Raw genomic sequence first — 103,314 nt, 5'->3', positions numbered from 1 at the left:
CGCCCGCGGCCCCCCCCCCCCCCGCCCCCCCGCCCCCCCGCCCCCCCCCGCCCCGCCGCCCCCCCCCCCCCCCACCACCGCGTCCCTGCCCTCCCGGGCCTCGGCCGGCGAGCGGCTGAGGCCCCGTCACCCGGCGCCACCGGCGCGCGCCCGACGACACTCGGACCGCCCGAGCCCGCCGCAGTGACACCAGGGCGCAACCCGATGAGTACGATCACGATGTGCCGTCCCACCCCCACGTCTGGCCCGCCGACCGCTGGAACACCCGTCCGGTCAAGGCCCGCGTGCTGGCGGTCGCCCGCACCCTCACCTCGGCGACCCGGGTCCTGGACGTCCTCACCCTGCTCGCCCCGGACGGCATCGAGCGCTACTTCACCGTCAACCCCGGCTCCGCCTTCGCCGACCGTGCCCTGGACGAGTACCTCCACGGCCTGCCCGGCTACACCGTGCTGGACTGGGAGGAGGCCGTCCGGCGCCGCTTCGACCTGGCCGTCTCCTGCGCCGTCCACGCCTCCATGCACCGCCTGGACGCCCGTCTGGTCGTCCTGCCGCACGGCGCCGGCTACAACCGCCTGGTCACCGAGTCCACCGGTGACACGGTCACCGCCGCCGGCCTCTCCCGCAACGAACTCACCCACCACGGACGGGTGTTCGTCGACGTCCTCGGCCTCTCCCACCCCGAACAGCTGGACCGGCTGCGCGCCTCCTGCCCCGAGGCGCTGGACGTCGCCCGGGTCGTCGGCGACCCCTGCTTCGACCGCATCCTGCGCAGCGAACGCTCCCGCGACGGCTACCGCGCCGCACTCGGCGCCGTCCGCCGCCAGCTCGTCGTCGTCGACTCCACCTGGAGCGCGCACTCGTTGTTCGGCCGCCACCCCGACCTGCCCCGGCGGCTGGTCCGTCAACTGCCCGCCGACGAGTACGCGGTGGCCGTCGTGCTGCACCCCAACATCTGGAGCCGGCACGACCCGGCGGGCCTGCTCGACGACGCCCGGCGGATGGGCCTGCGCCTGATCCCGCCCCACCAGGGCTGGCAGGCCGCGCTCGTCGCCGCCGACTTCATGATCGGCGACCACGGCTCGGTCTCCTTCTACGGCGCCGCCCTGGGACGCCGCACGGCGGTCGTCACCACCGGCGCCGCCGAACTCGACCCGCGCTCCCCCAGCTACGCCTTCGGCCAGGCCGCCCCGGTGCTCGACCCCGACGGCGACCTCGCCGCCCAGGTCGAACGCGCCCTCGCCCAGGCCCCGGAGGCCCCGGACGCCCCGAACCGGCTCGCCGCCATCACCGACCGCTCGCTCGCCCACCGCGGCCGATCCGCCCAGGTGCTGCGCCCGCTGCTGTACTCCTTCCTCGACGGCCTCGACGAGCCCGCCGGCGAACCCCTCCTGGCGCCCTACCCCAGGCCCGTGCCCCACCCCGGCGGCAACGGCGGCAACAGTGGCGACGGCGGGAGCAGCGACGGCCCGACCGCGTACGACGTCGAGGGCAAGAGCGAGGGCACCGAGGTCAGCCTGCGGCGCTACCCCTTCCACCCCGCCGACCACACCCCGCGCGGCTTCCACGCGCTCACCGACGACCACCCCGGCGACGCCCTCCGCTACACCGCCGAAGTCCTCGCCCGCACCGAGGCCCACGCCGAACGCCCCGCCCTCGGCTGGCTCGCCGACACCGCCCGCGAACTGCCCGGCCTCGCCGTCGCGGTGGCCGCCCTCGGCCCGGCCCGCCACGTGCTCCGGCTGCGCACCGGCCGGCTCCTGGAGGCCCGCGCCGAACCGGCCTTCGGCGACCCCGACGCCGTCCTCGACCCGCTGCTGCTCGGCTCCGCCGTCGCCTGCTGGCTCGCCGACGGCGGCGACCCGGCCGGCCTGCCCGACCACGGCCTCACCGTCCGCACCGGCCGGCACCGCACCCGGGTGTCCTTCAGCCCCGGGCCCTAGAAGGCTCAGCCGGCCAGTTCCCGCAGCCGCGCCCGGCTGCGCTCGGCCAGCTCCGGGTCGTCCGACTCCTCGGCCAGCGCGACCAGCAGGGTGTGCGCCTGGGCCTCCTTGGCGTACTGGCTGCGCCCCTTCGCCTGCCGGGCGCAGTCCTCGGCGTCCGCGACGGCGAGGTCGAGCCGCCCCAGCGCCCGGTGGGCCCGGGCCCGGACCAGCGGCAGCTTCATCAGCATGTCGCGGTCGTCGGTCGCCGCCGCCAGGGCGACCGCCCCGGCCAGGACGGTCAGTGCCTCGTCCGGGCGGCCGTCGGCGATCAACGCCTGCGCCAGGTTGTAGCTCTGCACGATCACGCCGTGGTCGTCACCCGCGTTGGCCTCGCGGGCCAGGGTGAACTTCCCGACGGCGTCCCCCGGCCGCCCGTCGGCCAGGCACAGCAGGCCGTCCGTCTCGTACAGCACCCCCACCACCCGCCGGTCGGCCACCAGTGGCAGCTGCTCCGCCGCCAGCGCCAACTGCTCCGCGGCGAGCCGGTGGTCCTGCCGCTCGTAGTGGGCACGGGCCAACTGGTTGTGCATCCGGACCACCGCGTCCGGATTGCCGGCCCACCGGGCCGACTCGACGCCGATCTCATGGACGGCGATCCAGTCCTCGTAGAGCTTCCGGCCGTGGTACAGCGGCCACAGCGACTCGCAGAGGCGCCACACCTCGTCGTGCCACTGCCGCTCGGCCGCCGCCTCCACCACCGCCCGGAAGTCGGCCCGTTCCGCGTGCAGCCACTCCAGCGCGACGGCACCGGACGGGAATCCGGGCAGCTCGTCGCCGGTCGGGTCCTGCAGCCGCAGCCGCGGTCCCATCGCCCGGTCCGCCACCGACGCCCGGCCCCGGTAGTAGGCCACCACCCGGGCCAGGAGGTCGGTCCGGTCGGGCAGTTCACGGGCGCAGGCGTAGGCGTGGGTGCGCACCACCTCGTGGGCCTGGAAGCGCTCGTCCGTCCCCTGGTCGACGACCACGTCCAGGAGGTGGACGGCGCAGAGCTCGTCCAGGGCGTCCTCGGCCCCTTCGACGCCCACCGCGTCCGCCAGTGCGGCCGACACGAACGGGCCCGGGTGCACCCCGACCAGGTGGTAGAGCGCCCGCCCCTGCGGCGAGAGCCGCTCGTACACCGGGTCGTAGGTCCCCCGGAGGTTCCCCTCCTCGTTGTCGAGCACGGCCAACCCGCCCTCCCGGCTGGACAGTTCGGCGATCACCTGGCCCACCGAGAGCCGACCCCGGCGCAACAGCTGACTGCCGACCGCGTTCAGCGCGATCGGCAGCCCCGCACACCGCTCCACCAGCGCCGCGACCTCGTCGTCGGTGCCCCGCCCGGCGCTCAGCCACCCCCGCACCAGAGCGGCGGCGGCCGGCGCGCTCAGGCGGTCCAGCTGCCGCACCTCCGCGCCGTCCATCCGCAGCGCGTCCAGCCGCCGTCGGCCCGCCGCCACCAGCAGCCCGCTCGACGGGAGCAGCGCCCGGACCTCCGCGGCGTGCTCGACGTTGTCGAGGAACACCAGGCACCGCTGCTCGGCGGTCACCGTCCGGAACTCCCCGAAGCGCTCCGCCTCCACGTCCGGCGGCCGGACCCCGAGGGCGCGGAGGAACCCCTCCAGCACCCCGGCGAGGTCCACCGCGGAGCGGTGCCGGTAGGCCTTGAGGTCCGCGTACAGCACACCGCCCGGGAAGTGCTCCGCCTGCTCCCGGGCGAACTTGGCCACCAGCTCGGTCTTGCCGACGCCGCCCAGGCCGGTGAACGCCACGATCGCCGGACCGCCCCGCTCGGCCCGGCCCAACGCCGCGGTGAGCGCGGCGATCTCGCGCTCCCGGTTGACGAAGCTCTCGCGCGGCGGCCGGACCTGGTACGGGGTCCGGTGCTTCGGCGGCAGCTGGACCGTGACGTTCCGCCCCTGGACCAGGCTCCCGTGCACCGTCGTGCCCGTCACGCTGTTGGACACCTCGTAGCCGTCCACCCGTCCGCTCCCTCCGACCGGCCCGGGCCCCAGCCTACGGCGTCCGGCGGCCACCGGGGGCGGCATCCGTCTCAGGCCGCCTGGCAGGTCGGGCACCAGAACAGGTTGCGGGCCGCGTGCTCCTCCGTGCGGACCTCCGTGCCGCAGACCAGGCAGGGCATGGCGGCGCGGCGGTAGACGTACACCTCGCCGCCGTGGTCGTCCACCCGGGGCGGGCGGCCCATCGCCTCGGGGGTGTGCTCGGGGCGGACGGTGTCGATCCGGCCGGCGGCGACGCCCTCGTTCATCAGGGCGACGAGGTCCGCCCAGATCGCGTCCCACTCGCGGCGGGTGAGGTCGCGGCCGGCCCGGTGCGGGTCGACGTGGTGGCGGAAGAGCACCTCGGCCCGGTAGACGTTGCCGACCCCGGCCAGCACCTTCTGGTCCATCAGCAGCGCGGCGACGGTCGTCCGGCTGCCCGATATCCGGCGCCAGGCGGCCTCCGGGTCGGCGTCGGCGCGCAGCGGGTCGGGGCCGAGCCGGGCGGCGACGGCGGCCTTCTCCGCATCGCCGACCAGCGCGCAGGTGTTGGGACCGCGCAGGTCGGCGTAGCCCTCGTCGTTGGCCAGCCGCAGCCGGACCAGACCGACGGGCTCGGGCGCCGGGCCGGTGCCGAAGGTGAAGCCGCCGTAGAGGCCGAGGTGGACGTGCACCCAGGCGCCCTCCTCGAAACCGAGGAAGAGGTGCTTGCCCAGGGCCTCGGCGCCGGTGAGCAGCTGCCCGTCGATGGTCTTGGCCTCGTCGGCGAACCGGCCCTGCGGGCTGGACACCTGCACCGGGCGGCCGCCGAAGGCCGCGCGGTTCTGACCGGCCAGGCGGTGGATGATGTGGCCTTCCGGCACGGGCGTCAGCTCCCCGGGTGGTTCTGGTGGGTCCGGCGGGACCGCTCCATCATCGCAGCCGCCGCCGACAGGCCGGTCCGGCGGTTCAGCGGACCGGCATGCCCGTCAGCCGGGCCAGGATGACCCGGTCCAGCTCGGCGGCCGTCCCGGCCACGTCCAGGGAGGAGTTGTCGATGATCGGCAGGCCGGAGTTGTACCAGCCCGCCATCCGCCCGTGGATCCGGGCCACCTCCTCGTCACCGAGCCGCCGGTTCCCGCCGCGGCGGGCGTTGCGGTGCAGCACCGAGTCCAGGCTGGGCAGCAGCACCACCGGGATCATGCCGGGGCCGATGTGCCGCTTCCAACCGCCGAGGCCGATCGCCGGCCGGTCCGGGAAGACGGCATCGTCGATGATGCAGGAGATGCCGTTGGCCAGGTAGTTGCGGCAGGCGAAGCCGCAGGTGCGGCGGGCCAGCCGGTACTGGGCCTCGGAGGCGTTGTTCCAGCCGGACTGCGGGTTGGCGAAGCCCGACTGCACCCACTCCCGGACGTCGTCCAGGCTGATGTGCGCGGTCGGGGTGCCCCGGCGTTCGGCCCAGTGGCGGGCGACGGTGGTCTTGCCCGCCCCGGCGGGGCCGATCAGCAGCACGGCGATCGGACCGGCGGGCGCGTGCCGCTGCGACGGGTGGGCGGGGAGCTGGACGGGCGTGCCGGCGGGCAGCACGAAGTGTCCGGTGCCCCCGGCGGGAACGGGCGCGCCGGGCGCGGGCGCCTGCGCGACGACGGGGGCCGGCCCCGGGGCCGGGGCACGGACCGGAGCCGGTGCGGCGAGCGGCGCCCGGTGCGGGGCCGGAGCGGACTGCGGCGCCGGCACGGGCGGCGCGGACGGGACCGGCGGAGCCGGCGGGGAGGGCGGCGGCGGAACCGGCGCCCCCGACGGAGACACCCCCGCACCGCCCACCGGCGGCACCGGCGGAGCGACGGGACGCGGCGGGACCTGCCCACCTCCGTCGTACTGCGTCACGACACCTCCCGACACCTCTCAGCGGGGACACTACACGGCGGCCCGGCAGCGGGCACAGTCCGCCAGCGGGCCGCCGACCCCGCACACCCGGGCCGGCCACGGCCGCTCCCGGCACGCACCGACCCACCGTCAGCCCCGGTCGTCCCCGGCCGACTCCGGCCGGCCGGAACGGGCGACCCGCGACCCGCCGGATCGGGGCCCGCCCGCCGCAGCGCGCGACGAGCGGCCCCGCCCTCAGCGCGTGACGAGCTGCTCCGCCAGCGCCCGCAGCGCCAGCTCGTACGACCCGATCCCGAACCCCGCGACGGTGCCGGAGGCCACCGCCGCGATCACCGAGGTGTGCCGGAAGGTCTCCCGGGCGTACGGGTTGGAGATGTGCACCTCGATCAGCGGCGCGGTGCGCTGCGCCGCGGCGTCCCGCATCGCGTACGAGTAGTGGGTGAACGCGCCCGGGTTGATCACCACGGGCACCTGCCCGTCGGCCGCCTCGTGCAGCCACTCCACCATCTGCTGCTCGGAGTTGGTCTCGTGCACCTCGACCTCGAAGCCGAACTCCCGGCCCAGCGCGGTGCAGCGCTCGACCAGCCCGGCGTACGAGGTGGCGCCGTAGACGTCCGGCTCACGGCTGCCCAGCCGGCCGAGGTTGGGGCCGTTGAGCACCATCACCCGGGTCACGCCGAGACCTCCGCGTACGCGGCGACCAGCAGGGACGGGTCGGGGCCCTCCAGCACGGAGGTCTTGCCGAGGCCGTCCAGGACGATGAAGCGGATCAGGTCGCCGCGCGACTTCTTGTCGATCTTCATCGCGTCCAGCAGCTTCGGCCAGGCGTCCGCCCGGTAGCTCAGCGGCAGGCCGACCGAGGCCAGCACGGTGCGGTGCCGGTCGGCCGTCTCGTCGTCCAACCGCCCTGCCAGACGGCCGAGTTCGGCGGCGAACACCATGCCGATGGAGATCGCCGCGCCGTGCCGCCACTTGTAGCGCTCGTTGCGCTCGATGGCGTGGCCCAGGGTGTGGCCGTAGTTGAGGATCTCCCGGCGGCCGGACTCCTTGAGGTCCCCGGAGACCACGTCGGCCTTGACCTGGATGGCCCGCCGGATCAGCTCGACGGTGTGCGGGCCGGCCGGGGTCCTGGCGCCCTCCGGGTCGGCCTCGATCAGGTCGAGGATGGCCGGGTCGGCGATGAAGCCGCACTTGATGACCTCGGCGAGACCGGAGACGTAGTCGTGCGTGGGCACGGTCTCCAGGGTGCCGAGGTCGGCCAGCACGCCCACCGGCGGGTGGAAGGCGCCGACCATGTTCTTGCCCTCGGCGATGTTGATGCCGGTCTTGCCGCCCACCGCCGCGTCGACCATGCCGAGCAGCGTGGTGGGCATGGAGATCCAGCGCACCCCGCGCAGCCAGGTGGCCGCGACGAAGCCGGCCAGGTCGGTGGTGGCGCCGCCGCCGAGACCGACGACGACGTCGCTGCGGGTGAACCCGGTCTGCCCGAGCACCGACCAGCAGTACGCGGCGACCTCGGCGCTCTTCGCCTCCTCGGCGTTCGGCACCTGCAGCCCGATCGCCTCGTAGCCCTCGGCGGCCAGGTCCTCGCGGATGGCGTCGGCGGTGGCGGCCAGTGCCTCCGGGTGGATGATCGCGACCCGCTTGGCCCGGGTCCCGATCAGCGGCGCCAGCTCACCGAGCAGCTGGTGCCCGATCAGCACGTCGTACGGGTCGTGGCCGGCGCTGCCGCCGACGTGGATCCTGACGGTGGTGTCAGTCATGGGGGGTCTTCAACTCCAGTGCTTCCAGTACGGCGTCCGCGACCTGCTCGGGGGTGCGGTCGGCGGTGTCGACGACGGCGGTGGCCACCTCCAGGTAGAGGGGGCGGCGGGCCTCCATCAGCTCGCGCCAGCGGGCCCGCGGGTTGACGGCCAGCAGCGGGCGCGGGGCGTCCAGGCCGACCCGCTTGACGGCGTCGCCCAGCGGGACCTCCAGGAAGACCACCGGCAGCTCGCGCAGCAGCGTACGGGTGGCCTCGGCCATCACCGCGCCGCCGCCGAGCGCCAGGACTCCGCCGTGCCCCTCGGCGGCCGCGCGCACGGCGCGGACCTCCAGCTCGCGGAAGTGCGGCTCGCCCTCGTCGATGAAGATCTCCGGGATGGGCTTGCCGGCCAGCGCCTCGATGTCGGCGTCGGTGTCCCGGAAGCCGACGCCCAGGCGCTCGGCCAGGGCCCGCCCGACGGTGGACTTGCCACTGCCGGGCGGGCCGACCAGCACGACGACCGGAACGGTCATCGGATGATCAGGTTGTCGAGGTAGCCCTGCACGTTACGACGCGTCTCCGCGACGTTGTCGCCGCCGAACTTCTCGTTGACCGCGTCGGCCAGCACCAGCGCGACCATCGCCTCGGCCACGATGCCGGCGGCCGGCACCGCGCAGACGTCCGAGCGCTGGTGGTGCGCCTTGGCCGGCTCACCGGTGCGCACGTCCAGGGTCTGCAGCGCCCGCGGCACGGTGGCGATCGGCTTCATCGCGGCGCGCACCCGCAGCACGTCGCCGGTGGACAGGCCGCCCTCGGTGCCGCCGGAGCGGCCGGAGGTGCGCTTGACGCCCTCGGGGGTCGGGACGATCTCGTCGTGCGCCTTCGAGCCCGGCACCCGGGCCAGCTCGAAGCCGTCGCCGACCTCGACGCCCTTGATCGCCTGGATGCCCATCAGCGCGGCGGCCAGCCGGGCGTCCAGGCGGCGGTCCCAGTGCACGTGCGAGCCGAGGCCGACCGGCACGCCGTACGCCAGCACCTCGACCACGCCGCCGAGGGTGTCGCCGTCCTTGTGGGCCTGGTCGATCTCGGCGACCATCGCCTTCGACGCGTCCGCGTCCAGGCAGCGCACCGGGTCGGCGTCCAGCCGGGCCTCGTCCGAGGGCAGCGGCACCACGCCGGCCGGCGCCTTGGCGGCGGCCAGCTCGACGACGTGGCTGACGATCTCGATCCCGGCCACCTCGCGCAGGTACGCCCGGGCGACCGCACCCAGCGCGACCCGGGCCGCCGTCTCCCGGGCGCTGGCGCGCTCCAGGATCGGCCGGGCCTCGTCGATCGAGTACTTCTGCATGCCGGCCAGGTCGGCGTGGCCGGGCCGGGGGCGGGTCAGCGCCTCGTTGCGGGCCAGACCGGCCAGCACCTCGGGGTCGACCGGGTCGGCCGACATGACCTGCTCCCACTTCGGCCACTCGGTGTTACCGACCATGATCGCCACCGGGCTGCCCATGGTCAGGCCGTGCCGGACGCCGCCGAGGAAGGTCACCTCGTCCTGCTCGAACTTCATCCGCGCCCCGCGGCCGTAACCGAGCCGACGGCGCGCCAGCGCGTCGGCCACCACCGCGGTGGTGACCGGTACACCGGCGGGCAGGCCCTCCAGCGTCGCGACGAGTGCGGGGCCGTGCGACTCCCCCGCCGTCAGCCAGCGCAACGTACCCAACGGAGCTCCTTCATCAGCGGGCCGGCCCACGGCACCGCCGCGGCCCGCCCGAGCGTGCCTTCCCCCCGAATCCTTTCATGACCCGGAGGCACCCGGTGGCCGAGTCCGCGTGACGGACGGCAACCGGTCGGTCGGTGAAACGCCCAGGCCGGGGGACGGACGGGCTCAGTGCCCGGCCAGCGCCCGCTCCCCCGCCGCGCGCATCGCCGCCAGCGGCCCGGGCGTGTGCCCGGTGAAGGCCTCGCTCTGCAGCACCGCCTGGTGCACCAGCAGGTCCAGACCGCCCAGCACGGTCGAACCGCGCTCGGCGCAGGCGGCGGCCAGCGCCGTCGGCCACGGGTGGTACAGCACGTCGAACAGCGCGCCCGGGGCCGCGGGCAGCGCGCCGGCGAAGGCGTCCGTCGCCCCGACCGGCGTGGTCGAGACGGTCAGCGGCCGCTCCAGCGCCTCGGCACCCCGCTCCCAGTCGGCCGTCCGCACCGCGACGCCGAGCCGCTCGCCCAGCTCGGCCATCTCCCGGGCCCGCTCGACGCTGCGCACGTAGACCGTCACCTCGCCGGTGCAGACCTGGGCGAGCGCGGCCAGCGCCGAGGAGGCGGTGGCCCCCGCGCCCAGCACGGCGGCGGCCGGCACCTCGGTGATGCCGCGCTCGCGCAGCGCGTTGACCAGCCCGGAGACGTCGGTGTTGTCCCCGGTGCGGCGGCCGTCGGCGGTGAACACCACGGTGTTCACCGCCTCCACCGAGCGGGCCGTCGGGCTGACCTCGTCCAGCAGCGGGATGATCGCCCGCTTGAGCGGCATGGTCAGCGACAGCCCCGCCCACTCGGCCTCGTCCAGCCCGGCGAGGAAGCCGGGCAGGCCGGCCTCGTCGACCTCGAAGCGGTCGTAGCGCCAGCCGTCCAGCCCGAGCGCCGCGAAGGCGGCCCGGTGCAGGTCCGGCGAGAGCGAGTGGGCGATCGGCGAGCCGAGGACGGCCGCCCGGTGCTTGCTGGTCAACGCTGCCTCTCCGTAAGCGGGTTGCCCGGTGCTACTTGGTGGTGCAGTGGCCGCGGGCCTCGTCGAAGCCCTGCCCGGCGTTGGTGCAGTACTGCTTGACGTTGGCGTAGTGCTCCCTGCTCGTCTCGGCGAACAGGGTCTGCGTCGGGGACATCGCGATGAAGTACAGCCACTTGCCGTCCGCCGGGTGCAGCACCGCGTTGATCGCCTCGTCCCCCGGGTTGGAGATCGGGCCGGGCGGCAGGCCGGGGTTCAGGTAGGTGTTGTACTTGTTGGACGCGTCGTCCATGTCCTTCTTGGTGAGGTCCTTGCGGCCCAGCGAGTACTGCAGCGTGGTGTCCATGCCGAGGCGGTGGTGCGTCTCGGGCTCGTTGGCCAGGCGGTTCTGGATGGTCTTCGCCATCTTGGCGAAGTCCTCCGGGTTGTTGCCCTCGCGCTGCAGGATGCTCGCCTCGATCAGCACCTCGTAGCCGTTCTTCAGCCCGACCGAGGCGGCCTGGCCGTCCAGGTTCGCGTACTTGTCGGTGGCGTTCTTCACCATCGCCTTGAGCAGGTCCTCGGGCTTCATGCCGTCGGCGATGTTGTAGCGGGTCGGCCAGAGGAAGCCCTCGATGTTGCCGTTCGCGTACGCCGGCAGGCCGAGGTTGTTGACCTGGTCCTTGGCGACGCCCGCCGTGGTGCCCTTCTGGAGCTTCAGCTTGGTGTCGATCATGGTGTAGATCTCGGAGGAGTTCTTGCCCTCCGGGAACACGATCGCCGCGCCGCCCGCCTGGTCCAGGAGTTCCTTGACCGCGGCCGCCGCCGACATCTCCTTCTTCAGGGTGTAGAAGCCGTACTGGATGCTGGTGCACTTGGGCTCGGCGTCGCAGGCCTTGGTGAAGGCGTCGACGCTCTTGACCACCCCGGCCGCCTTGAGCACGGCGCCGATCTGCCCGCCGACCGCGCCCTGCTTGACCTCGATCTGGACGGAGCCGGTGCCCTCGCCGGAGAAGTCCGGCGGCGGTCCGAAGTGGCTCTGGTAGAAGCCGTAGCCCCACCAGCCCGCGCCGCCGAGCAGCCCGAGCAGCACCAGCGCGACCACCAGGCAGGCACCGCCGTTGCGGCGGCCGGCCTTCTTGCCGCTCTCCTTGCGCTTCTTCTTCGCCTCGCGGGAGTCGTCCTGCCGGCCGAGGAAGCCGGCCTCCTCCGCCTCGGCGTGCTCGTCGAGGTAGCCGTCCTCGCCGTGCGGCCCGTCCTCGTGGAGGCCGTCGTGCTGACCGTCCCACTCCTCGGCCGCGGGCTCGTGCACCCCGCCGACCGGGTCCGCGCCGGACTCCAGCGCGGCGGCCTCGGCCTCCCAGTCGATCCCGTCCGGGCCGGGCCCGGCGGGTGCGGGCGCCTGGGCCTGCGGGGCGGGCTGCTGCCGGACGGCCTGCTGCGGCGGCACCCCCTGCTGCATCGGCATCTGCTGCTGGGGCATCTGCTGCTGCGGATACCCCTGTTGGGGCATGCCCTGCTGCTGCATCGGCATCTGCTGCTGGGGGTAGCCCTGCTGGGTCATACCCTGCTGCGGGTACCCCTGGTCGAATCCTTGCTGCGGCATGCCCTGCTGCTGCATCGGCACTTGCTGCTGGGGGTAGCCCTGCTGCCCCATCTGCTGCGGCACGCCCTGCTGCTGGTACCCCTCCGGGTATCCCTGCTGCATGCCCTGCACACCCTGCACGCCCTGCTGCATCTGCGGCTGCGCGTACCCCTGCTGCACGTCCCCGTAGGACTGCTGACCCTGCTGGCCCTGCTGGGGGTACTGCTGCTGCCACTGGCCGTCCTGCTGGCCGGGGACCGGCTGCTGGCCGCCGTACCCGGGATCACCGGGGTGCCACGGCTCGCCCTGGGGGCCGTAGCCCCGACCCAGATCGGTCATTGATCCCCTTAACCGACGGTGACGACCGGAGGATCGGACCGGCCGTCCGGGACGACGCGGTCCCGGCTGATTCTCGAACCGGCGTGCTAGCGCAGCGCCTGGAGGGAGACGTTACCGTACCGCAGCCGTACCCCCGCTCGGGCGAACACACGGTCAGTGGGCGACCTCACGCTCAGCGCACGGAGCCGTCACGGGGCCGTCCCGGGCGGGGCCGAGGGGGCGGCCGGGGCCGAGCCGGAGGCCGACGCGCTCGGGGTGGCGGCCCGGGCGGCGTTGAAGTCCGCCACGTTGCGCTGCTGCACGTCGAAGCTGTCGGTGAAGCGGGTGTCGCCGGGCTTCACGGTCACGAAGTAGATCCAGTCGCCCGGCGTCGGGTCCAGCGCGGCCATGATCGCCTGCCGTCCGGGGTTGGAGATCGGGGACGGCGGCAGCCCCGGGTGCACATAGGTGTTGTACGGGGAGTCCAGCTTGGTGTCGGTGACGGTGGTGTTCAGGGTCGACCGGCCGAGCGCGTAGTTGATGGTGGAGTCCAGCTGCAGCGGCATGCCCTTGGCCAGCCGGTTGTAGATGACCCGCGCCACCTTGCCCATGTCCTCGGTGTTGTCCGCCTCGCCCTGGACCATGCTGGCCACGGTGACCAGCCCGTACAGGCTCTGCCCGAGGTTCTGCGCGACGACGTTGGCGTCGTCCCGGCTGAACTCCTTCCCCGCCCGCTCGACCATCTGCTTCAGCAGGTCGAGCGCGGTGGTGCCGTCGGTGACGGCGTACCGCGCGGGGAAGAGGTAGCCCTCCGGGCTGCCGTTGGCGAAGTCCGGCAGCCCGAGGTCGGCGATCTGGTCCTGGGCGGTCTTCTGGGCGGTACCGGCCGGGAGGTTCAGCTTCTTGTCGATCGCGGCGTAGATCTGGTAGCCGCGCCACCCCTCGGGGATGGTCAGGCCGTTGGCGTTGGCCGGGTCGATCAGGACGGCCAGCGCGGCGGCGGCCGACATCTTCTGCTTGAGCGTGTACGTCCCGGGCTGGATCCGCCCGGCGGCCGCCGCGCTGCCCTTCGCCGCCCGGGTGAAGGCGAGCGAGCTGGCCACCACACCGTTGCGGACCAGCGCGGAGGCGATCTGGGACAGGCCCGCGCCCTCCGGCACCGAGACCTGGACGCTGCCGTCGCCCTGTCCCTTGTAGTCGGCGGCCGCCGGGGGTTTGCGCTGCTGCTGGAACCAGGTGTAGCCGGTGAGCCCGATCCCGCCGAAGACCGCGACCAGCGAGAGCGCGGTGAGCGCGCAGGCCAGTCCGTTACGCCGTCGGTGCGGATCCGGTGCATCGGAGCGCGGCCGGGGCGCACCCGGAGGGCGTCCCTCCGGCTCCAGTACCGGCGCACCCAGGTGCCCCGGCGTGAGCCCCGGGTGGAAGTCCTGGTCGGTCATGGCGCGCGGCCCCCTCGGCGGTCCCGGATCGCTGCGGATGGTCCCGGGCCGAACCGAAGCGGTCCGGAGCATTCCGGGACCGGTCCGGAACGGACACGGGAACGAACGAGAAAGGGGTCCGTGCGGACGCGTCCGCACGGACCCCTTTTCGGGACGTTAGATCAGGCCGGTCAGCCGACCGCCTCGACGCTCTCACCGGGCGGGCGTCCGCTCACCCGTTCGGTCTCAAGGGCGGTCTGCAGGATCACCACCGCGGCGGCCTGGTCGACCACCGAGCGGCCCTTCTTCGCCTTGACGCCCGAGGCGCGCAGCCCGTGGGTCGCGGTGACGGTCGTCATCCGCTCGTCCACCAGCCGCACCGGCACCGGGTAGAGCCGGTTGGCCAGCCGCAGGGCGTAGGCCCGGACCTTCTCCGCCGCCGGGCCCTCCTTGCCGCTGAGCGAGCGCGGCAGCCCGACGACCACCTCGATCGCGTCGTACTCCTCGACGATCGCGGCGAGCCTGGCCTGCGACTTCACCCCGGCCGGCACCGTCTCCACCGGCGTGGCGAGCACCCCGTCGGGGTCGCAGGACGCGACCCCGATCCGGGCGTCACCGACGTCGACGGCGATCCGCCGTCCACGCCTGAAGGGCCTCTCCTCCTGCTCCATCAGCTGGCGCGCTCCGCGACCAGGCCGCGCACCGCGGCGATCGCCTCGCCGACCGCGGCCGGGTTGGAGCCGCCGCCCTGGGCGACGTCGTCCTTGCCGCCACCGCCGCCGCCGAGGGTCTTGGCCGCGGTGCGGACCAGCTCGCCGGCCTTGATGCCGCGGCCGCGGGCGTCCTCGTTGGTGGCGATCACGGTCAGCGGGCGGTCGTTCGCCACGGTGAACGCGGCGACCACGGCCGGGCGGGCGCCGAGGCGGCCGCGCACGTCCAGGACCAGCTTGCGCAGCTCGTCCGCGCCCACGCCGTCGGCGACCTGCGCGGCGACCACGGCGATGCCGTGCACGTCCTCGGCCGAGTCGGCCAGGCCCGCCGCGGCGGCCAGCACCTTCTCCGCGCGGAAGCGCTCGATCTCCTTCTCGGCGTCCTTCAGCTTGGTGAGCATGCCCGAGATCTTCTCCGGCAGCTCCTCCGGGCGGCCCTTGACCAGCTCGGTCAGCTGGGCCACCACGGTGTGCTCGCGCGCCAGGAACTTGTACGCGTCGACGCCGACCAGCGCCTCGACGCGACGCACGCCGGAGCCGATCGAGGACTCGCCGAGCAGCTTCACCAGGCCCAGCTGGGCGGTGTTGCCGACGTGGGTGCCGCCGCACAGCTCCTTGGAGAAGTCGCCGATCGAGACGACCCGGACCTCGTCGCCGTACTTCTCGCCGAACATCGCGATGGCGCCGGCCTTGCGGGCCTGGTCCATCGTCATGACCTCGGCGGTGACCTCCAGCTCGCGGCCCAGCACGTCGTTGATCTTCTGCTCGACGTCGACCAGCACGCTGCCCGGAACGGCGGCGGGCGAGCCGAAGTCGAAGCGGAAGCGGCCCGGGGCGTTCTCCGAACCGGCCTGGGCGGCCGTCGGGCCGAGCGCGTCGCGCAGCGCCTGGTGGGTCAGGTGGGTGGCCGAGTGGGCGCGGGCGATCGCCCGGCGACGGTCGATGTCGATCGTGGCGTAGGCCGAGGAGCCGAGCACGACCTCGCCGAACAGCACGCCGCCGGAGTGCACGATGACGCCCGGGACGGGCTGCTGCACGTCGCGGATCTCCACCACCGCGCCGGACTCCAGCCGGATCCGGCCGTGGTCGGCGAGCTGGCCGCCGCCCTCGGCGTAGAACGGGGTGCGGTCGAGGATCAGTTCGACCTCGTCGCCCTCGGAGGCGGCCGGCGCCGGAACGCCGTCCACCAGCAGGCCGACCACGGTGGCCTCGCCCTCGGTCAGGCTGTAGCCGGTGAAGACGCTGGCGCCGGACTTGTCGGCGACCTCGCGGTACGCGGCGACGTCGGCGTGGCCCATCTTCTTCGCCTTGGCGTCCGCCTTGGCGCGGTCCCGCTGCTCCTGCATCAGGCGGCGGAAGCCCGCCTCGTCCACCTGGAGGCCCTGCTCCTCGGCCATCTCCAGGGTGAGGTCGATCGGGAAGCCGTAGGTGTCGTGCAGCTTGAACGCCTGGTCGCCGGAGAGCACCGCGCCACCGGACTGCTTGGTCTCGGTGACCGCCGCGTCCAGCAGGCTGGTGCCGGCCTTCAGGGTCTGCAGGAAGGCCGACTCCTCGGCGACCACGACCGTCTCGATGCGCTTGCGGTCGGACTCCAGCTCCGGGTACTGCGGAGCCATCGCCTTGATCGCGACGTCGGTGAGCTCCTTGGCCACCGGCTCGGTGGCGCCCAGCAGGCGCATGTTGCGGATGGCGCGGCGCAGGATGCGGCGCAGCACGTAGCCGCGGCCCTCGTTGCCGGGGGTGACGCCGTCGCCGACCAGCATCAGCGCGGTGCGGATGTGGTCGGTGACCACGCGCAGCGAGACGTCCGACTTGTGGTCGGCGCCGTAGGTGTGGCCGGTGAGCTCGGCGGCGCGGTCGAGGATCATCCGGCTGGTGTCGATCTCGAAGAGGTTGTCGACGCCCTGGAGGATGGCGGCGAGGCGCTCCAGGCCGAGGCCGGTGTCGATGTTCTTGCTCGGCAGGTCGCCGAGGATCTCGAAGCCGTCCTTGCCGTCGCCGTGGCCGCGCTCGTACTGCATGAAGACCAGGTTCCAGATCTCCAGGTAGCGCTCGCCGTTGACCGCCGGGCCGCCCTCCTCGCCGTACGCGGGGCCGCGGTCGTAGTTGATCTCCGAGCACGGGCCGCACGGGCCGGGCACGCCCATCGACCAGAAGTTGTCCTTCATGCCGAGGCGCTGGATGCGCTCGGCCGGCACGCCGATGACGTCGCGCCAGATCTGCTCGGCCTCGTCGTCGTCCTTGTAGACGGTGATCCAGAGCTTCTCCGGCTCCAGGCCGTAGCCGCCGTCCGCGACGGAGCTGGTGAGCAGCTCCCAGGCGAACTTGATGGCGCCTTCCTTGAAGTAGTCGCCGAAGGAGAAGTTGCCGCACATCTGGAAGAAGGAGCCGTGCCGGGTGGTCTTCCCGACCTCCTCGATGTCCAGGGTGCGCACGCACTTCTGGACGCTGGTGGCGCGCGAGAACTGCGGCTTGACCTCGCCCAGGAAGTAGGGCTTGAACGGCACCATGCCGGCGTTGACGAGCAGCAGGGTGGGGTCGTCGGCGACCAGGGACGCCGACGGAACGACGGTGTGGCCGCGCTCCTCGAAGAAGCGCAGCCAGCGGCGGCGGATCTCAGCCGACTCCATTAGTGGTCCTTCCGGTTCGTTCCGCCCCGCGGCAGGGCTCGGCGGGGCGTTTCTTCAATGGTCTGGGGGGTGGTGCGGGCGGGAGGCAGGGCGGCGGCCGGGCGACCGGGCGCCGCCGAGATAGCTCGGTACTGCGGCTCTCCACGCAGGACACGGCCGGTGCGCCCGGGCTCGGCCACGGCGGTGCCGTGCAGCCCGAGGTCGTCCTTCAGTTGCTCCTCGCGCTCGGCCATGCCGGACCGCACGTCCTGGGCGAACTGCTTGGCCAGGTCGCCCAGGTGCAGCGCACCGCGCGCGGCGGTGCCGGAGAGGCTGTCCGGGGTGAGCCGCTGCACGGCGCCGTTGGCCTTGTTCATGGCCCACACGGCGGCGCCGGCGCCGACCGCCATCCAGAAGATCCGTGCCATGCCGTCAGCCCCTCACCGCGCGCCGGACCCGGGAGAGGAAGCCGTTCCTGGGCGCGGTCGCGGCGCGCACCTCGGCCCGGATCAGCCGGGCCAGCTCCTCGCGCTCGCCGGCCGGCAGCGGCCCGCTCGGCAGCGCGCCCTGCTGCTTGGCGACGGCCTTCCGGACGCCGTAGCTGAAGGCCGCGACCTTCATCAGCGGTCCGCCCAACGTGGCGGCCGCGGTGGAGGAGAGCGCCTTGGCGTTGGCGGCGGCGTCCTGGACGTTGGCGGTGATCTCGTCCACCCGGTCCAGCTGCTCGTTGGCGCTGCGCACCGCGGCGCCCGCGTCGGAGAGCAGCGGGACGGCCTGCTCGGTGACCGCGGAGACCAGGACGGTGGCCTCCTTGAGCACCTTGGAGAGCCGGACCAGCACGACGGCGAGCAGGGTGACCAGGACCGCCCAGAACACGGCGACGAGCAACCCGGCCAGCTCTCCCACGGTCACCTTTGCGTGCTCCCTCACCTTGTCGCTCTACAGACCGAACCCTATCGCGCCGACGCCCGGTTTCCGGACCGGGATCCCGTCGGCGGCCTCGTCCGGGTGTGCGATCGGCGCGCGTAACCTACCGGCCGGTCACCTCGTTCTGCCAGGCGGGCCGTCGCCCGTACGGCCCGACGCACGTCCGGACCGCCGCGGTCCGGGCCAGGAACGACGGGGAGCAGCGCGTGGCCGGCGACTGGAGAGCAGAGCCCGCGGCGTGGCCGCGCGAGCCGGGGCCGGGCCGGCTGCCGGCCGAGGTGACCGGCTTCGTCGGGCGGCGGCGGGAGCTGGCCGAGCTGGCCGGCCTGCTGGCCGGTGCCCGGCTGGTGACGGTGACCGGGCCCGGCGGGGTCGGCAAGAGCCGGCTGGCGCTGCGGGCCGCGGCCCGGGCGGCCGGGGCGTTCCCGGACGGCAGCTGGCTGGTGGACGTGGCCCCCGTGCAGGACCCGCTGCTGCTCGGCCACGCCGTCCTGGAGGCCCTGCGGCTGACCGACGGCACCGCCCGGCCGCCGCTGGACGTGCTGGGCGAGCACCTGGCGGGGCGGCGGCTGCTGCTGGTGCTGGACGGCTGCGAGCACCTGGTGGAGGCCTGCGCCGAGCTCGCCGACGCGCTGCTGCGGGCGCTGCCCGGTCTGCGGGTGCTGGCCACCAGCCGCTCCGCCCTGCGGGCCTCGGGCGAGCACCTGCTGACGCTGGCGCCGCTGCCCGCCGGCCCGCTGCCGCAGCAGCGGGTGGGCCCGGGTCCGCTGCCGGACGCGGTGCGGCTGTTCGCCGACCGGGCCCGGGCGGTGCTGCCGTCCTTCGAGGTGACCGAGGCGAACGCGGAGGCGGTCGGCCTGCTCTGCCGCCGGCTGGACGGCATCCCGTTGGCCGTGGAGCTGGCCGCCGGGCGGCTGCGGGCGCTGTCGGTGGAGCAGATCACCGCCCGGCTGGACGACCGCTTCCGGCTGCTCACCGGCGGCTCCCGGACGGCCCTGCCGAGGCACCAGACGCTGCGCACCACGATCGGGTGGAGCCATGAGCTGTGCACAGTGCAGGAACGTTTACTCTGGGCCCGCCTGTCGGTCTTCGCCGGGTCCTTCGACCTGGAGGCCGCCGAGTACGTCTGCGCCGGCGACGGCATCGAACCCGAGGACGTGCTCGACCTGCTGGACGAGCTGGTGGCCAAGTCCGTGGTGCTGCGCGAGGAGAGCGCCTTCGGCGTCCGGTTCCGGCTGCTGGACACCCTGCGCGAGTACGGCGGCCACTGGCTGCGCGCCGCCGGCGACGAGCAGCGGCTGCTGCGCCGCCACCGGGACTGGTACCTGGGCGTCGCCACCTGGGGCGAGGTCGAGTGGTTCGGCCCCCGGCAGACCGAGACCGCCGAGCGCACCCGGCTCGCCCACACCAATCTGCGCGCCGCGCTGGAGTTCTGCCTGGCCGAGCCGGGCGAGGAGCAGATCGCCCTGCTGCTGGCCGGCACGCTCTGGTTCTACTGGGTCGGCTGCGGGCACCTCGGCGAGGGCCGGCACTGGCTGGACCGGGCGCTCGCCCTGGACCGCGAACCGACCGAGGCCCGGGCCAAGGCCCTCTGGGTGACCGGCTACATGGCCACCCTCCAGGGCGACCTCGAAGCCGCCCGGCCCGCGCTGGAGGAGTGCCGCCGCCAGGCCCTGGACACCGGCGACGACCGGGCGCTCGCCTACGCCGTCCACCGCCAGGGCTGCGCCGCCCTGATCGGCGACGACCCGCAGCGCGCCGCCGAGCTGTTCGAGGAGGCGCTCTGGCACTACCGGACCATCGGCGAACTCAACAGCAACGTGGTGATGGCCATGTTCGAACTGGGCCTCGCCTACCTGTTCCAGGGCGACCAGGACAGCGGCGAGCTCTGGTTCGGCCAGGCCCGCGAGGTCTGCGAGGAGCACGGCGAGCAGTGGGCGTACGCCTACGTGCTGTACGCGATGGCGTACTCGCACTACCTGGACGGCGCGGTCCAACCGGCCCGGGCGCTGGCCCGGGAGTGCGTCCGGCTGAACCACCTCTTCCACGACCTGCTCGGCATCGTGCTGGGGATCGACCTGCTGGCGCTGCTGGAGACCGAGCCGGCCGGCCCCGGCGAGCCCGGCAACCTGTGCGAGGCCAGGGTCCTCCAGGGGGCCGCGCACCGGATCTGGCGCGCGGTCGGCAACCCCTTCCTGGGCTCCCGGTCCTTCTTCGGCCCGCACCAGGAGTGCGCCGAGCGGGCCCTGGCCGGGCTGACCGAGCAGGAGTACGACGACTGCTACCGGGCCGGGGCCCGGCTGGACCTCGACGCGGCGGTCTCCCGGGCGCTCGACGGCGGCGGCCCGCCGGGCGGCCCGGAGCCGGGCCCCGGCCCGTGCTCGGTGCCGCCCGCACCGGCCCCCGCGCCGGTCCGGAATAGCTGAAGCTTGCCGATTGCTTGAGGAGGCAAGGATCCACCCGGAAGGAGCACCATGGCCATCCACGACGAGTACCGCCTCGCGAACTTCTACTTCGAGTCCAAGGCGTACACCGACGCCGCCCGCATGCTGGAGGGCGTGCTGGCCGAGGAGCCGGCCAACCTCTCCGTCCGGCTGCTGCTGGCCCGCAGCTACTTCCACTCCGCCCAGCTCGGCCGCGCCGAGGCCGAACTGCGCCGGATCCTCGACCTGGACCCGGCCGAGGACTACGCCCGGCTGATGCTCGGCCGCACCCTGGAGCGCCGGGGCCGCGCCGAGGAGGCCCGCCCGCACCTGCGGCTGGCCGCCGCGATGTCGGGCGAGCAGCCGTAGCAGCGCGGGAAACGGCGAGCCCCCGCCGCCTCGAAAGGCGACGGGGGCTCGTCGGTGCGGTTCCGCGGTGTGCGAACCGAGCGCGGGTCAGCGCGAGTAGTACTCGACGACCAGCTGCTCGTCACAGATCACCGGGACCTCCTTGCGCTGCGGCGCACGGTCCAGGCGGAAGGCCAGGGCCTTCAGGTTGACCTCGAGGTACTTCGGGGTCTGGCCCTCACCCGCGTAGCCACCCTCACGGGCGACCTGGAAGGGGACCTTCTCCTTGGAGCGCTCGCGGACGGTCACCACGAAGCCCGGCTTCATCTGGTACGACGGCTTGTTGACCTTGCCACCGTTGACCTCGATGTGGCCGTGGACGACCATCTGGCGGGCCTGGTAGATGGTGCGGGCGATGCCCGAACGCAGGACCAGGGAGTCCAGACGGGTCTCCAGCTCGGCGACGAGCGCCTCACCGGTCTTGCCCTCGGCCTTCTTCGCGCGGTCGAACGCGCGCGCCATCTGCTTCTCGCTCAGGTCGTACTGGGCGCGCAGACGCTGCTTCTCGAGCAGACGGACCTTGTAGTCCGAGTTCTGCTTGCGACCACGGCCGTGCTGGCCGGGCGGGTACGGGCGGGCCTCGAAGTACTTGACGGACTTCGGGGTCAGCGGCACGCCGAGCGCACGCGCGATCTTGACCTTGGGACGCTTCTGGTTCGCCATGAACCAAACCTTCCTTGCTTACGAATACGGCTTTCACCAGGTGTTGACGGAGGTCGCATGTCGCGACCCGGAGAAAACCCCGTCGCCTGCGCGAAGGGATCAGCCGCTCTCCGGAGCCGGGCACGAGAAGTGCTGGTCACACGAAGGGCCCGGGAACCGGGCCTCCCGCGACACCGAAACGGTGCGCGACGCTCCTGGTGCGGGCCTCCCGGGGGAGGCCTACCGCCGATGCCCCGCTGGTGCGGCCGGTCGGTGGGGTCTCCCCCGCCGCCGTCCCGGGACATGGCACTCCGACGAAGTATACCCGTCGCTCACTCGCCCTTTTCCCCGGGCTGCTCGGCGGCCGCCCCGGGCTTCCCCTCGGCCTTCCCGTCGGCCTTCTGCTCGGCCGCCCGCTCGGGCTTGCGCTCGGCCTTCTGCTCCGGCCGGCGCTCCCCCCGCAGCCGCCCGCGCGTCCACTCCACGGTGTCCGCGTACCGCACCTCACCGCCGCGCCGGTTCGGCCGGTAATACTCCCGGCCGTGCACCGCGTCCGGCGCGTACTGCTGGGCGGCGATGCCCTCCGGCAGGTCGTGCGGGTACTGGTAGCCCTTGCCGTGGCCGAGCTTGCCCGCGCCGCCGTAGTGGGCGTCCCGCAGGTGCGGCGGGACGGCCCCGGCCAGCCCCTGCCGGACGTCCGCCAGCGCCGCGTCGATCGCCAGGTAGGCCGAGTTGGACTTGGGCGCCAGGGCCAGCGTGATCGCCGCCTGGGAGAGGATGATCCGGGCCTCCGGGAAGCCGATCAGGGCCACCGCCTGGGCCGCCGCCACCGCCGTCTGCAGCGCGGCCGGATCGGCCAGGCCGACGTCCTCGCTGGCCGAGATCATCAGCCGCCGGGCGATGAAGCGAGGGTCCTCCCCCGCCTCGATCATCCGGGCCAGGTAGTGCAGGGTGGCGTCCACGTCGCTGCCGCGGATCGACTTGATCAGCGCGCTGGCCACGTCGTAGTGCTGGTCGCCGTCCTTGTCGTAGCGCACCGCCGCCTGGTTGACGGCCGTCTCGGTGGTGGCCAGCGAGATGCTCGCCTCGCCCTTCTCCAGCGCCGCCCCGGCCGCCGCCTCCAGCGTGGTGAGCGCCCGCCGGGCGTCCCCGCCGGCCAGCCGCACCAGGTGGTCCTCGGCCTCCGCGGTCAGCTCCAGCGCGCCCTCCAGGCCGCGCTCGTCGGCGACCGCCCGGCGCAGCAGCGCGCGGATGTCCTCGTCGGTCAGCGACTCCAGGGTGAGCAGCAGCGAGCGGGACAGCAGCGGGGAGATCACCGAGAAGTACGGGTTCTCGGTGGTCGCCGCGATCAGGGTGACCCAGCGGTTCTCCACCGCGGGCAGCAGCGAGTCCTGCTGGGCCTTGGAGAAGCGGTGGATCTCGTCCAGGAACAGGACCGTCTCCCGGCCGGACATGCCGACCGCCCGCCGGGCGCCGTCGATCACCGCCCGGACCTCCTTGACCCCGGCGGTGATCGCGGACAGCTCGACGAAGCGGCCCTCCACGGCCTGGCTGATCACGTGCGCGAGGGTGGTCTTGCCGGTGCCGGGCGGCCCCCAGAGGATCACCGAGCTGGTGGCCGCGGGCCCGCGCGAGTTGGCGACCAGCCGTCGCAGCGGCGAGCCGGGCTTCAGCAGCTGCCGCTGCCCGGCCACCTCGTCCAGGGTGCGCGGACGCATCCGTACGGCCAGCGGGGCCCGGCCGGGCTCCCTGGTCTGGCGTTCCTCGGCGGCGGCGGTGAAGAGGTCCGGTTCGTCCACACCGGAAGCCTAGTTGAGGCCGCCGACAGCCCCGGCCCGGACCGTCCCCGGACCGGACCGGTCAGCCGAGCCCGGCCGCGTGGTCCGGCACGTACTTCTGCAGGTCGCGCGGGGGCCGCTGGTAGCCGCGCGGGGCCGGGCGGGGCGGCAGCTCGATCCTCGGCGGGGCGACCTCGTGGTAGGGCACGGAGGAGAGCAGGTGGGCGATCATGTTGATCCGGGCCCGCCGCTTGTCGTCGCTCTCCACCACGTGCCAGGGCGACTGCGGGACGTCGGTGTAGACGAACATCTCGTCCTTGGCCCGCGAGTAGTCCTCCCAGTGGGCGATGGACTCGACGTCCATCGGGGAGAGCTTCCAGCGCTTCATCGGGTCCTCCAGGCGGTCCCGGAAGCGCCGCTCCTGCTCGGTGTCGCTGACCGAGAACCAGTACTTGCGCAGCAGGATCCCGGCCTCGATCAGCATCTGCTCGAAGGTCGGGCACTGGTGCAGGAACTGCCAGTACTCCTCGTCCGTGCAGAAGCCCATCACCCGCTCGACCCCGGCCCGGTTGTACCAGCTGCGGTCGAACAGCACGATCTCCCCGGCCGCCGGCAGGTGTTCGACGTACCGCTGGAAGTACCACTGGGTCTTCTGCCGCTCGGTCGGGGTGGGCAGTGCCGCGACCCGGGCGATGCGCGGGTTCAGGTACTCCGTCACCCGCTTGATCGCCCCGCCCTTGCCGGCCGCGTCCCGCCCCTCGAAGACCACCACCAGGCGGGCGCCCTCGACCCGCACCCACTCCTGGAGCTTCACCAGCTCCTGCTGCAACCGCAGCAGCTCCCGCTCGTACGGCTTCCTGGCCAGTCGTTCCGTCTTCGCGGTCCGCCGCTGCTCGGTCACCCTCGGTCCTTCCGTCCGCCTGCTGCTGATGACCCTTCACCGTAGGCGCAGAACGGCGGATCCGCAGGTCGGGGCGGGCCTCAGAGCTCCACGAAGGGCTCCGGGTAGCGGCAGAGCCCGCGCGGACCGCCGTCGTACGCCGGCAGCGGCAGCGCCTGGAAGTGCGTCTCCGGCACCTCGAACGGACCGGTGACCTCGTGCCGCCCGGCCGGGGTGAAGCCGAACCGCCCGTAGTAGGCCGGATCCCCGAGCACCACCACCAGCTTCTCCCCCGCCTCCCCGGCGGCCGCCAGCGCGGCCCGGACGACGAGCTCGCCGACCCCCTGGCGCTGCCACTCCGGGGCGACCGCGACCGGGGCGAGCGCCAGCGCGTCGCCACCGCCGCCGTTGCCGCCGACCCGCAGCCTGCTCAGCAGGGCGTGCCCGATGACCAACCCCGCGTCGTCCACCGCGACCAGCGACAGCCCGGGCAGCCAGGCGGGGTCGCGGCGCAGCGCGTCCACCAGATCGGCTTCGTCGGGCCCGGGGAACGCGGCCATGTGGACGCGTCTGGTGGCCGGGGCGTCCTGCGGACATTCGACTCTCGTGGTGACCCGCATGAGTCAACCCTCCCTGTGTCACACGACGTTGTGGACCGGCCCCGGACGGTGGGTGGACCGTCCGGGGCCGTTGCAGGTTAGCGGATGACGCGGCGTCAGCTCTTGGGCTGCGCCTCCGACTTGGCGTCCTCCGACTTGGCGTCCTCGCGGACCTTCGGCTGGGCGTCCACGCCGGCCTCCCGGCGCTGCGCCGGGGTGATCGGGGTCGGGGCGCCGGTCAGCGGGTCACCGCCGGTGGACGTCTTCGGGAAGGCGATGACGTCGCGGATGGTGTCGTACCCGCCGAGCAGCGTGACGATCCGGTCGAGGCCGAAGGCGACCCCACCGTGCGGCGGCGGGCCGTAGTTGAAGGCGTCCAGCAGGAAGCCGAACTGCGAGGCGGCCTCCTCCTCGGACAGGCCGATCGCGTCGAACGCCCGCTTCTGCACGTCGCGCTGGTGGATACGGATCGAACCGCCGCCCAGCTCCGAGCCGTTGAGGACCAGGTCGTAGGCGTTGGACAGGGCGGCGCCCGGGTCGGTGTCGAAGGTGTCCAGCGACTCCGCGGTCGGGGCGGTGAACGGGTGGTGCACCGCGTGCCAGCCCTGGAACTGGCCCTTGTCGTCCTCGATCGGCTCGAACATCGGGAAGTCGACGACCCAGAGGAAGGCCCACTTGGACTCGTCGATCAGCCCGCAGCGCTTGCCGATCTCCAGGCGGGCGGCGCCCAGCAGCTCCTGCGAGGGGCGCTCCTTGCCGGCCGCGAAGAAGACCGCGTCGCCGTTCTTGGCGCCGGCCGCGGCGGCGAGGCCGGCCAGGTGCTCCTCGGAGAGGTTCTTGGCGACCGGGCCGCGCAGCTCGCCGGTCTCGGCGTCGATCAGCACGTAGGCCAGGCCCTTGGCGCCGCGCGCCTTGGCCCAGTCCTGCCAGGCGTCCAGCTGCTTGCGCGGCTGCGAGGCGCCGCCCGGCATGACCACGGCGCCGACGTACGGGGCCTGGAAGACGCGGAACTCGGTGCCCTTGAAGTACTCGGTGAGGTCGGTGAGTTCCTGGCCGAAGCGGACGTCCGGCTTGTCCGAGCCGTAGCGGCCCATGGCGTCCGCGTACGTCATCCGCGGCAGCGGGTTCGGGATCTCGTAGCCGTGGACCTCGCGCCAGATCGAGCCGACGATCTTCTCGCCGAGCGCCAGGATGTCCTCCTGGTCGACGAAGGAGGCCTCGATGTCCAGCTGGGTGAACTCCGGCTGCCGGTCGGCGCGGAAGTCCTCGTCGCGGAAGCAGCGGGCGATCTGGTAGTAGCGCTCCATGCCGGCCACCATCAGCAGCTGCTTGAAGAGCTGGGGCGACTGCGGCAGCGCGTACCAGTGACCGGGCTGGAGGCGGACCGGGACGAGGAAGTCGCGGGCGCCCTCGGGGGTGGAGCGGGTGAGGTACGGCGTCTCGATGTCGAGGAAGTCGTTCTCCTCCATCACCCGGCGGATGATGTTGCTGACCTTGGAGCGCAGCCGCAGTCCCTTGGCCGGGCCCTCACGGCGCAGGTCCAGGTAGCGGTAGCGCAGCCGGACCTCCTCGTTGACCGTGCCCGGCTCGTACTCGGCGACCGGGAACGGCAGCGGGGCGGCCTCGGAGAGCACCTCGATGTCGCTGACCACGACCTCGACGGCGCCGGTCGGGATGTCCGGGTTCTCGTTGCCCTCGGGGCGGACCCGGACGTCGCCGACGACCTTGACGCAGTACTCGGCGCGGAGGCCGTGCACGGAGTCGAGGTCGCGGACCACGATCTGCACGGTGCCGGAGGCGTCGCGCAGGTCGATGAAGGCGACGCCGCCGTGGTCGCGGCGGCGGGCGACCCAGCCGGCCAGGGTGACGGTGGTGCCTGCGTGCTCCGGGCGGAGCGTGCCCGCGTCGTGCGTGCGGATCACAGCTGCTTCTCCTTCAGGGTGGTGACGAGTGCGTCGAGGGCGACGGGGGTCTGCTCGCCGGTGCTCATGTCCTTGAGCTGGACGACGCCCTCGGCGAGGTCCCGGTCCCCGGCGATCAGGGCGAAGCGGGCGCCGGACCGGTCGGCGGACTTCATGGCGTTCTTGATGCTCTTCACGCCGAAGGCGAGGTCGGTGGACACACCGGCCCGGCGCAGCTCGACCACCTTGGCGAAGAGCAGGTTCTTGGCCTCCTCGCCGAGCGCGACGGCGTAGACGGAGATGGCGGGCGGCAGGTCGAGGACGACGCCCTCGGCCTCCAGCGCCAGGAAGGTGCGGTCCACGCCGAGCGCCCAGCCGACGGACGGCAGCGCGGGGCCGCCGATCATCTCGGACAGGCCGTCGTAGCGGCCGCCGCCGCCGATCGCGGACTGGGCGCCGAGGCCGTTGTGCACGAACTCGAAGGTGGTGCGGGTGTAGTAGTCCAGGCCGCGGACCAGCTTCGGGTCGTCGACGAAGGCGACGCCGGCCGCGGTGAGCAGCTCGCGCACCTTCTCGTCGTACGCCTTGCACTCCTCGCACAGGAAGTCGCGCAGCATCGGGGCGCCGACCAGCTGCTCCTGCACCGACTCGCGCTTGTCGTCCAGCACGCGCAGCGGGTTGATCTCCGCCCGGCGGCGGGTCTCCTCGTCCAGGTCCAGGCCGGAGAGGAACTCGATCAGGGCGGCCCGGTAGACCGGCCGGCACTGCTTGTCGCCGAGGCTGTTGAGCAGCAGCGAGTAGTTGCTCAGGCCCAGCGTGCGGAAGGCGTCGTCGGCCAGGATGATCAGCTCGGCGTCCAGCGCCGGGTCCTCCGCGCCGATGGCCTCCGCGCCGACCTGGGAGAACTGGCGGTAACGGCCCTTCTGGGCGCGCTCGTAGCGGTAGTACGAGCCGGAGTACCAGAGCTTGACCGGCAGGTTGCCCTGCTTGTGCAGGTTGGCCTGGAGCGCGGCGCGCAGCACCGAGGCGGTGCCCTCCGGGCGCAGCGCGAGCTCGTCGCCGCCCTTGGTGGTGAGGGTGTACATCTCCTTGGTGACGATGTCGGTGGACTCGCCGACACCGCGGGAGAACAGCTTCACGTCCTCGAAGACCGGGGTCTCGACGTAGCCGTAACCGGCCCGGCGGGCGGGCGCGGCGATGCGCTCGCGGATCGCCAGGAAGGTCGCGGAGCTGGGGGGCAGCAGGTCGTAGGTGCCCTTGGGGGCGGTGAAGGTGCTCAACTTCTCTTCCGTCACATTCCTCGTCGCGGGAAGGCCGGGGCGCCGGTCGCCCCCGCCGCCTGTCGGAGGTAGGGGTTGGTGGCGCGCTCGCGGCCGATGGTGGTCTGACCGCCGTGGCCGGAGAGGACCACGGTGGAGTCGTCGAGGGGCAGGCACACCCGGGCCAGCGAGCGCATGATCGCTTCGCCGTCCCCGCCCGGGAGGTCGGTGCGCCCGATGGAGCCGGCGAACAGCAGGTCGCCCGAGAACAGCACCGGGGGGAGGTCCTCGGCACCGGGCGTCCGGAAGGTCACCGACCCCCCGGTATGGCCCGGGGCGTGGTCCACGGTGAGGCGCAGGCCGGCCAGCTCCAGCACGCTGCCGTCGGTGAGCTCGCGCACGTCGTCGGGTTCACCGACGGTGAGCTCACCCATCAGCTGGGTGCCCAGGGAGCGGCCGAGCGCCTTCTCCGGGTCGGACATCATGTACCGGTCCTCGGGGTGGATCCAGGCCGGGACGCCGCGGGCGCCGCAGACCGGGACCACCGAGGCGACGTGGTCGATGTGGCCGTGGGTGAGCAGGACGGCGACCGGCTTGAGCCGGTGCTCGCGGATGAGCTCCTCGACGCCCTGCGCGGCCTGGTGCCCGGGATCGACGATGACGCACTCCTCGCCCGCCGCCGGCGCGACCAGGTAGCAGTTGGTGCCCCAGGCTCCAGCGGGGAATCCGGCGATGAACACGCGCGTCCTTCGGGTGTGTGCGGCGGTGGGCTGCGGTGGCTACCAGTAGTGATGACGTAAGGGAAGCCTACCGGCGGTCCGGGCCCGGTAGCGAACCAGATGGGCGGTGACGGGCCGGGGCATGACAGGTTCACCGTGTCCTTACGGGCCCGGTCCCTACACTTGGCCGCCGATGGGTGCGATGATCCGCTCCGGAAACCCATCCACTTTTCCCGCACATGCTCAGGAGACACGGCCGGTGGTCAGCAGCGAACAGCGGCGGCGGCAGCTCGCCCGCGAGAAGTACGAGCGCCAGATGGAGCGCCGGGCCGAGGCGGCGTCCGCCCGCAAGCGGCGCAACACGATCCTGGGCGCCTCGCTCGCCGTGGTGGTCCTGGCCGGCGGCGGAACCCTGCTCGCCACCGGCGCGTTCAGCTCCGACGACAAGGACAAGAGCGCCTCGGCCTCCTCGTCCGTGCAGCCCGCGCCGACCCAGGCCACCCCGGCCTCGGCGCCGAGCCGCAAGCCGGTCGAGGGCTGCGCCGCCCCGGCGCCGGGCTCGCCCAACAACAAGCAGTTCAAGACCGAGCCCGCCATGTCGATCGACGAGCACGCCTCGTACACCATGGCGCTGGACACCAACTGCGGCAAGGTCACGATCGCGCTGGACGCGGCCAAGGCCCCGCACACCGTGAACTCGTTCAACTTCCTGGCCGGCGAGCAGTACTTCGACCACACCAAGTGCCACCGGCTCACCACCGACGGCATCTTCGTGCTCCAGTGCGGCGACCCGACGGCCAGCGGCTCGGGCAGCCCCGGCTACAAGTTCGCGGACGAGAACCTGACCGGCGCGACCTACCCGGCGGGCACCGTCGCGATGGCCAACTCCGGCCCGGGCACCAACGGCAGCCAGTTCTTCCTGGTCTACAAGGACACCCAGCTGCCGCCGAACTACACCCCGTTCGGCAAGATCACCGGCGGCCTGGACGTGGTCCAGAAGATCGCCGCCGCGGGCACCCTGGAAGGCACCGGCGACGGCCACCCGATGGCCGACGTCACCTTCAACTCGGTTACCGTGTCCAAGGGTTGACCGGCCCCGGGGCCGTCGGCGGCAGGCGCGGACAGCGCCTCCGCCCGGCCCCGGACCGAAATCGCCCGGCCCGGATGCGGACAGCACCGGTCCTGGTCGCCTATGTTGGCGTTGTATAGGGTGCCCGGACCCGCCTAGCCGTCACCCTCGGCAGCAAGGCACGGCGGACGGGGACGGCGGACTCATCGGTCCGCCGCACATCAACTGTGGACGACGGTCGCGCGCCGCCCCGGCGCGGGCGCGACGTCATGTGGAGGACGCGCTATGAGCAGCGACCCGTGGGGCCGTGTGGACGAGCAGGGCACGGTGTACGTCAGGACGGCCGACGGCGAACGCGTCGTGGGTTCCTGGCAGGCCGGCTCGCCCGAGGAGGCCCTCGCCTACTTCGAGCGCAAGTACCAGGGCATCGAGGTGGAGATCGGCCTGCTGGAGAAGCGGGTGCGCACCACCGACCTGGCCGCCAAGGACGCCCAGACCGCGCTGGAGCACCTCCGCGCCCAGGTGACCGAGGGGCACGCGGTGGGTGACCTGGACGCGCTGGCCAAGCGGCTGGACACGCTCTCCGGCGAGATCGAGAGCCGCCGGGAGGAGCGCAAGGCCGCCCGCGCCAAGGCCCAGGACGAGACCCGCACCGCCAAGGAGGCGCTGGTCTCCGAGGCCGAGCAGCTCGCCGAGTCCACCCAGTGGCGGGAGGCCGGGGACCGGCTGCGCGCCCTGGTGGACACCTGGAAGGGCCTGCCGCGGCTGGACCGCAAGAGCGACGACGAGCTGTGGCACCGCTTCTCGCACGCCCGCTCGGTCTTCTCCAAGCACCGCAAGGCGCACTTCGCGACCCTGGACGCCGAGCGCGAGCAGGCCCGGCAGGTCAAGGAGGCGCTGGTCTCCGAGGCCGAGGCGCTGTCCGCGTCCACCGACTGGGGCACCACTGCGGCCGCCTACCGCGACCTGATGGCGCGCTGGAAGTCCGCCGGCCGGGCGCAGCGGGACGTCGAGGACGAGCTGTGGGCGCGGTTCCGCGGCGCCCAGGACGTCTTCTTCCAGGCCCGTTCCGCGGTGTTCAGCGAGCGGGACGCCGAGCAGGTCGAGAACCAGAAGCTCAAGGAGGCGCTGGCCACCGAGGCCGAGGCGATCCTGCCGATCACCGACCTGAAGGCCGCCAAGGCCGCGCTGCGCGAGGTCAACGAGCGCTGGGAGGCCATCGGCCACGTCCCGCGCGACGTCCGTCCGAAGCTGGACGGCCGGCTGAACGCGGTCGAGCGGGCCATCCGCGAGGCCGAGGACTCGGAGTGGAAGCGCTCCAACCCGGAGGCCAAGGCCCGCGCGGCCGGCATGGTGGGCCTGTTCCAGGCGAAGGCCGACAAGCTCCAGGCCGACCTGGACAAGGCCCGGGCGGCCGGCAACGCCTCGAAGACCGCCAAGCTGGAGTCCGAGCTGGCCGGTGTGCAGACCCTGCTGGAGCAGGCGCACAAGAGCCAGGAGGAGTTCAGCGGCTGATCCGGCCCGCTGGACGACGAAGGCCCCCGGGGTGCTCCCCGGGGGCCTTCGTCATGCCGTCGGCGTCACTTGCGGGCCGAGGTGACCCGGTAGACGTCGTACACGCCCTCGACGCCGCGCACCGCCTTGAGCACGTGGCCCAGGTGCTTGGGGTCGCCCATCTCGAAGGTGAAGCGGCTCATCGCCACCCGGTCCCGGGAGGTCTGGACCGCCGCCGACAGGATGTTGACGTGCTGGTCGGAGAGCACCCGGGTGACGTCCGAGAGCAGCCGGGAGCGGTCCAGCGCCTCGACCTGGATGGCCACCAGGAAGACCGAGGACTGGGTGGCCGCCCACTCGACGTCGATCATCCGCTCGGGCTGCTGGCTGAGCGACTCGACGTTGACGCAGTCGGCGCGGTGCACCGAGACGCCGTTGCCGCGGGTGACGAAGCCGACGATCGGGTCGCCCGGCACCGGGGTGCAGCAGCGGGACAGCTTGACCCAGACGTCCTCGACACCCTTGACGATCACGCCCGGGTCGCCCTTGGCCCGGCGGCGCACGGCCCGGCGGGTGTCGTGGGTCGGGGTGGCCGTCTCGGCGAGGTCCTCGGTGGCACCCTCCTCGCCGCCGAGCGCCTGGACCAGCTTCTGGACGATGTTCTGCGCGGCGACGTGCCCCTCGCCGATCGCGGCGTAGAGCGAGGAGATGTCGGGGTAGCGCATCTCGTGGGCCAGGGTGACCAGCGAGTCGCCGGTCAGGATCCGCTGGATCGGCAGGCCCTGCTTGCGCATCGCCCGGACGATCGCCTCCTTGCCGTGCTCGATCGCCTCCTCGCGGCGCTCCTTGGAGAACCAGGCGCGGATCTTGTTGCGGGCGCGCGGGGACTTGACGAAGCCCAGCCAGTCCCGGGACGGACCGGCGTTCTCCGCCTTGGAGGTGAACACCTCGACGGTGTCGCCGTTCTCCAGGGTCGACTCCAGCGGCACCAGGCGGCCGTTGACCCGGGCCCCTATCGTCCGGTAGCCGACCTCGGTGTGCACCGCGAAGGCGAAGTCGACCGGGGTGGCGCCGGCCGGCAGGGCTATCACGTCGCCCTTGGGGGTGAAGACGAAGACCTCGTTGCTGGCCAGGTCGAAGCGGAGCGACTCCAGGAACTCGCCCGGGTCGGCGGTCTCCTTCTGCCAGTCCAGCAGCTGCCGCAGCCAGGCCATCTCGTTGACGGCGCCGGCCTTGTCGTCCTTGCGGGTCTGGGTCGGGGTGTCGGTGCGGACCTTGGAGGCCCCGGCGACCGCGCGCTGCTTGTACTTCCAGTGCGCGGCGATGCCGTACTCGGCCCGCCGGTGCATGTCGAAGGTGCGGATCTGGAGTTCGACCGGCTTGCCGCCGGGACCGATCACCGTGGTGTGCAGCGACTGGTACATGTTGAACTTGGGCATCGCGATGTAGTCCTTGAACCGCCCCGGCACCGGGTTCCACCGCGCGTGGATGGTGCCCAGCGCCGCGTAGCAGTCGCGGACGGTGTCGACCAGGACCCGGATGCCCACCAGGTCGTAGATCTCGGCGAAGTCCCGGCCCCGGACGATCATCTTCTGGTAGACCGAGTAGTAGTGCTTCGGCCGGCCGGTGACGGAGGCGGTGATCCGGGCGCCGCGCAGGTCCGCCTGGACCTGGTCGATGACGGTCGCCAGGTACTCGTCCCGCTTGGGGGCGCGCTCGGCGACCAGCCGGACGATCTCGTCGTACATCTTGGGGTAGAGGATCGCGAAGGCGAGGTCCTCCAGCTCCCACTTGATGGTGTTCATGCCCAGCCGGTGCGCCAGCGGGGCGTAGATCTCCAGCGTCTCGCGGGCCTTCTTCTCCTGCTTCTCCCGCTTGAGGTAGCGCATCGTGCGCATGTTGTGCAGGCGGTCGGCGAGCTTGATCACCAGGACCCGCGGGTCCTTGGCCATCGCCACGACCATCTTGCGGACGGTCTCGGCCTGCGCGGCCTCGCCGAACTTGACCCGGTCCAGCTTGGTGACGCCGTCCACCAGCAGGGCCACCGAGTCGCCGAAGTCCTTGCGCAGGGTCTCCAGGCCGTAGTCGGTGTCCTCGACGGTGTCGTGGAGCAGCCCGGCCATCAGGGTCGGGGCGTCCATCCCGAGCTCGGCCAGGATGGTCGCGACGGCCAGCGGGTGGGTGATGTACGGGTCGCCGCTCTTGCGCTTCTGCCCGCGGTGCCACTTCTCCGCGACGGCGTAGGCGCGCTCGATGTCGCGCAGCAGCGCCGGGTCGGCCTTGGGGTCGTTCGCCCGGATCGAGCGGAACAGCGGCTCCAGGACGGGGTTGAGCACGCTGGAGCGCTGGCCGCCGAGGCGGGCCAGCCGGGCGCGCATGCCGCCGCCGGTGCCGGAGCCGCGGCCGAGCGGGGCGAGCTGGCGCGAGGAGGTCGGCGTCGGGCGTGCCGGGGTGGCCCCCGAGGGCGTGGGGCGGTCTTCGGGGGCGGCCGCTGCGGCCGTGGGCACAACCTCGTCGGGCAAGGACACTCCTCGGGGCACCGGGGCCGACCCCTGCCGAGGTCCGTGCGGTCCGGACGCAACCGGGAGGGGATGAATCTTCATGGTACCGAGCCGGGCGGCCCGGTGTTCATCCGGCCGGGCCCGGAAACGGAAGGACGGCGGTCGGATGATCCGACCGCCGTCCTGGAGTCCCGTCCCTCAGACCGTGACCAGCGTCTCCAGCGGGGCGTCGCCCAGGTGCCCGGCCAGCCGCTCGCGGCCGTCCAGGAAGCCCAGCTCCATCAGCACCACGACGCCCACCAGCTCGGCGCCGGCCTCCTTCACCAGGTCCAGCGAGGCACCGATGGTGCCACCGGTGGCCAGCACGTCGTCCACCACCAGCACCCGCTCACCCGGCGCGAAGGCGTCGCACTGCACCTCCAGCGTCGCCGAGCCGTACTCCAGCTCGTACGAGCGCCGGAACACCTCGCCGGGCAGCTTGCCCTGCTTGCGGATCGGCACGAAGCCGAGCCCGGCCGCGAAGGCCGCCGGGGCCGCCAGCACGAAGCCGCGCGCCTCCAGGCCCACCACCTTGGTCGCCCCGAGCTCCTTCGCCCGGTCCGCCAGCGCCCGGGTGAGGGCGCCGAAGGCCTCGGCGTCGGCGAGCAGCGGCGCGATGTCCTTGAACAGCACACCCGGCTTCGGGTAGTCCGGGACGTCCCGGATCCGGCTGTTCAGCAGCTCGGCCAGTGCGGTGTCGGCGGTGGTCACGGTGTCAGTCCTCAGGTCGGGTGCGGTTCAGCGCTTGGTGGACGGACGGCCCTTGGCACGCGGGGTGCCGGCCGACCGGCCGCGCTGACCGACCATACCCGCAGGCTGGTCCTCGTCCGCGCCCTCGTCCGTCGCCACCGCGCCCTCGGCCTCCGCCTTGGCGGCCACCGAGGCCCGGTGCTGCAGGACGCGCTTGCGCAGCGCCTTCATCTCCGGCTGCTCCTCCTTGAGCTGCGCCAGCAGCGGGGTGGCGACGCAGATCGAGGAGTAGGCACCGGCCGCGAGGCCGATGAACAGCGCCAGCGAGATGTCGTTCAGGGTGCCGGCGCCCAGGAGGCCGCCACCGATGAACAGCAGCGCGGCGACCGGCAGCAGCGCCACCACGGTGGTGTTGAGCGAACGCACCAGGGTCTGGTTGAGGCCCGCGTTGGCCGCCTCGCTGTAGGTGAGCTTGTTCTGCTTGGTGATCCCCTTGGCGTTCTCCTTCACGGTGTCGAAGACGACGACCGTGTCGTAGAGCGAGTACCCGAGGATGGTGAGGAAGCCGATCACCGTACCGGGAGTGACCTCGAAGCCCACCAGGGCGTAGACACCGATGGTGATCAGGAGGTCGTGGATCAGGGCGACCAGGGCGGCCAGCGCCATCCGCCACTCGAAGGCGATGGCCAGGTAGACCGTCACCAGGACCATGAAGACGACCAGACCGGTGAGCGCCTTGTTGGAGATCTGCTTGCCCCAGCTGGGGCCGATCACCTGGGCCTCGACGGTGTCCAGCGGCACGTCGAGCTTCTTCGCGAGCTCGGAACGGATGTCGTCCGAGCTCTTCGTCTCGTCGGTGCTGACCTGGATGCGGATCTTGTTGTTGTCCGTCGACTGCACCAGCGGGTGCGAGGAGACGATCCCGTCGGCGGTGTCCTGGGCCTGGGAGACCGTCAGCCCCGGCTTGGTCACGGTGTAGACCGAGCCGCCCTTGAACTCGATGCCCAGGTGCAGGCCCATGGCCATGCCGATCGCCGCGACCAGCACGATCACACCGGAGATCGAGTACCAGAGCTTGCGGCGGCCGACGAAGTCGAAGCTGACCTCGCCCTGGTAGAGCCGGTGACCCAGATTGGAGAAGCGCGACACGGTGTCAGGCCTCCTTCACGGCGGCAGAGGAGGAGGAGTTGCGACGACGGGTGCTGCGCAGCGGCGGGCGGGCGCCGAGCCGCTTCGGGTCCAGACCGGACCACGGGTGGCCCTCGGAGAAGAACTTGCGCCGGGCCAGCAGGGTGATCATCGGCTTGGTGAAGAAGAAGATCACCACGACGTCGAGCGCGGTGGTCAGACCCAGGGTGAACGCGAAGCCCTGGACCTTGCCGACCGAGACGATGTACAGCACGGCGGCACAGAGGAAGGACACGAAGTCCGAGACCAGGATGGTGCGCCGGGCGCGCGGCCAGGCGCGCTGGACGGCCGGACGCAGCAGGGCACCCTCGCGGACCTCGTCGCGGATGCGCTCGAAGTACACGATGAACGAGTCGGCGGTGATACCGATCGCGACGATCGCACCGCAGACCGCCGGCAGGTTCAGCGCGAAGCCGATCCCGCCGCCGAGCAGGCTCATGATCGAGTAGGTCAGGGCCGCCGAGACGAGCAGACCGGCGATCGAGACCAGGCCCAGGCCGCGGTAGTAGATCAGCGAGTAGGCGACAACCAGGATCATGCCGATCAGACCGGCGATCAGGCCGGCCTTCAGCTGGTCGCTGCCCAGCGCCGGGGAGACGGTGGTGATGTCGCCCTTCTGGAACTCCAGCGGCAGGGCGCCGTAGCTCAGCACGTTGGACAGGTCCTGCGCCTCGGGCTGGGTGAACTGGCCGGTGATGACCGCGCTGCCGCCGGGGATCGCGTTGGTGACCTGCGGGTGCGAGACGACCTGGTTGTCCAGCACGATCGCGAACTGGTTGTTCGGCGAGGTCTGGGTGGCCAGCTGGGTGGTGACCTTGGTGAAGGCGTCGGTGCCGGCGCCGTTGAACTGGAGCTGGACCTGCCAGCCGGCACCGGTCTGGGTGTCGAGGCTGGGCTGGGCCTTGGAGACGTCCGAGCCCTTCACCGCGACGGGGCCGAGCACGAGCTTCTCGTAGTAGCCGCCCTGCCCGGGCTTCTGGGAGCAGGCGACCATGGGCTTGTCGTCGGTGCCGGTCTGGGCCGCGCGCACCTCGGGCTTGGTGCAGTCCAGGTCGGCGAAGGCCTTCTGGAGGTCCGGCGGGACGGCGCCCTGGGTCATCGCGGCGCTCAGGTCGGCGGCGCTCGGCGGGGTGGCCGGGGCGCTGGGGGTGGCGCCGGCGGACGGCGTGGCGTTCACGCCGGTGGCGGCGGCGCTCGGGCTGGCGTCGGCGGCCAGGGCCTCACCGACGGCACGGCCCTGCTTGGTGGCGCTCGGGCTGCCGCTCGCGCCGGGCGCGTGGCTCGCGGAGGGGCTCGCGCCGGCCGAGGCGGTGGAGCCCGCCGACGGGGAGCCCGAGGGGGCGGCGCTCGGGGAGCCCGAGGCGCCCGCGGACGGGGAGCCGGTGGGCTGGGGCACGGCCACGCCGCTGGGCGCCACGGCCAGGACCGGACGGAAGAACAGCTTGGCGGTGGTACCGACCTGGTCCGCCGCGTTCTGCCGGTCGCCGCCCTTGGGGATGTTCACGATGATCGTGTCCGAGCCCTGGGTCTGGACCTCCGCCTCGGAGACACCCATTCCGTTGACCCGGCGCTCGATGATCCCGACGGCGATGTCCATGCTGGACTTGTTGATCGCCTTGGGGTCCTTCGACTTCGCGGTCAGCGTGATGCTGGTGCCGCCGGCGAGGTCGATACCGAGCCGGGGCTTGGTGTTGCCCGTCCCGAACATGAGGGCGACCAGTCCGACGGTGACGACCAGGATGAGGGCCAGCGCCCGCCCTGGGTAGCCGTCGCGCGGGCGCGACTTGGGTGTTGCCACCTTGCTCGTTTCTCCCTGTCCATGCCACCTCCCCGACCGAACCCCCGTCCGGCGCGTGGCGGAACGGGGGCATGGTGGTTCTGCGGCCCTGAGGTCCTGTGGGCTCGCGGCAGTGCGCCGCGCGGACGGGCGGGTTGCCCGGCCGTACTACTTGCTCGCGGGAGCCCCGCCCTCGACCTCGCCCTTGGCATCGCCCTTGTCGGCGCTGTCCTTGGTGAGCGTCAGCGGCTTGTCCTCGACCGGCGCGGCGTCGGTGTCCTCGGCCTCCGGCTCGGACAGCTCGTCGTCGGCGGGACGACCGTTGATGATCGCGTCGTACTCCTGGGGGTCCAGGACGGCCGCGATGGCGCTCTTGGTGAAGTGGGTGAACACACCGGGCGCGATCTCCAGCTCGACGGTCTCGTCGTGGATCGCCTTCACCTGGGCGTACAGACCGCCGATGGTGCGCACTCCGGCCCCGGGCTCCAGCGCGTTCTGCATCTGCTGCGTCTGCTGCTGGCGCTTCTTCTGCGACCGGAACATGAGCACGATCGCGATGATCGGGAGGAGAAGGATGATGAGGTTCACTGCAGCCAGGGTCCTTTACGGGCCGCCGGCCGGCGGCCTGTGTGGTATGGGTCGGCCCGTCGGGTGAGAGGGGCGGTCCGGCGGAGTCTAGGCGACCCCGAACTGATCGGACAACGCCAAGCATCGCATCCTGCCGCCGAAAGTGGCGACCCTCCGCCTGCACAGTTTCCCGGGACTTCTCCCCCGGTGGCCCCCCTGGGCGGGGCGCCGGGCCAGGTCGGGAACCGACGGCGGCCCTTCACCCGTTCTCTCACCCGTTCGGTCCAGGCCGGTCAACTTCCGTCCGTCGGGAACAGCTCCGGCTGGGGTGGCACGGCGCCACGGGTGGTCTGGACCGGCGGGGTCAGACCGAGGTGCTGCCAGGCGGCGGCGGTGGCGATCCGGCCGCGCGGGGTGCGGGCGAGCAGGCCCTCGCGGACCAGGAAGGGCTCGGCCACCTCCTCGACCGTCTCGGCCTCCTCCCCCACCGCGACCGCGAGTGTCGACAAACCGACCGGTCCGCCGCCGAACAGCCGCAGCAGCGCGTTCAGCACCGCACGGTCCAGCCGGTCCAGACCACGGGCGTCCACCTCGTAGACGGCCAGCGCCTGGGCGGCGATGTCGGCGGTGACCACCCCGTCGTGCCGGACCTGCGCGTAGTCGCGGACCCGGCGCAGCAGCCGGTTGGCGATGCGCGGGGTGCCCCGCGAGCGGCCGGCGATCTCGGCCGCGCCCGCCGGGTCCATCTCCACGTCCAGCAGCGCCGCCGAGCGGTGCACCACCCGCTGGAGCTCGGCCGGGGCGTAGAACTCCATGTGCCCGGTGAAGCCGAAGCGGTCCCGCAGCGGCGGCGGCAGCAGCCCGGCCCGGGTGGTGGCGCCGACCAGGGTGAAGGGCGGCAGCTCCAGCGGAATGGCGGTGGCGCCCGGGCCCTTGCCGACGATCACGTCGACCCGGAAGTCCTCCATCGCCATGTAGAGCATCTCCTCGGCCGGCCGGGACATCCGGTGGATCTCGTCGAGGAAGAGCACCTCCCCCTCGGTGAGCGAGGAGAGGATCGCCGCGAGGTCACCCGCGTGCTGGATGGCCGGGCCGGAGGTGATCCGGATCGGGGCGCCCAGCTCGGCGGCGATGATCATGGACAGGGTGGTCTTGCCCAGCCCGGGCGGACCGCTCAGCAGCACGTGGTCGGGCGCGCTGCCGCGCTTGCGGGCCGCCTGCAGCACCAGCGACAACTGCTCCCGCACCCGCTCCTGACCGATGAACTCGTCCAGCAGCTTCGGGCGCAGCGCGGCCTCCACCGCCTGGTCCTCGCCGTCGGCGGCGGCCGTGACCAGCCGGTCGGCGGGTTCCGAGTCGTACATCCTCGCGGGCTCCAGAATCTCCGGTGTCGATGGTGTCGACGGTACCGATCACGTCGACGGTGTCGACAAGCGGACAGGTCGTCAGGTGGACTCAGCGGGCGCGGTTGAGACCGCGCAGGGCGAGCCGCAGCAGCGCGCCCACGTCCGTCGTCTGCTGCGCCTCCGCCTCCGGGGCGACGGCGGCGACCGCCTCGTCCGCCTCGCGCGGGGCGTAGCCGAGGCCGGTCAGCGCGGAGTGCAGCTGCTCGCTCCACGGCGCCGGGCCGCTGGCGACCGGCTTCTGCGCGGGCACCGCGCCGTGCGGGGCGCCCAGCTTGTCCTTGTACTCCAGCAGCAGCTTGGCCGCCTTCGCCTTGCCGATGCCGGGCACCGCGACGAGCGCCTTCTCGTCCCCGCCGGCCACCGCGGCGCGCAGCGCGTCGGGGCTGTGCACGCCGAGGATCGCCTGGGCGAGCTTGGGGCCGACGCCCGGCGCGGCCTGGAGGATCTCGAACACCGCCCGCTCGTCGTCGTCGGCGAAGCCGAACAGCGTCAGCGAGTCCTCCCGGACCACCAGCGAGGTCGCCAGCCGGGTCGGCTCGCCGAGCCGCAGCCCGGCCAGGGTGTTCGGGGTGCACTGGACGGCCATGCCGACCCCGCCGACCTCGACCACCGCGGTTCCGGAGGCGATGGCCGCCACGGGCCCTTGCACGAAGGCGATCACCGACGACTGCCTTTCTACGAGTGGGAGCGGGCTTGCAGGAGCGCCGCTCGGGAGGTGCCCCGGGCGGCCTGGGCCGCCTGGGCCGCGGCCTGCAACCGGTTGGTCGTGCCGCCGCGCCAGATGTGGCAGATGGCCAGCGCCAGCGCGTCGGCGGCGTCGGCCGGCTTGGGCGGGGCGTCCAGCCGCAGCAGCCGCTGCACCATGGCCGTGACCTGGGCCTTGTCCGCCCGACCGGAGCCGGTGACGGCGGCCTTGACCTCGCTGGGGGTGTGCAGCGTGACGGGGATGCCGCGCCGGGTGGCGCAGAGCATCGCGACCGCGCTCGCCTGGGCCGTGCCCATCACGGTGCGGACGTTGTGCTGGGCGAAGACCCGCTCCACCGCGACCAGGTCCGGGCGGTGCTCGTCCAGCCAGCTCTCCAGGCCCTGCTCGACCAGCAGCAGCCGCTGCCCGATCTCGGCCTCGGCGGGCGTGCGCACCACGCCCACCCCGACCATCCGCAGCGGACGGCCCGGCGTGCCCTCGACCACGCCCACCCCGCACCTGGTCAGCCCCGGGTCCACACCCAGCACCCGCACGTCGCTCCCCACCCCTCGCCACCGCCGATCGCCTCCGACCTGCGAAGGCTACCGTCCGGGTCCGACAACCCCGCCGACGACACCGGCCCGGCGGTCCTGGGACCACCGGGCCGGGCAGTGCGAACGGTCACCCGCCGTCGAGCGGCGCGTCCTACTCCGCGTCGAGCTGCGCGCCGACCTCGTCGGAGATGTCGAAGTTGGCGAAGACGTTCTGCACGTCGTCGCTGTCCTCCAGCGCGTCGATCAGCTTCAGGATCTTGCGGGCGCCGTCGACGTCCAGCTCGACCTGCATGCTCGGGAGGAAGTTGGCCTCGGCCGAGTCGTAGTCGACGCCGGCGTCCACCAGCGCGGTGCGCACGGCGACCATCTTGGAGGCCTCGGAGACGATCTCGAAGGTGTCGCCGAGGTCGTTGATCTCCTCGGGCTCCTGGTCGAGGACGACCTCGAACAGCTTGTCCTCGTCCACGCCGTCGGACTTGGGGACGATCACGACGCCCTTGCGGTTGAACAGGTACGACACCGAGCCCGGGTCGGCCATCGAGCCGCCGTTGCGGGTCATCGCGACGCGCACGTCGGAGGCCGCGCGGTTGCGGTTGTCGGTGAGGCACTCGATCAGGACGGCGACACCGTTCGGGCCGTAGCCCTCGTACATGATGGTCTGGTAGTCGGCGCCGCCGGCCTCCAGACCGCCACCGCGCTTGACGGCGCGGTTGATGTTGTCGATCGGGACCGAGTTCTTCTTCGCCTTCTGGATGGCGTCGTAGAGGGTCGGGTTGCCCGCCGGGTCGGGACCGCCCGTGCGCGCCGCCACCTCGATGTTCTTGATCATCTTGGCGAAGAGCTTGCCGCGCTTGGCGTCGATCACGGCCTTCTTGTGCTTGGTGGTAGCCCACTTAGAGTGGCCGGACATCGCCAGCTCCTTTACGTCGCCAAAGGGAAATGAAACAGATGAGATCTTACCGGTGTCGTCACGGGTGAGGCACACACGGCCACCGGCGCCCCTACCGGGTGGCGAGGTGCTCCTCGACCATCCGCACGAAGTAGGCGTGCACCCGGTGGTCGCCGGTGAGCTCCGGGTGGAACGAGGTGGCCAGCAGGTTGCCCTGCCGCACCGCCACGATCCGGCTCTCCGGGCCGTCCGCGCCGGGGAGTTCGGCCAGCACCTCGACGCCCGCGCCGACCGCCTCGACCCAGGGGGCGCGGATGAAGACGCCGTGCACCGGCGCGTCGTCCAGGCCCTTGAAGGCGAGCCCGGACTCGAAGGACTCGTTCTGCCGGCCGAAGGCGTTGCGGCGCACCGTCATGTCGATGCCGCCGACGCTCTCCTGGTCCTCCCGGCCGTCGAGGATCTTGTCGGCCAGCATGATCATGCCCGCGCAGGTGCCGTACACCGGCATGCCGGCGGCGACCCGCTCGCGCACCGGGTCCATCACGCCGAACAGCAGGGCCAGCTTGGACATGGTGGTGGACTCCCCGCCGGGGATCACCAACGCGTCGACCTCGGCCAGTTCCTCCGCGCGGCGCACCGGACGGGCGAGCGCGTCGGCCTCGGCCAGCGCCACCAGGTGCTCGCGGACGTCGCCCTGCAGGGCGAGGACGCCGATGACTGGAGTGCTCACGGTCTTCAACCTCAATCGATCGTCTACTACGGAAGGACGCGGCGCGGCCCGCCGCACACCGAGGCGCTGCGGCGGGCCGGCACGGACAGCGGGAGCGACTACCAGCCGCGGTTGGCGTAGCGCTCGGTCTCCGGCAGGGTGTCGCAGTTGATGCCGACCATGGCCTCGCCCAGGTTGCGGGAGGCGTCCGCGATGATCTTGGGGTCGTCGAAGAAGGTGGTGGCCTTCACGATGGCGGCGGCACGCTTGGCCGGGTCGCCCGACTTGAAGATGCCGGAGCCGACGAAGACGCCCTCGGCGCCCAGCTGGCGCATCAGCGCGGCGTCGGCCGGGGTGGCCACGCCACCGGCGGAGAACAGCACGACCGGCAGCTTGCCGAGCTCGGCGACCTCCTTGACCAGCTCGTACGGGGCGCGCAGCTCCTTGGCGGCGGCGTACAGCTCGTTGTGGTCCAGCGCCCGCAGGTGGCCGATCTCGTTCTTGATCTGGCGCAGGTGGCGGACCGCCTCGACGACGTTGCCGGTGCCGGCCTCGCCCTTCGAGCGGATCATGGCCGCACCCTCGGCGATCCGGCGCAGGGCCTCGCCCAGGTTGGTGGCGCCGCAGACGAAGGGGGTGGTGAAGGCGAACTTGTCGGAGTGGTTGACCTCGTCGGCCGGGGTCAGCACCTCGGACTCGTCGATGTAGTCGACACCGAGCGACTGGAGGACCTGGGCCTCGACGAAGTGCCCGATCCGGGACTTGGCCATCACCGGGATGGAGACCGCGGCGATGATCTCCTCGATCATGTTCGGGTCGGACATCCGGGCCACGCCGCCGTCCTTGCGGATGTCGGCCGGAACCCGCTCCAGCGCCATGACGGCCACCGCGCCGGCGTCCTCGGCGATCTTCGCCTGCTCGGCGTTGACCACGTCCATGATCACACCGCCCTTGAGCTGCTCGGCCATGCCGCGCTTGACCCGGGCGGTACCGATCTGCGGCTGGTCTGCGGTGGTGGGGGTGGTGGACACGTGAGACCTCACTCGAAGATGAACCAGTGCTATCGCCCTATGGTAGGCGGAACGGGTGACCCAACCATGCGCCACCAAGTCCACCCCGGACGACGGGATGCGACAAACGGGCCGTATCCGGGGGACAGCCTAAGCAGGCGCCCCTTCGGGCGTGAGGGCGGGCGGCGGAGCGTCATCCATCTCGAAGGCCAACGGGAACGGCGCCTTCCCCGCCAGCCGGAAGTACCGCACCAGGCGGTGCTCCCGCACCGCCCGCGCCGCCCGCACCGCGTCGTTGTGGAACCGGCGCGCCATCGGCACCCGGCGCACCGCGGCCGTCAGATCACGAACCGCGTCCTCACCGCCCGGCTCGGCCGCCAGCGCCGCCACCTGCTCCGGCTCCTCGAACACCGCCCGCAGCGCCAGGCTCAGCTGGCTCTCCGCCACCTCGCGCTGCTCGTCCTCCGCCTGCCGGGCCGCGTGCGCCGCGTCCAGCAGCAGCAGCGAGGCCGCCGGGTCCAGCACCGAGGACGTCGCCAGCTCCACCGCCACCGAGGCCCGACGGACCAGCTGCGCGTCCAGCGCCGCCCGCGCGGCGTCGATCCGGGCGTGCAGCCGGTCCAGACGGCCGGCCGTCCAACTCAGGTACATGCCGAACAGCACCACGGCCACGCCGGCCCAGATCCAGGTAGTCACGGGCCGCTACGTTACCGGGTGTCACCGGCCCGACCCGCAGCCGTCAGCCCTGGACGGTCCCGTTGCGGTAGCTCCCCCGGTCGATGTCCGCGATGTTCACCGCGGTGAACAGCCGGGCCCCCGGCAACGGTCTGACGTGCCGGGCCAGCAGCGCCACCACGCCCTCCCCCAGCGCCGCCTTCGCCTCCGGCGTCCGGCCCGGGAACACCTGGAACTCGACGTACACCTGGGCGTCGCCGGCCGGCCCCGTGCTGCCGACCACCAGCTCCTCGCTCTGCCGGAACACCGTCCGGCAGGACCCCGGCTTGGCGTCGATCGTCTCCTCCGCCAGCCGGTTGATCGCCAGGCCCAGCGCCCGGCGGTCGAAGGTCCCGGCCAGGCTCGACGAGTAGTCCACGGAAATCTGCGGCATCGTTCCCCCATGGGTCACAGTGGTTGGGTCGGCCCGACCCTAACCCCGCAGGCCCCACGGGCCCGTCGCCACCCGCCCGTCGCTCCGGTCAGCGCCGCGTCCGGCGGCTCGGGGCGTGGCGCTCGTCCTCCCCGACCACCGCCGCCGCCCCGGCCGTCACCGTCTCGTACACCGCCAGGATGTCCGCCCCGACCGTCGACCAGTCGAACCGCCGCACGTGCCGCGAGGCCGCCTTGCGCAGCTCCTCCAGCCGCGCCGGATCCCCCAGCAGCCGCACCGCCGCCCGGGCCAGCGCCTCCGCGTCCTCCACCGGGAACAGCTCGCCCGCGTCCCCGCCGTCCAGCACCTGCTTGAACGCGTCCAGGTCGCTGGCCAGCACCGGGGCACCCGCCGACATCGCCTCGACCAGGATGATCCCGAAGCTCTCGCCGCCGGTGTTCGGCGCCACGTACAGGTCCACGCTGCGCAGCAGCCGGGCCTTCTCCCGGTCCGAGACCATGCCGAGGAACTCCACCCGCTCCCGGACCTCGGGCGCCAGGCCGGCCACGGCCTCCTCCTCGTCGCCCTTGCCCGCGACCAGCAGCCGCACCCCCGGCCGCTCCGCCAGGATCCGCGGCAGCGCCGCCAGCAGCGTCGGCAGGCCCTTGCGCGGCTCGTTGATCCGGCCGATGAAGCCGATCGTGCCCGGCTGCCCGGCCGCCGCCCCGCCGGTCCAGCGCTCGTCCGGCTCCGCCTCCGCGAAGAAGCCGACGTCCACCCCGTTCGGGATCACCACCGCGTCCCCGCCCAGGTGCTCCACCAGGGTCCGCCGGGCGTACTCCGACACCGCGATCCGGGCCCGCATCTTCTCCAGGCCCGGCTGGAGGATCGGCGAGGCCGCGATCATCGCCCGGGACCGCGGGTTCGAGGTGTGGAAGGTGCCCACCATCGGCCCGTCCGCCGACCAGGCCGCCAGCATCGACAGGCTCGGCGAGGCCGGCTCGTGCACGTGCAGGATGTCGAACCGCCCCTCGCGCAGCCACCGCCGCACCCGGGCCGCGGACAGGAAGCCGAAGCTCAGCCGCGCCACCGACCCGTTGTACGGCACCGCGACCGCCCGCCCGGCCGAGACCACGTACGGCGGCAGCGCCTCGTCGTCCTCGGCGGGCGCCAGCACCGACACCTGGTGCCCCAGGCCGATCAGGTGCTCCGCGAGGTCCCGGATGTGGAACTGCACCCCACCGGGGACGTCCCAGTCGTACGGGCAGACGATGCCGATCTTCACGGGTTCCTCAAGCTCCTTCGGGCAGTCGTACGGGCGTGACCGGCCGGGGATCAGGCCCCGGAGGTCCCGGCGGGTTCCGCCGCCGAGGCGGCGCGCACCACGGCGGGCCCGTCCTCCACCGTCTCACGGGGCGGCAGGTCGGCCGGCCAGAACTTCTGCAGCATGTGCCAGTCCTGCGGGTGCTCGGCGATCCCGCGCTCCCACACGTCCGCCATCGCCTGGGTCATCGCCCGGGTCCGCGCCTTGCGGTCGCCCTCCTCGGGCACCGGCACCTCGGGGTGGATGATGCCGCGCAGCACCGGGCCGTCGTACCAGAGCGTGACCGGCAGCAGCGCCGCCCCGGTGCGCTGGCACAGCGCAGCCGGCCCGGCCGGCATCCGGGTCGGCTCGCCGAAGAACGACACCTCGATGCCGGCCTCCGAGAGGTCCCGGTCCCCCACCAGGCAGACCAGCTTCCCCTCGCGCAGACGCCGCGCCAGCGTGCCGATCACGTTCACCCCGCCGCCGGTCAGCGCCAGGACCTCCATGCCCTGACCCTCCCGGAAGGCCACGAACCGCTCGAACAACCGCTCCGGCTTCAGCCGCTCCGCGACCGTGGTGAACGGGTGGCCCTGCTGGGCGATCCAGGTGCCCGCGAGGTCCCAGTTGCCCATGTGGGGCAGCGCCACCAGCGCACCCCGCCCGGACTCCAGGGCCTCCTTCAGGTGCTCCACACCCGCCACCTGCACGTCCCGGGCAACCCTGGCCCGGCTCCACACCGGCAGCCGGAAGGACTCCATCCAGTACCGCAGGTACGAGCGCATCCCGGCCCGCGACAACCGCCGCAGCGCCGCCTCGTGCAGCCCCGGCCGGACCCGCCGCAGGTTCGCCTCCAACTGCCGCACCCGCGGCCCCCGGCGGCGCCACGCGTAGTCCGCCAGCCGGTCGAAGAGCCACCGCACCACCGGCTCCGGCAGGTGCTTCAGCACCGCCCACCCCAGCGCGTACGCCCAGTACACCAGTCGGTCCGTCACCGCAGGACGCCCCCCGTCAACTCCCGGCCGCCGCTCGGTCGGCCTCGAAGGCCTCCCGGCGCACGGTCACCATCCGCTGGACCACCGTCACCAGGCTGCCCACCGCCACCAGCCACAGCGCCACCGGCAGCAGCCACTCCACGTACGGCACCCCGAACGTGTGCAGACCCGCGACCCCGGCCGCCACCAGGCTGATCACCAGCCGCTCGGCCCGCTCCACCAGCCCCGACACGTCGCACGGCAGGCCCTGGCTCTCCGCCCGCGCCTTGGTGTACGACACCACCAGGCCACTGGCCAGGCAGAAGATCGCCACCGCGCACAGCAGGTTGTCGTCGCCCTTGCCCGCGTACCACATCGCCAGACCGCCGAAGATCGCCGCATCCGCGACCCGGTCCAGCGTGGAGTCCAGGAAGGCCCCCCACTTGCTGGTCCGGCCCAGCTGACGGGCCATGTTCCCGTCCACCAGGTCCGAGAAGATGAACAGCGTGATCGTGATGGTGCCCCAGAAGAACTCCCCGCGCGGGAAGAACACCAGCGCACCGGCCACCGAACCGGCCGTACCGATCAGCGTCACGGCGTCCGGGCTCACGCCCAGCCGGATCAGGAACGCGGCGAACGGGGTCAGAACACGTGTGAAGAAGGCACGCGCGTATTTGTTGAGCATGGCCTTCCCAGCCGCTCCGATCTCCGTGGTACCCGCCTGGGGCGCGGTACGCGCAGCAGACGGCCGGACGAATGAGCCCGCCCGGCGCATCCATCGTAGCCACGCCCGGGACACCCGCCGACGCACGCACCGCCGGACGGCACACCGGCCCACCGCCCGCACCCGTGCGGTCACCGAGGCGCGCCGCGCCGAGCCCGACCCTAGACTGCCAAGGACAGCCTCGGCGCCACGGGAGGAGACCCCGATGCCCGACCGCAGCACCGCACGAGCCGGCCAGGCACCCGCCGTCACCGGCCCGCAGGATCTGCGCAACGTCGTCCTCGTCGGCTCCAGCGGTGTGGGCAAGACCACCCTCGCCGAATCCCTCGCCCTCGCCGCCGGCGCCACCGGCCGGGCCGGCCGGGTCACCGACGGCACCACCGTCTCCGACCACGAGGAGATCGAGCACCAGCAGCAGCGCTCCGTCCAGCTCTCGCTGCTCCCGCTCGAATGGAAGGGCGTCAAGATCAACCTGATCGACCCGCCCGGCCACCCCGACTTCGCCGCCGACCTGCGCGCCGCCCTGCACGCCGCCGACGCCGCCGTCTTCGTCGTCTCCGCCACCGACCCGGTCACCGCCCCCACCCGCGCCCTCTGGCGCCAGTGCGCCGCCGAAGGCATCCCCCGCGCCGTCGCCGTCGCCAAACTCGACCTCGCCCGCACCGGCTTCGACGACATCCTCACCGCCTGCCACGACGCCTTCGACCTGGGACCGGACAGCCTGCGCCCGCTCTTCCTGCCCGTCCTCCACGACGGCCGCCCCGACGGCAGCGTCGACCTCCTCACCGGCGACACCTACGGCGAGAGCACCCCGCTCCCCGACACCGGCCCCGCCCACGACAGCCTCGTCGAGGCCATCTCCGGCCAGGACGACACCCTCATGGAGCGCTACCTCTCCGGCGACCCCCTCGACACCGACGCCCTCGAAGCCGGCCTGCGCCGCGAAGTCCTCGCCTGCACCCTCCACCCCGCCGTCCCCACCAGCGACAACGGCCTCGGCGCCACCGAACTCCTCGACCTGATCGCCCACACCTTCCCGGACCCCACCGAACGCACCCGCCCCGGCCCCGCCTGCGACCCCGACGCCCCGCTCGCCGCCCAGGTCGTCCGCGTCACCGGCGACGCCTACGTCGGCCGGATCAGCCTGCTGCGCCTGTACGCCGGCACCCTGCGCCCCGACAGCAGGGTCCACCTCGTCGGCCCCGCCCACACCGCCGAACAGAACGGCGACGAACGCGTCACCGGGCTCACCAGCCCGTTCGGCAAGCTCCAGCGGCCCGTCCCGCACGCCGTCGCCGGCGACCTCGTCTGCGCCGCCAAACTCACCACCGCCCGGGCCGGCGACACCCTCCACGACCCCGGCCACCCCGTCGAGCTCGACGGCTGGACCCTCCCCGACCCGCTGCTGCCGATCGCCGTCGAGGCCCACAGCAAGGCCGACGACGACAAGCTCTCCCAGGCCCTCACCCGGCTCACCGCCGAGGACCCGGCACTACGGCTCGAACAGAACCCCGACACCCACCAGCTCGTCCTCTGGTGCACCGGCGAGGCCCACGCCGAGGTCGTCCTCGACCGGCTGCGCACCCGGCACGGCGTCCACGTCGACACCGTCGAACCCCGGGTGGCCCTGCGCGAGACCTTCGGCACCGCCGCCGCCGGCCACGGCCGGCTGGTCAAGCAGTCCGGCGGCCACGGCCAGTACGCCATCTGCGACCTGGAGGTCGAACCCCTCCCGGCCGGCGCCGGCTTCGAGTTCCAGGAACACGTCGTCGGCGGCGCCGTCCCCAAGCACTTCATCCCCTCCGTCGAGAAGGGCGTCCGCGCCCAGCTCGCCAAGGGCGTCGCCACCGGACACCCGCTCGTCGACGTCCGGGTCACCCTCACCGACGGCAAGGCCCACTCCGTCGACTCCTCCGACGCCGCCTTCCAGAACGCCGCCGCCCTCGCCCTGCGCGACGCCGCCGAACACGCCGTGATCCGGCTGCTCGAACCCGTCGCCGCGGTCGGCGTCCTGCTCCCCGACGAGTACCTCGGCGCCGTGCTCGGCGACCTCTCCGCCCGCCGCGGCCGCGTCCTCGGCACCGAGACCGGCGGCCAGGGCCTCACCCTGCTGCGCGCCGAGGTCCCCGAACTCGAACTCGTCCGCTACCCGCTCGACCTGCGCGCCCTCACCCACGGCACCGCCGAGTTCTCCCGCGCCTACCTGCGCCACGAACCCATGCCCGCCGCCGTGGCCGACCGCTACGCCGACTGAACCGGCTTGCGCCCCGGCAGCGCGCAGGCCGCCGTACCGCCCGGCATCCGGTGCCGGTTCCGGGACACCCAGCGGTAGACCGCAGCCGCCACCGGACGCACCGGCGCCGACGTCAACACCGCGCCGAGGTACGCCCACGGTCCGCCCGTGCGCATCAGCAGCCGCGCCACCGCCTGGGCACCGCCGTACACCCGGCCCGCCGGCGTCACCCAGAGCACCTCGCGCCCGGCCCGCTCCGCCGACACCTCACCCCGGCCGCCCGCCAGCGCGTCCAGCTCCGGCAGCTCCGCGAACTGGAACGGCACCGCCTCCCAGCCGCCCGAGGCCAGGGTCTGCCGCAGGTACCGCTCCCCCCAGCGCACGCAGGACGAGCAGAACGCGCAGTCCCCGTCGAAGACCAGCACCGGATCCTTCATGACGACCCCCTTCATCGGCTTCACCACCCATCCTGCTCCACCCCTACGGCATCGGTTCGGGCGGGTATCGACCCGCCCGAAGCTGGGCATCATGGCTGTCGAGCTCCGGTGCGGCCGGAACGTGACGGTTCGTGACGGTACTTCAGACGATCATCCGCGCAGGGGTGCCACGGCACGGTAACCTGCCGCTGACAAGGGGAGGAGCAGACGCCACCGTGGCCACACTCGACATGACCCCGGGTGCGCAGATACCCCGGACCGACGCCGGCCCGCAGACCGCCGTCACCCAGGCGCTCTCCTCGACCGCCTACCGCGACGGCGAGATCGGCAAGTTCGTCACGGACGTCGCCGACGCCAAGGAGAAGAAGGGCCGCTTCGCGCTCTTCCGCCCCAACCTCGGCGAGGCCTTCAGCAAGGCGCTGATCTCCCGTTCCCTGGGCGGCGGCCGCAAACCCCTCGTCCCGTCCTTCGGCGTCGACACCCGCCAGGTCGTCGAACACTGCCTGGCCGCCGAGGAACTGCGGCACGCCCGCGACCGGCAGCTCAGCGGCATCACCGTCGTCACCGGCCTGCTCTTCCTCCCCGGCACCCTGATCTGGCTCGGCGCCTTCCAGCTCCGGGCCTGGCTCAAGCGGGACAACTCCCGCGGCGCGGACACCTACGGCGCCCTCACCCTCATCGCGGTCGCCGTCCTGGCCGGGTACCTGGCGCTGGTCCCCCCGGCGGCGGGCGTCCTCGGCATCTACCTGCGGATCACCATGCTCGCCCCGGTGCTCGGCTGGTACCTCGCCCGCCGGATCGTCGAACGCTCCGCGAACGACCTCCGCTCCCGCTGGCAGGACCTGGTCGAGGGCAGCGCCGTCGCCGCCACCGTCGCCAAGGCCGTCCCCCGGGACGACCTGGACAAGAAGGCCAACGACCTGCGCGACAAGCTCGGCCGGCTCGACGCCGAGCAGGAGACCAACATCCACCACTACGCCGGCCCGAAGGGCATCCTCGGGGCCGGCCGCCGCTGGGGCGAATGGCGCCTGGCCGACACCCTGCACCCCGCTGAGGGCCACGCCGACTTCCGCGCCTTCCACCCCTGGGACCTGGTCCGCCGGATCTCCGCCCACCTCAAGGGGCTCGGGGTCAGCCACGTCGCCAACAGCGGCATCCCCAACGTCGCCATCAAGCAGTGGGCGGTCTTCGACGTCAGCGAGGGCGCCGACGAGATCAGCCGCCCCGGCGGCGCGGACATGGACGGCGAGCGGATGCGCGACTTCGCCGTGCAGAGCCTCGCCGACAAGCAGACCTTCCCCGGCGGCCCCCGGCACTACCTGGCCACCCAGTTCATCACCCACGACGGCAAGTTGATCATCACCTTCACCGTCACGGTGACCCTGCTGGCCAACGTGCTGAGCATCGCGGTGGCCGGCTACGCGCTCGGGCCGGTCAAGGGCGTCTTCTTCGACAAGCCCAAGGACAAGGAGAAGTCCGTCCCCAAGTCGGTGAAGTTCTGGGAGGAGCGCACCGTCAAGCTCCCCCTGATCGACAACGACGAGGTGGTCCGCCAGGCCGTCCGCGCCCCGTTCCACCGGACGCCGGGCCTGCTCGGCTGGCTGGGCGGCGGGCTCGGCCTGCCCGAGCCGTTCGGGCTGCGGCACTCCTGGGTCGGCACCGCCTGGAACAACCGCTCCATGGTCGACAACGCGCTCAACGCCTCCGTCCCGGTGCTCAACGCGGTGCACACCGCCACCCTGGAGTTCCTCCAGGAGCACGACCTGGACGCGGACCGGTTCTTCAAGACCCGCACCTCGATCATCAAGGCCGAGGCCCAGAGCCCGCGTCCGTACAAGGTCGACGAGTTCAACGCCGGCTAGGCCCGGTCCGGTACGAAGCGGGGCCCGCCACCGAACTCCCCGGTGGCGGGCCCCGCTTCGCGCGTTCCCACGGGCTGCTCAGCCCTGCGGCCAGGCCTCGGCCAGCATCTTGCGGGTGTCCGCCAGCAGCTGCGGCAGCACCTTGGTGTGGCCGACCACCGGCATGAAGTTGGTGTCCCCGCCCCAGCGCGGCACCACGTGCTGGTGCAGGTGCGCCGCGATCCCGGCCCCGGCGGCCGCGCCCTGGTTCATCCCGATGTTGAACCCGTGCGCCCCCGAGGCCGCGCGCAGCGCGGTCATCGCCCGCTTGGTGAAGTCCGCCAGCTCGACCGTCTCCGCCTCGTCCAGGTCGGTGTAGTCGGCCACGTGCCGGTACGGGACCACCATCAGGTGCCCGCCGTTGTACGGGTACAGGTTCAGCACCGCGAACACGGCGCTCCCCCGGGCGATGACCAGGCCGTCCTCGTCGCTCAGCGACGGGATCGAGCAGAACGGACAACCGTCGTCCGGAGCCGGGCCGGTGGGCTTGTTCTCACCCTGGATGTACGCCATCCGATGGGGGGTCCACAGGCGGCGGAAGCCGTCCGGCTCACCGACACCCCGCTGCAGTTCCGGCTCAGTCGTCATGCTGATCAGCATATTCGCCCGACCGTGCTTGCAAAGCCGCGCGGGGCAGACTCTTGAAGAGCCCGCCCCGCGCGTACCGGTCCGACTACGGCGTCACACCTGGATGCGGTTCTTCACCGCGTCCACGATCTCCTGGACGGCGTCCGCGACCGGGACGCCGTTCTTCTGCTCGCCGTTGCGGTAGCGGAAGGAGACCGCACCCGCCTCGACGTCGTCGTTGCCGGCGATCAGCATGAACGGGACCTTGGTCTTCTGGGCGTTGCGGATCTTCTTCTGCATGCGGTCGTCCGAGGTGTCCACCTCGACCCGGATCCCGTGCTTCTTGAGCTCGGCCGCGACCTCCAGCAGGTACGGCACGTGCTCGTCGGTGATCGGGATGCCGGTCACGGTGACCGGGGCCAGCCACGGCGGCATGGCACCGGCGTAGTGCTCCAGCAGCACCGCGAAGAACCGCTCGATCGAGCCGAACAGCGCGCGGTGGATCATGACCGGCCGCTGCCGCGAGCCGTCCGCCGCGGTGTACTCGAGGTCGAAGCGCTCCGGCAGGTTGAAGTCGAGCTGGATGGTGGACATCTGCCAGGTCCGGCCGATGGCGTCCTTCGCCTGCACCGAGATCTTCGGGCCGTAGAAGGCCGCGCCGCCCGGGTCCGGCACCAGCGGCAGGCCCTGCTTCTCGGCCACGCTCGCCAGGACGCGGGTGGCCTCCTCCCAGGCCTCGTCGCTGCCGACGAACTTGACCGGGTCCTTGGTCGACAGCTCCAGGTAGAAGTCGGTCAGACCGTAGTCCCGGAGGAGGTTGAGCACGAAGGTCAGGGTGGAGTCGAGCTCCTCCGCCATCTGCTCGCGGGTGCAGTAGATGTGGGCGTCGTCCTGGGTGAAGCCGCGGGCCCGGGTCAGGCCGTGCACCACGCCGGACTTCTCGTAGCGGTACACCGTCCCGAACTCGAAGAGGCGCAGCGGCAGTTCACGGTACGAGCGGCCGCGCGCGTCGAAGATCAGGTTGTGCATCGGGCAGTTCATCGGCTTGAGGTAGTAGTCCACGCCCTCGTCGAGCTGCATGGGCGGGTACATGCCGTCCGCGTACCAGTCGAGGTGGCCGCTCTTCTCGAAGAGCTTCCCCTTGGTGGCGTGCGGGGTGTAGACGAACTCGTAGCCCTCTTCCTCGTGCCGCTTGCGCGAGTAGTCCTCCATCGCCCGGCGGATGATGCCGCCCTTGGGGTGGAAGACGGCGAGGCCGGAGCCGATCTCCTCCGGGATGGAGAAGAGGTCGAGCTCGTTGCCGAGCTTGCGGTGGTCGCGCTTCTCGGCCTCGACCAGGAAGTCCAGGTGGGCCTTGAGCTCGTCCTTGGTCGGCCAGGCGGTGCCGTAGATGCGCTGGAGCATCGGGTTCTTCTCGCTGCCGCGCCAGTAGGCGGCCGCGTTGCGCATCAGCTTAAACGCCGGGATCTGGCGGGTGCTGGGCAGGTGCGGGCCGCGGCAGAGGTCGCCCCAGCACTGCTCGCCGCTCTTGGCGTCCAGGTTGTCGTAGATGGTGAGCTCGCCGGCGCCGACCTCGACGTCGGCGCCCTCGCCGGCGGTGGCGGCGGAGCCCTTGAGGCCGATCAGCTCGAGCTTGTACGGCTCGGCGGCCAGCTCCTCGCGGGCGTCCTCGTCGGTGACCACGCGGCGGGAGAACTTCTGCCCGCGCTTGATGATCTCCTGCATCTTCTTCTCGATGGCCTTGAGGTCATCGGGGTGGAAGGGCTTCTCGACGTCGAAGTCGTAGTAGAAGCCGTCCTTGACCGGCGGGCCGATGCCGAGCTTGGCCTCGGGGTAGAGCTGCTGCACGGCCTGGGCCATGACGTGCGCGGTGGAGTGGCGCAGGATGTCGAGGCCGTCCTTGCTGTCGATCGCGACCGGCTCGACCTCCTCGCCGTCCTGGAGGACGTACGCGAGGTCCTTGAGCTGGCCGCCGACGCGGGCGGCGATGATCGAGCGGTCGTCGGCGAAGAGCTCGGCGGCCGTAGTGCCCGTCGTCACCACGCGCTCTTCCCGATCGGGTTCGCGGCTGATGATTACCCGGACGTCCGTCACCGGTCTCTCCTGACGTGCTGGATTCAGAGGACGCAACACTGCGCTGCGCGTGACGATGGTACCGAGCGCACCAACCGCACCGCGCACTCAGGACCTCTCCCCTCCGTCCTGGAGCCCCTTGAGCAGTCGCTCGTGGTCGCCCTCCCCCCAGTCGCACAGCTCCAGGCCGTGGGCCCGGCTCAGCCGGCGGAAGCCGTCGCGCCGGTCCAGCCGCCCGGAGACCCGGACCGGGACGCCGGCCAGGTGGGCCTCGGCGGCGAGCCGGTAGTCGGGGTCGGGCAGGCGCAGCTTGAGTTCGCGGACCTCTGCGCCGCCGAGCACCCGCAGCCGCACCGAGCCCGGTCCGGCCGGGTCCCCGCGCTTGAGCCGGACGACCACGCCGACCACGGTGACGTCGACGGCGGGCTCGATGCGTTCCAGCAGTTCAGCGGCCTCGGTGAGGGCGGGGAGGTCCCCGGGGGAGAAGTCGAGGTCGACCCGGCGGTCGCCGAAGCCGCCCGGGATCCCGGCGGCGGGTGACCAGGCGACGGTGAGCCGGGCGGCGGTGGCGCCGCGCACCAGGTCCTCGACGGAGCGGACGAGTTCCCGGCTGACCCCGGACCGGACGGCGTTCTCGAAGGCCTCGGGCCCGCCGCTGACCCGGCGGTAGTCGACCGCCTCGCGCAGTGCCTCCAGGGCGCGGACCAGGGTGGTGACGGCGGTGCGGCCCTCGGGGGCGGGGGTGTGGGCGGTGAGGGCGGCGCCCTGGTCGACGGCGCCCTGTTCGACCAGCAGGACGCGGTCGAGGAAGTCCCCGGCGAGGGCGTCCAGCCGGGCGCCGAAGTAGGCCGCGGTGGTCCGGCCGGCCTTGGCGCCGGCGGCGAGCATCGCGCGCGCCGCCCGCTGGAGCCGTTCGGCGTCGTCCCAGGGGGCGGTGTCGGCGGGGCCGGGCAGGTCGCGGCGCCAGGTGAGTTCGTCGCCGGGGACGGCCAGGGCGAGCAGGATCGAGCGGGCGGAGGGGGTGCGGGAGCGGGCGAGCGCGGTGACGGCGTCGGCGAGGAGTTCGACAGCGTCGTCGAAGCCGTCCGCGGTGGGGATCAGGAGGCTGGTGCCGGGTTCGCCGTCCGGCGGGGTCCAGCGGCCGTACCGGGCGGCGGGGCCGCCGCGCCGGACCCAGCCGTGCCGGGCGAGCAGGGTGGCGAGCACCGCGGGGTCGACGGTGGCCGGGTCGGGCAGGGCCCGGGTCGGGTCCTCGGGTCCGTGCGGCAGGGTCATGGGCGTGCTTCCTCGCTGCCGGGGCCGGGGAGTCACGGGCTCTCGCCCGCGCCGACCCGGGCCATGATGTCGCAGAGCGCGCGGTCGTCGAAGACCTTGTCGGTGGGCACCCGGACGTTGGTGCGCCGCTGTCCGGTGACGGGGTGGCCGGCCAGGTTGACCCAGTAGCAGCAGTGCCGCAGTTCGAGGGCGTCCGGGCGGGCCCGGAGCCACTGGTCGACCCGGCGCGGCAGCAGCATCACGACCAGGATGCGCGGGACGGCGACCCGGGCGCGGGCGAGCTTGCGCAGGTGGTCGTTGTCCAGGGTGAAGCTGAAGAACGGCCCGCGCGGGTCGGGCGCGATCTGCTGGGTCGCCTTGAGCTGGATCTTGATGGTGACCTCGTCGTCCACCTCGTGCTCCCGCGAGCCGTGGCTGACCTGCCAGTCGATGCCGTTGTCCGGGAACGGCTGGGAGAGCGAGCAGCCGGCCGCGGCGGCGACCGCGTGCAAGTAGCCGACCTGGAGGGTCTCCATGCAGGCGGTGACCGCGAGGTTGCCCCTGAGGGCGGCCGCCGACCCGTCGGGCTGCGGCTGTGTCAGTGCCATCGTCCCGTGCGCCTCCCCCGGCTCCGGGCCCGTCCGGGCCGACCGGCCCAGTGCCAGGATCCCCGGTCCGGGCTGGGCCAAACGGGTTGAGCGGGCGTCAGAACCGGGTATCACCAGGTCGCGGAACGCACGCCTGAGGGGCAGTCATGCAGCAGCACTGGTACACCGGCCCACTCGCTTCCTTCGACACCGAGACCACCGGCGTGGACGTGGAGACCGATCGGATCGTCTCCGCCGCCCTGGTCGTCCAACTCACCCCGGACACACCGGCGCAGACCACCACCTGGCTCGCCGATCCGGGCGTGCCCATCCCGGACGGTGCCCGGGCGGTGCACGGCATCACCGACGAACAGGTCCGGACGCACGGCCGCCCGGCCCGCGCGGTGGTGGCGGAGGTCGCCCGCGCACTGGCGGCCCAGGCGCGGGCCGGCCGGCCGGTGGTGGTGATGAACGCGCCCTACGATCTGACGCTGCTGGACCGGGAGTTGCGCCGCCACCACGGGCGGGCGCTGGGCGCCGGGCCGGACGGTGCCGGGCTGGTGGTGCTGGATCCGCGGGTGCTGGACAAGCACGTGGACCGCTACCGCAAGGGCCGCCGGACGCTGACCGACCTGTGCGCCCACTACGGGGTGGACCTCACCGGGGCGCACGACGCGGCGGCGGACGCGACGGCCGCGCTGTCGTTGATCCGGCGGATCGGCGCGCGCTACCCGGCGGCGCTGGGCGGGCTGTCGGCGGCGGAGCTGCACCTGCGGCAGGCGGTCTGGCACGCGGCGCAGGCCCGTGGGCTGCAGGCCTGGTTCGACCGCTCGGGGACGCCGGAGCGGGTGGACGCGTCCTGGCCACTGCGGCCCGCCCGGTGCATCTGCGGTCGCCGGCTGGAGCCCGAGCACGGTTGCGAGGCGGCGGCGTAGCCGCCCCGGAACGCGCCGCAGGCCCCGACCGGTTTCCTGGTCAGGGCCTGCGTGCTGTCCGGTGGGCGATACTGGGATCGAACCAGTGACCCCTTCGGTGTGAACGAAGTGCTCTCCCGCTGAGCTAATCGCCCGGGCAACGAGAAGAACTGTAGCACCATTCCGGAGCTGTCGTACAACTCGTTCATCCGGGGTACGGCCGACACATCCACAGAACTCGCCCTCCGCACGGAAGGTGACTGGGCCTCAGCCGGATTTGCCGCGGCACTCGAGTGGATTCCGGAAATACACGTGAGGCCCAGCCGATAATCGACTGGGCCTCACGTATCACAATGCATTCCGGTGGGCGATACTGGGATCGAACCAGTGACCCCTTCGGTGTGAACGAAGTGCTCTCCCGCTGAGCTAATCGCCCGGGTGCAGAGAAAACATTACCGCATCCCGGAGGGTGCTCCGACCACCCCGGCCCGCCCCCGCCCGGGCCGGGCGCACCCCCGGGCCCGGCCCGGGCGCCGGGAGCGCGCCCACCCGGCCCGACCCGTGCCGCCGACCCGTCCGCACGCGCGACTCGTCGGACCCGGAAGCACCACCCGCTCCCCTGTTCCCGGCCCGCCGCGACGCTTCGCCCGCGCCGGGTACCGGCCGGTACGGGCCGCTCGGGAAACCCGCCGAGAAGAACCGCCGGTAATGCCCCGGGCGGGTACTCCGTGACCATTCCGCAATGCGCCGTAAGGGGTACGACTCGCGCCCGAATCGGGACAGAGGGGTTTACATCGGTCTTGGGGGTGGGATGGTCCGTTCGCCGACGTGCGATTCCCCGAGCGCACACTGAGCGAAAGGCCATGGCGCTTATGAACACCACGGTCAGCTGCGAGCTGCACCTGCGCCTCATCGTGTCCAGCGAGTCCTCACTGCCCGTCCCCGCGGGCCTGCGCTACGACACCGCCGACCCCTACGCCGTGCACGCCACGTTCCACACGGGCGCCGACGAGACCGTGGAGTGGGTGTTCGCCCGAGATCTCCTCGCGGAGGGGCTGCACCGACCGACCGGTACCGGCGACGTCCGGGTGTGGCCGTCGCGCAGCCACGGGCAAGGGGTGGTCTGCATCGCCCTCAGCTCTCCGGAAGGAGAAGCCCTGCTGGAGGCCCCGGCCCGGGCGCTTGAGTCGTTCCTCAAGCGGACGGACGCCGCGGTGCCCCCCGGCACCGAACACCGTCACTTCGACCTCGACCGGGAGCTGTCCCACATCCTCGCCGAAAGCTGACCCCGCCCGGAGGCGGTCCAGCCCCACTGTCGGTGGGGCCGCACCTCCTGCCGTCATCGCAGCCGTCCTACTCGGGGGCACGGCAGCGTACTCAGCCGCGCACGACGCGGTCTCGGGGCCGGTGAAAGGTCTGCTCCCACCGGAGCGGAGCCGCAGCACCGCAGGCGCCCGGCACGAGCCGACCATCCTTACGGGTGGTCGGCTTCGCTGTCGGGCGCCACCGTCATTTCGGGGGGTCGCGGGGTGCCGCCCGCGCCGGGCGCCAGGACCCGGACCGGGCGCCGGCGGGCGTGCGACGCCCGCTTTGGGAGACTCTGACGGAATCCGTACAGGCCTTCGAACAAACGCGCCGCCCTTATGCCGCAAGGGCCGGTATGGTCTGGGGTAACCGTGGACGCGGGGTACCGGAGTCCCCCTGCGCGAGGAGTCCCAAGTGCTGATCACCCATGACACCGAGTGCGCGCTGAGCATCCTCGTGGACCTGCTCAACACCGCGCCCGAGGTGTGCGGCGACGAGCGGCTGCCGGACATCGCCGCGCTGGACGCCTTCGTGGTCCGCCAGGAGATCAGCGAGATCGACTCGCTGACCGAGGACGACCTGCACCAGGTGCACGAGCTGCGGACCCGGCTGCGCGAGGTGTTCGGGACGGAGTCCACCGAGGCCGCCGCCGAGCTGGTGAACGCGATCGTCGCGGCCGCCGGGACGACGCCCCGGCTGGTCAACCACGACCACCACGACTGGCACATCCACTACTTCGCACCGCACGCCGCGCTCGGCCTCCACCTCGCGGCGGAGCTGGGCATGGCGCTGGCCTTCATCCTGATGGCGGGCGAGCGGGAGCGGCTGCGCCGGTGCGAGGCGCCGGACTGCGCGCGGGTCTTCGTGGACCTCTCCCGGAACCGCTCGCGGCGCTACTGCGACAGCCGCACCTGCGGCAACCGGCTGCACGTCGCCGCCTACCGGGCGCGCCAGCGGTCGGCGGAGGCCGTCGCCTCCGCCTGACGCGGGCCGGCTCAGATGCCGCGCTTGCGCAGGATCTCCTCGATGTCGGCGAAGTCGCCGAGCCCGTCGTCCTGCTTGCCCGTCCGGGGCTTCTGCTGCTTTCCGGGCGCCTTCGGTGCCGGGGCCACGGCCGGGCGCTCGGGGGCCGGGCCGGCGGCGGCCGGGCGCTCCGGGGCGGCCTCCACGGCCCCGCGCCGACCCGTCCAGCGGGTGGCGAGCAGCAGGGCCACGGAGACGCCGAGCAGCACGATGCCGGTCCACACCCGGGGGTCGAAGACCAGCTTGGCGCCCCAGTCGGCGAAGGCCCGGCCGATCTTGCCGGCCAGCGGGAACAGGCCGGTCAGGTAGAGCCCGGCCGGCAGCAGGGCGACCGCGAACCAGCGGGTCGCCGAGCGGAAGCGCCGCCGCCAGGCCCGCAGGCCCGCGACCGCCACTCCGCCGGCCGTGAGGAGGAAACTGATCGCCGCGGTCAGCACGGGTGCACCCCTTCGTCTGCGGTGGTCCTGGTCATCGGTGCCTCCCTGTCGGTCCGCTCTCGGGCGCACCGCCGGGCGGGAACGGGCACCCATTAATGGAACACTGGGGGAATGATCGATGGTTCCCTCCCCCGCCTCGAGTTCTGGTGCGACCTCCAGTGCCCGGACTGCCGCACCGCCCTGGGCGACGTACGGGCGCTGCGCGCGCAGTACGGCGACGCACTGTCCGTGGAGCTGCGGCACTTCCCGCTGGAGAAGCACAAGCACGCCTACGCCGCGGCCGAGGCCGCCGAGGAGGCGTTCGCGCAAGGGCTGGGGTGGCCGTTCGTGGAGGCGCTGCTGGCCCGGGTCGAGGAGCTGGACTCCCGCGGTCAGCGGTTGCTGCTGGAGGTCGCCCGGGAGGTCGGGGTGGACGTCGAGGAGGTCGACACCGCGCTGATCGACGGCCGGCACATGCTGACCGTGGACTCCGACCAGGCCGAGGGGAAGGCGATCGGGGTCACGGGCACGCCGACGTACGTGATCGGTGGCGAGCGGTTGGACGGCGGGCAGAGCCAGGACGGGCTGCGCGAGCGGATCGTCGCCGTCATCGAGGCGGCGAAGGCTTCCTGACCTCGTCCACCGGCGGGTTACCGGGGCGCCGCCGTCCGCTCACAGCGGCTTGCCGTAACAGCGGTTGACGACCCGGTAGCCGAGCGAGGCGTAGAGCCGGAGGGCCACCTCGTTGCCGGAGAAGACGTTCAGGCCGAGTTCGCGCACGCCCGCGGCCAGGCACTCCTGTTCGGCGAGCAGCATCAGGGCGCGACCGTGTCCCCGGCCCCGGTGGGCCGGGGACACCTCCACCACCATGACCCAGGCGAGCGGGGTGCCGTCCGGCAGGTCGCGCAGGTGGAGGTTCACCCAGAGCGAGCCGAGCGGCTCGTCGACCGCCCGGCCGTCCCCGTTGTGGAGGCGGCGGAGGGCGACGCCGGGGGTGTCGGCGCCCTGCTGGAGGACGTTGCGGTGGTCCAGGCTCGACTTGGCCTGCGCCTGCTCCTCGGTGAGGCCGGAGCTCATCAGGGAGTGGACGTACTCCCGCGCCGCCCGGTCGATCCAGGCGGGGAACTCCGCGGCGCCGATCGGGTGGGCGCTGAGGCCGGCGGGCAGGGCCGGGGCCGCGGTCAGGCTCTTGCCCAGGTTCCGCATCCGCTCGGTGTAGCCGAGGGTGGTGGCGAGGCCGCGGGCGATCCGGGCGGTCTCGGGGACGACGACGTCCACCCGGGTGCAGTCCCAGTGCCGCAGCACCTCCTCCGCGGCCAGGGCGCCGAAGGTGCCGCGGCCCCGGCCGCGGCCTTCGCTGATCTCCAACTCCGATATCTCGCCCCAGAGTTGACTGCCATGCCGGGCCGAGGTGGTGCGCAGTGCGCCGACCTGGTGGCCGTTCGCGAGGATCCGCCAGCGTCTGGTGCGGCCGCCGGCCGTGGTGGGAGTCTCCGGGCCCTCGGGGCGCAGCGTGGTGGTCATGTGGTGGTCCCTTCCCCTCGCCGGGAAGGTTATCCGCGCCGCGCCCGGTGCCCGTCCGTCCGACCCGGCCCGACCGGACCCGGGGTCAGGGGTCGAGGTCGTCGCCGCTGCGCTCGGCGAAGACGGCCATGGCCTTGGCGGTGACCGGGCCGATGCCGGGCAGTTCGTGGTCGTCGACGCGGGTGACGGCCTGGACGTCGCGGGTGGTGGAGGTCAGGAAGACCTCCTCGGCGTCCCGCAGGGCGTCGAGCGGGAGGTCGGCCTCCTCGGCGCCGCACCAGTCGATGACCAGCTGCCGGGTGATGCCGGCCAGGCAGCCGGAGGCGAGGACCGGGGTGAGCAGGCGGCCGCCGAGGACCACGAAGACGTTGGAGCCGGTGCCCTCGCAGAGCCGGCCGGCGGTGTTGGCGAACAGGGCCTCGGAGGCTCCGGCGCGGTGTGCGGCGGCCAGGGCGACGACGTTCTCGGCGTAGGAGGTGGTCTTGAGGCCGGCGACGGCGCTGTGCTCGTTGCGGCGCCAGGGGACGACGGCGACCGCGGTCTCGTCGGGGCGGCGGCCGATGGCGCCGAGGGCGACGACCAGGGTCGGGCCGGCGGTGCCGCGCTCGGAGCCGAGCGGGGAGTTGCCACCGGTGTAGGTGATGCGCAGGCGGCCGAGCGGGGCCGGGTTGGCGGCGAGGACCCGGGCGCAGGCCTCGCGGACCAGGTCGTGGTCGGGGTCGGGCAGGCCGAGGCCGCGGGCGGAGCGGGTGAGCCGGTCGAGGTGGCGGGTGACCGCGAAGGCCCGGCCGTCGACGGCCTTCATGGTCTCGAAGACGCCGTCGCCGGTGGTGAGGCCGTGGTCGAGGACGGAGACGGCGGCGTCGGCGGAGTCGACGAGGGTTCCGTTGACCCAGCTCGTGGTGCGGTTGTGCATCGAGGGCTGCTCCTAGGCGGGGTGCGGCTCGTGGGCGGCGCCGGTACGGGTGTCGGCGCGGGGGTCGGGGTCGGGGTCGCTGCCCGACGCTATCGCGACCAGGCGGGCGGCCTTGAGCTCGGTTTCCGCCCACTCCCGCTCGGGATCGGAGCCCCAGGTGATGCCGGCGCCGGTGCCGAAACGCAGGACGGGCGCCCCCGGGTCCTCCCGGTCGAGCCAGAAGGTGCGGATGCCGACGGCGAGTTCGCCCTCGCCCCGGTCGGCGTCGACCCAGCCGACGGCGCCGCAGTAGGGGCCGCGCGGGGCGGTCTCCAGGGCGTCGATGATCCGCAGGGCACTGGACTTGGGGGCGCCGGTGACCGAGCCGGGCGGGAAGGTGGCGGCCAGCAGTTCGGGCCAGCCCGCGCCGTCGCGCAGGGTGCCCTCGACCGTGGAGACCAGGTGCACCAGACCGGGGTGCTTCTCGACGGCGCAGAGGTCGGGGACGGTGACGGTGCCGGTCGCGCAGACCCGGCCGAGGTCGTTGCGGACCAGGTCGACGATCATCACGTTCTCGGCGTGGTCCTTCTCCAGGAGGTCGTCCTCGGTCCGGCCGGTGCCCTTGATCGGGCCGGAGGAGACGGTGCGGCCGGTCCGGTGCAGGTAGAGCTCGGGGGAGGCGGTGGCGATCTCGACGCCGTGCCCGGGCAGCCGGACGGTGCCGGCGTAGGGGGCGGGGTTGCCGTGGGCGAGCAGGCCGGTGAGGGCGTCGATGTCGCTGCGGTCCGGGTCGGGCAGCGGGGCGGACAGCACCCGGCAGAGATTGGCCTGGTAGACCTCGCCGGCCGCGATGTGCTCGCGGATGCGGCGTACGCCCGCGGTGTAGGCGGCGCGGTCCAGCGAGCTGTGCCAGCTGCCGGCGTCCGGGCCGCGCCAGCCGGCGCCGGAGGGCGGGGCCGGGGCGGGGCGGATGTCGTCGAAGCGGGCACAGGTCAGCCGCCCCTCGAAGTCGTAGGCGACGGCCCAGTAGCCGGAGGAGTCGAGCGCGGCCGGGTCCGAGGTGACGTCGCGCAGTCCGGTGGCCAGGCGGCCGCCGAAGCGGGCGAGCGGGGTGCGGGGGTCGGGGTGACCGGACACGGTTCTCCTGCACGGTGATGCTGGGGGGCGGCGGTGCCTGAAGTGTAGGTCGGGGGGCGTGGGCCGGGGCAGGCACGCGCCCCCCGCACCTCGGCGGACGTGCAGCAGAGGGCGTCGTGCGGGTGTGCGCCGGGTGGCCTGCGGATGATCGTCCGGGAGCGCCGCAGGTGGCGGCCGGTGGCCGACCGGAAGGACTGACGGGACGGCACTCGGCGGGCATCCCCTCGGCACGCTGCGGGAACGGATTTTTAGCTGGCCCCGGAATCCGCTAGAGTTCAACACGTCGCCGGGGAGCGCAGCCGAAGAAAAGCGGTGAAGATCCCGGGAGACAGGCGGACGTAGCTCAGTTGGTAGAGCATCACCTTGCCAAGGTGAGGGTCGCGAGTTCGAATCTCGTCGTCCGCTCGATGGAGAACAGTGTAAGGTCGTTCTTCATGTGTTGCCTGGTGGAGTGGCCGAGAGGCGAGGCAACGGCCTGCAAAGCCGTGTACACGGGTTCAAATCCCGTCTCCACCTCCAAGAGGTCCCCCCGACTCCGGTCGGGGGCCTCCCCGCGCGATTAGCTCAGCGGGAGAGCACTACCTTGACACGGTAGGGGTCACTGGTTCAATCCCAGTATCGCGCACGTCGGACCTCTCGGGGTCTGCTGCAGGAACGCCTCACCAGGCGCGATTAGCTCAGCGGGAGAGCACTACCTTGACACGGTAGGGGTCACTGGTTCAATCCCAGTATCGCGCACAGTAACGGGCCCTTCGAGGCCTGCTGCACAACCGCCACACCAGGCGCGATTAGCTCAGCGGGAGAGCACTACCTTGACACGGTAGGGGTCACTGGTTCAATCCCAGTATCGCGCACAGTAACGGGCCCTTCGAGGCCTGCTGCACAACCGCCACACCAGGCGCGATTAGCTCAGCGGGAGAGCACTACCTTGACACGGTAGGGGTCACTGGTTCAATCCCAGTATCGCGCACAGTAACGGCCGAGGCCGCGATCCGTCAGGGTCGCGGCCTCGGCCTTTTGCCGTTCCGGAGACAGAAACGTTCCGGGGGCGGAGAGGGGGCGGAGACAGGGAAGAGCCGCGTACGGTCGCCCTCACCGACGTCCGTACGCGGCGTCTCCGCCTGCCGGGGTGCTCTGCGGACCGCTCCTCGCCCGTCCGCGAGTCAACGCGGCCGCGGCCTCCCCGGCGGCACTGCTCCCCGTCCCCAGGGAAGCAGTGCCCGTTCTGGTGTTTCCTTCTCCGGGCCGGCTCGGCGGCCCGGTGGTTTCAGCAGCCTCAGCGACCTCAGCGGCCGATCAGATCGGCCAGGGCCTCGGCCTGGTTCGCCAGCTGTTCCCACCCTCCGAACAGCAGCACCAGCAGCACGGCGCACGGCAGGGCCATGGCCAGCGCCACGGCGGGGTGCCGGGTGGGCTGCTCGGCGGACTGGGGCTGGGTGAAGGCCGGCCGCCGGCGGCGGGTGGTGCCCGTCTGCTGCGATGCCATGGCCTTGCTCCTGATCCGGTCGAGTTGGCGCGGTGGACGGCTAACCTCGGGGGACGAGCTCCCCGTCCACCGCTGAACACAACGCTATTGGCCACGGGGCCTTCTGGGCGTCATGCCGTCGTACTGTTCCTCGGGCATCCCGGAGGATGACCCTCGGACTCGGGGCGTACTACCGGAGGGGGAGGGAGGCCCGGCCCGGTCCCCGGGGGAACCCTGAGGGGCAACCCCGAGAAGCGACACGGCGCCCCTGTGACCTGCGGCTCAGCCCAAGATCGGACAATCGCACGGCGGCTTGAGGTGTTGCGTATCAGCACACCGCAGCGGCCAGTCCGTAAGCTGTGCCAGACAGGAACTGACGATGCCCCAACCGACGGGGCCTCACCCACAGGCTGACGGGGAACAAGACATGGCGATGATGCGGCTGAGGCGTGAGGACCCCCGCATCGTCGGGCCGTACCGCCTGCACCGGCGACTCGGAGCCGGCGGAATGGGCGTGGTCTACCTCGGCTCGGACCGCCGGGGACAGCGCGTCGCCCTCAAGCTGATCCGCGCCGAACTCGCCGAGGACCAGGAGTTCCGCACCCGCTTCGCCCGTGAGATCGCCGCCGCCTCCCGGATCCGCGGCGGCTGTACCGCCCGCGTCGTCGGCTCCGACATCGAGGCCGACCGCCCCTGGCTCGCCACCGCCTACGTGCCCGGGCCCTCGCTCTACAAGCGGGTCGGCGACGAAGGGCCGATGAGCTGGCCGGAGGCCGCCCGGATCGGCGCCGCGCTGGCCGACGGACTGGTCAAGGTGCACGAGGCCGGGGTCGTCCACCGCGATCTCAAGCCCTCCAACATCCTGCTCTCGCCCCGCGGTCCGCGGATCATCGACTTCGGCATCGCGTGGTCGCGCGGCGCCAGCACCCTCACCCACGTCGGCACCGCGGTCGGCTCACCCGGCTTCCTCGCCCCCGAACAGGTGCGCGGCGTCGCCGTCACCCCGGCCACCGACGTCTTCGCCTTCGGGGCCACCCTCGCCTACGCGCTCACCGGGGACACCCCGTTCGGGTCCGGGGCGTCCTCCGAGGTCATGCTCTACCGGGTCGTCCACGAGGAACCCGACCTGTCGGCCGTCCCGCCGCAGCTCGCGCCGCTCATCCGGGCCTGCCTGGCCAAGGAGCCCGCCGAACGGCCCGGCGCCGCCGCGCTGCACGAGCGGCTCAGCGAACTGGCCGCCCGCGGTGCGGCCGCCGCCGGCGGCGGGCGCGGCGCCCGTCGGGGACCGGCCCAGGCCGCCGCCCCCGCCCCGGCCGCCGAGGCGGTACGGGCGGTGCACCAGGAGGACGGGCGGGGCGTCCCCGCCCCCGGCCGCCCCGCCGAAGCCGCAGCACCGGCGCCGCGCGCCCGGGCAGCAGCGGGCCGTCCGGGCGGGCAGGCCCCCGGGACCCCGGCGCGACGCCCGCAGGGTGCCCCGCTCCCCCGGCCCGAGGCCACGCCCGTCACCCGTCAGCTGCGCGACCGGTCGCAGACCCCGCCGCCCGGCCGCCCGCGGCCCCGGGACCGTCAGCACACCCCCGTTCCCGGCGGGCGGCCCGGAACCGCGCGGCAGCGCCTGCTGCGGCAGCGGCTGGTGGTCTTCGTCACCGTCACCATCGGCGTCGCGCTGGCCATCGCGGCGGCGCAGGGCTGCGAGAACCGGAGCAACCAAGGGGCCCGGCCGGTGGTCGGGCAGACCGCGACGGCGGGCACCGGAGGCGGTGGCGGCGCCGGAGGCGAGCAGGCAGCCGCCCGGAACTCGGTGGACGTCGCGCCGCAGGCCTCCGCGTCCCCGCTCCCGGCGGCCGCGCGCGGCACGGCGGACAGCGCGCTGGCGCCCGCGCAGGGGCCCGGACCGGTGGTCGACTGGCCCAACCGGAGCTACCCCGACGCGGCGGGCGGGAACGCCGTCACCATGAAGGACGGACACTCCGTCCCGGGCGGGCCGCAGGTCACGCTGAGCGCGGTGCTGCCGGCCCGGTACAAGGGCCAGCCGGCCGCGGTCGTGGTGCTGCGGCGGGCGGAGGGCTCGGTGCCGGTCGACCTGGTGCAGCTCTACACCTTCACCGGGGACAACCCGGTCGCCACCACCGCCCGGACCTCGACCGCCGACCCGCAGGCCACGGCCACCTGGCGCCTGGACGGCAGCGCGGTCGTCCGCGAGGAGCGCGTGGCCGCCACCGGCGCGGCCGTCTCCACCCGCTACACCGTGCGTGCCGACGGCACGATGGACGAATCCTGGCCCGGCGCCGGCGCCTCCGGCGGCACCGGCCTCACCACTCCTCCCCCGGCCGCCGCCCCGGCCCCGCCGACCGCCCCGGCGGGCTGAGCGGCTCCGGCGCAGGACGTCGGACCGGCCGACTTCCGGTGCGGGGAGCGGCTGACGCTGCGGCACATCGCCGGTCGGCGGAGCGTCGTAGCCCTCGGTGGCGCGCACGAGAAGTCGGCTGCGTCGACTTCCTGTACAGCGGCAGGCCTCGGACGTGGGCAGGCGCAGGGCCGAAGTCCCGGTGGCGCGCGCAGGAAGTCGGATGGGTCGACTTCCCGTGCGGTGGTGTGGGAGGGGTCAGGGGGTGGTGACGCCGTAGAAGGCGACGGCGGCTGCGGCGCCGACGTTGAGGGAGTCGATGCCGTGGGCCATGGGGATGCGGACCGCGTGGTGGGCGGCGGCGATGGCCCGGGGGGTGAGGCCGTCGCCTTCGGCGCCGAGCAGGAGGGCCGTCCTGGGGAGGGTGTGGGGCGCGAGGCCGGCCAGGTCGACGGCGGTGTCGGCGGGGGTGAGGGCGAGGAGGGTGAAGCCGGCCTCGCGGACGGTGTCGAGGCTGGCGGGCCAGGGGTCGAGGCGGGCGTACGGAACCGCGAAGACCGCGCCCATGGAGACCTTGACGGCGCGGCGGTAGAGCGGGTCGGCGCAGTCCGGTGAGAGCAGGACGGCGTCCATCCCGAGGGCGGCGGCGCTGCGGAAGATGGCGCCGAGGTTGGTGTGGTCGACCAGGCCTTCGAGGACGGCGACCCGGCGGGCCCCGGTGAGCACCTCGGCGGCGTCCGGGAGGGGCTTGCGCTCCATCGAGGCGAGGGCGCCGCGGTGGACGTGGTAGCCGGTGACGGCCTCGGCGAGCGCGGGTTCGACCACGTGGACGGGGGCGTCGGCGTCGGCGATGACGTCGGCCATGACGTCGAGCCACTTGGCGGTCAGCAGCATCGACCGCATCCGGTAGCCGGCCGCGAGGGCGCGGCGGATGACCTTCTCGCCCTCGGCGATGAACAGGCCTTCGGCGGGTTCGCGTCGACGGCGCAGCTCGACGTCGGTGAGGCCGGTGTAGTCGGCGAGGCGGGGGTCGGCGGGGTCGGTGATGGTGCTGGGTTCGGACACCCTGCGATCTTGCCAAGCCCGGGCGGGGAAGGCCAAACGGCCGAAGGGACGGGGTGGTCCCGGGCTAGCCAGAGTGCAAATATGACCGTATGGCCCGATTTGCGGGCCGATCCTGGGCTCCGTCGGCCTCTGGTGCCACCGGCGACGCCGGTTCCTCCGGTGGGCGCCCACACGGTCGGCAACAGCTGCCCCGCACCGAGCGGTCACGACCGGCGCGGCACCGCTCGGTGGCCGGGCAGGTGTTCGCGCTGCAGATCCTGATCGTGCTGCTGCTGGTGGCGGGGGCCGCGGTGGCGCTGGTGGTGCAGTCGCGCAACGACGCCGACCACGAGGCGCGCAACCGGTCGGTGGCGGTCGCCCAGGCCTTCGCCAACTCGCCGGGGATGGTGGCGGCGCTGCGCTCCCCCGACCCGACCGCGGTGCTCCAGCCGAGGGCGGAGGCCGCGCGGGCGTCCTCGGGGGTGGACTTCATCGTCGTGCTGAACGACCAGGGCATCCGCTACACCCACCCCAACCCGGCCCGGATCGGCAAGAAGTTCGTCGGCACGTACGAACCCGCGCTGCACGGCCAGGTGGTGACCGAGCACCTCACCGGCACCCTCGGCCCGCTGGTCCAGGCGGTGGTACCGGTGGACGCGCCGGACGGCTCGGTGGCCGGGCTGGTCTCGGCAGGGGTCACCCTGAGCTCGGTGTCGACGGCGAGCGAGCGCCAGTTGCCGGTGGTGCTGGGCGCGGCGGCGGGGGCGATAGGCCTGGCGACCCTGGGCACGGCCCTGATCAGCCGACGGCTGCGGCGGCAGACCCACGGGCTGGGACCGGTCGAGATGACCAGGATGTACGAGCACCACGCGGCCGTGCTGCACGCGGTGCGCGAGGGCGTCGTGATCATCGGCGGGGACGGGCGGCTGCTGCTCTGCAACGACGAGGCGCGCCGGCTGCTGGACCTGCCGCCGGACGCCGAGGGCCGCCCGGTGACCGACCTGGGCCTGGAGCCCGCCCCGCTGGAGCTGCTGACCGCCGACCGGCCGGTGACCGACGAGGTGGTGCTGGCCGGGGAGCGGCTGCTCGCGGTGAACGTCCGGCTGACCGACCGGGACGGCGGTCCGCCCGGCTGCGTCGCCACGCTGCGCGACTCCACCGAGCTGCGGGCGCTGACCGGCCGGGCCGAGGGCGCGCAACGGCGGCTGCGGCTGCTGTACGACGCCGGGATGACGGTGGGCAGTTCGCTGGACGTGACCCGGACCGCGGAGGAGCTGGCGCAGGTCGCGGTGCCGCGCTTCGCGGACTTCGTGACGGTGGACCTCGCCGAGCAGGTGCCGGCCGGTGAGGAGCTCCCGCCGGGCGCCCCGCTGGGCCGGATGTGCCGGGCCGCGTTGGCCGGGGTCAGGGACGACGCGCCGTTCCACCCGGTGGGCACCGTCCTGGACGTGGTGCCCGCCACCCCGCTCGCCGCGACCCTGGACAGCGGCCTGTCGCGCCTGGAGCCGGAGCTGGCGCGGGCCCGGGACTGGCGGGCGCAGGACCCGGAGCACTCGGAGCAGTTGCTGGCGTACGGGGTGCACTCGCTGGTGCGGGTGCCGCTGCGGGCGCGCGGGGTGCTGCTGGGGGTGGTCCGGTTCTGGCGGGCGGAGCGGCCGGAGCCGTTCGAGCCGGAGGACCTGAGGCTGGCCGAGGAGCTGGTGGCGCACGCGGCGGTGTGCGTCGACAACGCCCGCCGGTACACCCGCGAGCACGCCATGGCGGTGACGCTCCAGCACAGCCTGCTGCCGCGCAGCCTGCCGGAGCAGGACGCGCTGGAGGTGGCGCACCGCTACCTGCCGGCCCAGGCCGGGGTGGGCGGCGACTGGTACGACGTGATCCCGCTGCCGGGCGCGCGGGTGGCGCTGGTGGTCGGCGACGTGGTCGGCCACGGGCTGCACGCGGCGGCGACGATGGGGCGGCTGCGGACCGCGATCCACAACTTCTCGACGCTCGACCTGCCGCCGGACGAACTGCTGGGCCATCTGGACGAGCTGGTGAACCGCATCGACCAGGAGGAGGCGGGCGACGACGGGAGCGCCGGCCTGACCGGGGCGACCTGCCTGTACGCGATCTACGACCCGGTGTCCCGGCGCTGCACGCTGGCCGGTGCCGGGCACCCGCCGCCGGCCGTGGTGGACCCGCAGGGCCGGGTGGTGTTCCCGGAGCTGCCGACCGGTCCGCCGCTGGGGCTGGCGGTGCTGCCGTTCGAGACCGTCGAGCTGGAGCTGGCCGAGGGCAGTCGGCTGGTGCTGTACACGGACGGGCTGGTGGAGGCCCGCGAGCGGGACATCGACGAGGGCCTGGAGCTGCTGCGGGCGGCGTTGGGCGGGCCGCCGCGCACGCCCGAGCAGACCTGCGCGGACGTGCTCGGGGTGATGCTGCCGGCGCATCCGGAGGACGACATCGCGCTGCTGGTCGCGGAGACCAGGGTGCTGGCGGCGGACCGGGTCGCGCAGTGGGAGGTGCCCGCCGAACCGGCGGCGGTGGGGGCGGTGCGGGAGCAGGTGGCGCGGCGGCTGGCGGACTGGGGGCTGGACGAGGCCGCGTTCGTCACCGAACTGATCCTGAGCGAACTGGTGACCAACGCGATCCGGTACGGCTCCGGGGCGATCCGGGTGCGGCTGATCCGCGACCGCTCGCTGATCTGCGAGGTGTCGGACGGCAGCAGCACCTCGCCGCACCTGCGGTACGCGGCGACCGAGGACGAGGGCGGGCGCGGGCTGTTCCTGGTCGCGCAGTTCGCGGACCGCTGGGGGACGCGCTACACGGCGACCGGGAAGGTCATCTGGACGGAGCAGTCCTTGGAGTAGGGGGGAGCGCGGAGCGGGAAGTCGGACCGGCCGACTTCCCGCGCGTCACGTTCAGGGCCGGACGGCGGCGGCCAGCACGTTCACCACGTCGCCGACCACGATCACCGCCGGGGGCTTGACGCCCTCGGCCTCGACCACGGCGGCGACGGTGGCCAGGGTGGCGTCCACCCGGCGCTGGGCGGCGGTGGTGCCCTCCTGGACGATCGCGACCGGGGTCGAGGCCGGGCGGCCGTGCTCGACCAGCTTGGCGGCGATGGCGCCGATCTTGTCCACGGCCATCAGCAGCACCAGGGTGCCGGTCAGCCCGGCGACGGCCGCCCAGTTGGTGACCGACCGCGGGTCGTCCGGCCCGACGTGGCCGGAGACCACGGTGAACTCCTGGGTCAGCCCGCGGTGGGTGACCGGGATGCCGGCCGTCTCCGGGACGCTGATCGAGCTGGAGATGCCGGGCACCACGGTGACCGGGATGCCCGCCTCGGCGCAGGCCAGCAGCTCCTCGCCGCCGCGGCCGAAGACGTACGGGTCGCCGCCCTTGAGCCGGACCACGAACTTGCCGGCCTTGGCGTGCTCGATCAGCGACTCGTTGATCGCCTCCTGGGCCATCTGGCGCCCGTACGGGATCTTGGAGGCGTCGATCACCTCGACGTGCTCGGGGAGTTCGGCGAGCAGCTCGCGCGGGGCGAGGCGGTCGGCCACCACGACGTCGGCGTCGGCGAGCAGCCGGCGGCCGCGCACGGTGATCAGGTCCGGGTCGCCGGGGCCGCCGCCGACCAGCGCCACCCCGGCGCCGTGCGAGCGGTAGGAGCGGGCGGCCAGCGAGCCGTCCCGGAGGCCGCCGACGATGGCGTCGCGCAGGGCGGCGGAGTGCCGCGGGTCACCGGTGAGCACGGCGACGGTGGCGCCGGCGTCGCGGCCGCTGGCCGGCGTCCAGGCGGTGGCGGCGGCCGCGTCGTCGCTGCGGGAGCAGAACACCCGCTCGCGCTCGGCCTCCGCGCTGACCGCGGCGTTGACCGCCGGGTCGTCGGTGGCGACCAGGACGTACCAGGTGCCGGCCAGGTCCCCGTCCGCGTACGGGCGGGCGTGCCAGGTCAGCTCGCCCGCGTCGGCCATGGCCTGGACGGCGGGGGTGGTGGCCGGGGATATCAGGTGCAGCTCGGCGCCGGAGGCGATCAGGGCGGGCAACCGGCGCTGCGCGACCTGGCCGCCGCCGACCACGACGACGCGACGTCCGGCCAGCAGCAGACCGACCGGGTACGGGGTCCGGCCCTCGGTGCCGGGGTGCGGGGTGGGCGCGCTCATCGGCGGTGCTCCTGATCGGGATGAGGGGGCGGTGCGGGTGGTGCGCCGCTCCGGAGACCGGGCGGCAAGTACACCGCTCCGCGGGCCGGCGCGCCCTCGGGCCGGTCCGCGGAGCGGTGCGGTGGTGCGTCAGGCCTTCTCGGTGACCCCGGCGGAGTCGAAGGTGGCTACATCGTGCATCGCGCGGGCGGCACTCTGCACCAGCGGCAGGGCCAGCAGGGCACCGGTGCCCTCGCCGAGCCGCAGGTCCAGGTCGATCAGCGGACGCAGGCCCAGCTTCGCCAGCGCGGCCTGGTGGCCGGGCTCGGCGGAGCGGTGGCCGGCGATGCAGGCGGCCAGCACCTCGGGGGCGATCGCCTTGGCGACCAGTGCGGCCGAGCCGGCGATCACGCCGTCCAGCACCACCGGGGTGCGCAGCGAGGCGGCGCCCAGCAGGAAGCCGGCGATGGCCGCGTGCTCCAGGCCGCCGACGGCGGCCAGGACGCCGATCGGGTCGTTCGGGTCGGGCTGGTGCAGGGCCAGCGCCGCGCGGACGACCTCGATCTTGCGGGCGTGGGTCTCGTCGTCGATGCCGGTGCCGCGGCCGGTCACCTCGGCCGGGTCGAGGCCGGTGAACACCGAGATCAGGGCGGCCGAGGCGGTGGTGTTGGCGATGCCCATGTCGCCGGTGACCAGCGCCTTGTTGCCCGCCGCGACCAGGTCGCGGGCGGTCTCGATGCCGACCTCGACCGCCTGGAGGGCCTCCTCGCGGGTCATCGCCGGGCCCTGGGTCATGTCGGCCGTGCCGGGCCGGACCTTGCGCGGCAGCAGGCCGGTGGCGTGCCCCTGCTGGACGGCCTGCGGCAGCTCGGCGGCGACGCCGACGTCCACCACGCAGACCTCGGTGCCGATCTGCTTGGCGAAGGAGTTGATCACCGCTCCCCCGGCCAGGAAGTTGGCCACCATCTGGGCGGTCACCTCCTGCGGCCAGGGGCTGACGCCCTGGGCGTGCACGCCGTGGTCGCCCGCGAAGATCGCCACGCAGGCGGGCTCCGGGATCGGCGGCGGGCACTTGCGGGACAGGCCGCACAGCTGGGCGGAGATGATCTCCAGCATGCCGAGCGAGCCGGCCGGCTTGGTCATCCGCTTCTGGCGGTCCCAGGCCTCGCCGAGCGCCTTGGCGTCCAGCGGGCGGATGCCGCGCAGGGTGTCGGCGAGCAGGCTCTGCGGCTCCTCGCCGGGCAGCGCGCGGTTGCCGTACTGCTCCTCGTGGACGACCCAGGCGAGCGGGCGCTTCTTCGCCCAGCCCTGCTGCTCGAGCTCGGGCTCGTCCGGGAACTCGTCGACGAAGCCGACGCACAGGTAGGCGACGACCTCCAGGTGCTCGGGCAGGCCGAGCTCGCGGACCAGCTCCTCGTCGTCGAAGAAGCTCACCCAGCCGACGCCCAGGCCTTCGGCGCGGGCGGCCAGCCAGAGGTTCTCGACGGCCAGGGCGGCCGAGTACGGGGCCATCTGCGGCTGGGTGTGCCGACCGAGGGTGTGCCGACCGCCGCGGGTGCGGTCGGCGGTGACCACGATGTTCACCGGGGTGTCGAGGATCGCCTCGATCTTGATCTCCCGGAACTGCTTGGCCCGGCCCTTCGGCAGCGAGTCCGCGTACGCCTCGCGCTGGCGCTCGGCCAGGGCGTGCATCCGCTTGCGGGTCTTCGCCGAACGGATCACCACGAAGTCCCAGGGCTGGGAGTAGCCGACGCTGGGCGCGGTGTGGGCGGCCTCCAGGACCCGGATCAGCACCTCGTGCGGGATCGGGTCCGGGCGGAAGCCGTTGCGGATGTCGCGGCGCTCGCGGATCACCTGGTGGACGGCGTCGCGGCCGGCCTCGTCGTAGCCGGGGGCGGCGGGGCCGCGGGGCTCGGCGGGCTGCTCGGGCTCGGCGGAGTCGGCGGGCTGCTCGCCCTCGGCGGCGGGGGCGGCGGACTCCGCCCCGGCCTCGGCCTCGACCGGCACGGCGGGATCGGTCTGCTCGGCCGGCTCGGGCTGCTCAGGCTGTTCGGCCGCGGGCTGCTCGGCCGGGGCCTCGGGCTGCGGCTCCTCGGCGACCGGGGCCGCCGGGGGCTGCTCGGCCTGCTCAGCGGGCTGTTCGGCCTGGGCCTCGGGCTGCTCGACGGCGGGGGCCTCCTCCTGGGCGGCCTCCGGTGCGGCGACGGTCGCGGCCGGCTCGGCCGGGGCCTCGGCCGGGTCCGGCTCGGCGGCCGGGGCCTCCACGGGCTGCTCGACGGCCTCGGCGGTCGGCTGCTGCTCGGTCTCCGGAGCGGCGGCCTCGGCGGGCTGCTCGACGGTCTCCGGGGCGACGGCCTCGACGGGCTGCTCCGGCTGCTCGGTCTGCTCCGCGACCGGCTCGGCCGGGGCCTCGACGGGTGCCTCCGCCGGCACGGCCTCCGCCTGCTCGCCCTCGGCGACGGCGGGCTCGACGGCAGCCGGTTCGGCGGCGGCGGCCTCGGCGACCGGCTCCGGCCCGACGGCCTCGGCGACCTCGATCGTTCCAGCAACCTCGACGGCCTCGCCGGTCTCCGCGACGGCCTGACCGGAGGGCATCTCACCGGTACCGGCGGCGGTCTCGGCGACCGGCTCGGCCACGACGGCCGGAGCCGCCTCGACGACCGGTACCTCGACGACCGGGACCGGCTCGGCGGCCGGCGGGACCTCGACGGCCTGCGGCGCCTCGGCGGCCGCTATGGGGACCGGCTGCTCCTGCGCCGCCTCCTCGACCACCGGAACCTGCTGGGCCGCGCCGACCTTGGGCAGGCCGTGCGGGGTCGGCGCGGCGAGGAAGGCGGAGATCCGGCGCGGCGGACCGGCCGGGGCGGCGGCCTCGGCCTGCTCGGCGGGGACGGCGGCCTCCGCCGCAACGGGCTCGGCAGCGCCCTCGGGCACGCCGGTCTCCGGGGCGGTGGCCTCGACGACCACGGTCTCGATCGCGGCGCTCTCCGCCACGGGGGCCACGGGGGCCACCAAGGCCTCGGCGACCGACGGGACGGCGGCCTCCGCCGGAACCGGCTCGACCGTGACGGCCGGGTCGGCCTCGACGGCGGGCTGGACCGGGACGGCCTCGGCGACCGGCACAACGTGGACGGCGTCCGGCAGCTCGACGACCTCGACCACCTCGATGGCACCGACCGTCTCGACGGCCAGCATCCCCTCGACCGGCTGCGAGGCCAGCGGCACCTGCTGGTAGCCCTGGCCCTGCGGGACCTGGTGAACCTCGGGCCCGCCCTCGACCGTACCGATCACCGGGGGCACCGGCGCGGCGGGCGCCGTCGGGGCGGCCTGCGGCACGACGGGTGCCGTCGGCGCGACGGTCTCGCCCATCGGCGGCCGGCCGACCACCGGGATGCCGTGCGCCGGCGTGCCGCCCTGCGAGGGGCCGCGGTCGGCCAGCGAACGGACCGGCACCTGGCCGGTCATCAGCGACGGGTCCGGGATCGGCGGGCCGGCGTGCAGCGGACGGCGCGGCTGCTGAGCCTGCGTCATCGGCTGCTGCGCCTGCGGCTGGGCCGGGGCGGCGTGGAGCGGCTGCTGCTGGACGGGCTCGCCGCCGAGCACCGGCGGGTCGACCGGCGGCCAGGACGGCTCGACCGGGGTGCCGTCCGGCTGCGGCGCGAACGGCGCCTGGTCGGCGCCCCAGGAGCCCTGCGGACCGGGCATCAGCAGGACGTCGTCGTCATCGTCCAGCCCGTCCGGCTGGTCGACGAAGTGGAAGGCCGGGCGCGGGGCGGCGCCCTGGTCGACGGTCCAGCCGTCGCCCGGGGACGCCGGGGAGGGCACGCCGGGGACGGTGAAGTTCGACTGCCCCTCGAAGACCGGCTGCGCCTGGGGCGGGATCACACCCGCGCCGGGCAGGCCGCCGAGCGGCGCCGCCGGGTCGGGGAGCACGCCGTCGGTCGCGACGCCCTGCAAGGGTGCAACGCCCGCGACGCCCTCCGGTCCGCCGAGCGGGCCGGGCCCGACGTGCAGGTGCTCCGGCAGTCCCTCGCCCGGGACGTGGCCGCCATCGGTCATTGTCAAAGCTCCTTCCAGGCCGCTGCCGCGCCCCTTGGCGACGCGATCACCGACCGCAGCGCCCATCCGCACGGGCCGGGCCTGCACCGACCCGCCCCTCAACCACACGTGGCCGCCGCGCCGTGGCGCTGCGGCCCAAGTCCTTCCGGCGCGCTGCGGCACCCCGGCCCGGGCCCCGCCCGGACGGACGGTGCGCCGTCTGAATCAACGACAACCCGGAGCAACCGGCACGACCGCACCGGACCCTACGGCATTCTCCAGGTCCGGCAGGCGGCCCGTCGAATTGCCCACACTCCGAGCGGAACCGGGTTGCACCACGTCAAAAAGGTGACAAACCGACCGAATCGGGTGGGTCGCCGGCGGCTGCAGCCGCCTGGGACGCCACACTACCGGCCCGGCGCGGTGACCTCTCGAATCGGTGTCCGGATGCGACCTGGATCACCGCACGGTCCGCCCGGCAGCCCCGGCGCGTGCCCGAGCCCTTCACACGATCTGCTCACCCCAGAGCAGCAGTGCGCCGTCCGCGCCCGCTCCGAGCGTCAGTGCGCCGCCCTCCTCGGCGGCCCGCAGCGGGGTGGACTGGAGCAGCGCGCCGTCCGCCCGGTAGCCGGCCCCGACGATGGCCCGGCGGATCTCCTCGGCCTCGCCGAAGGTCCGGGCCAGGGCGACGAAGCGCTCGGGCCGGCGGGCCAGTACCGCCCGCACGACGTCGAGGCCGCCGGACTCCACCACCGCGGCGTCCGGCTCCGGCAGTCCGCCGAGCACCTCGGGGCCCTGCCCGTAGACCGCCTCCACCTCGACCCCGTACCGGCGGGCGTTGACGGTGAGCCGGGCACAGGCCGAGCGGGAGGACTCGACCGCGACCACGGCGGCGCCGAACCGGGCCGCCTCCACCGCGAGGGCGCCGCTGCCCCCGCCGACCGACCAGACCAGGTCCCCGGGACGTGCACCCAGACGGGCCAGCACCAGGGCGCGCACGTGCGCGGGCAGCGCCTCCGACGCGCCCGGCTCGCCTTCCGTGCGCCCCGCGCCCGCGTAGGCGTCGCCGGGGAGCGCCCAGCCGCGGTCCGCGCCCGGGTAGCCCAGCGGGCGCCCGGCCAGCCAGCCGGCCGCCTCGCCGACCGCGCCGGCCTGGGCGCCGCCGCCGATCACCAGCACCACGTTGGGGTCGCGCCAGGTGTGGTCGGCGATCCGGTCGGAGGTGAGGACGGTGACGTCCTCCTCCGGGGTGCCGAGGGCCTCGCAGACCACGAAGGTCCGGTGCACCCCGCGCAGCATCAGGGCGAGTTCGCCCGGCCCGGCGCCCGGGGCGGTGAGCACCGCGACCTTGGGGTGGGCCCGGCAGATGTTGGCCGCCCGGCGCAGCCGTCCGCCGTGGGCGCTGACCACCTGGGCGTCCTCCCAGGGCATGCCGGCCCGGGCGAAGGCGGTGGCGACCGAGGAGACGGCGGGCAGGACTTCGAGTTCGAGGCCGTACTCGGGGCGGCGCAGGGTGCGCACCACGCCGAAGAAGCCCGGATCGCCCTCGGCGACCACGACGGCGGCGCCGCGGTGCTCGGCGATCCTGCGGGCGGCCTGCTGGACGTTGCCGAGGGCGAACCGCTCCGCCCCCTCCGGTACCGGGAGGGCGTCCAGTTGGTAGGGCGCTCCGGCCACCAGGGTCGCCGCGGCGAGGGCCGCGCCGGCGGCCTCGGTCAGCGGCGTACCGTCCCACCCGATGACCGTGATCCGGTCAGCCATCTGCGGCCGTTCTCCCTCGACTCGATGCGCGGCTCGTCGCGCCGGCGGTCCGGTGCCGACGGCGCTGCGTCGGCTGCGTCGGGTCGGCGGTGCTGCGCCGACTCCGCGGGGCCCGCTGTGTGGCACCGGTGAGAGGCTACCGGGTGCGGTCGTCCGGAGGCCGACATCCCGCACACATGTCCGCGCCGGGTGGGGTGACCAGCGGCGGGATCAGTCGCGCAGCGCGTAGCGGTGGTCGCCGTGCCAGCCGTCGCGGTGCAGTCCGGGCGACTCCAGGTCCTCCGGGAGCAGACTCCACAGGATCAGATCGCTGCGGCCGTCCCCCCCGGTCTCGCCGGACTCGCCGCGGACTATCCAGGCGCTGCGCAGCACGCCCTCGCTGATGCCGCCGATCTTCTGGGCGACCTGCTGGGCGGCGGTGTTCCCGGCGGCGGTGCGCAGTTCCAGGCGCAGGAAGCCCCGGTCCTCGAACAGCCACTGGGCGACGCCGAGGACGGCCTCCGGGGCGTAGCCCTCGCCGCGTGCCCAGACGGCGGTGACGTAGGAGATCTCGGTGCTGCGCAGCCGCCAGTCGGTGTTGCGCAGTTCGACCAGCCCGACCAGGCGCTGGGTGAGGTGCTCGGTGACGGCGAAGACGATGCCGCGCCCGGCGGCGCGGTGGGCGGGGGCGAGGGTGCGGACGAGCTCGGCCGCGTGGGCCTCGGTGAAGGGGTGCGGGAGATCGGTCCAGGCCAGCACGAGGTCGTCGGCCATCATGGTGGCCAGGCCGGGGGCGTCGTCCTCCGCAAGGGGCCGCAGCAGCAGCCGTTCGGTGCTGATGGCGGTCTCGGGGAAGCTCGCTGCCATGCCGTCTCTCCTCGCCGGGTCGTGAACACAACACCGTACGCCTCCGTCGCGCACCGGCCGTCACGCGGTGCGCCGCCCGCACGACGGTACGTCAGAACCCGGTCTGCCGTGGTGTCCCTGGTGCATACTGCCCGATCAGGCCCCCGCCGAGGTGCGGCGGGGGCCTGGTCGGGCGCTGCGCGGGGTGTGACCGTACGACGGTCGGCCCGGTCAGAAGGCCGGGATGACCGCGCCCTGGAAGGTGTCGTTGATGTACTTCTTGACCTCGTCGGAGTGCAGCAGCTCGGCCAGCTTCTTCACCCGCGGGTCGTTCTCCTTGCCCTTCTTGACGGCGAGGATGTTGGCGTACGGGTTGCCCTCGGCCTTCTCCAGCACCAGCGCGTCGGTGGTCGGCTTGAGACCGGAGTCGATCGCGTAGTTGCCGTTGATCACACCGGCGTCGAGGTCGGGGAGGGAGCGGGGGATCTGGGCGGCCTCCAGCTCCTTCCACTTGAGGTTCTTCGGGTTGCCGGTGACGTCCGCCGGGGTGGCGGCGGTGCCGGCGCCGTCCTTGAGGGTGATCAGCTTGTTGTCGGCGAGCAGCTTGAGCGCGCGGCCCTCGTTGGTGGCGTCGTTCGGCAGGCCGACGGTGGCGCCCTCCGGCAGGTCGTTGAGCGACTTGACCTTCTTGGAGTAGACGCCGAGCGGCTCCAGGTGCACCGGCTCGACCGACACGATGTCCGTGCCGTTCTTCTTGTTGAAGTCCTCCAGGTACGGGAGGTGCTGGAAGTAGTTGGCGTCGGCCGAACCGTCCTGCACCGCCGTGTTGGGGGTCACGTAGTCCGTGACCTCCTTGATGTCGAGCTTGAGGCCCGCCTTGGCCGCGAGGTTGTCCTCGACGAACTTGAGGATCTTCGCGTGCGGGGTCGGGCTGGCCACGACCTTCAGCGGGGCGTTCGGGTCCGAGGAGGACGAACCCGAGCTGCCGCAGGCGGCCAGCGACAGGGCGAGGCCGGCGGTGGCGAGGACACTGATGGACTTCACAACGTTGCGCACGAAAAGTGCCTTTCTGCGTGATGCGGGGAGCCGCGTCCGGAGGTCGGACGTGGGAGGTCTAGGAGGCGACGAGGTCCTCGTCGGGGGTGGTGGCGCGCGGGCGGAGCAGGCGGGTGCGTCCGCCGCCGCGGCCCCGGTTGGCGAGCCGGCGCACGGCGTAGTCGCCGGCCAGCTGGATGATCGTGACGATGATCGCGATCTCGGCCACGATGATCCACATGAAGGCGGTCTCGAAGCGCAGGTAGCCGTAGCGGTAGGCGAGGTCGCCGAGGCCGCCGCCGCCGACCGTGCCGGCCATCGCCGAGTAGCCGATCAGCGCGATGACCGTGGTGGTGACGGAGGCGACGATGCCGGGCAGCGCCTCGGGCACCAGCGTCTTGCGGACCAGCGTCCAGGTGCTGCCGCCCATCGCCTGCACGGCCTCGACCAGTCCGCGGTCGACCTCCCGGACGGAGGTCTCGACCAGCCGGGCGAAGAACGGGATCGCGCCGACGGTCAGCGGGACGGTCGCGGCCTGCCAGCCCAGGGAGTTGCCGGTCAGCCAGCGGGTGAAGGAGATCAGCGCGATCATCAGGATGATGAACGGCAGCGAGCGGGTGAGGTTCACCACCGCGCCGAGCACCTTGTTCACCGGCTGGTTCTGCAGCGCGCCGCCCTTGGAGGTGAGCACCAGCAGGACGCCGAGCGGCAGACCGAGCAGCACGGTGCACAGGGTCGCGACCCCGACCATCTGGAAGGTCTCCTGGGTGGCGGGCCACATCAGGTCCTGCATCTGGTCCCAGCTCAGGCCGCTCATGCCACCGCTCCGTTCGCCGCGCCGATCACGTCCACCTGGAGGCCCTGCTCGCGCAGGTAGCCGATCGGCACCACGTTGTCCTGGTGGCCGCCGGGCAGCTCGACCCGCATCCGGCCGACCATCCGGCCGGCGATGGTCTCCACCGCGGCGCCGAGGATGTTGATGTCGATCTGGTAGGTGCGGGCCAGCTGGGAGACGAACGGCTGCGCCGGGGTGTCGCCCTGGAAGGTGATCTCCAGCACGGTCGCGCCGGGGTGGCCGGTGCCGAACTCGCTCAGCGGGAACAGCTCGCGGGCCAGCTCGGAGCCGGGCTCGGCCAGCAGGTCGGTCAGCTCGCCGGACTCCACCACCCGGCCGCCGCGCATCAGGGCGGCGGAGTCGCAGACGGACTTGATGACGTCCATCTCGTGGGTGATCAGCAGGACCGTCAGGCCCAGCTGCTGGTTGAGGTCGCGCAGCAGCTTGAGGATCGAGCGGGTCGTCTCCGGGTCGAGCGCCGAGGTGGCCTCGTCGGAGAGCAGCACCTTGGGGTCGCCGGCCAGGGCGCGGGCGATGCCCACGCGCTGCTTCTGGCCGCCGGACAGCTGGTTGGGGTAGCTGCGGGCCTTGTCGGCGAGGCCGACCAGGTCGAGCAGTTCGGCGGCCCGGCGGCGGCGCTGGGTGCGGTCCAGGCCGATGATCTCCAGCGGGAGTTCGACGTTCTGCTGCACGGTGCGGGAGGAGAGCAGGTTGAAGTGCTGGAAGACCATGCCGATCCGGCGGCGCGCCTCGCGCAGTTCCCTGCCGGCCCGGTTCTCGCCGCCGGACAGCGCCGTGAGCTCGACCCCGTCCACGGTGACCGTGCCGGAGGTCGGGCGCTCCAGCATGTTCACGCAGCGGATGAGGGTGGACTTGCCGGCACCGCTGGTGCCGACGACTCCGTAGACCTCGCCCGGGCGGACGTGCAGGTCGACGCCGGCGAGGGCGGTCACCTCGCGGCCTCGGGAACGGTAGACCTTCGTCAGGTCCGTGGTGGTGATCACAGCTGCTTCCGTGGGTCGGGGGCGGGCGACGGTTTCGGCCGCCCGACCGGGGTGCGGTCGGCGGTGTCCTACGACGCCTCGCCAGGGGGATCCGGACCTGCCACCTCTTGATCGTGGCCGTAGAACGGCCGGGCCGCGCGACGGCGTGGCCCTAACGAGTCATCGACGGCCGCGGGTGGGCGGGCACGCCGGAGGGGAGGGTCCGGGGATTCCGGGGTTCCGGGAGGGGGCGCGCTCGCACGGGCGGGAGCGGCGCCGGAGTCTCGCTTCGGGGCGCGAGGGGGTGGCACCCGCGACGGGTGCCGGGGGCGATGGCCCTCAGCAGTGACACATTCGACGGCACATGGCACGCTCACCTGCCGGCAGCGTGCCGGTGGGGGTCCAGTTCGTCGTCGCAGTCATGTGAGCCAGTAAAACAGATGGGCCGATGGACGCCCAACTGTTCGGGCCCGACTGTCCGCATTGCGGACACGGGCCTTCGGGGATCGGGGTGGAACGCCTCGACGCCGCCACCGGGCGGTCCGGATGGTGGCGGCGTCGGGGATGCCCGGGTACGGCCCCGGATCAGGCGGTCCGGGCGAGCGGGGTGGCGACCGGCTTCTCCAGGTGCACGAAGCTCAGCCGGTTGGTGACCGGCTCGACGGCGGTCTGCCGGTAGCCCTGGCGGGCGTACAGCCGCAGGTTGCCGAGGCTGCGGTGGCCGGTGAACAGTCGGTAGGCCGTCACCGGGCGGCCGCCCTCGGCCATCCGGCGCTCCAGCGCGTCCAGCAGGCGGCCGCCCAGGCCGTGGCGTTGCATCCGGGGGTGGACCACCAGATGCCCTATCCGGCCGATCCCCTCGGCGTCGACGTGACCGCGGACGGCGCCGACCACCTCGTCGCCCAGCCGGGCGACCAGGACGTGCTGCTCGGTCAGTTCGCTGCGCAGGCTCTCCAGGCTCTGTGTCAGGGGCTCGATCGCCCAGTCGCCGTACAGCTCCGCCTCGGGCTGGTAGCCCAGGTACTGGAGCTTGAGGATCTGCTCCGCATCCTCGGCCGCAGCGGCCGAGATGATCACGCTCATGCCCATGTGGAGGGGCCTCCCCAGTCGTCGTGCCCGGCGCGCAGAGGGTGGCGCGCTCACGCTCAGTATCCGAGCGTATGCGCCACCGTCAAGAGTGACGTTCGCCAGCGTGCTACCCGGGTGTCAGGTTCCCTCAACCTTCGCGGGGGCAGACGTGGCAAGGGTCACGCCGGACCGGGGCGGGGCGACACGCCGCGCGCGGGGCGGGGCCGGGTGTGCGGCGCCCGGGTGAGCGGAGCGGGCCGGTCCCGGTCAGGGGTAGCGCTCGGCGTGCAGCAGCAGCCGCAGGCAGGCCAGGCAGCGGGAGCGGGTGGGGCCGATGGAGCCGCGCGGCATGCCGAGGCGTTCGGAGAGCTCCCGGTAGGTGGGCGGCGGATCCTCGGCGAGGGCGGCGATCAGCTGGGGGCAGCGGCCGGGCAGGGCGGCGACGGTCTCGCGGACCACGCGGCGGCGGTGTTCGGCGAGGTAGACGTCCTCGGCGGAGGGGACGGACGGAAGGGGGGTGCACACACCGTGCTTGACGGGCAAGGGCGGGGCCGGTTACGCCCGGACCGGGGCACGCCCCCGGGAGGGGCGCGCCGGTCGGACCGCCGCGCCCCTCCGTGCCCCGCCAGGGGTCAGCCCTGGACCCACTCCTGCTGCCGCGCCAGGTCCGCCTTGACCTCGGCGAGCTGGACCGCGACGGCCGAGGGGGCGGTGCCGCCGCGCCCGTTGCGGGCGGCGATGGCGCCGTGCACGCTGAGCACCGACCGGACCTCGGGGGTCAGGTGGGCGGAGATCGAGGCGAACTGCTCGTCCGTCAGGTCGGAGAGCTCGATGCCCCGGGCCTCGCAGACCTTGACGCAGGCGCCGGCCACCTCGTGCGCGACCCGGAACGGCACGCCCTGCTTGACCAGCCACTCGGCGATGTCGGTGGCCAGCGAGAAGCCGGCCGGGGCCAGCTCCTCCAGCCGCTCGCGGTGCACGGTGAGGGTGGCCATCATCCCGGTGAACGCGGGCAGCAGCACCTCCAGCGTGTCGCAGGAGTCGAAGACCGGCTCCTTGTCCTCCTGGAGGTCCCGGTTGTAGGCGAGCGGCAGCGCCTTGAGGGTGGCCAGCAGGCCGGTCAGGTTGCCGATCAGCCGGCCGGACTTGCCCCGGGCCAGCTCGGCGATGTCCGGGTTCTTCTTCTGCGGCATGATCGAGGAACCGGTGGAGAAGGCGTCGTGCAGGGTGATGAAGCCGAACTCCTTGGTGTTCCAGATGATCACCTCCTCCGCGATCCGGGAGAGGTTGACCCCGATCATCGCGGTGACGAAGGCGAACTCGGCGACGAAGTCGCGCGAGGCGGTGCCGTCGATGGAGTTGCCGACCGAGCCGCCCTCGAAGCCGAGGTCGGCGGCGACCGCCTGGGGGTCGAGGCCGAGCGAGGAGCCGGCCAGCGCGCCGGAGCCGTACGGGGAGACGGCGGTGCGGGCGTCCCACTGGCGCAGCCGCTCGGCGTCCCGGCCGAGGGCCTGCACGTGCGCGAGGACGTGGTGGGCGAAGAGCACCGGCTGGGCGTGCTGGAGGTGGGTGCGGCCCGGCATCGCGGTGTCCGGGTGGGCCTCGGCGAGGCCGACCAGGGCGTGCTGGAGGTCGAGCAGCAGGCCGCCGATGGTCCTGGCGTGGTCCCTCAGGTACATCCGGAACAGGGTGGCGATCTGGTCGTTGCGCGAGCGCCCGGCCCGCAGCTTGCCGCCGAGGTCGGCGCCGAGGCGCTCCAGCAGGCCGCGCTCCAGGGCGGTGTGGACGTCCTCGTCGGCGACGGTGCCCACGAAGGTGCCGGCCCGGACGTCGGCGAGCAGCTGGTCGAGGCCGGCCAGCATGCCGGCCAGCTCCTCGTCGGAGAGCAGGCCGGCCCGGTGCAGCACCCGGGCGTGGGCCTTGGAGCCGGCGATGTCGTACGGCGCGAGCCGCCAGTCGAAGTGGACCGAGGCGGAGAGCCGGGCCAGCGCCTCGGACGGGCCGTCGGCGAAGCGCGCGCCCCAGAGGCGGACGTCGGAGGACTGCTGGGCGGTCATCGCGGTGGCTCCTTCACGGATGTACGGTGAGTGGCATAAGTATGCATCAGACCGTATGAAACACAAAACCCCGGTCGAAGGGGATCCTTCGACCGGGGTTCGTGCCGCCTCCGGGCCCGGCCGGGCCTACTGGGCCTTGGCCTGGGCGAGTTGCATCAGGTGGTCGGCCAGCGCCTGGCCGCCGGCCGGGTCGCGGCTGATCAGCAGCACGGTGTCGTCGCCCGCGATGGTGCCGATGATCTCGAACACCTCGGCCTGGTCGATCGCCGAGGCGAGGAACTGCGCGGCCCCGGGCGGGGTGCGCAGCACCACCAGGTTGCCGGAGGCGGTCGCGGAGACCATCAGCTCGCCCGCCAGTCGGGCCATCCGGCCCTCGCTGGCCGACTCCCCCATCGGCGCCCGCGGCGTGCGGTCGCCGCCCTCGGCGGGGACGGCGTAGATCAGCGCGCCGTCCCTGTTGCGGATCTTGACCGCGCCCAGCTCGTCCAGGTCCCGGGAGAGGGTGGCCTGGGTGACCACCAGTCCGTCGTCGGCGAGCAGCTTGGCGAGCTGGCTCTGCGAACGCACGGGCTGGCGGGTGAGCAGATCCACGATCCGCCGGTGGCGCGCGGTGCGGGTCTGCGGGACCTGCGGCGTCGGGCCGGCGGCGGACGGGCCGGAGTGGGAATCGGTCATGTGATTATTCTCCCGGACGACGGTCAACTCGCATCGGCCGGGGCGCTCTCGCGCACCGTCCGGAGGATGCCCGGCAGCGCGTCGAGGAAGGCGTCCGCCTCCTGCTCGGTGAGCACCAGCGGGGGCGCCAGCCGCACCGCGTCCGGCACGGCGGCGTTGACCAGGAAGCCCGCCTGCTGCGCGACGGCCTGCACCCGGGCCGCGACCGGCTCGGTGAGCACGATGCCGAGCAGCAGCCCGGCCCCGCGCACGTGCGAGACCAGCGGGTCGCCGATCGCCTCGACGCCGTGCCGCAGCCGGTCGCCGATCTTGCGGACGTGCTCCAGCAGGCCCTCGGACTCGATGGTGTCCAGCACCGCGAGCCCGGCCGCGGCGGCCACCGGGTTGCCGCCGAAGGTGGTGCCGTGCTGGCCCGGGGTGAGCAGGTCGGCGGCCGGGCCGAAGGCCAGCACCGCGCCCATCGGCAGGCCGCCGCCGAGCGCCTTGGCCAGCGTGACCACGTCCGGCTCGACGCCCTCGACGGCCTGGTGGGCGAACCAGTACCCGGTGCGGCCGACGCCGGTCTGGATCTCGTCCAGGACCAGCAGGGTGCCGGTGGCCCGGGTGATCTCGCGGGCCGCCCTCAGGTAGCCGTCGGGCAGCGGGATCGCGCCGTTCTCGCCCTGGACCGGCTCCAGGAAGACCGCGGCGGTCTCGGTGGTGACGGCCGCGCGCAGCGCCTCGACGTCGCCGAACGGGACGTGGGTGACGTCACCGGGCAGCGGCTGGAACGGCGCCTGCTTGGCGGGCTGGCCGGTGAGCGCGAGGGCGCCCATGGTCCGGCCGTGGAAACCGCCCTGGAGGGCGACCAGACGGGTGCGGCCGGTGCGCCGGCTGATCTTGAAGGCGGCCTCGTTGGCCTCGGCGCCGGAGTTGCAGAAGAACACCCGGCCGCCCTCCCGGCCGTCCAGCCGCAGCAGCCGCTCGGCGAGGGCGATGGTCGGCTCGGCCATGAAGAGGTTGGAGACGTGGCCCAGGGTGGCGATCTGCCGGCTGACCGCCTCGACCACGGCCGGGTGGGCGGTGCCGAGGGCGTTGACGGCGATGCCGCCCAGCAGGTCGGTGTACTCCTTGCCGTCGGCGTCCCAGACCTTGACGCCCTCGCCGCGCACCAGCGGGATCCGGGGGGTGCCGTAGTTGTCGGTGAAGGAGTGCTGCCAGCGGTCGGTGAGCTGCTCGTTGTGCGTCATGCCAGTCCCCCGGTCACGGTCGGCTCGTCGTCCGGCACGACCATCGTGCCGATGCCCTCGTCGGTGAAGATCTCCAGCAGCAGGCTGTGCTGCACCCGGCCGTCCAGCACGCGGGCGGTGCCCACGCCGGAGCGGACGGCGCGCAGGCAGCCCTCCATCTTGGGGAGCATGCCGCTGGCCAGGCCGGGCAGCAGTCCCTCCAGTTCGCTCGCGTTGAGCTGGCTGATCACGTCGTCGGAGTTCGGCCAGTCCTTGTACAGGCCCTCGACGTCGGTCAGCACCACGAGCATCTCGGCGCCGAGGGCGACCGCCAGGGCGGCGGCCGCGGTGTCGGCGTTGATGTTGTAGACGTGGTTGTCGGCGCCCCGGGCGATCGAGGAGATGACCGGGATCCGGCCGTCGGCGATCAGCGCCTTCACCGCGCCGGCCTCGATGTTGACGATGTCGCCGACCTGGCCGATGTCGACCTGCTCGCCGTCCACCACCGCGTAGCGCTTGACCGCCGTCATGGTGTGGGCGTCCTCGCCGGTCATGCCGACCGCGAACGGGCCGTGCTCGTTGAGCAGGCCGACCAGCTCGCGCTGGACCTGGCCGGCCAGCACCATCCGGACCACGTCCATGGTCTCGGGGGTGGTGACCCGCAGGCCGTTGGTGAAGCTGGACTCCAGGCCGAGCTTCGCCAGTTGGGCGCTGATCTGCGGGCCGCCGCCGTGCACCACGACGGGGTGCAGCCCGGCGTAGCGCAGGAAGACGACGTCCTGGGCGAAGGCCGCCTTGAGGCTCTCGTCGACCATGGCGTTGCCGCCGAACTTGATCACCACGGTCTTGCCGTGGAAGCGCTCCAGCCAGGGCAGCGCCTCGATCAGCGTCAGGGCCTTGGGCAGCGCGGTGTTGTTGCGGGCCTGTTCGCCCTTGGGTGCGATCTGCACGGGATTCCCTCGTCGGAACGGATGCCGGCTGCGGTGGACCGGCCGGCGCGGCTCAGCTGGAGTAGGCGCTGTTCTCGTGGACGTAGTCGGCCGTGAGGTCGTTGGTCCAGAGCGAGGCGCTCGCCGCACCGGCGTTGAGCCGGGCGGTGATGACGACCTCGCGGCCCTTCATGTCCACCAGCTCGCGGTCCTCGCCGACGCCGCCGTCCTGGCAGACCCAGACCCCGTTGATGGCCACGTCCAGCCGGTCGGGGTCGAAGGCGGCGGTGGTGGTCCCGATCGCGGACAGCACCCGGCCCCAGTTGGGGTCCTCGCCGTGGATGGCGCACTTGAGCAGGTTGTTGCGGCTGATGGTGCGGGCGACCTCGACCGCCTCGTCCTCGGTGGCGGCGTCGGTGACGTCGATCCGGATGTCCTTGCTGGCGCCCTCGGCGTCGCCGATCAACTGGCGGGCCAGGTCGGCGCTGACGGTGCGGACGGCCTCGGCGAACTCGACCGCGTCCGGGGCGGTGCCGGTGGCGCCGGAGGCGAGCAGCAGCACGGTGTCGTTGGTCGACATGCAGCCGTCGGAGTCGATCCGGTCGAACGTGGTGCGGGTGGCGTCGCGCAGCGCGGCGTCCAGGGCGGCGCTGTCCAGGTCGGCGTCGGTGGTGAGGACGACCAGCATGGTGGCCAGGCCGGGGGCGAGCATGCCCGCGCCCTTGGCCATGCCGCCGACCGTCCAGCCGGCCGGGCTGGTGTACCGGGCGGTCTTGTGCACGGTGTCGGTGGTCTTGATGGCGATCGCGGCGGCCTCGCCGCCGGCCGCGCTGAGCTCGCCGGCGGCCAGGGTGACGCCGGGCAGCAGGATGTCCATCGGCAGCCGGACGCCGATCAGGCCGGTGGAGGCGACGGCGACCTCGCCGGCGTTGAGCCCCAGCTCGGCGGCGACCTTCTCGGCGGTGGCGTGGGTGTCCTGGAAGCCGGCCGGACCGGTGCAGGCGTTGGCGCCACCGGAGTTGAGCACGACGGCGGAGACCCGGCCGCCCTTGAGGACCTGCTGGGACCAGAGCACGGGCGCGGCCTTGACCCGGTTGGAGGTGAAGACGCCGGCCGCCGCGAACGAGGGGCCGTCGTTGACCACCAGGGCGAGGTCCGGGGTGCCGGAGGCCTTGATGCCCGCGGTCACGCCGGCGGCCCGGAAGCCCTGGGCGGCGGTCACGCCGATGTTCGGGGTGGTCACGGTGCGACTCCGTTCAGCGGAAGGCCCAGCTCCTCGGGGAGGCCGAGGGCGATGTTCATGCTCTGCACCGCGCCGCCGGCGGTGCCCTTGACGAGGTTGTCGATCGCGCTGATCGCGATGATCCGCCCGGCGGTGGCGTCCAGGGCGACCTGGACCAGGGCGGCGTTGGCGCCGTAGACGCTGCTGGTCTGCGGCCACTGCCCCTCGGGCAGCAGGTGGACGAAGGGCTCGTCGGCGAACGCCTCGGTGTAGGCGGCGCGCAGGCTCCCGGCGCTCACCCCCGGCTTCGCCTTGGCGGAGCAGGTGGCGAGGATGCCGCGCGGCATCGGGACGAGGGTCGGGGTGAAGGACACCGTGACCGGCCCGCCGGCCAGCGGGCTCAGGTTCTGCACCATCTCCGGGGTGTGCCGGTGCACGCCGCCGACGCCGTACGGGCTGACGCTGCCCATGACCTCGCTGCCGAGCAGGTGGGTCTTGGCCGCCTTGCCCGCACCGGAGGTGCCGGAGGCGGCGACCACCACGGCCTCCGGCTCGGCGAGGTCGGCCGCGTAGGCCGGGAAGAGCGCCAGGGAGACGGCCGTCGGGTAGCAGCCGGGCACGGCGATCCGGTTGCTGCCCTTCAACGCGGCGCGGTGGCCGGGGAGTTCGGGCAGGCCGTAGGGCCAGGTGCCGGCGTGGGCGCTGCCGTAGAACTGCTCCCAGTCGGCGGCGGCCTTGAGCCGGAAGTCGGCTCCGCAGTCGACCACCAGGACGTTCTGGCCGAGAGCCTCGGCGACGGCGGCGGACTGGCCGTGCGGCAGCGCCAGGAACACCACGTCGTGGTCGGCCAGCACCTCGGGGGTGGTGGCCTCGAGGACGCGGTCGGCCAGCGGGACCAGGTGCGGCTGGAGCGCGCCCAGCCTGGTCCCCGCGTTCGAGCCGCCGGTCAGCGCCCCGATCTCCACCTCCGGGTGGCCGAGCAGCAGGCGCAGCACCTCGCCGCCCGCGTACCCGCTCGCACCGGCGACGGCGACTCGCAATGCCATGGCGTTCCTCCTTTGTTGTGGCATGAATATACGCGTGAGGGAAAATCCATGCAAGGCTGGGTCGGTCCGCTGCGGCCACGGGGTCGCGGCGGCGCGGACCCGGCCGGGCCCCGGTCGGGGGCCGGCCGCGGGCGCTACCGCCGGACCGCCCGCAGTACGACGAACTTCGGGTTCCCGGCGACGAGTTGGCAGTTGCCGAAGAGCTTGCGCAGCTTCACGTGGTAGCCGAGGTGGCGGTTGCCGACCACCCACAGCTCCCCGCCCGGCCGCAGCGCCCGCCGGGCGCCGGTGAACATCCGCCAGGCGGTGGCGTCGGTGGTGGCCTGCTGGGAGTGGAACGGCGGATTGTTGAGCACCAGGTCCACCGAGCCGGGGGCGAACACCGCCGGGTCGAGCGCGTCCGCGGTGCGGAACTCGGCCCGGGCGTCCGGGCCCAGGTTGGTGCGGAAGGTCTCCTCCGCGGAGGCCACCGCCTGGTGCGACTCGTCCACGAACACCAGCTCCGCGCCGGGCCCGGCCAGCGCCGCGGCGGTACCGACCACGCCGTTGCCGCAGCCCAGGTCGACCACCCGGTCGCCGGCGGCGGGGGTGGGCACGTGGGCCAGGAGGAACCGGGTGCCGATGTCGAGCCGCTCGGCGCAGAAGGTGCCCGCGTGGTTGACCACGGTGCGGCCGGCCGCCGGGCCGATGTCCGCCGGCAGCGCGTAGCGGTGCGGCCACGGGTTGGGGCCGGGGTCGAGCGCCGGATCGGGGGTGCAGAAGATCAGCCGGGCCTTGCGGGCCGCGAGCGAGGTGCGGGTCGGGCCGAGGATCCGCTCGAAGAGCTCCAGGGTGGAGGTGTGGATCTCGGTCACCATGCCGGTGCCGACCACGACCGTGCCGGGGTGGAGCGCCGGGGCGAGCCGGTGCAGCTGGTCCTCCAGCAGGGCCAGGCTCTTGGGGACGCGCACCAGCAGGACGTCGATCCGCTCCGGCGGGGTGTCCCGGGTGGTGCGCAGCCGGGCCTCGTCGACGGCCGCACCGGCCCGGGCGAGGTTCTCCCGGGTGGCCTGCCGGCCGAGGTGGGAGTCGCTGATCTGGACCGGTTCGAACCGCGCCAGGGCGGTGGCCAGCGCGCCCCAGCGGTCGCCCAGGACGGCGATCCGGCGGCCGGCCAGGTCGGTGGCGACACCGGCGGCGCTGTCGGCCTCGCCGGCGAGGTGGCGCAGCAGGTACTCGTCGGCGGCGTCCCAGGCCCGCAGCCGCTCGCGCGGATCCACCGGGAAGCGGGTCAGGTCGAGGGTGCCCCAGGGGGTCGCGAACGTGGTTGCGGACGGTGACGAGGCGGGCGTGGTCTGCGGATTCATCGTGTTCTCAGGCTATCCGAAGGTCCGCCGGGGAACGGTTTCGGCAGATACTGGAAGAGCCCGACCGAGAGGGGTGAGGGCGATGGACTGGAAGCTCGAAGTCGTAGTGGTCCCGGTCGCGGACGTGGACCGCGCGAAGCTCTTCTACGAGGAGCAGGCCGGCTTCAGGGTGGACCACGACACCCGGCTCCGGGACGGGGTCCGGGTGGTCCAGCTGACTCCCCCGGGCTCGCCCTGCTCGATCGTGGTGGGCGCCGGGGTGATCGAGGCGGCGCCCGGCTCGGTGAAGGGCCTCCAACTGGTGGTCCCGGACATCGAGAAGGCGCACGCGGAGCTGGCCGCCCGCGGCGTGCAGGTCAGCCCGGTGCAGCACTTCGTGGCGGGCTCGCGGGTGAACGGACACGGCGAGGCCTGGAACAACTTCGTGTTCTTCAACGACCCGGACGGCAACGGCTGGGCGGTCCAGGAGGCCCCGGCCGCCGCTTAGGTAGGCTCCGGGGATGGCTGAACACGAGGGAAGCGTACGGGTGGACGCCTGGATCTGGTCGGTCCGGTTGGCGAAGACGCGTGCGCTGGCGGCGGCGGCCTGCAAGGCCGGCCATGTGAAGGTGAACGGCGAGCGGGCCAAGCCGGCGCAGACGCTCAAGCCCGGCGACGAGGTCCGGGTCCGCGAGGAGGGGTACGAGCGGGTCGTCGTGGTGCGGCAGTTGATCCGCAAGCGGGTCGGCGCCGCCGTCGCGGCGGAGTGCCTGGTCGACAACAGCCCGCCGCGGCCGCCGCGCGAGCTCGTCGCCCCGCTCTTCGAGCGGGACCGCGGCGCCGGACGCCCCACCAAGCGGGAGCGCCGGGACCTCGACCAACTGCGCCGGCGGTAGCACCCGGGCGGGCTCCGGTCATCTTCCGCCGGTGCGGACCGGGTGCGCGGCCTGGAGGGCGAGCCGCCGCGGGGCGTCCTCGCCGATCCGGGTGCCCACGCTGGTCCGGGTGCCCACGGAGGTCCGGGGGCCGGTCCCGGGGGCGGGGGCCGCCGGGACCGGGGCGGGTTCAGGGCTTGAGGGCGACGCCGGCGTAGGCGGAGACGTCCTGCCAGCCCTCGGGCAGGTCGGTGGTGGGGACGTGGCCCGCGACCGGGCGCCAGAGCGGGAGTTGGACGAGCCCGGGGCCGACGAACTCGAAGTCGCCGAAGAAGGGTTCGACGCCGGCCCGGGGCCGCAGCACCAGCGGCGCGCTGGCGCTCTTGTAGATCCGGGTGCCCTCGGCGGCGCTCTCCCGGGACGCGAAGTCGGGGCTGCCGTGGGAGAGGATCAGGGCGCTGCCGGGGGCGAGCGCGTCGCGCAGGGTGCGGACGATCCGCTGGGCGCCCTCCTCGTCGCGGATGAAGTGCAGGACGGCGACGAGCATCAGCGCGACGGGCTCGCGGAGGTCGACGGCGGCGCCGAGCGCGGGGTGGCGCAGGATCGCCTCCGGGTCGCGCAGGTCGGCCTCGATGACGGAGGTGTGCCCGGCCGGGTGGCCGGCCAGCAGGGCGCGGGCGTGGGTGGCGACGATCGGGTCGTTGTCCACGTAGACCACCCGGGCGTCCGGGGCGACCCGGTGGGCGACCTCGTTGGTGGAGCCCACGGTCGGGATGCCGGTGCCGATGTCGACGAACTGGCGGATCCCCCGGCCCGCCGCGAACTCGACGGCCCGGCCGAGGAACTGCCGGTTGGTGCGGGCCAGCAGCGGCAGCGCGGGGTAGGCGGCTATCGCGGCCCGGGCGGCGCTGCGGTCCGCCTCGAAGTGGTCCTTGCCGCCCAGGTAGTAGTCGTACATCCGGGCGGTGTGCGGGATGCCGGTGTCGAGCTCGCTCGGCGGCTGCCAGTCGTCGGCTCTGGCCCACTCCCAGCCGGTACGGGTGTCCTGGTCGATGGCCGCGGTGTCCTCGTGCATCATGTTCCGCCCCCAATGCGCAATGCCGGAATGTGCCTACTGCCCCGTAACACGCGGTGCGCGGTGATCGTATCCAACGACACGCCGGGGAAACAGCGGCAGTTCAGGTTTACGCAACACCTGCGGCAGGGAGTGTGTGCACGTCAAAGCGGGTGCGGACCACCGCCCCTGACGCCGGGACCGGCCCGTGCTCCGGACGGAGGCTCCGGATCGCCCGGCGCGTCCGTCCTCTCTATGCTGACTGCCGATGACTGCCGACCGCCGCACCGTACTGCGCACCGCCGCCAAGCTGGCCGCCCTGTCCGCCGCCGGCGGCGGACTCCTGACCTCGTGCGGCACCGGAAAGCCCCGCCGCGCCGACACCGGGACGCTCGCCGCCCACCCCGGCAGCGTCGACCCCCAGCACACCACCGACCCGGCCTGGAGCGGCGGCGAGGGGCCCGCCTCCCCCAGCCCGACCGGCCCGACGGAGGCGACCCCGGCCGCCGCCCAGGGCTCGCCCCCGGCCTCCGCCCCGCCGATCCCGCCCGTGCTGCCCCCGCTGGCGGCCGGTACGCCGTACGAGGTGGTGCACGGCTCGCGCACCAGCAGGCTCGTGGCGCTCACCTGCCACGGCAGCGGTGACCCGAAGCTCGCCACCGCCCTGTTGGAGGCCGCCGAGCAGCGCGGTGCCAAGCTGACCGTGATGGCCGTCGGCAGCTGGCTGGACCAGCAGCCGCAGATGGTCCGGCGGATCCTGGACGCCGGCCACGAACTGGGCAACCACACCCAGAACCACCTCGACATCTCGGCGATGTCCCCGGAACAGGCCCGCGCCGAGATCGCCCAGTGCGCCGAGCGACTGCAGCGGCTGACCGGCTCGATCGGCCGCTGGTTCCGGCCCTCCGCCGCCCAGTACGCCACCTCGATGGTGCGCGAGCAGGCGAGGGCCGTCGGCTACGAGCACGTGCTGTCCTTCGACGTCGACCCGCGCGACTACAACGACCCGTCCGCCGCCGAGCTGCAGCGCCGGGTGCTGAACGCGGCCCGCGGCGGCTCGGTGGTGGCGCTGCACATGAGCCACCAGTGCACCGTCGACGCGCTGCCGGCGATCCTGGACGGGCTGGCCAAGGCGGGGCTGAAGCCGGTGACCGCCAGCCAGCTGTGCGCCTGACCGGCCGGACCACCCGGCAACCGGACCACCCACCGAGCCTCCGATCACCCGAGCAGCTGATCAGACCATCGGGTCGTCGTCCTTGTACGGGCGCAGCCGCAGGGTCCGGGCGTCCGCCGCCCGGATCGCGTCGGCCCGGGCGACCAGTTCCTCGAGGTCGTCCCGCCCGGCGTGGATGAACCGCCCGTGCAGGGCGTCGAAGCGGCCCCGGGCGGCGTCCACGGTGACCGCGACCATGTACGGGATCGACCCCCAGGCCTTCATGTCCCGGAACATCGGCATCCCGGCGGTCATGTCGGTGGCCACCGCGCCCGGGCTGACGTCGAGCACCACCACGTCGTGCTCGGCCAGCGAGTCCGCCATGTTGTCGGAGAGCTGGAGCAGCGCGCCCTTGGAGGTCGCGTACGCCGTGTAGTGGCCGTCCGGGCGCAGCGCGAAGCCGGAGTTGAGGTTGACCACCCGGCCGCGGCGGCGGGCGACCATGCCGGGCAGGACGCAGCGCAGCAGGTTGTAGGGGCCGCGCAGATTGGTCTCGATCACCTGCCACCACTGGTTGGGGTCGGTCTCCCACAGCGGCACCTCGGCGCGGTCGACCAGCCCGGCGTTGTTGACCAGCAGGTCGATCGGCCCGAGGTCCCGTTCGACCAGCCGCACGGCCTCGCGCACCGAGCCCGGACGGCAGACGTCGGCGGTGACGGCGACGCCCCGGGCGCCGTGCCGGACGCACTCCTTGAGGGTGTCGGTCAGCGTCTCGTGGGTGCGGCCGACCAGGCCGACGGCCATGCCCTCGGCGGCCAGCCCGATGGCGATCTCCCGGCCGATGCCCCGGCCGCCGCCGCTGATCAGGGCGACCTGTCCTGTGAGCGATCCCGTCGGCACCTCGTGCTCCCTTCCCGTCCCCGGCCCCCGTCTGCGGCATTCTGTCCGGCGCCGGGCGGCGGCGGGCCCGGGCACACGCACGGGCGGCCCGGCCTCACCCGTACGGGGGCGTGCCACCGGTGGCACCGGTCCGGGGAGGGGGTGACCTACTGGCGAGTACGGAGTAGTAACGTCGTCGGGGCGGTGACCGGTGCACCCTCTTCCGGTCCACCGGCCCGTTGACCAGCAGCTCGCTGGGCCACCAGTTCGCTGGGCGACCCCCAGCACCACCGAAGGGCAACTGAGTGAGTGACATCGCGCGCGTCGGAGTGATCGGCTGCGGCCTGATGGGGTCGGGCATCGCCGAGGTCTTCGCCCGGGCCGGACTGGACGTCCTGGTGGCCGAGGCCAGCGGCGAGGCCCTGGAGTTCGGGCGCACCCGGCTGATCAACTCGCTGGAGACCGCGGTCAAGCGGGGCAAGCTGAGCCCCGAGGAGCGGGACGAGGCGCTGGCCCGGCTGTCCTTCACCGTCGAGCTGTCCGACTTCGCCGACCGCGACCTGGTGGTCGAGGCGGTCGCCGAGCGCGAGGACGTCAAGGTCCGGATCTTCCAGACGCTGGACCAGGTGGTCCAGCGCCGGGACGCGATCCTGGCCTCCAACACCTCCTCGATCCCGATCGTGAAGCTGGCCGCCGCCACCTCCCGCCCGGAGCAGGTCATCGGCCTGCACTTCTTCAACCCGGCGCCGGTGCAGAAGCTGGTCGAGGTCATCCCGACCCTGACCACCTCGGCGGCCACCACCGAGCGCGTCGAGGCCTTCGCCACCCAGGTGCTCGCCAAGGAGCCGATCCGCGCCCGCGACCGGGCCGGCTTCGTGGTCAACGCGCTGCTCGTGCCGTACCTGCTCTCCGCGGTGCGGATGTTCGAGTCGGGCGTCGCCACCGCCTCCGACATCGACAAGGGCATGGAGGCCGGCTGCGCCCACCCGATGGGCCCGCTGCGGCTGTGCGACCTGATCGGCCTGGACACCATCAACTCGATCGCCGAGTCGATGTACGACGAGTACAAGGAGCCGCTGTACGCCGCTCCGCCGCTGCTGTCCCGGATGGTCGACGCCGGGCTGCTGGGCCGCAAGTCCGGCCGCGGCTTCTACGACTACACCGCGAGCGCCTGACGCCGTCGGGCGCGCGCGCCGGGGCCCGGGAGCGGTTCGCCGCCCCCGGGCCCCGGTACGTCCGGGTCAGCTGTTGATGCTGTAACTGTCCCCGTAGACCTTCCACTTGAGCGGCGGGTTGAGGTCGAAGTTCTTCGCGTTCAGGAACACCAGCTGCTCGGTGTCGACCCGGCTGGTGTCGGAGTGCGCCGCCTCCTTCTTCATGGCCACCTTGCGGGCGTCCAGGAAGGCCTTGAGGTAGGTGGCCTCGTCGCCGCCCTGGGCGGGCGTCTTGGCCTTCTTCATGGCGGCCGCGCGGATGCCGTCGAAGCTCACCGGGCTGCTGCCCGGGCCGTGCATCACGATGGCGTCGTAGTAGGCGAACTGGCCGAGCGCGCGCAGGCCGTCGGCCTTGGCCCGGTTGACCGAGGGGTTGAAGTACACCCGGTCGCGCTCGTCGTTCTGGGCCCGCTGGAAGACCGCGTCGTTGGCGGCGGCGGCCCAGTCCTTGACGAACGGGGTGCCGAGGCCGGCGTGCGAGTCGCTGTTGTTGACCTTCTTGAGCGCGGGCAGGTACTTGGCGAGGACGTTGCCGGGCTTGAGGTCGGTGTAGTGCTGGACCAGGTCCAGCATGTCGCCGGTGCCGGAACAGAAGCCGATGATGCCGGCGGTGTAGCCGCGGCCGTCACCGATGTCCTCGATGTACTTGTACTGGGCCTTCCAGTCCAGCGAGGAGTTCTCCGCACTGGACACCAGCTGCATCGCGATGTCTTTCTTGTGCGGGTCGTCGAGGCCGACTCCCGCGGCCTGGACGGACGTTGAGGCCGCGGGGGCGGCCTGGGCGGCCGAGGTGGCCGCGACGGCGAGGGGTGCGGCCACCAGGGTGGCGGCGAGGGCTATGCGGAGGGCACGACGGGGCTGGGGACGCATGGGACGCTCCGGTTCCTCGTGGGTTAGGAAAGCTTCCTAACGAGAACTTAACGCCCCACCCGCGCGACCCCGCAAGGGTTTTGACAAAAACGCTTCAAGCAAAGGCAAACGGCGCAGCTCAGGCCGCCCGGGCCGGGCAGGGTTGACGAACCGTCGGACCGTCAGGCCGTTCGGGCCGTCGGGGTGGCGGCCCGCCGGGGTGACGAGCCGTCGGGCCGGACAACGGAAGCGGGCCCCACCCCCGCCTCGCGGCAGGTGTGGGGCCCGCTGTCGGGTGCTCCGGGATCAGGCCCCGCGCAGCACCGCACCGGTCCGGGCGACGGCCTCGGCGACGGCCGCCTCGCGGGCGGCGGTGGCCTCGTCGGCGGTCAGGGTGCGGTCGGCGGCCCGGAAGCGCAGCGCGTAGGCCAGCGACTTCCGGCCCTCGCCGACCTGCTCACCGGTGAACACGTCGAACAGCCGGATGGCCTCCAGCAGTTCGCCCGCGCCGGAGCGCAGCGCGGCCTCGACCTCGGCGGCCGGGACAGCGGTGTCGACGATCAGCGCGACGTCCTGGGTGGCCACCGGGAAACCGGAGACCGCCGGGCCGTCGACCTTCTGCGGGCCGTCCGCGGTGAGCAGGTCGATGTCGAGCTCCATCGCCGCGGTACGGGCCGGCAGGCCGAGCGCCTTGACCACCCGCGGGTGCAGCTCACCGGCGTGGCCGACCACCCGGTCGGTGCCGGTGACGACCAGCTCGGCGCAGCGGCCCGGGTGCCAGGGCGCCAGCCGGCCCTGGCGGACGGTCAGCTCGACGCCGGCCGCACGGGCCACCGTACGGGCCGCCTCGACCGCGTCCGCCCAGGAGGCCTGGTCGCCCTTGCCCCACCAGCCGGAGGGCAGCCGCTCGCCCGCGAGGGCGACCGCGACCCGGCGCGGCTGGTCCGGCAGCGCCGCGTCCAGCTCGGCCAGCTCCGCGTCGCTCGGCCGGCGGTCGACGGCCGGGCGCGGGGCCACGGTCAGTTCGTCCTTCGGCAGGAACACGGTGCCGGTCTCGAAGACCGCCAGGTCGGTGTTGCCCCGGCCGACGTTGCGGCGCAGCGCGCCGAGCAGGCCCGGCAGCATGGTGGTGCGCAGCGACGGCTCTTCGTCGTTGAGCGGGTTGACCAGCTTGACCGTGCGGCGGCGGCGGTCCTCCGGTTCCAGGCCGAGCGCCTCGAAGGCGGGCTCGCCGAGGAACGGGTAGTTGTTGACCTCGACGTAGCCGGCCCCGGCCAGCGCCACGCCGATCCGGCGGTGGACCCGCTGGGCCTCGGTCAGGCCCTTGCCCGGCGGGACGTTCGGCATCCGGGCGGGGACGTTGTCGTAGCCCTCCAGCCGGATGACCTCCTCGGCGAGGTCGTACGGGTCGGTGAGGTCGGGACGCCAGGTCGGCGGGGTGACCTCCAGGACGTCGGCGCCCGCGACCGAGCAGCCGATCTCCTGGAGCCGCCGGGTGACGGTCTCGCGGCCGTAGCCGGTGCCGGCCACCCGGTCCGGCAGGTCGGCGGCGATGGTGATGGTGCGCACCGGGTGCGGGGCCGCGATGTCGGTGACCCCGGCCTCGGCGGTGCCGCCGGCGATCAGCACCAGCAGGTCGACGGCGCGCTGCGCGGCGGCGCGGGCGGCCTCCGGGTCGACGCCGCGCTCGAAGCGCTTGGAGGCCTCGGAGGGCAGCTTGTGCCGCTTGGCGGTGCGGGCGATCGCGACCGGGTCGAAGTGCGCGGCCTCGATGATCACCTCGGTGGTGCCCGGACCGGCGGCCGGGTCGAGGATCTCGGTGGAGGCGCCGCCCATGACGCCGGCCAGCCCGATCGGGCCGCTGGTGTCGCAGATCAGCAGGTCCTCGGCGGCGAGCTTGCGCTCGACCCCGTCCAGGGTGGTGAGGGTCTCGCCCTCGGCCGCCCGGCGGACCGTGATCGGGCCGCTCACCCGCTGCTTGTCGTAGGCGTGCAGCGGCTGACCGACCTCCAGCATCACGTAGTTGGTGATGTCGACGGTCAGCGAGATCGGGCGGATGCCCGCCTTCTGGAGGCGGCGCTGCAGCCAGATCGGGGACTTGGCGGCCGGGTCGACGCCGACGACCGTGCGGGCCACGAAGCGGTCGCAGCCGACCGGGTCGTTGACCTTGACCAGGTAGCCGAAGGAGTTGGCCGGCGGCACGTCCAGCAGCGCCGGGTCGGCCAGCGGCAGCCCGTACGCGGCGGCGGCCTCACGGGCCACACCGCGCATCGACAGGCAGTAGCCGCGGTCCGGGGTGACGGCGATGTCCAGCACCTCGTCGACCAGCTGGAGCAGCTCGATGGCGTCCGTGCCGGCCTCGTACTCCGGCGGGAGCACGATGATGCCGGCGTGGTCGTCGCCCATGCCCAGCTCGCGGGCGGAGCAGATCATGCCGGCCGAGGTGTGGCCGTACGTCTTGCGGGCCGCGATCGGGAACGGGCCGGGCAGCACCGCGCCGGGGAGCACGACCACGACCTTGTCGCCGACGGCGAAGTTGGTCGCGCCGCAGACGATCTCCTGCGGCGCGCCGGTGCCGTTGGCGTCGCCGACGTTGACGTAGCAGTGCCGGATCGGCTTCTTGAAGCCGGACAGCTCATCGATGGAGAGCACCTCGCCGACCACCAGCGGGCCCTTGAGGTCGCCGCCGAGCTGCTCGACGGTCTCGACCTCCAGGCCGGCCCGGACCAGGCGCTCGGCCACGTCGCGGCCGGTCTCACCGGCCGGAAGGTCGACGTACTCGCGCAGCCAGGAAAGCGGGACGCGCATCAGATCTCCATCCCGAACGGGAGGGTGAAGCGCACGTCACCCTCGACCATGTCGCGCATGTCGGCGACGTTGTGACGATTCATCAGGATCCGCTCCAGGCCCAGGCCGAAGGCGAACCCGCTGTAGCGGTTCGGGTCCACGCCGCAGGCGACCAGCACCCGCGGGTTGACCACGCCGCAGCCGCCGAGCTCGATCCAGCCCTCGGAGGAGCAGGTGCGGCACGGGCGGTCCGGGTTGCCGACGCTCTCGCCGCGGCACACGAAGCACTGCAGGTCGATCTCGGCGCTCGGCTCGGTGAACGGGAAGTACGAGGGACGCCAGCGCAGCTCCAGGCCGCCGCCGATCAGCTTCTCGACCAGCACCTCGATGGTGCCCTTGAGGTCGGCGAAGGTGATGCCCTCGTCGACCGCGAGGCCCTCGACCTGGCGGAACACCGGGGTGTGGGTGGCGTCCAGCTCGTCGGTCCGGTAGACCCGGCCGGGGCAGACCACGTACACCGGCGGCTCGCGGTCGAGCAGGGTGCGGGCCTGGACAGGGGAGGTCTGGGTGCGCAGCACCACGCCGGAGTCGGCGGAGCCGTCCGGGGCCCGGACGAAGAAGGTGTCCTGCATCGAGCGGGCCGGGTGGTCCGGGCCCAGGTTGAGGGCGTCGAAGTTCAGCCACTCGGCCTCGACCTCGGGGCCCTCGGCGACCTGGTAGCCCATCGCGACGAAGGTGTCCTCGATGCGCTCGGCCAGCGTGGTCAGCGGGTGCCGGGCACCGCGCGGCGCGCGGTCGTACGGCAGCGTGACGTCCACCGCCTCCTCGACCAGCACGCGGGCGTCCCGCTCCGCCTCCAGCTCGGCCTGCCGCTTGGCGAGGGCCTGGTTGACGGCGCCGCGGGCCTGGCCGATCAGCTTGCCGGCGGCGGCCTTGGCGTGCGGCGGGAGGGCGCCGATCTCGCGGTTGGCGAGCGAGAGCGCGGAACGGTCGCCGGTGTGGGCGACCTTGACCTGCTTCAGCTCGTCCAGGGTGCCGGCGGCGGCGAAGGCGGCGATCGCCTCGTCCCGCGCCTGCTCCACCACCTCGGGCTTGAGGGCCTCGACCTCGACCGGGTCGTACGACTTGTTGGGTGCCGACATCTCTATCTTTCCCGTGCTCCTGCTCGTCCGTGCTCAGGTCTGTGGGCTCGCCTTCGCGTCACGCCCGGCGGGGCCGGGGCGCGGGCAGCCGATCACCGTGCTTACGGGGAGTGGTGTCCGCGGCACAGCCGCACTGGGCGTTGCGCAACGCCAAAGGTCGAGTGTAGTCGCAGCGCGTAGCGCGGCTGCCGTCAAGCCCGCCCGGGCGGGGCCACGGCACGCTCCGGGAGCGTGCCGTGCTCGTCGCTCCTGCTCGCTCAGAGCATGAAGTCGGGCACCCCGGCGGGCAGGATAAATCGGAACCGGGCCCCGCCGCCGGGCGCGCGGTCGACCCTGATCGAGCCGCCGTGGGCCTCCACGATGCCCTTGACGATGTAGAGCCCGAGGCCGGTGCCGCCGCGCTTGGAACCCCGCCAGAAGCGGGTGAAGACGCGCGGCATCGACTCCTCGGGGATGCCGCTGCCTTCGTCGCTCACGGTGACCGCTGTGCCTTCCACGATGCGGGGCGGGGTGCCGGGGCGCTCCCAGACGGGCGCCTCGACGACCTCCTTGGCCGGTGCCACCTCGATGGTGACAGTTCCCTCGCCGTGCCGCACCGCGTTTTCCAGCAGGTTGGCCAGCACCTGGTCGACCTTGTCCGGATCCGCCCAGAGCACGGTCAGCGGCTCGCCGATCCGGATGTCGAAGCGCTCCTCGGGGATGCCGGTGGCGACCTTGCGCTCGACGTGCCGGCGCACCGCGGCCGCCAGGTCGACCACCTGCTTGCGCAGCTCCAGCCGCCCGGCGTCGATCCGGGAGATGTCCAGCAGCTCGGCGATCAGCCTGGTCACCCGGTCCGCGTCGGCGTCCACGGTCTCCAGCATCAGCCGCTTCTGGCCGTCGGTGAACCGCTCCCACTTGGCCAGCAGCGTCGCGGTGAAGCCCTTGACGCTGGTCAGCGGGGAGCGCAGCTCGTGCGCGACGGTGGCGATCAGCTCGGCGTGGCTGCGCTCGGTGCGGCGCCGGGCCTCGGTGCCGCGCAGGGCGATCACCAGCCGCTCCAGCGGCCCGAGCGGCACCGCCCGGACGTACCGGGCGGAGACCAGCACCTCGCGGCCGCCGGGCAGCAGCAGGTTGCGCTCGGGCTGGCCGGTACGGATCGCCAGGCCGCCGTACGGGTCGGTCAGCTGCCACCAGCGGCGGCCGTCCAGGTCCTCCAGCGGCAGGACGTCCTCCAGGGCGCTGCCGAGCGCGGCCTCCGGGAGCACACCGGTCAGCCGGGCCGCGGCCCGGTTGAAACGGACCACCCGGCCCAGCGCGTCGGCGACCACCAGGCCGTCCGGCAGGTCGTCCGGGTCGAGCTCGGGCCCGCTGCCGACCATGGGTTGCCTCCCCGATTACCCACCGTGCCGTTCCCCCCACCGAGGCAGACCCTAGCGCCTCGCAGGCCCCGACAGTAGGGCTTGCAACGGGGTGATCCCGGCGCGCCCGGGGCGTGTCGGCCGTTCGCCCGGAACGGGTCAGCCGTTCGAGCGGCAGCCGCCGGGCGACCGCTGGGCCCGGGCCGAGGCGTACAGGCAGACGGCGGCGGCGGTGGCCAGGTTGAGGCTCTCCGCGTGCCCGTGGATCGGGACGCGCACGACCTCGTCGGTGAGCGCGCGGGTCTCCTCCGGGAGCCCCCACGCCTCGTTGCCGAACACCCACGCGCCGGGCGCGCCCAGGGTGCCCTCGTCCAGCTCCTGGTCCAGGTCGCGCTCCCCCGCGCCGTCCGCGGCGAGCACCCGGACGCCGGCCGCGCGCAGCTGCCCGACCGCCTCCTCGACCGGCACCCCGACCGCCACCGGCAGGTGGAACAGGCTGCCGACGGAGGCCCGGACGGCCTTGGGGTTGTACAGGTCCACCGAGGCGTCGGTGAGCACCACGGCGTCCGCGCCGGCCGCGTCGGCGGTGCGCAGCACGGTGCCGGCGTTGCCGGGGTCGCGCACGTGGGCGAGGACCGCCACCAGCTTCGGCCTGGCCGCCAGCAC

87 protein-coding genes, 8 tRNA genes and 1 pseudogene (1 of these 96 cut by a window edge) are annotated in these 103,314 nt (G+C 73.3%); 23 read left to right on the top strand and 73 right to left on the bottom strand.

The genetic code is table 11. The features are described 5' to 3' along the window. Positions 1 to 221: 221 nt before the first annotated feature. Positions 222 to 1,940, top strand: a complete 1,719-nt coding sequence (locus AB0O91_RS02615) for a hypothetical protein (protein ID WP_363427274.1) — start codon at positions 222 to 224, stop codon at positions 1,938 to 1,940. Positions 1,941 to 1,945: 5 nt separating this feature from the next. Here the strand turns inward: AB0O91_RS02615 and AB0O91_RS02610 are convergent, their stop codons facing one another. From AB0O91_RS02610 to AB0O91_RS02545, 14 genes are all read right to left on the bottom strand, one after another. Next, the gene (locus AB0O91_RS02610) at positions 1,946 to 3,940 is read right to left on the bottom strand and encodes an AAA family ATPase (RefSeq protein WP_363427273.1); all 1,995 of its coding nucleotides are present in this window, start codon (positions 3,938 to 3,940) and stop codon (positions 1,946 to 1,948) included. A gap of 71 nt (positions 3,941 to 4,011) precedes the next feature. Further along, complete coding sequence (locus AB0O91_RS02605) at positions 4,012 to 4,821, bottom strand: DNA-formamidopyrimidine glycosylase family protein (protein ID WP_363427272.1); 810 nt, start codon at positions 4,819 to 4,821, stop codon at positions 4,012 to 4,014. An 85-nt stretch (positions 4,822 to 4,906) separates the two neighbouring features. Next, entirely contained in the window at positions 4,907 to 5,770 is an 864-nt protein-coding gene (locus tag AB0O91_RS02600; RefSeq protein WP_363427401.1) for an AAA family ATPase, read from the bottom strand. 288 nt (positions 5,771 to 6,058) lie between these two features. Then, a complete protein-coding gene (gene aroQ, locus AB0O91_RS02595) occupies positions 6,059 to 6,487 on the bottom strand; it encodes a type II 3-dehydroquinate dehydratase (RefSeq protein WP_363427400.1) in 429 nt (142 codons plus the stop codon). Positions 6,488 to 6,495: 8 nt separating this feature from the next. Beyond that, positions 6,496 to 7,587 carry a 3-dehydroquinate synthase gene (aroB, locus tag AB0O91_RS02590; RefSeq protein WP_363427271.1) on the bottom strand — a complete coding sequence of 364 codons (1,092 nt, stop codon included), beginning with the start codon at positions 7,585 to 7,587 and terminating at the stop codon, positions 6,496 to 6,498. Beyond that, positions 7,580 to 8,101 (bottom strand): shikimate kinase, encoded by a 522-nt coding sequence (locus tag AB0O91_RS02585; protein WP_363427270.1) that lies wholly within the window; start codon positions 8,099 to 8,101, stop codon positions 7,580 to 7,582. Before AB0O91_RS02585 ends, aroB begins: the two co-directional genes overlap by 8 nt. Then, on the bottom strand, positions 8,098 to 9,282 hold the full coding sequence (aroC, locus tag AB0O91_RS02580; RefSeq protein ID WP_363427269.1) for a chorismate synthase: 1,185 nt from the start codon (positions 9,280 to 9,282) through the stop codon (positions 8,098 to 8,100). The genes AB0O91_RS02585 and aroC overlap by 4 nt, the downstream gene beginning before the upstream one ends. A 165-nt stretch (positions 9,283 to 9,447) precedes the next feature. Continuing rightward, complete coding sequence (locus tag AB0O91_RS02575) at positions 9,448 to 10,278, bottom strand: shikimate dehydrogenase (RefSeq protein WP_363427268.1); 831 nt, start codon at positions 10,276 to 10,278, stop codon at positions 9,448 to 9,450. Between the two features lie 31 nt (positions 10,279 to 10,309). Further along, positions 10,310 to 12,178: an endolytic transglycosylase MltG gene (gene mltG / locus AB0O91_RS02570; protein WP_363427267.1), complete on the bottom strand. Its 1,869-nt coding sequence runs from the start codon at positions 12,176 to 12,178 to the stop codon at positions 10,310 to 10,312. Positions 12,179 to 12,366: 188 nt separating this feature from the next. After that, positions 12,367 to 13,596, bottom strand: a complete 1,230-nt coding sequence (mltG, locus tag AB0O91_RS02565) for an endolytic transglycosylase MltG (RefSeq protein ID WP_363427266.1) — start codon at positions 13,594 to 13,596, stop codon at positions 12,367 to 12,369. A gap of 170 nt (positions 13,597 to 13,766) precedes the next feature. Then, complete coding sequence (gene ruvX, locus AB0O91_RS02560) at positions 13,767 to 14,246, bottom strand: Holliday junction resolvase RuvX (protein WP_363427265.1); 480 nt, start codon at positions 14,244 to 14,246, stop codon at positions 13,767 to 13,769. Beyond that, entirely contained in the window at positions 14,246 to 16,915 is a 2,670-nt protein-coding gene (alaS, locus tag AB0O91_RS02555; RefSeq protein WP_363427264.1) for an alanine--tRNA ligase, read from the bottom strand. The genes ruvX and alaS overlap by 1 nt, the downstream gene beginning before the upstream one ends. After that, a complete protein-coding gene (locus tag AB0O91_RS02550) occupies positions 16,915 to 17,322 on the bottom strand; it encodes a DUF6167 family protein (RefSeq protein WP_363427263.1) in 408 nt (135 codons plus the stop codon). Before AB0O91_RS02550 ends, alaS begins: the two co-directional genes overlap by 1 nt. Before the next feature lie 4 nt (positions 17,323 to 17,326). After that, positions 17,327 to 17,806 carry a DUF948 domain-containing protein gene (locus AB0O91_RS02545; protein ID WP_363427262.1) on the bottom strand — a complete coding sequence of 160 codons (480 nt, stop codon included), beginning with the start codon at positions 17,804 to 17,806 and terminating at the stop codon, positions 17,327 to 17,329. 221 nt (positions 17,807 to 18,027) lie between these two features. On the opposite strand from AB0O91_RS02545, the gene AB0O91_RS02540 reads away from it, so the two are divergent. After that, on the top strand, positions 18,028 to 20,247 hold the full coding sequence (locus tag AB0O91_RS02540; protein WP_363427261.1) for a regulator: 2,220 nt from the start codon (positions 18,028 to 18,030) through the stop codon (positions 20,245 to 20,247). A gap of 48 nt (positions 20,248 to 20,295) precedes the next feature. Further along, positions 20,296 to 20,613, top strand: coding sequence for a tetratricopeptide repeat protein (locus AB0O91_RS02535; protein ID WP_363427260.1), 318 nt, complete (start codon positions 20,296 to 20,298; stop codon positions 20,611 to 20,613). 87 nt (positions 20,614 to 20,700) lie between these two features. Here AB0O91_RS02535 and rpsD read toward each other — a convergent pair whose 3' ends face one another. From rpsD to AB0O91_RS02500, 7 genes are all read right to left on the bottom strand, one after another. Beyond that, positions 20,701 to 21,315 carry a 30S ribosomal protein S4 gene (rpsD, locus tag AB0O91_RS02530; RefSeq protein WP_063346792.1) on the bottom strand — a complete coding sequence of 205 codons (615 nt, stop codon included), beginning with the start codon at positions 21,313 to 21,315 and terminating at the stop codon, positions 20,701 to 20,703. 311 nt (positions 21,316 to 21,626) lie between these two features. Continuing rightward, entirely contained in the window at positions 21,627 to 23,093 is a 1,467-nt protein-coding gene (locus tag AB0O91_RS02525; RefSeq protein WP_363427259.1) for a replication-associated recombination protein A, read from the bottom strand. Positions 23,094 to 23,154: 61 nt separating this feature from the next. After that, positions 23,155 to 23,973, bottom strand: coding sequence for a polyphosphate kinase 2 (gene ppk2 / locus AB0O91_RS02520; RefSeq protein ID WP_363427258.1), 819 nt, complete (start codon positions 23,971 to 23,973; stop codon positions 23,155 to 23,157). An 80-nt stretch (positions 23,974 to 24,053) separates the two neighbouring features. Then, complete coding sequence (locus tag AB0O91_RS02515; RefSeq protein WP_363427257.1) at positions 24,054 to 24,572, bottom strand: N-acetyltransferase; 519 nt, start codon at positions 24,570 to 24,572, stop codon at positions 24,054 to 24,056. A gap of 95 nt (positions 24,573 to 24,667) precedes the next feature. Continuing rightward, a complete protein-coding gene (aspS, locus tag AB0O91_RS02510; RefSeq protein ID WP_363427256.1) occupies positions 24,668 to 26,473 on the bottom strand; it encodes an aspartate--tRNA ligase in 1,806 nt (601 codons plus the stop codon). Continuing rightward, positions 26,470 to 27,732, bottom strand: coding sequence for a histidine--tRNA ligase (hisS, locus tag AB0O91_RS02505; protein WP_363427255.1), 1,263 nt, complete (start codon positions 27,730 to 27,732; stop codon positions 26,470 to 26,472). Before hisS ends, aspS begins: the two co-directional genes overlap by 4 nt. 11 nt (positions 27,733 to 27,743) lie before the next feature. Next, entirely contained in the window at positions 27,744 to 28,451 is a 708-nt protein-coding gene (locus AB0O91_RS02500; RefSeq protein WP_363427254.1) for an MBL fold metallo-hydrolase, read from the bottom strand. A 238-nt stretch (positions 28,452 to 28,689) separates the two neighbouring features. Between AB0O91_RS02500 and AB0O91_RS02495 the strand changes: the two genes are divergently transcribed. After that, positions 28,690 to 29,520: a peptidylprolyl isomerase gene (locus AB0O91_RS02495; RefSeq protein ID WP_363427253.1), complete on the top strand. Its 831-nt coding sequence runs from the start codon at positions 28,690 to 28,692 to the stop codon at positions 29,518 to 29,520. A gap of 264 nt (positions 29,521 to 29,784) precedes the next feature. Further along, positions 29,785 to 31,014: a DUF349 domain-containing protein gene (locus AB0O91_RS02490; protein ID WP_363427252.1), complete on the top strand. Its 1,230-nt coding sequence runs from the start codon at positions 29,785 to 29,787 to the stop codon at positions 31,012 to 31,014. 65 nt (positions 31,015 to 31,079) lie between these two features. Here the strand turns inward: AB0O91_RS02490 and AB0O91_RS02485 are convergent, their stop codons facing one another. From AB0O91_RS02485 to pgsA, 16 genes are all read right to left on the bottom strand, one after another. Continuing rightward, positions 31,080 to 33,515, bottom strand: a complete 2,436-nt coding sequence (locus AB0O91_RS02485; protein WP_363427251.1) for a bifunctional (p)ppGpp synthetase/guanosine-3',5'-bis(diphosphate) 3'-pyrophosphohydrolase — start codon at positions 33,513 to 33,515, stop codon at positions 31,080 to 31,082. A 177-nt stretch (positions 33,516 to 33,692) separates the two neighbouring features. Then, positions 33,693 to 34,244 carry an adenine phosphoribosyltransferase gene (locus AB0O91_RS02480; protein WP_363427250.1) on the bottom strand — a complete coding sequence of 184 codons (552 nt, stop codon included), beginning with the start codon at positions 34,242 to 34,244 and terminating at the stop codon, positions 33,693 to 33,695. A gap of 27 nt (positions 34,245 to 34,271) precedes the next feature. After that, entirely contained in the window at positions 34,272 to 35,372 is a 1,101-nt protein-coding gene (gene secF / locus AB0O91_RS02475; protein ID WP_363427249.1) for a protein translocase subunit SecF, read from the bottom strand. A 4-nt stretch (positions 35,373 to 35,376) separates the two neighbouring features. Continuing rightward, the gene (gene secD, locus AB0O91_RS02470; RefSeq protein WP_363427399.1) at positions 35,377 to 37,119 is read right to left on the bottom strand and encodes a protein translocase subunit SecD; all 1,743 of its coding nucleotides are present in this window, start codon (positions 37,117 to 37,119) and stop codon (positions 35,377 to 35,379) included. Positions 37,120 to 37,356: 237 nt separating this feature from the next. Continuing rightward, a complete protein-coding gene (gene yajC / locus AB0O91_RS02465) occupies positions 37,357 to 37,776 on the bottom strand; it encodes a preprotein translocase subunit YajC (RefSeq protein WP_363427248.1) in 420 nt (139 codons plus the stop codon). A gap of 272 nt (positions 37,777 to 38,048) precedes the next feature. After that, positions 38,049 to 39,119, bottom strand: coding sequence for a Holliday junction branch migration DNA helicase RuvB (gene ruvB, locus AB0O91_RS02460; RefSeq protein WP_363427247.1), 1,071 nt, complete (start codon positions 39,117 to 39,119; stop codon positions 38,049 to 38,051). Between the two features lie 91 nt (positions 39,120 to 39,210). After that, positions 39,211 to 39,822 (bottom strand): Holliday junction branch migration protein RuvA, encoded by a 612-nt coding sequence (ruvA, locus tag AB0O91_RS02455; protein WP_363427246.1) that lies wholly within the window; start codon positions 39,820 to 39,822, stop codon positions 39,211 to 39,213. Positions 39,823 to 39,836: 14 nt separating this feature from the next. Further along, the gene (ruvC, locus tag AB0O91_RS02450) at positions 39,837 to 40,400 is read right to left on the bottom strand and encodes a crossover junction endodeoxyribonuclease RuvC (protein ID WP_363427398.1); all 564 of its coding nucleotides are present in this window, start codon (positions 40,398 to 40,400) and stop codon (positions 39,837 to 39,839) included. 151 nt (positions 40,401 to 40,551) lie between these two features. Next, positions 40,552 to 41,310: a YebC/PmpR family DNA-binding transcriptional regulator gene (locus tag AB0O91_RS02445; RefSeq protein ID WP_363427245.1), complete on the bottom strand. Its 759-nt coding sequence runs from the start codon at positions 41,308 to 41,310 to the stop codon at positions 40,552 to 40,554. A gap of 91 nt (positions 41,311 to 41,401) precedes the next feature. Continuing rightward, entirely contained in the window at positions 41,402 to 42,019 is a 618-nt protein-coding gene (gene pdxT / locus AB0O91_RS02440) for a pyridoxal 5'-phosphate synthase glutaminase subunit PdxT (protein ID WP_363427244.1), read from the bottom strand. Between the two features lie 98 nt (positions 42,020 to 42,117). Then, on the bottom strand, positions 42,118 to 43,029 hold the full coding sequence (gene pdxS / locus AB0O91_RS02435; RefSeq protein WP_363427243.1) for a pyridoxal 5'-phosphate synthase lyase subunit PdxS: 912 nt from the start codon (positions 43,027 to 43,029) through the stop codon (positions 42,118 to 42,120). 129 nt (positions 43,030 to 43,158) lie between these two features. Beyond that, a complete protein-coding gene (locus AB0O91_RS02430) occupies positions 43,159 to 43,659 on the bottom strand; it encodes a hypothetical protein (RefSeq protein WP_363427397.1) in 501 nt (166 codons plus the stop codon). Positions 43,660 to 43,747: 88 nt separating this feature from the next. After that, positions 43,748 to 44,116, bottom strand: coding sequence for an isomerase (locus tag AB0O91_RS02425; RefSeq protein WP_363427242.1), 369 nt, complete (start codon positions 44,114 to 44,116; stop codon positions 43,748 to 43,750). Positions 44,117 to 44,204: 88 nt separating this feature from the next. Then, positions 44,205 to 45,380 (bottom strand): glycosyltransferase family 4 protein, encoded by a 1,176-nt coding sequence (locus AB0O91_RS02420; RefSeq protein WP_363427241.1) that lies wholly within the window; start codon positions 45,378 to 45,380, stop codon positions 44,205 to 44,207. A 50-nt stretch (positions 45,381 to 45,430) separates the two neighbouring features. Continuing rightward, entirely contained in the window at positions 45,431 to 46,393 is a 963-nt protein-coding gene (locus tag AB0O91_RS02415) for a phosphatidylinositol mannoside acyltransferase (protein WP_363427240.1), read from the bottom strand. A 16-nt stretch (positions 46,394 to 46,409) separates the two neighbouring features. After that, positions 46,410 to 47,057 (bottom strand): phosphatidylinositol phosphate synthase, encoded by a 648-nt coding sequence (pgsA, locus tag AB0O91_RS02410; RefSeq protein WP_363427239.1) that lies wholly within the window; start codon positions 47,055 to 47,057, stop codon positions 46,410 to 46,412. A 244-nt stretch (positions 47,058 to 47,301) separates the two neighbouring features. Here pgsA and AB0O91_RS02405 point away from each other — a divergent pair, with 244 nt between their 5' ends. Further along, on the top strand, positions 47,302 to 49,350 hold the full coding sequence (locus AB0O91_RS02405; RefSeq protein ID WP_363427238.1) for an elongation factor G-like protein EF-G2: 2,049 nt from the start codon (positions 47,302 to 47,304) through the stop codon (positions 49,348 to 49,350). Here AB0O91_RS02405 and AB0O91_RS02400 read toward each other — a convergent pair. Next, entirely contained in the window at positions 49,338 to 49,781 is a 444-nt protein-coding gene (locus AB0O91_RS02400) for a DUF393 domain-containing protein (RefSeq protein WP_363427396.1), read from the bottom strand. The two genes, AB0O91_RS02405 and AB0O91_RS02400, sit on opposite strands and share 13 nt — an antisense overlap. Before the next feature lie 200 nt (positions 49,782 to 49,981). Here AB0O91_RS02400 and AB0O91_RS02395 point away from each other — a divergent pair, with 200 nt between their 5' ends. Beyond that, entirely contained in the window at positions 49,982 to 51,628 is a 1,647-nt protein-coding gene (locus AB0O91_RS02395; RefSeq protein WP_363427237.1) for a hypothetical protein, read from the top strand. A 78-nt stretch (positions 51,629 to 51,706) separates the two neighbouring features. On the opposite strand, the gene AB0O91_RS02390 is transcribed toward AB0O91_RS02395, so the two are convergent. From AB0O91_RS02390 to AB0O91_RS02375, 4 genes are all read right to left on the bottom strand, one after another. Continuing rightward, positions 51,707 to 52,267: an HIT domain-containing protein gene (locus AB0O91_RS02390; protein WP_363427236.1), complete on the bottom strand. Its 561-nt coding sequence runs from the start codon at positions 52,265 to 52,267 to the stop codon at positions 51,707 to 51,709. An 81-nt stretch (positions 52,268 to 52,348) separates the two neighbouring features. Continuing rightward, complete coding sequence (gene thrS / locus AB0O91_RS02385) at positions 52,349 to 54,328, bottom strand: threonine--tRNA ligase (protein WP_363427235.1); 1,980 nt, start codon at positions 54,326 to 54,328, stop codon at positions 52,349 to 52,351. 87 nt (positions 54,329 to 54,415) lie between these two features. Next, positions 54,416 to 55,582, bottom strand: a complete 1,167-nt coding sequence (locus AB0O91_RS02380) for a hypothetical protein (RefSeq protein ID WP_363427234.1) — start codon at positions 55,580 to 55,582, stop codon at positions 54,416 to 54,418. 32 nt (positions 55,583 to 55,614) lie between these two features. Continuing rightward, the gene (locus AB0O91_RS02375) at positions 55,615 to 56,169 is read right to left on the bottom strand and encodes a DUF4365 domain-containing protein (RefSeq protein ID WP_363427233.1); all 555 of its coding nucleotides are present in this window, start codon (positions 56,167 to 56,169) and stop codon (positions 55,615 to 55,617) included. Positions 56,170 to 56,315: 146 nt separating this feature from the next. Here AB0O91_RS02375 and AB0O91_RS02370 point away from each other — a divergent pair, with 146 nt between their 5' ends. Further along, the gene (locus AB0O91_RS02370; protein WP_363427232.1) at positions 56,316 to 57,083 is read left to right on the top strand and encodes an exonuclease domain-containing protein; all 768 of its coding nucleotides are present in this window, start codon (positions 56,316 to 56,318) and stop codon (positions 57,081 to 57,083) included. Between the two features lie 62 nt (positions 57,084 to 57,145). Here the strand turns inward: AB0O91_RS02370 and AB0O91_RS02365 are convergent. Together AB0O91_RS02365 and AB0O91_RS02360 are read right to left on the bottom strand one after the other, a co-directional pair. Beyond that, positions 57,146 to 57,217: transfer RNA gene (locus AB0O91_RS02365), tRNA-Val, on the bottom strand. A 209-nt stretch (positions 57,218 to 57,426) separates the two neighbouring features. Further along, a tRNA-Val gene (locus tag AB0O91_RS02360) sits at positions 57,427 to 57,498 on the bottom strand. Between the two features lie 436 nt (positions 57,499 to 57,934). On the opposite strand from AB0O91_RS02360, the gene AB0O91_RS02355 reads away from it, so the two are divergent. Further along, complete coding sequence (locus AB0O91_RS02355; RefSeq protein ID WP_030056266.1) at positions 57,935 to 58,348, top strand: SsgA family sporulation/cell division regulator; 414 nt, start codon at positions 57,935 to 57,937, stop codon at positions 58,346 to 58,348. Positions 58,349 to 58,781: 433 nt separating this feature from the next. Then, positions 58,782 to 59,351, top strand: coding sequence for a CGNR zinc finger domain-containing protein (locus AB0O91_RS02350; protein WP_363427231.1), 570 nt, complete (start codon positions 58,782 to 58,784; stop codon positions 59,349 to 59,351). A gap of 11 nt (positions 59,352 to 59,362) precedes the next feature. Here AB0O91_RS02350 and AB0O91_RS02345 read toward each other — a convergent pair whose 3' ends face one another. Continuing rightward, on the bottom strand, positions 59,363 to 59,827 hold the full coding sequence (locus tag AB0O91_RS02345; protein ID WP_363427230.1) for a hypothetical protein: 465 nt from the start codon (positions 59,825 to 59,827) through the stop codon (positions 59,363 to 59,365). 111 nt (positions 59,828 to 59,938) lie between these two features. Here AB0O91_RS02345 and AB0O91_RS02340 point away from each other — a divergent pair, with 111 nt between their 5' ends. Continuing rightward, a complete protein-coding gene (locus AB0O91_RS02340; protein ID WP_363427229.1) occupies positions 59,939 to 60,439 on the top strand; it encodes a DsbA family protein in 501 nt (166 codons plus the stop codon). Positions 60,440 to 60,478: 39 nt separating this feature from the next. Here AB0O91_RS02340 and AB0O91_RS02335 read toward each other — a convergent pair whose 3' ends face one another. The 3 genes from AB0O91_RS02335 to AB0O91_RS02325 form a co-directional block, all read right to left on the bottom strand. Further along, positions 60,479 to 61,330 carry a GNAT family N-acetyltransferase gene (locus AB0O91_RS02335; protein WP_363427228.1) on the bottom strand — a complete coding sequence of 284 codons (852 nt, stop codon included), beginning with the start codon at positions 61,328 to 61,330 and terminating at the stop codon, positions 60,479 to 60,481. Between the two features lie 85 nt (positions 61,331 to 61,415). Then, entirely contained in the window at positions 61,416 to 62,246 is an 831-nt protein-coding gene (locus AB0O91_RS02330; RefSeq protein ID WP_363427227.1) for an aminodeoxychorismate lyase, read from the bottom strand. Between the two features lie 12 nt (positions 62,247 to 62,258). After that, a complete protein-coding gene (locus AB0O91_RS02325) occupies positions 62,259 to 63,362 on the bottom strand; it encodes a chorismate-binding protein (RefSeq protein WP_363427226.1) in 1,104 nt (367 codons plus the stop codon). 332 nt (positions 63,363 to 63,694) lie between these two features. Here AB0O91_RS02325 and AB0O91_RS02320 point away from each other — a divergent pair. From AB0O91_RS02320 to AB0O91_RS02295, 6 genes are all read left to right on the top strand, one after another. Next, positions 63,695 to 63,767: transfer RNA gene (locus tag AB0O91_RS02320), tRNA-Gly, on the top strand. 40 nt (positions 63,768 to 63,807) lie between these two features. Continuing rightward, positions 63,808 to 63,881, top strand: a tRNA-Cys gene (locus AB0O91_RS02315). Between the two features lie 34 nt (positions 63,882 to 63,915). Then, positions 63,916 to 63,987 (top strand) — tRNA-Val (locus tag AB0O91_RS02310). Between the two features lie 41 nt (positions 63,988 to 64,028). Further along, positions 64,029 to 64,100, top strand: a tRNA-Val gene (locus tag AB0O91_RS02305). 44 nt (positions 64,101 to 64,144) lie between these two features. Next, positions 64,145 to 64,216 (top strand) — tRNA-Val (locus AB0O91_RS02300). A 44-nt stretch (positions 64,217 to 64,260) separates the two neighbouring features. Further along, positions 64,261 to 64,332: transfer RNA gene (locus AB0O91_RS02295), tRNA-Val, on the top strand. A 315-nt stretch (positions 64,333 to 64,647) separates the two neighbouring features. On the opposite strand, the gene AB0O91_RS02290 is transcribed toward AB0O91_RS02295, so the two are convergent. Further along, a complete protein-coding gene (locus tag AB0O91_RS02290; RefSeq protein WP_350512930.1) occupies positions 64,648 to 64,848 on the bottom strand; it encodes a hypothetical protein in 201 nt (66 codons plus the stop codon). Positions 64,849 to 65,254: 406 nt separating this feature from the next. Between AB0O91_RS02290 and AB0O91_RS02285 the strand changes: the two are divergent. Beyond that, positions 65,255 to 66,523: pseudogene (locus AB0O91_RS02285) on the top strand (serine/threonine-protein kinase); the annotation flags it as partial. Positions 66,524 to 67,432: 909 nt separating this feature from the next. Here AB0O91_RS02285 and AB0O91_RS02280 read toward each other — a convergent pair. Further along, a complete protein-coding gene (locus AB0O91_RS02280; protein WP_363427225.1) occupies positions 67,433 to 68,239 on the bottom strand; it encodes an RNA methyltransferase in 807 nt (268 codons plus the stop codon). 89 nt (positions 68,240 to 68,328) lie between these two features. Between AB0O91_RS02280 and AB0O91_RS02275 the strand changes: the two genes are divergently transcribed. Continuing rightward, on the top strand, positions 68,329 to 71,070 hold the full coding sequence (locus AB0O91_RS02275) for a SpoIIE family protein phosphatase (protein WP_363427224.1): 2,742 nt from the start codon (positions 68,329 to 68,331) through the stop codon (positions 71,068 to 71,070). A gap of 51 nt (positions 71,071 to 71,121) precedes the next feature. On the opposite strand, the gene cobA is transcribed toward AB0O91_RS02275, so the two are convergent. The 16 genes from cobA to AB0O91_RS02195 all read right to left on the bottom strand — a co-directional run bounded on the left by cobA (position 71,122) and on the right by AB0O91_RS02195 (position 91,376). Next, a complete protein-coding gene (cobA, locus tag AB0O91_RS02270; RefSeq protein ID WP_363427223.1) occupies positions 71,122 to 72,369 on the bottom strand; it encodes a uroporphyrinogen-III C-methyltransferase in 1,248 nt (415 codons plus the stop codon). A gap of 129 nt (positions 72,370 to 72,498) precedes the next feature. Then, a complete protein-coding gene (gene cobT / locus AB0O91_RS02265) occupies positions 72,499 to 76,407 on the bottom strand; it encodes a nicotinate-nucleotide--dimethylbenzimidazole phosphoribosyltransferase (RefSeq protein ID WP_363427222.1) in 3,909 nt (1,302 codons plus the stop codon). 483 nt (positions 76,408 to 76,890) lie between these two features. Beyond that, the gene (cbiE, locus tag AB0O91_RS02260) at positions 76,891 to 78,147 is read right to left on the bottom strand and encodes a precorrin-6y C5,15-methyltransferase (decarboxylating) subunit CbiE (RefSeq protein WP_363427221.1); all 1,257 of its coding nucleotides are present in this window, start codon (positions 78,145 to 78,147) and stop codon (positions 76,891 to 76,893) included. 210 nt (positions 78,148 to 78,357) lie between these two features. Beyond that, on the bottom strand, positions 78,358 to 78,993 hold the full coding sequence (locus tag AB0O91_RS02255) for a GNAT family N-acetyltransferase (RefSeq protein ID WP_363427220.1): 636 nt from the start codon (positions 78,991 to 78,993) through the stop codon (positions 78,358 to 78,360). A gap of 210 nt (positions 78,994 to 79,203) precedes the next feature. Beyond that, a complete protein-coding gene (locus tag AB0O91_RS02250) occupies positions 79,204 to 80,028 on the bottom strand; it encodes a MetQ/NlpA family ABC transporter substrate-binding protein (protein ID WP_363427219.1) in 825 nt (274 codons plus the stop codon). Between the two features lie 58 nt (positions 80,029 to 80,086). Continuing rightward, positions 80,087 to 80,815, bottom strand: a complete 729-nt coding sequence (locus AB0O91_RS02245; protein WP_363427395.1) for a methionine ABC transporter permease — start codon at positions 80,813 to 80,815, stop codon at positions 80,087 to 80,089. A gap of 5 nt (positions 80,816 to 80,820) precedes the next feature. Then, positions 80,821 to 81,846 (bottom strand): ATP-binding cassette domain-containing protein, encoded by a 1,026-nt coding sequence (locus AB0O91_RS02240; RefSeq protein ID WP_363427218.1) that lies wholly within the window; start codon positions 81,844 to 81,846, stop codon positions 80,821 to 80,823. A gap of 564 nt (positions 81,847 to 82,410) precedes the next feature. Further along, positions 82,411 to 82,914: a GNAT family N-acetyltransferase gene (locus tag AB0O91_RS02235; protein ID WP_363427217.1), complete on the bottom strand. Its 504-nt coding sequence runs from the start codon at positions 82,912 to 82,914 to the stop codon at positions 82,411 to 82,413. A gap of 246 nt (positions 82,915 to 83,160) precedes the next feature. After that, on the bottom strand, positions 83,161 to 83,418 hold the full coding sequence (locus AB0O91_RS02230) for a sigma-70 family RNA polymerase sigma factor (RefSeq protein WP_050366885.1): 258 nt from the start codon (positions 83,416 to 83,418) through the stop codon (positions 83,161 to 83,163). Between the two features lie 107 nt (positions 83,419 to 83,525). Next, on the bottom strand, positions 83,526 to 84,950 hold the full coding sequence (argH, locus tag AB0O91_RS02225) for an argininosuccinate lyase (RefSeq protein ID WP_363427216.1): 1,425 nt from the start codon (positions 84,948 to 84,950) through the stop codon (positions 83,526 to 83,528). A gap of 126 nt (positions 84,951 to 85,076) precedes the next feature. Then, positions 85,077 to 85,625 (bottom strand): arginine repressor, encoded by a 549-nt coding sequence (locus AB0O91_RS02220; RefSeq protein WP_363427215.1) that lies wholly within the window; start codon positions 85,623 to 85,625, stop codon positions 85,077 to 85,079. A 23-nt stretch (positions 85,626 to 85,648) separates the two neighbouring features. Next, on the bottom strand, positions 85,649 to 86,854 hold the full coding sequence (locus tag AB0O91_RS02215; RefSeq protein ID WP_363427214.1) for an acetylornithine transaminase: 1,206 nt from the start codon (positions 86,852 to 86,854) through the stop codon (positions 85,649 to 85,651). After that, complete coding sequence (gene argB / locus AB0O91_RS02210; RefSeq protein ID WP_363427213.1) at positions 86,851 to 87,783, bottom strand: acetylglutamate kinase; 933 nt, start codon at positions 87,781 to 87,783, stop codon at positions 86,851 to 86,853. Before argB ends, AB0O91_RS02215 begins: the two co-directional genes overlap by 4 nt. Before the next feature lie 52 nt (positions 87,784 to 87,835). After that, positions 87,836 to 88,990: a bifunctional glutamate N-acetyltransferase/amino-acid acetyltransferase ArgJ gene (gene argJ, locus AB0O91_RS02205; protein ID WP_363427394.1), complete on the bottom strand. Its 1,155-nt coding sequence runs from the start codon at positions 88,988 to 88,990 to the stop codon at positions 87,836 to 87,838. An 11-nt stretch (positions 88,991 to 89,001) separates the two neighbouring features. Next, a complete protein-coding gene (gene argC, locus AB0O91_RS02200) occupies positions 89,002 to 90,030 on the bottom strand; it encodes an N-acetyl-gamma-glutamyl-phosphate reductase (protein ID WP_363427212.1) in 1,029 nt (342 codons plus the stop codon). A 134-nt stretch (positions 90,031 to 90,164) separates the two neighbouring features. Next, positions 90,165 to 91,376, bottom strand: coding sequence for a methyltransferase (locus tag AB0O91_RS02195; RefSeq protein WP_363427211.1), 1,212 nt, complete (start codon positions 91,374 to 91,376; stop codon positions 90,165 to 90,167). Positions 91,377 to 91,458: 82 nt separating this feature from the next. Between AB0O91_RS02195 and AB0O91_RS02190 the strand changes: the two genes are divergently transcribed. Beyond that, entirely contained in the window at positions 91,459 to 91,863 is a 405-nt protein-coding gene (locus AB0O91_RS02190) for a VOC family protein (RefSeq protein WP_363427210.1), read from the top strand. A 13-nt stretch (positions 91,864 to 91,876) separates the two neighbouring features. Continuing rightward, a complete protein-coding gene (locus tag AB0O91_RS02185; protein WP_363427209.1) occupies positions 91,877 to 92,251 on the top strand; it encodes a S4 domain-containing protein in 375 nt (124 codons plus the stop codon). Positions 92,252 to 92,420: 169 nt separating this feature from the next. Here AB0O91_RS02185 and AB0O91_RS02180 read toward each other — a convergent pair whose 3' ends face one another. Beyond that, a complete protein-coding gene (locus AB0O91_RS02180; protein WP_363427208.1) occupies positions 92,421 to 93,308 on the bottom strand; it encodes an SAM-dependent methyltransferase in 888 nt (295 codons plus the stop codon). 244 nt (positions 93,309 to 93,552) lie between these two features. Between AB0O91_RS02180 and AB0O91_RS02175 the strand changes: the two genes are divergently transcribed. Continuing rightward, positions 93,553 to 94,458 (top strand): polysaccharide deacetylase family protein, encoded by a 906-nt coding sequence (locus tag AB0O91_RS02175; protein WP_363427207.1) that lies wholly within the window; start codon positions 93,553 to 93,555, stop codon positions 94,456 to 94,458. Between the two features lie 60 nt (positions 94,459 to 94,518). Here AB0O91_RS02175 and AB0O91_RS02170 read toward each other — a convergent pair whose 3' ends face one another. Further along, positions 94,519 to 95,337, bottom strand: coding sequence for an SDR family oxidoreductase (locus tag AB0O91_RS02170; RefSeq protein WP_363427206.1), 819 nt, complete (start codon positions 95,335 to 95,337; stop codon positions 94,519 to 94,521). A 284-nt stretch (positions 95,338 to 95,621) separates the two neighbouring features. Here AB0O91_RS02170 and AB0O91_RS02165 point away from each other — a divergent pair, with 284 nt between their 5' ends. Further along, on the top strand, positions 95,622 to 96,491 hold the full coding sequence (locus AB0O91_RS02165) for a 3-hydroxybutyryl-CoA dehydrogenase (protein WP_363427205.1): 870 nt from the start codon (positions 95,622 to 95,624) through the stop codon (positions 96,489 to 96,491). Between the two features lie 66 nt (positions 96,492 to 96,557). Here the strand turns inward: AB0O91_RS02165 and AB0O91_RS02160 are convergent, their stop codons facing one another. From AB0O91_RS02160 to AB0O91_RS02140, 5 genes are all read right to left on the bottom strand, one after another. Further along, complete coding sequence (locus tag AB0O91_RS02160; protein WP_363427204.1) at positions 96,558 to 97,400, bottom strand: chitosanase; 843 nt, start codon at positions 97,398 to 97,400, stop codon at positions 96,558 to 96,560. A 285-nt stretch (positions 97,401 to 97,685) separates the two neighbouring features. After that, a complete protein-coding gene (gene pheT, locus AB0O91_RS02155) occupies positions 97,686 to 100,187 on the bottom strand; it encodes a phenylalanine--tRNA ligase subunit beta (protein WP_363427203.1) in 2,502 nt (833 codons plus the stop codon). Further along, complete coding sequence (gene pheS / locus AB0O91_RS02150) at positions 100,187 to 101,308, bottom strand: phenylalanine--tRNA ligase subunit alpha (protein WP_363427202.1); 1,122 nt, start codon at positions 101,306 to 101,308, stop codon at positions 100,187 to 100,189. The genes pheT and pheS overlap by 1 nt, the downstream gene beginning before the upstream one ends. Before the next feature lie 257 nt (positions 101,309 to 101,565). Continuing rightward, positions 101,566 to 102,669: an ATP-binding protein gene (locus AB0O91_RS02145; protein ID WP_363427201.1), complete on the bottom strand. Its 1,104-nt coding sequence runs from the start codon at positions 102,667 to 102,669 to the stop codon at positions 101,566 to 101,568. A gap of 138 nt (positions 102,670 to 102,807) precedes the next feature. Continuing rightward, positions 102,808 to 103,314, bottom strand: partial view of an RNA methyltransferase gene (locus AB0O91_RS02140; protein ID WP_363427200.1) — the 3' portion only. The gene runs 360 nt beyond the window's last position; only the last 507 of its 867 coding nucleotides appear in the window; the start codon falls outside the window, past its right edge; it ends in the stop codon at positions 102,808 to 102,810.

The sequence above is a fragment of the Kitasatospora sp. NPDC089797 genome (assembly GCF_040684795.1).
In the GTDB taxonomy this organism is placed as follows: Bacteria; Actinomycetota; Actinomycetes; order Streptomycetales; family Streptomycetaceae; genus Kitasatospora.
The sequence above is the reverse complement of the archived record's forward strand: the minus strand, read 5'-3'. Positions and strand labels throughout refer to the sequence as shown.

Coding starts and splice junctions, on each gene's coding strand:
- aroQ (WP_363427400.1), bottom strand. CDS start 6,487: ATGGTGCTCAACGGCCCCAACCTCGGCCGGCTGGGCAGCCGTGAGCCG.
- aroB (WP_363427271.1), bottom strand. CDS start 7,587: ATGACTGACACCACCGTCAGGATCCACGTCGGCGGCAGCGCCGGCCAC.
- AB0O91_RS02585 (WP_363427270.1), bottom strand. CDS start 8,101: ATGACCGTTCCGGTCGTCGTGCTGGTCGGCCCGCCCGGCAGTGGCAAG.
- mltG (WP_363427267.1), bottom strand. CDS start 12,178: ATGACCGATCTGGGTCGGGGCTACGGCCCCCAGGGCGAGCCGTGGCAC.
- mltG (WP_363427266.1), bottom strand. CDS start 13,596: ATGACCGACCAGGACTTCCACCCGGGGCTCACGCCGGGGCACCTGGGT.
- ruvX (WP_363427265.1), bottom strand. CDS start 14,246: ATGGAGCAGGAGGAGAGGCCCTTCAGGCGTGGACGGCGGATCGCCGTC.
- alaS (WP_363427264.1), bottom strand. CDS start 16,915: ATGGAGTCGGCTGAGATCCGCCGCCGCTGGCTGCGCTTCTTCGAGGAG.
- AB0O91_RS02550 (WP_363427263.1), bottom strand. CDS start 17,322: ATGGCACGGATCTTCTGGATGGCGGTCGGCGCCGGCGCCGCCGTGTGG.
- AB0O91_RS02535 (WP_363427260.1), top strand. CDS start 20,296: ATGGCCATCCACGACGAGTACCGCCTCGCGAACTTCTACTTCGAGTCC.
- rpsD (WP_063346792.1), bottom strand. CDS start 21,315: ATGGCGAACCAGAAGCGTCCCAAGGTCAAGATCGCGCGTGCGCTCGGC.
- AB0O91_RS02515 (WP_363427257.1), bottom strand. CDS start 24,572: ATGCGGGTCACCACGAGAGTCGAATGTCCGCAGGACGCCCCGGCCACC.
- AB0O91_RS02490 (WP_363427252.1), top strand. CDS start 29,785: ATGAGCAGCGACCCGTGGGGCCGTGTGGACGAGCAGGGCACGGTGTAC.
- secD (WP_363427399.1), bottom strand. CDS start 37,119: ATGTTCGGGACGGGCAACACCAAGCCCCGGCTCGGTATCGACCTCGCC.
- ruvB (WP_363427247.1), bottom strand. CDS start 39,119: ATGTACGACTCGGAACCCGCCGACCGGCTGGTCACGGCCGCCGCCGAC.
- AB0O91_RS02445 (WP_363427245.1), bottom strand. CDS start 41,310: ATGTCCGGCCACTCTAAGTGGGCTACCACCAAGCACAAGAAGGCCGTG.
- AB0O91_RS02430 (WP_363427397.1), bottom strand. CDS start 43,659: ATGTACCTGAGTTGGACGGCCGGCCGTCTGGACCGGCTGCACGCCCGG.
- AB0O91_RS02425 (WP_363427242.1), bottom strand. CDS start 44,116: ATGCCGCAGATTTCCGTGGACTACTCGTCGAGCCTGGCCGGGACCTTC.
- pgsA (WP_363427239.1), bottom strand. CDS start 47,057: ATGCTCAACAAATACGCGCGTGCCTTCTTCACACGTGTTCTGACCCCG.
- AB0O91_RS02405 (WP_363427238.1), top strand. CDS start 47,302: ATGCCCGACCGCAGCACCGCACGAGCCGGCCAGGCACCCGCCGTCACC.
- AB0O91_RS02400 (WP_363427396.1), bottom strand. CDS start 49,781: ATGAAGGGGGTCGTCATGAAGGATCCGGTGCTGGTCTTCGACGGGGAC.
- AB0O91_RS02390 (WP_363427236.1), bottom strand. CDS start 52,267: ATGCTGATCAGCATGACGACTGAGCCGGAACTGCAGCGGGGTGTCGGT.
- AB0O91_RS02380 (WP_363427234.1), bottom strand. CDS start 55,582: ATGACCCTGCCGCACGGACCCGAGGACCCGACCCGGGCCCTGCCCGAC.
- AB0O91_RS02375 (WP_363427233.1), bottom strand. CDS start 56,169: ATGGCACTGACACAGCCGCAGCCCGACGGGTCGGCGGCCGCCCTCAGG.
- AB0O91_RS02370 (WP_363427232.1), top strand. CDS start 56,316: ATGCAGCAGCACTGGTACACCGGCCCACTCGCTTCCTTCGACACCGAG.
- AB0O91_RS02355 (WP_030056266.1), top strand. CDS start 57,935: ATGAACACCACGGTCAGCTGCGAGCTGCACCTGCGCCTCATCGTGTCC.
- AB0O91_RS02340 (WP_363427229.1), top strand. CDS start 59,939: ATGATCGATGGTTCCCTCCCCCGCCTCGAGTTCTGGTGCGACCTCCAG.
- AB0O91_RS02335 (WP_363427228.1), bottom strand. CDS start 61,330: ATGACCACCACGCTGCGCCCCGAGGGCCCGGAGACTCCCACCACGGCC.
- AB0O91_RS02330 (WP_363427227.1), bottom strand. CDS start 62,246: ATGCACAACCGCACCACGAGCTGGGTCAACGGAACCCTCGTCGACTCC.
- AB0O91_RS02290 (WP_350512930.1), bottom strand. CDS start 64,848: ATGGCATCGCAGCAGACGGGCACCACCCGCCGCCGGCGGCCGGCCTTC.
- AB0O91_RS02275 (WP_363427224.1), top strand. CDS start 68,329: ATGGCCCGATTTGCGGGCCGATCCTGGGCTCCGTCGGCCTCTGGTGCC.
- cobA (WP_363427223.1), bottom strand. CDS start 72,369: ATGAGCGCGCCCACCCCGCACCCCGGCACCGAGGGCCGGACCCCGTAC.
- cobT (WP_363427222.1), bottom strand. CDS start 76,407: ATGACCGATGGCGGCCACGTCCCGGGCGAGGGACTGCCGGAGCACCTG.
- cbiE (WP_363427221.1), bottom strand. CDS start 78,147: ATGGCTGACCGGATCACGGTCATCGGGTGGGACGGTACGCCGCTGACC.
- AB0O91_RS02255 (WP_363427220.1), bottom strand. CDS start 78,993: ATGGCAGCGAGCTTCCCCGAGACCGCCATCAGCACCGAACGGCTGCTG.
- AB0O91_RS02235 (WP_363427217.1), bottom strand. CDS start 82,914: ATGGGCATGAGCGTGATCATCTCGGCCGCTGCGGCCGAGGATGCGGAG.
- argH (WP_363427216.1), bottom strand. CDS start 84,950: ATGACCGCCCAGCAGTCCTCCGACGTCCGCCTCTGGGGCGCGCGCTTC.
- AB0O91_RS02220 (WP_363427215.1), bottom strand. CDS start 85,625: ATGACCGATTCCCACTCCGGCCCGTCCGCCGCCGGCCCGACGCCGCAG.
- AB0O91_RS02215 (WP_363427214.1), bottom strand. CDS start 86,854: ATGACGCACAACGAGCAGCTCACCGACCGCTGGCAGCACTCCTTCACC.
- argC (WP_363427212.1), bottom strand. CDS start 90,030: ATGGCATTGCGAGTCGCCGTCGCCGGTGCGAGCGGGTACGCGGGCGGC.
- AB0O91_RS02195 (WP_363427211.1), bottom strand. CDS start 91,376: ATGAATCCGCAGACCACGCCCGCCTCGTCACCGTCCGCAACCACGTTC.
- AB0O91_RS02190 (WP_363427210.1), top strand. CDS start 91,459: ATGGACTGGAAGCTCGAAGTCGTAGTGGTCCCGGTCGCGGACGTGGAC.
- AB0O91_RS02185 (WP_363427209.1), top strand. CDS start 91,877: ATGGCTGAACACGAGGGAAGCGTACGGGTGGACGCCTGGATCTGGTCG.
- AB0O91_RS02180 (WP_363427208.1), bottom strand. CDS start 93,308: ATGATGCACGAGGACACCGCGGCCATCGACCAGGACACCCGTACCGGC.
- AB0O91_RS02175 (WP_363427207.1), top strand. CDS start 93,553: ATGACTGCCGACCGCCGCACCGTACTGCGCACCGCCGCCAAGCTGGCC.
- AB0O91_RS02160 (WP_363427204.1), bottom strand. CDS start 97,400: ATGCGTCCCCAGCCCCGTCGTGCCCTCCGCATAGCCCTCGCCGCCACC.
- pheT (WP_363427203.1), bottom strand. CDS start 100,187: ATGCGCGTCCCGCTTTCCTGGCTGCGCGAGTACGTCGACCTTCCGGCC.
- pheS (WP_363427202.1), bottom strand. CDS start 101,308: ATGTCGGCACCCAACAAGTCGTACGACCCGGTCGAGGTCGAGGCCCTC.
- AB0O91_RS02145 (WP_363427201.1), bottom strand. CDS start 102,669: ATGGTCGGCAGCGGGCCCGAGCTCGACCCGGACGACCTGCCGGACGGC.